This is a genomic window from Nitrospira sp. Vd2 (assembly GCF_979581665.1).
Genome location: NZ_CEFZSK010000022.1, coordinates 171653 through 276775 on the forward strand (window position 1 = coordinate 171653; position 105123 = coordinate 276775).

General features: G+C 60.9%; 104 protein-coding genes, 1 tRNA gene and 3 pseudogenes (1 of these 108 running past the window's edge). 42 read left to right on the forward strand and 66 right to left on the reverse strand.

Going from position 1 to position 105123, the window contains the following annotated elements; translation table 11 throughout:
• On the forward strand, window positions 1-51 hold the end of the coding sequence (locus tag AC1U7K_RS10350; RefSeq protein ID WP_480251163.1) for a calcium-binding protein. Its footprint begins 708 nt before the window's first position; the window shows 51 of its 759 coding nt (coding positions 709-759); its start codon lies beyond the left edge, outside the window; it ends in the stop codon at window positions 49-51.
• 435 nt (window positions 52-486) lie between these two features.
• Here the strand turns inward: AC1U7K_RS10350 and AC1U7K_RS10355 are convergent.
• The 4 genes from AC1U7K_RS10355 to AC1U7K_RS10370 all read right to left on the reverse strand — a co-directional run bounded on the left by AC1U7K_RS10355 (window position 487) and on the right by AC1U7K_RS10370 (window position 3711).
• Window positions 487-576: transfer RNA gene (locus AC1U7K_RS10355), tRNA-Ser, on the reverse strand.
• Between the two features lie 824 nt (window positions 577-1400).
• Window positions 1401-1898: a tRNA adenosine(34) deaminase TadA gene (tadA, locus tag AC1U7K_RS10360; RefSeq protein WP_480251164.1), complete on the reverse strand. Its 498-nt coding sequence runs from the start codon at window positions 1896-1898 to the stop codon at window positions 1401-1403.
• A gap of 215 nt (window positions 1899-2113) precedes the next feature.
• A complete protein-coding gene (locus AC1U7K_RS10365) occupies window positions 2114-3115 on the reverse strand; it encodes an anti-sigma factor (RefSeq protein ID WP_480251165.1) in 1002 nt (333 codons plus the stop codon).
• A gap of 8 nt (window positions 3116-3123) precedes the next feature.
• Window positions 3124-3711: a sigma-70 family RNA polymerase sigma factor gene (locus tag AC1U7K_RS10370; protein ID WP_480251167.1), complete on the reverse strand. Its 588-nt coding sequence runs from the start codon at window positions 3709-3711 to the stop codon at window positions 3124-3126.
• A 209-nt stretch (window positions 3712-3920) separates the two neighbouring features.
• On the opposite strand from AC1U7K_RS10370, the gene AC1U7K_RS10375 reads away from it, so the two are divergent.
• Entirely contained in the window at window positions 3921-4388 is a 468-nt protein-coding gene (locus AC1U7K_RS10375; RefSeq protein ID WP_480251169.1) for a group I truncated hemoglobin, read from the forward strand.
• 70 nt (window positions 4389-4458) lie between these two features.
• Here AC1U7K_RS10375 and AC1U7K_RS10380 read toward each other — a convergent pair whose 3' ends face one another.
• From AC1U7K_RS10380 to AC1U7K_RS10390, 3 genes are all read right to left on the reverse strand, one after another.
• A complete protein-coding gene (locus tag AC1U7K_RS10380) occupies window positions 4459-5544 on the reverse strand; it encodes a hypothetical protein (protein ID WP_480251171.1) in 1086 nt (361 codons plus the stop codon).
• Window positions 5535-6320, reverse strand: a complete 786-nt coding sequence (locus AC1U7K_RS10385) for a tetratricopeptide repeat protein (RefSeq protein ID WP_480251172.1) — start codon at window positions 6318-6320, stop codon at window positions 5535-5537. Before AC1U7K_RS10385 ends, AC1U7K_RS10380 begins: the two co-directional genes overlap by 10 nt.
• 98 nt (window positions 6321-6418) lie before the next feature.
• Window positions 6419-6841 carry a hypothetical protein gene (locus tag AC1U7K_RS10390; RefSeq protein ID WP_480251174.1) on the reverse strand — a complete coding sequence of 141 codons (423 nt, stop codon included), beginning with the start codon at window positions 6839-6841 and terminating at the stop codon, window positions 6419-6421.
• Here AC1U7K_RS10390 and AC1U7K_RS10395 point away from each other — a divergent pair.
• The 3 genes from AC1U7K_RS10395 to AC1U7K_RS10405 all read left to right on the forward strand — a co-directional run bounded on the left by AC1U7K_RS10395 (window position 6840) and on the right by AC1U7K_RS10405 (window position 10092).
• A complete protein-coding gene (locus AC1U7K_RS10395) occupies window positions 6840-8636 on the forward strand; it encodes a SagB/ThcOx family dehydrogenase (RefSeq protein ID WP_480251175.1) in 1797 nt (598 codons plus the stop codon). The two genes, AC1U7K_RS10390 and AC1U7K_RS10395, sit on opposite strands and share 2 nt — an antisense overlap.
• A 14-nt stretch (window positions 8637-8650) precedes the next feature.
• Complete coding sequence (locus AC1U7K_RS10400) at window positions 8651-9508, forward strand: hypothetical protein (RefSeq protein WP_480251176.1); 858 nt, start codon at window positions 8651-8653, stop codon at window positions 9506-9508.
• Between the two features lie 173 nt (window positions 9509-9681).
• A complete protein-coding gene (locus AC1U7K_RS10405) occupies window positions 9682-10092 on the forward strand; it encodes a DUF4359 domain-containing protein (RefSeq protein WP_480251178.1) in 411 nt (136 codons plus the stop codon).
• A 7-nt stretch (window positions 10093-10099) separates the two neighbouring features.
• Here the strand turns inward: AC1U7K_RS10405 and AC1U7K_RS10410 are convergent, their stop codons facing one another.
• A complete protein-coding gene (locus tag AC1U7K_RS10410) occupies window positions 10100-10552 on the reverse strand; it encodes a hypothetical protein (RefSeq protein ID WP_480251179.1) in 453 nt (150 codons plus the stop codon).
• Between the two features lie 525 nt (window positions 10553-11077).
• On the opposite strand from AC1U7K_RS10410, the gene AC1U7K_RS10415 reads away from it, so the two are divergent.
• Window positions 11078-11515 (forward strand): CBS domain-containing protein, encoded by a 438-nt coding sequence (locus tag AC1U7K_RS10415; protein ID WP_480251180.1) that lies wholly within the window; start codon window positions 11078-11080, stop codon window positions 11513-11515.
• 347 nt (window positions 11516-11862) lie between these two features.
• Here AC1U7K_RS10415 and AC1U7K_RS10420 read toward each other — a convergent pair whose 3' ends face one another.
• Window positions 11863-12462, reverse strand: coding sequence for a response regulator (locus AC1U7K_RS10420; protein ID WP_480251182.1), 600 nt, complete (start codon window positions 12460-12462; stop codon window positions 11863-11865).
• 485 nt (window positions 12463-12947) lie between these two features.
• Here AC1U7K_RS10420 and AC1U7K_RS10425 point away from each other — a divergent pair, with 485 nt between their 5' ends.
• From AC1U7K_RS10425 to AC1U7K_RS10440, 4 genes are all read left to right on the forward strand, one after another.
• Complete coding sequence (locus AC1U7K_RS10425) at window positions 12948-15251, forward strand: PAS domain-containing sensor histidine kinase (RefSeq protein ID WP_480251183.1); 2304 nt, start codon at window positions 12948-12950, stop codon at window positions 15249-15251.
• The gene (locus AC1U7K_RS10430; RefSeq protein ID WP_480251185.1) at window positions 15248-15913 is read left to right on the forward strand and encodes a response regulator; all 666 of its coding nucleotides are present in this window, start codon (window positions 15248-15250) and stop codon (window positions 15911-15913) included. The genes AC1U7K_RS10425 and AC1U7K_RS10430 overlap by 4 nt, the downstream gene beginning before the upstream one ends.
• A 320-nt stretch (window positions 15914-16233) precedes the next feature.
• A complete protein-coding gene (locus AC1U7K_RS10435; protein WP_480251186.1) occupies window positions 16234-18639 on the forward strand; it encodes a phosphoketolase family protein in 2406 nt (801 codons plus the stop codon).
• Window positions 18640-18781: 142 nt separating this feature from the next.
• Window positions 18782-20455, forward strand: coding sequence for a sensor histidine kinase (locus tag AC1U7K_RS10440; protein ID WP_480251187.1), 1674 nt, complete (start codon window positions 18782-18784; stop codon window positions 20453-20455).
• Here the strand turns inward: AC1U7K_RS10440 and AC1U7K_RS10445 are convergent.
• A complete protein-coding gene (locus AC1U7K_RS10445) occupies window positions 20444-20707 on the reverse strand; it encodes a hypothetical protein (protein ID WP_480251188.1) in 264 nt (87 codons plus the stop codon). The genes AC1U7K_RS10440 and AC1U7K_RS10445 overlap by 12 nt on opposite strands.
• A 278-nt stretch (window positions 20708-20985) precedes the next feature.
• Between AC1U7K_RS10445 and AC1U7K_RS10450 the strand changes: the two genes are divergently transcribed.
• The 15 genes from AC1U7K_RS10450 to AC1U7K_RS10520 all read left to right on the forward strand — a co-directional run bounded on the left by AC1U7K_RS10450 (window position 20986) and on the right by AC1U7K_RS10520 (window position 36937).
• The gene (locus AC1U7K_RS10450) at window positions 20986-25296 is read left to right on the forward strand and encodes a PAS domain S-box protein (protein ID WP_480251189.1); all 4311 of its coding nucleotides are present in this window, start codon (window positions 20986-20988) and stop codon (window positions 25294-25296) included.
• A gap of 10 nt (window positions 25297-25306) precedes the next feature.
• Window positions 25307-27061 (forward strand): sensor histidine kinase, encoded by a 1755-nt coding sequence (locus AC1U7K_RS10455; protein ID WP_480251191.1) that lies wholly within the window; start codon window positions 25307-25309, stop codon window positions 27059-27061.
• 20 nt (window positions 27062-27081) lie between these two features.
• On the forward strand, window positions 27082-29421 hold the full coding sequence (locus AC1U7K_RS10460; RefSeq protein ID WP_480251192.1) for a PAS domain S-box protein: 2340 nt from the start codon (window positions 27082-27084) through the stop codon (window positions 29419-29421).
• Window positions 29422-29425: 4 nt separating this feature from the next.
• Entirely contained in the window at window positions 29426-30055 is a 630-nt protein-coding gene (locus AC1U7K_RS10465) for a response regulator (protein WP_480251193.1), read from the forward strand.
• A gap of 281 nt (window positions 30056-30336) precedes the next feature.
• On the forward strand, window positions 30337-30576 hold the full coding sequence (locus tag AC1U7K_RS10470) for a hypothetical protein (RefSeq protein WP_480251195.1): 240 nt from the start codon (window positions 30337-30339) through the stop codon (window positions 30574-30576).
• A 33-nt stretch (window positions 30577-30609) separates the two neighbouring features.
• Window positions 30610-30999, forward strand: a complete 390-nt coding sequence (locus AC1U7K_RS10475) for a response regulator (RefSeq protein ID WP_480251196.1) — start codon at window positions 30610-30612, stop codon at window positions 30997-30999.
• 49 nt (window positions 31000-31048) lie between these two features.
• Complete coding sequence (locus tag AC1U7K_RS10480; protein ID WP_480251197.1) at window positions 31049-31480, forward strand: response regulator; 432 nt, start codon at window positions 31049-31051, stop codon at window positions 31478-31480.
• A 348-nt stretch (window positions 31481-31828) separates the two neighbouring features.
• On the forward strand, window positions 31829-32050 hold the full coding sequence (locus AC1U7K_RS10485; RefSeq protein ID WP_480251198.1) for a YgaP family membrane protein: 222 nt from the start codon (window positions 31829-31831) through the stop codon (window positions 32048-32050).
• Between the two features lie 258 nt (window positions 32051-32308).
• Window positions 32309-32833, forward strand: coding sequence for a QcrA and Rieske domain-containing protein (locus AC1U7K_RS10490; protein ID WP_480251200.1), 525 nt, complete (start codon window positions 32309-32311; stop codon window positions 32831-32833).
• A gap of 129 nt (window positions 32834-32962) precedes the next feature.
• The gene (locus AC1U7K_RS10495; protein WP_480251201.1) at window positions 32963-34288 is read left to right on the forward strand and encodes a cytochrome b N-terminal domain-containing protein; all 1326 of its coding nucleotides are present in this window, start codon (window positions 32963-32965) and stop codon (window positions 34286-34288) included.
• 100 nt (window positions 34289-34388) lie between these two features.
• Entirely contained in the window at window positions 34389-34904 is a 516-nt protein-coding gene (locus AC1U7K_RS10500) for a DUF1264 domain-containing protein (protein ID WP_480251203.1), read from the forward strand.
• On the forward strand, window positions 34882-35385 hold the full coding sequence (locus AC1U7K_RS10505) for a c-type cytochrome (RefSeq protein WP_480251204.1): 504 nt from the start codon (window positions 34882-34884) through the stop codon (window positions 35383-35385). The genes AC1U7K_RS10500 and AC1U7K_RS10505 overlap by 23 nt, the downstream gene beginning before the upstream one ends.
• Window positions 35386-35526: 141 nt before the next feature.
• Window positions 35527-35934, forward strand: a complete 408-nt coding sequence (locus AC1U7K_RS10510) for an OsmC family protein (RefSeq protein WP_480251205.1) — start codon at window positions 35527-35529, stop codon at window positions 35932-35934.
• Between the two features lie 68 nt (window positions 35935-36002).
• The gene (locus tag AC1U7K_RS10515) at window positions 36003-36362 is read left to right on the forward strand and encodes a DsrE family protein (RefSeq protein WP_480251207.1); all 360 of its coding nucleotides are present in this window, start codon (window positions 36003-36005) and stop codon (window positions 36360-36362) included.
• Between the two features lie 44 nt (window positions 36363-36406).
• Entirely contained in the window at window positions 36407-36937 is a 531-nt protein-coding gene (locus AC1U7K_RS10520; protein ID WP_480251209.1) for a c-type cytochrome, read from the forward strand.
• Window positions 36938-37018: 81 nt separating this feature from the next.
• Here AC1U7K_RS10520 and AC1U7K_RS10525 read toward each other — a convergent pair whose 3' ends face one another.
• Window positions 37019-37195: a hypothetical protein gene (locus AC1U7K_RS10525; RefSeq protein ID WP_480251210.1), complete on the reverse strand. Its 177-nt coding sequence runs from the start codon at window positions 37193-37195 to the stop codon at window positions 37019-37021.
• Window positions 37196-37392: 197 nt separating this feature from the next.
• Between AC1U7K_RS10525 and AC1U7K_RS10530 the strand changes: the two genes are divergently transcribed.
• From AC1U7K_RS10530 to AC1U7K_RS10540, 3 genes are read left to right on the forward strand one after another with little or no spacing between them, the layout of a single operon-like run.
• A complete protein-coding gene (locus AC1U7K_RS10530; protein ID WP_480251211.1) occupies window positions 37393-37737 on the forward strand; it encodes a hypothetical protein in 345 nt (114 codons plus the stop codon).
• Window positions 37734-38318: a hypothetical protein gene (locus AC1U7K_RS10535; RefSeq protein WP_480251212.1), complete on the forward strand. Its 585-nt coding sequence runs from the start codon at window positions 37734-37736 to the stop codon at window positions 38316-38318. Before AC1U7K_RS10530 ends, AC1U7K_RS10535 begins: the two co-directional genes overlap by 4 nt.
• Window position 38319: 1 nt before the next feature.
• Window positions 38320-38886 (forward strand): cytochrome c3 family protein, encoded by a 567-nt coding sequence (locus AC1U7K_RS10540; RefSeq protein WP_480251213.1) that lies wholly within the window; start codon window positions 38320-38322, stop codon window positions 38884-38886.
• Between the two features lie 64 nt (window positions 38887-38950).
• Here the strand turns inward: AC1U7K_RS10540 and AC1U7K_RS10545 are convergent, their stop codons facing one another.
• The 17 genes from AC1U7K_RS10545 to AC1U7K_RS10625 all read right to left on the reverse strand — a co-directional run bounded on the left by AC1U7K_RS10545 (window position 38951) and on the right by AC1U7K_RS10625 (window position 52102).
• On the reverse strand, window positions 38951-40423 hold the full coding sequence (locus tag AC1U7K_RS10545) for a YihY/virulence factor BrkB family protein (RefSeq protein WP_480251214.1): 1473 nt from the start codon (window positions 40421-40423) through the stop codon (window positions 38951-38953).
• 39 nt (window positions 40424-40462) lie between these two features.
• Window positions 40463-40978, reverse strand: coding sequence for a hypothetical protein (locus tag AC1U7K_RS10550; protein WP_480251215.1), 516 nt, complete (start codon window positions 40976-40978; stop codon window positions 40463-40465).
• A gap of 12 nt (window positions 40979-40990) precedes the next feature.
• Complete coding sequence (locus tag AC1U7K_RS10555) at window positions 40991-41539, reverse strand: BON domain-containing protein (protein ID WP_480251217.1); 549 nt, start codon at window positions 41537-41539, stop codon at window positions 40991-40993.
• Between the two features lie 341 nt (window positions 41540-41880).
• A complete protein-coding gene (locus AC1U7K_RS10560; RefSeq protein WP_480251218.1) occupies window positions 41881-42744 on the reverse strand; it encodes an MBL fold metallo-hydrolase in 864 nt (287 codons plus the stop codon).
• A gap of 121 nt (window positions 42745-42865) precedes the next feature.
• The gene (locus AC1U7K_RS10565; RefSeq protein ID WP_480251219.1) at window positions 42866-43060 is read right to left on the reverse strand and encodes a hypothetical protein; all 195 of its coding nucleotides are present in this window, start codon (window positions 43058-43060) and stop codon (window positions 42866-42868) included.
• A 245-nt stretch (window positions 43061-43305) separates the two neighbouring features.
• The gene (locus AC1U7K_RS10570; protein WP_480251220.1) at window positions 43306-43704 is read right to left on the reverse strand and encodes a hypothetical protein; all 399 of its coding nucleotides are present in this window, start codon (window positions 43702-43704) and stop codon (window positions 43306-43308) included.
• An 18-nt stretch (window positions 43705-43722) separates the two neighbouring features.
• Window positions 43723-43938 carry a hypothetical protein gene (locus tag AC1U7K_RS10575; RefSeq protein WP_480251221.1) on the reverse strand — a complete coding sequence of 72 codons (216 nt, stop codon included), beginning with the start codon at window positions 43936-43938 and terminating at the stop codon, window positions 43723-43725.
• A gap of 341 nt (window positions 43939-44279) precedes the next feature.
• Window positions 44280-46538: a sigma 54-interacting transcriptional regulator gene (locus tag AC1U7K_RS10580; RefSeq protein ID WP_480251222.1), complete on the reverse strand. Its 2259-nt coding sequence runs from the start codon at window positions 46536-46538 to the stop codon at window positions 44280-44282.
• On the reverse strand, window positions 46444-46890 hold the full coding sequence (locus tag AC1U7K_RS10585; protein WP_480251224.1) for a hypothetical protein: 447 nt from the start codon (window positions 46888-46890) through the stop codon (window positions 46444-46446). The genes AC1U7K_RS10580 and AC1U7K_RS10585 overlap by 95 nt, the downstream gene beginning before the upstream one ends.
• Before the next feature lie 114 nt (window positions 46891-47004).
• Window positions 47005-47601 (reverse strand): DUF1579 domain-containing protein, encoded by a 597-nt coding sequence (locus AC1U7K_RS10590; protein ID WP_480251225.1) that lies wholly within the window; start codon window positions 47599-47601, stop codon window positions 47005-47007.
• Window positions 47602-47637: 36 nt separating this feature from the next.
• Window positions 47638-47934, reverse strand: coding sequence for a MoaD/ThiS family protein (locus AC1U7K_RS10595; RefSeq protein ID WP_480251227.1), 297 nt, complete (start codon window positions 47932-47934; stop codon window positions 47638-47640).
• A 70-nt stretch (window positions 47935-48004) separates the two neighbouring features.
• Window positions 48005-48496, reverse strand: a complete 492-nt coding sequence (locus AC1U7K_RS10600; RefSeq protein WP_480251228.1) for a VOC family protein — start codon at window positions 48494-48496, stop codon at window positions 48005-48007.
• Between the two features lie 367 nt (window positions 48497-48863).
• On the reverse strand, window positions 48864-50045 hold the full coding sequence (locus tag AC1U7K_RS10605) for a sialidase family protein (protein WP_480251230.1): 1182 nt from the start codon (window positions 50043-50045) through the stop codon (window positions 48864-48866).
• A 189-nt stretch (window positions 50046-50234) separates the two neighbouring features.
• On the reverse strand, window positions 50235-50660 hold the full coding sequence (locus AC1U7K_RS10610) for a YciI family protein (RefSeq protein ID WP_480251231.1): 426 nt from the start codon (window positions 50658-50660) through the stop codon (window positions 50235-50237).
• A 37-nt stretch (window positions 50661-50697) separates the two neighbouring features.
• Window positions 50698-51078 carry a YciI family protein gene (locus AC1U7K_RS10615; protein ID WP_480251232.1) on the reverse strand — a complete coding sequence of 127 codons (381 nt, stop codon included), beginning with the start codon at window positions 51076-51078 and terminating at the stop codon, window positions 50698-50700.
• A 75-nt stretch (window positions 51079-51153) separates the two neighbouring features.
• Window positions 51154-51636 (reverse strand): VOC family protein, encoded by a 483-nt coding sequence (locus AC1U7K_RS10620; protein WP_480251234.1) that lies wholly within the window; start codon window positions 51634-51636, stop codon window positions 51154-51156.
• A 112-nt stretch (window positions 51637-51748) separates the two neighbouring features.
• Complete coding sequence (locus tag AC1U7K_RS10625) at window positions 51749-52102, reverse strand: YciI family protein (protein ID WP_480251296.1); 354 nt, start codon at window positions 52100-52102, stop codon at window positions 51749-51751.
• 449 nt (window positions 52103-52551) lie between these two features.
• Between AC1U7K_RS10625 and AC1U7K_RS10630 the strand changes: the two genes are divergently transcribed.
• The 3 genes from AC1U7K_RS10630 to AC1U7K_RS10640 all read left to right on the forward strand — a co-directional run bounded on the left by AC1U7K_RS10630 (window position 52552) and on the right by AC1U7K_RS10640 (window position 55857).
• Window positions 52552-54135, forward strand: coding sequence for a GMC family oxidoreductase (locus AC1U7K_RS10630; protein WP_480251235.1), 1584 nt, complete (start codon window positions 52552-52554; stop codon window positions 54133-54135).
• A complete protein-coding gene (locus AC1U7K_RS10635) occupies window positions 54087-55001 on the forward strand; it encodes a 3-keto-alpha-glucoside-1,2-lyase-like domain-containing protein (RefSeq protein ID WP_480251236.1) in 915 nt (304 codons plus the stop codon). The genes AC1U7K_RS10630 and AC1U7K_RS10635 overlap by 49 nt, the downstream gene beginning before the upstream one ends.
• A 640-nt stretch (window positions 55002-55641) precedes the next feature.
• On the forward strand, window positions 55642-55857 hold the full coding sequence (locus tag AC1U7K_RS10640) for a PEP-CTERM sorting domain-containing protein (protein ID WP_480251237.1): 216 nt from the start codon (window positions 55642-55644) through the stop codon (window positions 55855-55857).
• A gap of 251 nt (window positions 55858-56108) precedes the next feature.
• On the opposite strand, the gene AC1U7K_RS10645 is transcribed toward AC1U7K_RS10640, so the two are convergent.
• The 9 genes and pseudogenes from AC1U7K_RS10645 to AC1U7K_RS10685 all read right to left on the reverse strand — a co-directional run bounded on the left by AC1U7K_RS10645 (window position 56109) and on the right by AC1U7K_RS10685 (window position 69021).
• The gene (locus AC1U7K_RS10645) at window positions 56109-57377 is read right to left on the reverse strand and encodes an RNA polymerase sigma factor (protein WP_480251238.1); all 1269 of its coding nucleotides are present in this window, start codon (window positions 57375-57377) and stop codon (window positions 56109-56111) included.
• 699 nt (window positions 57378-58076) lie between these two features.
• A complete protein-coding gene (locus AC1U7K_RS10650) occupies window positions 58077-59468 on the reverse strand; it encodes a sigma-54-dependent transcriptional regulator (protein WP_480251239.1) in 1392 nt (463 codons plus the stop codon).
• A gap of 1 nt (window position 59469) precedes the next feature.
• Complete coding sequence (locus AC1U7K_RS10655) at window positions 59470-60171, reverse strand: two-component system sensor histidine kinase NtrB (protein WP_480251297.1); 702 nt, start codon at window positions 60169-60171, stop codon at window positions 59470-59472.
• Window positions 60169-61443: pseudogene (locus tag AC1U7K_RS10660) on the reverse strand (PAS domain S-box protein); the annotation flags it as partial. The gene AC1U7K_RS10655 and the pseudogene AC1U7K_RS10660, both read right to left, overlap by 3 nt.
• Window positions 61444-61533: 90 nt before the next feature.
• The gene (locus AC1U7K_RS10665; protein WP_480251240.1) at window positions 61534-61863 is read right to left on the reverse strand and encodes a P-II family nitrogen regulator; all 330 of its coding nucleotides are present in this window, start codon (window positions 61861-61863) and stop codon (window positions 61534-61536) included.
• Window positions 61787-65089, reverse strand: a complete 3303-nt coding sequence (locus AC1U7K_RS10670) for a DUF2309 domain-containing protein (protein WP_480251241.1) — start codon at window positions 65087-65089, stop codon at window positions 61787-61789. Before AC1U7K_RS10670 ends, AC1U7K_RS10665 begins: the two co-directional genes overlap by 77 nt.
• Window positions 65080-66780 carry an NADH-quinone oxidoreductase subunit 5 family protein gene (locus AC1U7K_RS10675; RefSeq protein WP_480251242.1) on the reverse strand — a complete coding sequence of 567 codons (1701 nt, stop codon included), beginning with the start codon at window positions 66778-66780 and terminating at the stop codon, window positions 65080-65082. Before AC1U7K_RS10675 ends, AC1U7K_RS10670 begins: the two co-directional genes overlap by 10 nt.
• 351 nt (window positions 66781-67131) lie before the next feature.
• Window positions 67132-67719, reverse strand: coding sequence for a hypothetical protein (locus AC1U7K_RS10680; protein WP_480251243.1), 588 nt, complete (start codon window positions 67717-67719; stop codon window positions 67132-67134).
• A 483-nt stretch (window positions 67720-68202) separates the two neighbouring features.
• Window positions 68203-69021 (reverse strand): arylamine N-acetyltransferase family protein, encoded by an 819-nt coding sequence (locus tag AC1U7K_RS10685; protein WP_480251244.1) that lies wholly within the window; start codon window positions 69019-69021, stop codon window positions 68203-68205.
• A gap of 632 nt (window positions 69022-69653) precedes the next feature.
• On the opposite strand from AC1U7K_RS10685, the gene AC1U7K_RS10690 reads away from it, so the two are divergent.
• From AC1U7K_RS10690 to AC1U7K_RS10715, 6 genes and pseudogenes are all read left to right on the forward strand, one after another.
• Complete coding sequence (locus AC1U7K_RS10690; RefSeq protein ID WP_480251245.1) at window positions 69654-69884, forward strand: hypothetical protein; 231 nt, start codon at window positions 69654-69656, stop codon at window positions 69882-69884.
• Complete coding sequence (locus tag AC1U7K_RS10695) at window positions 69884-71044, forward strand: ammonium transporter (protein ID WP_480251247.1); 1161 nt, start codon at window positions 69884-69886, stop codon at window positions 71042-71044. Before AC1U7K_RS10690 ends, AC1U7K_RS10695 begins: the two co-directional genes overlap by 1 nt.
• A 105-nt stretch (window positions 71045-71149) precedes the next feature.
• A complete protein-coding gene (locus AC1U7K_RS10700) occupies window positions 71150-71587 on the forward strand; it encodes a QcrA and Rieske domain-containing protein (RefSeq protein ID WP_480251249.1) in 438 nt (145 codons plus the stop codon).
• A gap of 121 nt (window positions 71588-71708) precedes the next feature.
• Window positions 71709-72746 carry a cytochrome b gene (locus AC1U7K_RS10705; protein WP_480251250.1) on the forward strand — a complete coding sequence of 346 codons (1038 nt, stop codon included), beginning with the start codon at window positions 71709-71711 and terminating at the stop codon, window positions 72744-72746.
• Between the two features lie 44 nt (window positions 72747-72790).
• Window positions 72791-74206: a multiheme c-type cytochrome gene (locus AC1U7K_RS10710; protein WP_480251251.1), complete on the forward strand. Its 1416-nt coding sequence runs from the start codon at window positions 72791-72793 to the stop codon at window positions 74204-74206.
• Window positions 74207-74274: 68 nt separating this feature from the next.
• Window positions 74275-74388, forward strand: a pseudogene (locus AC1U7K_RS10715) (hypothetical protein); the annotation flags it as partial.
• A 158-nt stretch (window positions 74389-74546) separates the two neighbouring features.
• Here the strand turns inward: AC1U7K_RS10715 and AC1U7K_RS10720 are convergent.
• From AC1U7K_RS10720 to AC1U7K_RS10730, 3 genes and pseudogenes are all read right to left on the reverse strand, one after another.
• Window positions 74547-74855, reverse strand: a complete 309-nt coding sequence (locus AC1U7K_RS10720; RefSeq protein ID WP_480251252.1) for a carboxymuconolactone decarboxylase family protein — start codon at window positions 74853-74855, stop codon at window positions 74547-74549.
• A gap of 21 nt (window positions 74856-74876) precedes the next feature.
• Window positions 74877-75455, reverse strand: coding sequence for a DUF4395 family protein (locus AC1U7K_RS10725; protein WP_480251253.1), 579 nt, complete (start codon window positions 75453-75455; stop codon window positions 74877-74879).
• A 57-nt stretch (window positions 75456-75512) separates the two neighbouring features.
• A pseudogene (locus AC1U7K_RS10730) lies at window positions 75513-76334 on the reverse strand (class I SAM-dependent methyltransferase).
• A gap of 201 nt (window positions 76335-76535) precedes the next feature.
• On the opposite strand from AC1U7K_RS10730, the gene AC1U7K_RS10735 reads away from it, so the two are divergent.
• A complete protein-coding gene (locus tag AC1U7K_RS10735; RefSeq protein WP_480251254.1) occupies window positions 76536-77525 on the forward strand; it encodes an AraC family transcriptional regulator in 990 nt (329 codons plus the stop codon).
• 71 nt (window positions 77526-77596) lie between these two features.
• On the opposite strand, the gene AC1U7K_RS10740 is transcribed toward AC1U7K_RS10735, so the two are convergent.
• From AC1U7K_RS10740 to AC1U7K_RS10790, 11 genes are all read right to left on the reverse strand, one after another.
• Entirely contained in the window at window positions 77597-78085 is a 489-nt protein-coding gene (locus AC1U7K_RS10740; RefSeq protein WP_480251256.1) for a cupin domain-containing protein, read from the reverse strand.
• A 46-nt stretch (window positions 78086-78131) separates the two neighbouring features.
• Window positions 78132-78503 carry a VOC family protein gene (locus AC1U7K_RS10745; RefSeq protein ID WP_480251257.1) on the reverse strand — a complete coding sequence of 124 codons (372 nt, stop codon included), beginning with the start codon at window positions 78501-78503 and terminating at the stop codon, window positions 78132-78134.
• A gap of 49 nt (window positions 78504-78552) precedes the next feature.
• Complete coding sequence (locus tag AC1U7K_RS10750; protein WP_480251258.1) at window positions 78553-79305, reverse strand: oxygen-binding di-iron domain-containing protein; 753 nt, start codon at window positions 79303-79305, stop codon at window positions 78553-78555.
• A 66-nt stretch (window positions 79306-79371) separates the two neighbouring features.
• Window positions 79372-79968, reverse strand: coding sequence for a rhodanese-like domain-containing protein (locus AC1U7K_RS10755; protein WP_480251259.1), 597 nt, complete (start codon window positions 79966-79968; stop codon window positions 79372-79374).
• 111 nt (window positions 79969-80079) lie between these two features.
• The gene (locus tag AC1U7K_RS10760) at window positions 80080-80361 is read right to left on the reverse strand and encodes a DedA family protein (RefSeq protein ID WP_480251261.1); all 282 of its coding nucleotides are present in this window, start codon (window positions 80359-80361) and stop codon (window positions 80080-80082) included.
• Window positions 80362-80617: 256 nt separating this feature from the next.
• The gene (locus tag AC1U7K_RS10765) at window positions 80618-81013 is read right to left on the reverse strand and encodes a VOC family protein (protein ID WP_480251262.1); all 396 of its coding nucleotides are present in this window, start codon (window positions 81011-81013) and stop codon (window positions 80618-80620) included.
• The gene (locus AC1U7K_RS10770) at window positions 81014-82204 is read right to left on the reverse strand and encodes a hypothetical protein (protein ID WP_480251263.1); all 1191 of its coding nucleotides are present in this window, start codon (window positions 82202-82204) and stop codon (window positions 81014-81016) included.
• Between the two features lie 58 nt (window positions 82205-82262).
• A complete protein-coding gene (locus tag AC1U7K_RS10775; protein ID WP_480251265.1) occupies window positions 82263-82523 on the reverse strand; it encodes a hypothetical protein in 261 nt (86 codons plus the stop codon).
• On the reverse strand, window positions 82520-85207 hold the full coding sequence (locus AC1U7K_RS10780; RefSeq protein ID WP_480251266.1) for a hybrid sensor histidine kinase/response regulator: 2688 nt from the start codon (window positions 85205-85207) through the stop codon (window positions 82520-82522). Before AC1U7K_RS10780 ends, AC1U7K_RS10775 begins: the two co-directional genes overlap by 4 nt.
• Before the next feature lie 101 nt (window positions 85208-85308).
• Window positions 85309-86259, reverse strand: a complete 951-nt coding sequence (locus AC1U7K_RS10785; RefSeq protein ID WP_480251267.1) for an aldo/keto reductase — start codon at window positions 86257-86259, stop codon at window positions 85309-85311.
• A gap of 51 nt (window positions 86260-86310) precedes the next feature.
• Window positions 86311-87297 (reverse strand): MBL fold metallo-hydrolase, encoded by a 987-nt coding sequence (locus AC1U7K_RS10790; protein WP_480251268.1) that lies wholly within the window; start codon window positions 87295-87297, stop codon window positions 86311-86313.
• Between the two features lie 126 nt (window positions 87298-87423).
• On the opposite strand from AC1U7K_RS10790, the gene AC1U7K_RS10795 reads away from it, so the two are divergent.
• Complete coding sequence (locus tag AC1U7K_RS10795; protein ID WP_480251269.1) at window positions 87424-87996, forward strand: type 1 glutamine amidotransferase domain-containing protein; 573 nt, start codon at window positions 87424-87426, stop codon at window positions 87994-87996.
• 116 nt (window positions 87997-88112) lie between these two features.
• Here the strand turns inward: AC1U7K_RS10795 and AC1U7K_RS10800 are convergent, their stop codons facing one another.
• The 8 genes from AC1U7K_RS10800 to AC1U7K_RS10835 all read right to left on the reverse strand — a co-directional run bounded on the left by AC1U7K_RS10800 (window position 88113) and on the right by AC1U7K_RS10835 (window position 94226).
• Window positions 88113-88559, reverse strand: a complete 447-nt coding sequence (locus AC1U7K_RS10800; RefSeq protein WP_480251271.1) for a thermonuclease family protein — start codon at window positions 88557-88559, stop codon at window positions 88113-88115.
• Window positions 88560-88713: 154 nt separating this feature from the next.
• On the reverse strand, window positions 88714-89388 hold the full coding sequence (locus AC1U7K_RS10805; RefSeq protein ID WP_480251272.1) for an FKBP-type peptidyl-prolyl cis-trans isomerase: 675 nt from the start codon (window positions 89386-89388) through the stop codon (window positions 88714-88716).
• Between the two features lie 131 nt (window positions 89389-89519).
• The gene (locus AC1U7K_RS10810; protein ID WP_480251273.1) at window positions 89520-90755 is read right to left on the reverse strand and encodes an MFS transporter; all 1236 of its coding nucleotides are present in this window, start codon (window positions 90753-90755) and stop codon (window positions 89520-89522) included.
• Window positions 90730-91677 carry a glutathione S-transferase family protein gene (locus AC1U7K_RS10815; protein ID WP_480251274.1) on the reverse strand — a complete coding sequence of 316 codons (948 nt, stop codon included), beginning with the start codon at window positions 91675-91677 and terminating at the stop codon, window positions 90730-90732. Before AC1U7K_RS10815 ends, AC1U7K_RS10810 begins: the two co-directional genes overlap by 26 nt.
• Window positions 91678-91786: 109 nt before the next feature.
• The gene (locus AC1U7K_RS10820; RefSeq protein ID WP_480251275.1) at window positions 91787-91921 is read right to left on the reverse strand and encodes a hypothetical protein; all 135 of its coding nucleotides are present in this window, start codon (window positions 91919-91921) and stop codon (window positions 91787-91789) included.
• Window positions 91922-92157: 236 nt separating this feature from the next.
• Entirely contained in the window at window positions 92158-92817 is a 660-nt protein-coding gene (locus AC1U7K_RS10825) for a response regulator (RefSeq protein WP_480251276.1), read from the reverse strand.
• Window positions 92818-93089: 272 nt separating this feature from the next.
• Window positions 93090-93350, reverse strand: a complete 261-nt coding sequence (locus AC1U7K_RS10830; protein ID WP_480251277.1) for a hypothetical protein — start codon at window positions 93348-93350, stop codon at window positions 93090-93092.
• 555 nt (window positions 93351-93905) lie between these two features.
• Window positions 93906-94226 (reverse strand): hypothetical protein, encoded by a 321-nt coding sequence (locus AC1U7K_RS10835; protein WP_480251278.1) that lies wholly within the window; start codon window positions 94224-94226, stop codon window positions 93906-93908.
• A gap of 427 nt (window positions 94227-94653) precedes the next feature.
• Here AC1U7K_RS10835 and AC1U7K_RS10840 point away from each other — a divergent pair, with 427 nt between their 5' ends.
• Window positions 94654-95151, forward strand: a complete 498-nt coding sequence (locus AC1U7K_RS10840; protein ID WP_480251280.1) for a response regulator — start codon at window positions 94654-94656, stop codon at window positions 95149-95151.
• A gap of 174 nt (window positions 95152-95325) precedes the next feature.
• Here AC1U7K_RS10840 and AC1U7K_RS10845 read toward each other — a convergent pair whose 3' ends face one another.
• Window positions 95326-95505, reverse strand: coding sequence for a hypothetical protein (locus AC1U7K_RS10845; RefSeq protein ID WP_480251281.1), 180 nt, complete (start codon window positions 95503-95505; stop codon window positions 95326-95328).
• A 642-nt stretch (window positions 95506-96147) separates the two neighbouring features.
• Between AC1U7K_RS10845 and AC1U7K_RS10850 the strand changes: the two genes are divergently transcribed.
• Window positions 96148-96663, forward strand: a complete 516-nt coding sequence (locus AC1U7K_RS10850; RefSeq protein ID WP_480251282.1) for a hypothetical protein — start codon at window positions 96148-96150, stop codon at window positions 96661-96663.
• A 405-nt stretch (window positions 96664-97068) separates the two neighbouring features.
• Here AC1U7K_RS10850 and AC1U7K_RS10855 read toward each other — a convergent pair whose 3' ends face one another.
• From AC1U7K_RS10855 to AC1U7K_RS10865, 3 genes are all read right to left on the reverse strand, one after another.
• Window positions 97069-98301: an MEDS domain-containing protein gene (locus AC1U7K_RS10855; protein WP_480251284.1), complete on the reverse strand. Its 1233-nt coding sequence runs from the start codon at window positions 98299-98301 to the stop codon at window positions 97069-97071.
• Between the two features lie 421 nt (window positions 98302-98722).
• Window positions 98723-99829, reverse strand: coding sequence for an ATP-binding protein (locus tag AC1U7K_RS10860; RefSeq protein ID WP_480251286.1), 1107 nt, complete (start codon window positions 99827-99829; stop codon window positions 98723-98725).
• A gap of 354 nt (window positions 99830-100183) precedes the next feature.
• Window positions 100184-101275: an AI-2E family transporter gene (locus AC1U7K_RS10865; protein ID WP_480251287.1), complete on the reverse strand. Its 1092-nt coding sequence runs from the start codon at window positions 101273-101275 to the stop codon at window positions 100184-100186.
• A 165-nt stretch (window positions 101276-101440) separates the two neighbouring features.
• On the opposite strand from AC1U7K_RS10865, the gene AC1U7K_RS10870 reads away from it, so the two are divergent.
• On the forward strand, window positions 101441-102214 hold the full coding sequence (locus AC1U7K_RS10870) for a YihY/virulence factor BrkB family protein (protein ID WP_480251289.1): 774 nt from the start codon (window positions 101441-101443) through the stop codon (window positions 102212-102214).
• 73 nt (window positions 102215-102287) lie between these two features.
• Here AC1U7K_RS10870 and AC1U7K_RS10875 read toward each other — a convergent pair whose 3' ends face one another.
• The 3 genes from AC1U7K_RS10875 to AC1U7K_RS10885 all read right to left on the reverse strand — a co-directional run.
• The gene (locus tag AC1U7K_RS10875) at window positions 102288-102740 is read right to left on the reverse strand and encodes a response regulator (protein WP_480251290.1); all 453 of its coding nucleotides are present in this window, start codon (window positions 102738-102740) and stop codon (window positions 102288-102290) included.
• Window positions 102741-102765: 25 nt separating this feature from the next.
• Window positions 102766-104247: a sensor histidine kinase gene (locus AC1U7K_RS10880; RefSeq protein ID WP_480251291.1), complete on the reverse strand. Its 1482-nt coding sequence runs from the start codon at window positions 104245-104247 to the stop codon at window positions 102766-102768.
• A 62-nt stretch (window positions 104248-104309) separates the two neighbouring features.
• Window positions 104310-105123 (reverse strand): response regulator (locus tag AC1U7K_RS10885; protein ID WP_480251292.1); only part of this gene is annotated, 814 nt, incomplete at its 5' end.

The following is a 105123-nucleotide window of genomic DNA, read 5'->3' on the forward strand; positions in this document are numbered from 1 at the left end:
TCCAGACTATCAGACTTCGAGGAGCGCTGTACAGCGAAAGTTATCGATTAGACTGCGCCCATCAGGCTCAACGCCAGGGGGAGGAGTGAAGGAGAGGCAATCGCCGAGACGACGGTGACACATCAGAGGAAAAACGCGTGCGTCGTAACAAGAAAGCGGTCAGTCCAGTATTCAGCAGGCGCCAGGTTCGGGAAGTATCATACGGGCTGACACGTACGTCACGTATCCCCGGCTGCTTCAACACGTCTTTCGCGGGCAGTTCACCTGAGTGCTCGGCGAGCGGGACAAAGAACGATCCACTGGTCGCGGCTGAAAAGGTTTGAGGGTGCGCCAGAGTTTCGTCGACTGCGCCATTGCTGCCCGCGGGCATCCAATCGGAGCAGGAGAGATGCCGAAGGGAAGGCGGTGGGGAAGGCAAAACGGTGTAAACGGGAGGCGCTAGAGTTCTCGAGCCTTAAGACCTTTAGAAACGGGAAGGGAAGGAAATGGCGGAGAGGGGGAGATTCGAACTCCCGGTCCGGTTACCCGGACAGCGGTTTTCGAGACCGCCCGATTCGGCCGCTCTCGCACCTCTCCGTTCGGCCGAAAGAGGGCGCATATTCGCATGGTTGGACGCGCTTTCGCAACCCATTTCTAGCTTCCAAGACGATCGCTATCGGCTGCTGACCATATTTCCGAGGATAACGAGCCCGCAACGGGCAAACGGCGATCGAATCTTAAAAACGGGATCGCGGCAAAGGGCCTCACGGCATCCGGCGAGATAATTTCTCTCGCCATCCGCCAACTCTGTACGCTACTGTGTGTTCCGCATTCGCAACGCTTCTCGGTGACCGACAGAAGCACTCACGTCGAGGGAGAAGGTATGACACCACCCGATGAAAAGGCATCCCCCATAAATGCAGACACCAGCCGACGCGAAGAGAAGCGGGAAGACGCAGAATCAAGCCGAGCGATTGGTGAGGAAATACGGCGGACACAGGAAGAGATCCGCGAGAGCAGAGAGTCCGGCCGGATTACAGCAGAGATCGGGCGAGAAGATGCAGAACACAAACGGGAGAGGGAGGAAATCGATCGCGCTCGCTCAGAAGCCGATCGTAAATTGGCGGAGGCACACAGAGAAGCCGCCGAAGCGCTCCGGATTGCGGCTGAACAGCAGAGGCATACCGCCGAAATGTTACGGCAAGAGGCCGAGAACCTTCGCCAGTGCCAGGAAGAGATCAGACAGGGCATTGCGGAGCTCGTAAGGCTTAGTCGCGAGCGGCCACGTTAGTGGCGAAGTCCTTCAACGCGCTCGCTGGGGCCGGTACTCCGTGCGGCTCATGACGAGGATCACAACCGACGGATTCAGTAAGGTCTCTTCAGCCGCCGTTGTGAAGATTTCAGGTTTGTCGTTCGGCTACTTATCCTTCCTTCAGTTCGGCCGTCTTGGCCTCGGCCTGTCTGAGGCGCCGGAAAAAGGTCTGCATCAACTCCTGGCTCTCCTGCTCGAGAACGCCGCCCACCACGTCGACGCGATGATTCAGCCGTCGTTCGCTGGGAATGTTGAACAGTGACCCGCAGGCGCCGGCCTTCGGGTCTCGCGCGCCGAAGACCAGACGGGTAATTCGCGCCTGAATGATCGCGCCAATGCACATTGAGCACGGTTCGACGGTCACGTACAACGTGGTGCCGGTCAGGCGCCAGGTGCCCAGGCGACTCGCGGCCTCCCGGATGGCCACCACCTCGGCGTGCGCCGTCGGGTCCTGCCATACTTCACGAAAGTTGTGTACGTGGGACAAGAGCTGTCCGTTCATCACGATGACCGCTGCGATCGGTACTTCGCCCAAGGCCGGGGCAAGGCGGGCCTTGTCCAAGGCCATCTGCATGAATTCAAGGTCTCGGTCGGTGATGAAGGACATAGAAATCCGGCGGTTGATTCCGCTTGCCTTGTAGCTCCTGTTGCTGCAGTCGCGAGTCTCGAATGATTGTGGCCGCGATCTCCGAGCAAACGGCCGCCATCATAACACAGGAAGCTTTGAGCAATCAGCTATCTGCGTTCATCCGATCGGTGAGTGTCGGCCCGGTGGTCCCGTCTCTCAGGACGGCTCGGAACCCCTCAGGTCGCGCGCAACACTCACACCTGACCAGCCAAATAAATGGTACCGGTCGGCTGAGGACGGCCGCCTTGCGGCTCGACACTCACCGCAAATTTGCTGATGCGCGAGAGGTCCGGCAGGTTCTTGATGACGATGCGGCCTTTTTGACCACTGTCGGTGTCGAACGTGCCGGCGCTCATCGGTTTATCGACGATTGCCCACAATTGGTACGTCTTGCCGGCGGGCAAGGGCGGCATGTTGAAGGCATAGAAGAACGCCTTCTTCGTGTCTTGATCATAGAGCAAGAAGGCGCCGGCTTCCTTCGCCTGATCGAGGCCGCTGAGTGACACGACCTTGACCTGAGCGGACTTCAAGATCGTCAGCATCTCGTCACGTTGGGCCACGGCTTTTCGCAGCCCGGCCGCTTCTTGTTCGCGTTGGGCCAGTTCCCGCCGCATCAAATCCAGCTCGGCCTCGCGTGCGATCAGCCGATCTTCGGCCTCGCCGAGTGTGCCGAGGCGCTGCGTGAACTCCTCGCGCAGGCCGGCCAGCGTCTGCTCCTTCTGTGCGACTTGCGCTTGGAGCGCGTTGACCTGTGCCGCGGTCTCTTTGAGCGCCGCTTCCAGTTGGGCACGCTCGGTGCCGGCCATATCGGCTTGCCGGTGCGCATACCAGGCATAGACACTCGTACCGACCAACAGGACGAGGAGAATCATCGATACGCCCGACTGCCACAGCGCGATCGACCACCCTGACAGCAACGTGTCCAACCATCCACCCAAGGTGAAGGTTTGCTGATCGGGCACCTCGGGCGTCTGCGTCCGGGCGAAGACCGCGCTCAGGGTTTTCGCTTTCGCGGGCGGCGCAATTGGGGGCAGCGCGTAGGGCAGCACACCGGCGACCGCATGGTAGTCCTTGAGCAGTGAGCGGCATGACCCGCAGCCCGACAGCAGGTGTGACTCCACCGCCTGCCGTTGGGTGCGTTCCAGCGCGCCGATCGCGTAGAGAGGAATGGCTTCTTCTATTTGCTCGTGCGTCATTCGGTTGCTCAGCCGAAGCAAGAGGCGAGCGCCGCGCGGAGCTTGTTCATGCCTAACTTGATCCGGGTTTTGATCGTGCCGACCGGCTCCTTCAGCCGGTCGGCGATCTCCGTGTGCGACAGCCCCTCATAGTAGGCCAGTTCCACCGCCTGACGTTGTGCGGGCGGGAGCGAGTCCAAGGCTTTGGTCACCAACCCCCGGATCTCGGCGGCCGCCTGCTGATCAAACGGCGTAGGATCACGGTCTGCCAGTTCATCGACTTGATGCTCCTCGATCGATTCCGTCACGGCGTACCCTCGCGATGAGCGCGATCGGAGTCGATCGATCGCACGACTCCGGGTCAACGTCACCAACCACGCGATGGGCGAGCCCCGGCGCGCGTCGTACCGAACACTCTTCCGCCACACTTCGGCATACACCTCTTGGAGCAGGTCCTCCGCTTCATCACGGTCCCCGAGCATGCGAACCGCGAGCGTGAACAATAACTGCGCCGAGTGATCGTAGAGCCGTCCGAATGCGCGGCGGTCGCCCTTCGCGACGAGGGCCAGCAGTTCCGCGTTGAGGGGCGGTGAGTCGGCCGCGGTCTGTGAATCCATGCGCGTGGCGGTCCCCACTTCGGCTTCGGAGCGCGCATCTTACCATACCTTACGCAAAAGTCAGCGCATGGGATGCATCCGACGGCGGGCGAAAAAAATTTGCTGCGGATACATCCGCCCGATCGCCTCGCGCGTAAAGCCGATCAGAGAGACGGCCTCTCTGGAACTGGAAGAGGGCAAGACCATCACCATACAACAGGAGGTGCGGGATGAGGACGAGACTTATCGGTGTTGGGCTCATCGGGTTGGTTGCGGTGGCGGGCGGGTGCGCAAGCGACATGTCGGCATCGAGCGGGGCGAGCGCTCCGAGTGCGATGCAGGCCTCGCTCTATGACCGGCTTGGGAAGAAAGAGGCGATCACCGCGGTGGTGGACGACTTCGTGACGCGGGTTGCGAACGACACGCGGATCAACGGCAAATTCGCGACCGCCGACATCCCGCGGCTCAAGCGGTTGTTGGTGGAGCAAATTTGTGCGGCCAGCGGCGGGCCGTGTACCTATACGGGGCGCGATATGAAGAGCGCCCATGCCGGGATGGCGATTACGGGCGAGCAGTTCGACGCGCTGGTCGGTGATCTCGTGGCCACGTTGAACCACTTCAAGGTACCCGAACGGGAGAAGAAGGAATTGCTGAGCGCGCTCGGCCCGATGAAGCCCGAGATCGTCACGGCAATGTAAGAGTGTGGAGGGGGAAAGGGGTATATGGGTAACGGTCTTCCGCCCCATTACTCCTGTCCCCTCCATGCGATTACGCCATATGTTTGAGAATCACCTCCGCCGCCTCCCGCGCCCCGGTTGGAACAGGGGGAGAATCTCGCGGGAGAGGCATGGTCATGACTGCGCGGAGGGCGTGCTGCCACTGTCCTGCTCGAAACTCGACGGCCGGCATTTCGACCCCTCGCCCATACCGATGCAGATACTGCACCAACGCCTCTTCATCGGCGAAGTTGTATCGGCGGACATACACGACGGGCCGGGAGGAGGCAACCGCTTCAACGATCGTCGCGTAGCCGGGTTTGGTCACGATGACATCGGCCGACGCCATGATCGAGCGAAACGAGAAGGGCAGGTCATTCGCTGAGACCACGCGCGTCAGGCCGGAGGGCACTGGTCCAGGGACCAGGAAGCGATAGCCTTGCATTGCATCGAGTGCCTGCCACGGCAGGGCTTCCACACCCAGTCCGCCGAAACCCACCGCGACCATGGCTTCACCATCGTTCGCGTGCACTGCTCGACGCAGGCCGATCGGGTCTGGATCGAGAGGCGCCATGATTGGGCCAACGTCGTAGATGGAGCGAAAGGCAGGCATCGGCAACCCGGGAGCGGCCCGGATCATGAGAGTCGCGCGGGCGTAGCTGCCTCGAATGTGTTCGATGAGAGCATGCTGATCGGCGTCGCCTGGCGTCTGAATGCACGCGAGCACGGAATCCCACGACAGGGAAGACAGACCGACAGCCGGGATGCCGGCCTGCGCGGCTGCGGCAAAAGGCACATACGGGATATCGCTGAGCACGAGGCAAGCCTGGTGTGCGCGGATCAGCGTCGCCTCGCGCTCCACCTTGTGTTCCCAGTCCGCGTGCAATGCACGATGGGCTGACCAGGTCGCAGGAATATCGATCGTCAGCGCGTCGTGCTGAACACAGCCGACATCCAACTGTGCGGGCGCATACTCCCAGGGAAGCGTAAGCCGGCGATCAAAGAACGTGGCGGGCACCGTCGTGCGCAGGATCGCCCGTATGTCTGAGCACCGTTGGTGCAGCTCATTGAGGACGGGGATGACTTGCGCCGCGTGTCCGAATCCATGCCCTGAGATCGAACACCAGATCAGCGGCATGCATCGCCGCTTGCGAGTTTCAGTGCGATCCGTTCGAGACGAGCTGTATCCTCAGCCGTCAGCGCACTGCCACATCGCTGCAGCACGAGAGCGACGCGCTCGGCACAGCGCCGCGCCGACACCAGGTCGCCACGCTGTTCATAGAGGTCGGCGAGCAACCGGAGGGCGCCGGCTTCCCCGCGTGCATCGCCGAGTTTGATGAAATGTTCGGTTGCGTTGTTCAGGCAGCGCTCGGCTTGACCGTCGTCCCCCGTGGAGAGAAACAGTCTGCCGAGTTGCCCGTAGGTTACCGCGAGGCCTTCTTCATTGCCGATGCGGCGGTGGTACTCGAGGGCCTGACGAAAAGACTCGATGGCTCTCAGCGGCTCATCCAACGCGGCCGCGACGAGCGCCAAATTGGAATAGAGAATACCGAGCGACCGGTGATCGTCGAGTGGGGTTAGGATATCGAGCGCCTGCAGGTAGTAGGGGCGTGCCAGAGCCGGTTCTCCCGCATCGAGGTGAAGATTACCGAGATTGACCAACGTTTGCCCGATCGCAAACGGATTCGGCTCTTGACGCTGCAGCGCGAGGAGTTCTTCATAACACTGGCGCGCCTGCGGCGTCGCCCCCATCACCGCGCAGACATTCCCAAGGTTGCCCAACGACTCGCACAGCCCGCTACGGTTGCCGCTCTCCCGGTCGCTCCGTACCGCCTCTTCATAACACGCCCGCGCGTTGGCGAGATCCCCACGATGCAGGTATAGTCTCGCGCGTAGCTTCTCGGGCTCGGCCAAGAAAGACTCCTCATCACCGCTGAGTGGGTTGGCTTACAGAGACCGACTTCTCTGTTCTGATGGCCTGTTGCGACTCACGCGCGGCCAATCACGACCTGTTAATCACCGCCCTTGAACGTGTCCTGCTCATACTCGTCTTCTTCGTCCTCGCGCGCGAGGCCCACGGCCTGCGCAAAGGCGTCTCTGATTTCGAGAATGCGCTCCCCGGCTTCACCGTGAGATCCCCATCGATCCACATACTGATCGCACAGCGCGAGTCCCCGCTCAACATAGCGCGGCGTCATCGCTTCAGCGAGTTGTTGCCATGTAATGTAGATCAAGAATTCCTGATAGGCCTGTGCGTTCGGATGCAACGCACCGATATTGTAAAGCGCGTCATACGCCGCTCCCGCGGGGTCCCCCGCCGTCGATGAGAAGATCTGTTCCAGTTCCACGACGCGGTCGTACGCCTGCCCGAGGTCGTCACCGTCGAGTGCTTTCAGTAGTGCTGCACGGGCGGCCAGCGCAGGATCAAATCGCATGGGAAGCAGGATAGCCGCGGGCCTTTCGAGCGTCAATCGGGTTTACTTTCCGTTTGGCCGCTGCGTAGACTGGCGCATGGCCCAGCGGCGTGGACCCGAGAGCGTCCCTGCAACGAATACCGATAACCGCGTGCTGCAGGCGATCGGATACCATCAGGAAACGAAGCACCAGTTGTATCGCTACGCCCGGTCGCTCGGCTACATGGATTGGGCCAATCAGCCTGACCCATTTCGGCGCTTCGCCGGCGCCCCGCTCTTTCCGCTCCCGCTTCTCTCGCCTGACGACGGGGCGCAGTCTCCACTGTACGATGATGTGATGTCGGCCGAGAGGATGGTTCCCCAGCCCGTCAGCGTCCGGACCTTATCTCGATTCTTCAAGCATGCGCTGGCGATTACCGCGTGGAAGGAAGCGGGTGGGGTGCGATGGGCCTTGCGGAGCAATCCCTCGAGCGGCAACCTCCATCCCACGGAAGGCTATCTGCTGGTCGGCGGCATTCCGGGCCTCGCCTCTACGCCGGCTCTGTATCACTACGCTCCGAAAGAGCATGGACTCGAGCAGCGAGCCGAATGGCCGGCTGAACGGTTTCAGAGACTCATGGAGCCGTTTCCGCCCTCGTCCTTCTTGGTCGCCTTGTCCTCCGTGCATTGGCGGGAGGCGTGGAAGTATGGTGAGCGCGCGTATCGCTACTGCCAGCACGACATTGGCCATGCCATTGGAGCGTGCCGGATCGCGGCCGCGGTCCTTGGATGGCGCATGGTGTGGCTCGAGGATACCGATGATGAAGTGCTGACCGTGTTGCTGGGACTGAACCGCGACGAGGACTTTCGTGACGCCGAACGTGAACATGCGGATTGCATCGCCGTGGTATGGCCCGAACGGTCGGAGCCCGTTTCCTTCCCGCTGGCGTTGTCCCTCGACCCTGTGCAGCTACGGGACGACCTCGTGTGGCACGGTCGTGCGAATCGTCTCAGCCGACAGGGACCGGATCGATGGGACATCATTGACGTAGCTGCGGCGGCCTGTACGAAGCCGAGAGGGCCGCACCGAACGATCACCATGGAGCCACGTGCGACCGCCGACGGAGTGAGCCGGCCTCGTCGGCCTCTCTCGGCGGGACAGATCATACATCAGCGACGCAGCGCGTTGGCCTTCGATGGCAAGACCGGCCTTTCAACCGACCAATTCTTTCTGATGCTGACGCGAGTGATGCCGCAGCACGCCTCCGCGCTTGGCCTTCGTCCCGTGCCATGGGACTGTTGGCCGTGGCATCCGGCCGTCGATCTGGGCCTGTTCGTTCACCGAATTGATCGATTGTCTCCGGGGCTTTATTGGTTGGCCCGTGATGCGACAAGGGTGGACAGGTTACGAGCAATGATGCACCCGCACTTTCTTTGGTCGCGGCCGGCCGGCTGCCCAGACGACCTTCCGCTGTTCCTGCTCGAAGAAGGGGACGCGCAACAGCTTGCGGCACAGGTAAGCTGCCATCAAGAGATCGCGGGAGCGTCCGCCTTCTCGCTTGGCATGATTGCGGAGTTCGAGGCAACCCTTCGCGCTCACGGGGCCTGGTTCTACCGTCGCCTCTTCTGGGAAACGGGACTCATCGGACAGGTGCTCTACTTGGAGGCCGAGGCGGCCGGTGTGCGGGCGACGGGGATCGGCTGCTTCTTCGACGACCCGGTTCACCAAGTGTTCGGATTCACGGATCACCGCTTTCAATCGCTCTATCATTTTACGGTCGGCGGGCCCGTGGACGATCCCCGCCTCACCACGCTTCCCGCGTACGAGGAGCGCTAAGACCAGGGAGCCCGATGTACAAGATCAAGAAGAAGCCGCTCAAAACGGAAAAGGCGCCGGTTCTCTACAACATCATTGAGGATTATACCGAGTGGGATCCCCCGGGCAATGTCACGGTGTGCGCGATGACCGAACCCGAAGACGTTGCCGACCATGCCAAGGTGCTCGCGGAGAGTTATGAGATTCCTTTGGAGACCATGCAGTCGTTGTTGGAGCGCGGCGGCGTCTATCTGTATCCGCAAACCGGGTTGCTCGTGACCCGCGGGCTCTTTACCTGCCGGATCGATCCAACCGGTCAGGAGCCGAAGCAAACGTGGGTGTTGGACGTGACGCAGTACGCCGAAGCCGAGCAGTTGGTGCACGGCGCGGGACTCACGCTCGAAGAGGCCAGTGCGAGGGTGTTCTATCGGACGCTCTCACCTGAGCTAAAGGAACGATTGGGGAAGAAGAATCTCGGTATCGACTACACCGCGCTCGACCGCTCGATTGCGCGGCATGGCGACATCAAGTACATCGACTTTCGAAAGGATTGGTCGCCTCATTTCAAGCGGCTGTGCATCATGCCCGATGGACGACTCGTGGAAACCGGTGGCGTGCAAGAGTTCGCCGAACTTCACGGCATGACGGTGGAGGCCGCGCGGCGGCTGATCGAGAGCGGTGGAACCGTGGAGGTCGGTGACGGGGAAGTCGTGGCCTGCCAGATTGTGAACGGCCAACCGTCGATCGCGCGCTTTAATCAGCAGCAGTATGGGAAAGCTAAAGCACTGGCTCAGCGCGAATCGATCCATTTGCTCGATGCACTGAGCCGGGTGGCCTTGGAGGACCCGCTCCTGATGAGGGCGTTGAAACGCATGGAAGCCGGGATGAGATAAGTTGCCCACACTTCGTCGGGGGGTGTTCATTTATGTGCGTGGCAGTTCGAATGGTGACCGACGGCGGCTCTTCAGTTCGCTGGGATTGACCGCATGATCTGCTCTACAGTGTTCCAGCCGCCTCCCGGTATGTCTTTTGCCTTTTTGTGTGGAGACGGGCAACCGGAGGGGCCATGGCGAAGCCATCAAAGACCGGCACGATGGAGACTCTTCTCGCCTTGGTTGTATTGAGTGGCGGATTCGTCCTGCTCGGCATCTTCAATCCGGCGCTGCCGGAGTACCAGAGCCGGGTGTTGACTGCTGCTGCGGAAGAGCGCCGGAGTCCGTCGGATGCCGTTCTCTCCTCGATCTTGCAGTCCATCTCTCTTCCCGGACGCGCACGGCCCGGCGAGGAGCGTCCCAGCCCGGTGACGCTGTTGGTCAACCGGACAACTCGTTCCAATTACGTCGTGTTTTCGGTCTACTCCACGGAGTTCGACTATTGCGATGGCAGTAGCGCGCGTGCGATTGGACGCACACTGGCGATTGCGGGTCGATTCTACACAATTGAAAAAGGAGCCTGCCCCTCGAATCAGCGAGGGTAGTTGAGATTCACCGTTGCGGCCTGCGTGCCGTCGCGGTCACCTTCGTCAACGGGCCGGCCAGCAACCTCGCCTGAATGGCGTCCTCCCACTCTTCCTGCTTCTTCCGATTCAAACCGTGATTGGTTTCAGTGTCGTATTGCACGTTCATTCGCGTCGCGACGGCATTGAGCAGCATCAGCATCGCGTGGGGATCGCCGCCGCTTTGTAGTGACGCGTTTGCCTCGCGCGCCAGCAAGCAACTGATCGTAAAGTGTAACTGCTCGTGACGGAGTAGTCGGGCCGAGTGGTGGAGGAGAAATGGGTTCCAACCGGACGCGAAGTCTGAGCGGACCCACGAGAGCTTCGGCTCGAACACGGCGATGATGCGCGGCGGCTCGCCTGGCTGGACCGCCAGCCGGATCGCCGTTTCGGCGGCGCGTCGCCCTCGCTGACTCTTTGGCGTGAAATCTTGCCAGGTCAATAGGCGATCCGGGATACAGGCAGGTGCATCCGGGACGTCGTGGACCCATTGCGGTGCGGCCGCGCATCCAGCCAGGATTGCAAGGGCCAGCACGGGCACAAGAGATAGGCACGACGAAACGAGACGATCTCGCACAGACGGCAAGCTCCCGTTGCGAGGGTCGGACGGAATCCGCCCTCCGCGATTGTAGGATGGCTCGGTGCCTGGCTCAACGTCATCCCTTGATGCTTATAGCATAAGCCGGTACGCAATAACCGTTTGCGAATGCCCCAGGGATGAAGGTGACAGAGACCGAGGCAGGACGGGGTTGATCGCTGACGTGAGATAGATATCTTCAGGAAATCGACGGCGAACGAAATCGACTCGGATTGCGGCTGAGAGCGCGTCTGTGCAACTTCGGCTGCCCTCGTTGGGCATACGTCTTCGGATCGTCCGCACCCGGCCTACAGAAAACGAACCACGCTCCGATTGTGAGTGTCGGTGGACGGTGACTACAAGAGAGTATTGAAGATCGGAGGAGGCATTATGGCAATTCCAGGAGTTCCGGCTGAAGGATTGCGGACGGTCGGACAGATCACGCCGACCAATGGTCTCCGCTTTCGGTTCGATCAAGATGCGGCATCGATCGCCGCGGACCTCGTGCGTGAACGGGTCACTGGCGCCCCGGTCGTGGATGAGGGTGACCGGATTGTGGGGTTCATCAGCGAGATCGACTTGCTGCGTGCTACACGAGCGCGGTGCGACTTGCGGCAGGTCCGAGCTCAGGACATCATGACAAGGTGCCCCATTGCGATCCCCGATACGACGAGCCTTAACGATGCGATCGACATCATGGACAGTTGCCATCTCCTGAATCTGCCGATCCAGCGGGATGGGACAGTCAGCTACTCGATTACACGTCATGATGTCCTACGTGCCGCGATCGGTTTTGGGCCCGGGATGGAAGAATTCGGTCACGGGTGATCACGGCCCAGCATTTCACTCCACTGCGGCCCCGCTCGGATTCGGGCGGGGCCGTTGTGATCATGACGACATCCCACATCCTCCTCCTGACCCTCCTACAGTAAGAGATGTGCGTCTCCACACGCCGCGGGCATTTCTGTCCGCGTTTCCTGGTGATCACGGATTTCATGATGCCGGAAATGAACGGCCTCCAGTTTTTGGCGGTGGCAGGACCCGCGGGCCGGTGAGGAAGTGGCCTCGCTGGACTCGCCGGCTGGATATGGCGATTACGGTCGTAATCCTTCTGCCGTCGCGGATGACATCCTGACCGAACAGACACGGGACCAAATTCCGATGGGACATGCAACTCAACGAGACAAGCGCTGATACGCGCGTTGCGCGGCCTCGGCATAGGCCCGCTTTAGTTCGCTCTCGCGCTGCAGGAGTTTTAACTGAAGCATTTCCGAGCGGTGCGACGAGTCCCGGCTGGTCGTGTGTGGTGTCGAGGAGCGCGTCAGTTGCCAACGCGTCGCTTTTGCGAGCCGCGCAAGGCGATGAACACGGAGTGCCTCTTGGACGGTCGAAGGGAAACTTTCACAATTGAGGGGTTTCGTTAACACGTCGAAGGCACCTGCCTGAAGAGCCGTGAGGAGGATCGACGCGTCGAGTCGTCCACTCATCACAACGATCGTCGTTTCCGGAACATGCTCACGCGCATGCCGGAGTAACTGCAAACCATCGATCTCCGGCATCTCGATGTCTGTGACGAGCACGGCCAAACGGGTAGCCCCGAGCTGATCCGAGGCCTCCCGAGAGGACGTATAGGTGCGCACGGCAACCGTCGGTATGAAGCGGTGCAACAAAGCCGTCAGCATGTGGGCCAGTAATTGATTGTCATCGACGAGCATGACCGCCGGCGGGGGAGCGGCAGGCGGCCGAGGGGTGAGATCCTGGCTGTGGGTTGGCATGGGTTAGGTGTTGAGCCAGGCCGAGACAACGAGCAGGATGTTGGCCGTCATCGACTGCTGCAACAGAAATCCTGTGATCAATAATATGCGGCCATGAGGCCCGTTCAGGCGGCACGACGACGAACGACGTGGCAGCGTTCCAGGTTCTTGAGCCAACTTAGTTCGTCGAGGAACGCGCGCGGGAAGCCGAGCGGGTCACAGGCTTTCTTTCTTTTGATCAGCGGTAATCCACATCAGGCCCTCATCATACGGCGCGACTAAGGAAGCGTATCCCGGCTTCCACATGCTGCCATTCGGCATGGAATGGTGAGCAGGCCCGAACGAGTATAGAGCCGTTCGGGTCTGATGAAGAACTAGGAGATGTCCCAGAGAACTCGCGAAAGATTACTAGGCGCTTGCCCCCATCCACCGGGAGGCCTAGAATCCGTGCACCAATGAAGCGACGCGCGAAAACTCTCCCTCGAACCCGTCCTGTAAAGAAAAAAATGGCGGTGCCTCGCACGAAGCACACGAAACGGTTTGAGACAGCGCCGGGGCCTGCCGTTGCGATTCCAAGGCAGGAAAATTTGGCCCGGTTCTGCGAGATGGCGGACGCCAGTCCGTTGATGATCTGGATGTCCGGTCCGGACAAGGCTGGCATCTTCTTCAATCGGGCATGGTTGGACTTCACCGGCCGGCGCCTCGAAAGCGAATTGGGGGATGGCTGGGTGGAGGCCGTGCATGCTGATGATCGGTCGCGCTGCTACCAAGAATGTCTGGCCGCCTTCCGAGCGCGGCGGCCGTTTAACTTGGAGTTTCGGCTCCGGCGTCGCGACGGCGAATACCGGTGGATCTTCGAGATGGCCACCCCGCGTTTCGACGAGGCCGGGCGGCTTCTGGGGTTCACCGGCTTCGGCATCGATGTCACGGATCGCCGTCGTAGCGAGGACGCGTTACGGGAGACACAGGAGCGCTATGCCGTCGCCGTGCGCGGGGCCAATGACGGTCTCTGGGATTGGCACCTCGTCAGCGACGCAGCCTACATGTCGCCTCGATGGAAGGAGTTGTTGGGGTATCGGGACGAGGAGCTGCCGAATGAGGCCCGAACCTTCTTCTCACATCTCCACCCGGAGGACAGGGACCGTGTGAATGCCGCCATTCGCCGACATGTCGAAGATGGAAGGCCGTATGAGATCGACCATCGATTGCAGATGCGGAACGGGGAGTACCGGTGGTTTCATTCCCGTGGCCAGACGGTCACCGACGCACAGGGAAAGCCTGTGCGCATGGCGGGCGCGATCACCGATATTACGATCCGCAAGGAGGCCGAGGATGCGTTGCGGGAACGCGAGCGCGAGTTTCACGTGCTTGCGGACAACGTGCCCGCATTTTTCTCCTACGTCGACAAGGACTGGCGCTATCGCTTCGTCAACAAGCGGTACGAGCAGTTGTTCCAGCGACCGGCCGCGGACTTGGTCGGTAAGCCGGTGATCGAGGTCGTCGGACCGGAGAATTTCCCGACCGTGCAGCGGAACCTTGCCCGCGCCTTTTCCGGTGAGTTGGTACGATACGAGTATCCGATGAACTTCGGTGATGCTGGTCCGCTGTGGATGAGCGTCACCTACGTGCCGGATCGCGACGAGCAGAACGACGTGCGAGGCTGTTTTGTGCTCGTCGTCGACGTGACGACGTTGAAGGCGGCCGAAGATGCAGTGCGCCGGGCCGAAGAGTTCAGCCGGGGTGTCCTCAATTCGTTGGAAGCGCACATCTGCGTGCTCGACGGGGACGGGACGATTATCGCCACGAACGATGCATGGAAAAAGTTCGTGACGGCGGCGGGCGCGCCGGCGCACCAACGGATCGACGTCGGAGCGAATTATTTTGCGGCGTGCCATGCGGGCGTCACGGCGGGGGATGTCCATGTCGACGGCGTGTGCGAGGGAGTCAGGAGTGTCCTCGCCGGCGCGGCGACAGGCTTTACGGTCGAGTATCCCGCCCATGGGCCCGGTGAGCCGCGATGGTTTTTGATGCGGGTGATTCCGCTCATCGGTTCCCGCGGCGTCGTCATTTCGATCATGAATATCATCGAGCGCAAGCGGATGGAACTGGAGCTTGGCCAGAGTCAGTTGGCGTTGCGCGAGAAACGACAAGAGTTGGAAGTGCTGACCGGCAAGCTGCTGACGGCCCAGGAAGAAGAACGACGACGCCTTGCACGGGAGCTGCACGATGACTTCAACCAACGGCTTGCGGCGCTGGCGGTCGGCATCGAAACGCTCGAGCGCGGCCGCCGAATGCCGCGCCAAGCCCTCACCGGCGAACTGCGGACGCTTCGTCTGCAAGTGGCCGCGCTCTGCGACGATCTTCACGACCTCGCATACCGCCTGCATCCATCCCTGCTGGAGCACGCGGGCTTGGAGGTTGCTGTCCGCGACCATATCGCCGAATATGCCAAGCGTACGAGGCTCACCGTCATGTTGACGACCGAGGGCCGGTTAGCGGGCCTGCCTCTGAACGTATCGACGTGTCTCTTTCGCGTGTTGCAGGAGAGCTTGCAGAACGTTCTCAAACACGCGGGTGCCAGCCGCGTGGAGGTGGCCCTCAGCGCCTCGCCGGAGCAGATCGATCTGCGCGTTCGTGACAACGGGCGCGGATTTTCGCCTCAGCAACTGCGGGCCGAACACAAAGGCCTGGGCATGATGAGCATGCAGGAGCGCCTCCGGCTTCTGAATGGGAAATTGACGATCGAATCGCAGCCCGGGGCGGGCACGACCGTATCGGCGCAGATCCCAGGAACGGGAGAGGCGGCATGAGAAAAATCCGCGTCCTGATGGCCGATGATCATTCGCTGATGCTCGCGGGTCTTCACAAACTGCTCGAACATGAGTCTGTCCAGGATTACCGGTGTGTCGTGGTCGGCACCGTGGAAGACGGGCGGGCATTGGTGGAGGCCGCTCGGCGACTGCGGCCCGATGTGATCTTGCTTGATATCGCGATGCCTCTGCTGAACGGGCTCGACGCCGCGTATCAAATCAAAAGACACGTGCCGGACGCCAAATTGATTTTCCTGACGATGCACGCGAGCCCCTCCTATGCGGCGGAGGCGTTCAAGGCGGGAGGCAATGGATATCTCCTGAAGCGGTCCGCGGCGTCAGAACTCACGCAGGCCATCGAAGCCGTTCTGAAAGGTCGACACTATTTGACCCCTCTCATCACGAAAGATGTGCTGGAGACGATGTTGGCGCCCGGAGGCCGGACTGCTGCCGGCAGAGGCGTTGTCTCCCTGACCCCGCGCCAGCGAGAGGTCTTGCAGTTGGTGGCTGAAGGCCGGGGCACAAAGGAGATCGCCAAGCTGCTGAACGTGTCGGTGAAGACGGTCGAGTTCCACAAAGCCCGGATCATGGGCCAAGTCGATCGCCATTCGACCGCAGAGCTCGTGAGATACGCGATCGCCGAAGGTCTGGTGACCCTCTAGCAGGCCGAACGGCACTCGTCGCGCCGCCGGGCAGGCACGGTCGCCGAGAATCGTCGCCCCGCCTCTCCGGCACAGGATGTTCAAAAAGGTCGTTCAGCGAGGCCGCAGCAAGCGAGGAGGCGAGGCGTACTCTGCTTTGTACGTTGAGCCTTCGAGCGACGCGAGAACGAAGCTGACGGCCTTTTTCAACATCGTGTCGAGATCGCATGTCAGTCCGGATCCGACTGCTTCAACAGCCGCAAGCCCCTCACGAGTGCTCGTCCTTCCTGGTAGGATGCGACAGCGGACTGGATTGAAGCGCAGTCTTTCGAGGAGGCACCATGGAGCGCACGGCTGGGATCAGCGGGCTGTCATCGACGGCGGGCGGACGACTCGAAGCCAAACAACTTGCCGCGATGGCGCGCTATCGTCGCGCGGTGAACTATCTCGCGGCGGCACAAATTTACTTGAAAGCCAACCCACTCTTGGAGGAGCCGCTTCGTCCCGAGCACATGAAGGATCGCCTTCTCGGGCATTGGGGCACGGCGCCCGGCATCAATCTGATCTACCTCCATCTCAATCGGCTCATCCTGGACACCGGCGCGAGCATTCTCCTGATTACCGGACCCGGACACGGCGCGGCCGCGAATCTCGCCAATATGTATCTGGAAGGCACGTTGACGGAGTACTTTCCCGAGCTCACCCAGGATCGGGCGGGACTTCAGGAGTTTGTCCGCTGGTTTTCCTGGCCCGACGCGTTTCCGAGCCATTTGAGCCCCATGTATCCGGGCGTGATTCACGAAGGCGGTGAACTGGGCTATGCCCTCGCCACGGCGTTCGGTGCGGCGCTGGACAATCCGAATCTCATCGTGGCCTGCATCGTCGGAGATGGAGAGGCGGAGACGGGACCGACGGCCGGCGCCTGGCACAGTACGAAATTCTTCAATCCGGCGACGGATGGCGCCGTCCTCCCCATCCTGCATCTCAACAGCTTCAAGATTGCGAATCCGACGATTTTCGGATCGATGAACGATCGTGAGCTGACCGAATTGTTCAGCGGCTATGGCTACAGCGTGCGGATCGTGTCGTTGACGGAACAGATCGATCAGGACATGCACGAGGCCGTTGGGGGGGCATACGAGGCGATCCGGCGACTTCAGGACACCGCGCGGAACGGCGCCGATATCGAGCGGCCGCGTTGGCCGATGATCATTCTCCGTACACCGAAAGGTTGGACAGGACCCGAACGGATCGACGGCGTGCAGATCGCGGGGACGTATCACGCGCATCAAGTGCCAGCGAAGGACGCCAAGACCAATCCGGCGCACCTCAAGGCGATCGAAGCCTGGCTCCGTTCCTACCATCCCGAGGAGCTGTTCGATGCAGCGGGTCGCCCGGCCGAAGACATTCGGAATCTTTGCCCGCGCGGCGAGCATCGTATGGCGTTGAACCCTCACGCGCTCGGCGGCAAGATGCGAAAACCGCTGGTCCTTCCGGACCTGGCCCCGCACGCGATCGATGTGAGGGGCCGCGGAGACACCCAGGTCAGCAATGTCGGCCAACTCGGCCTCTATCTGCGCGATGTCATCCGACTGAACGCCGAAGCGCGGAATTTCCGAATTGTGTGTCCGGACGAGTTGGAGTCGAATCGATTGGGCGCGGTGTTGGACGTGACGGATCGTCAGTACGTCTGGCCCTTACCTGCGGGAACGGAACATACCGCCCGCGAGGGACGCGTGCTGGAGGTGCTGAATGAGCACAATTGCCAGGGCTGGCTGCAAGGGTATTTGCTCACAGGGCGGCACGGCTTGTTTCCCTGCTATGAGGCGTTCCTGCACATCGTCGACGGAATGATGAACCAGTACGCGAAGTTTCTGAAGTCATCGCTGGAAGTGCCATGGCGTTTGCCGATCTCGTCCTTGAACTACCTGTTGACGTCCGAGGCGTGGCGACAGGAGCACAACGGCTATTCGCACCAGGGCCCCGGATTCATCAACAATCTGTTGACGAAAAAGGGCCACATCTATCGGATCTACCTCCCGCCGGATGCCAACTGCCTGCTGGCGACGATGGAACACTGCTTGACGGTGACGAATTTCATCAATCTGCTGATCGCCGGCAAGCAACTCATGCCCCAGTGGCTGTCTCTCGAAGAGGCGCGCGACCATTGCCGCGTCGGTGCGTCGATCTGGCGATGGGCGAGCACGAATGAGGGCGAGGATCCCGAGATCGTCTTTGCGTGCTCGGGAGATAGCCTCACGCTGGAAGTGTTGGCCGCGGCGTCATCGCTTCGTGACGATGCGCCGGACTGGCGGGTGCGGATCGTCAATGTCACGGACATCCTCGTGCTCGGCATCCCACAAAAGTATCCGCATGGCCTGGAGGAAGGACGATTCCAACGGCTCTTCCCGATCGACTGCCCGGTCGTCTACAACTTTCACGGGTACACGGCGGCGATCAAACAACTGCTGTGGGAACGACCGCGGAACGACCGGTTCGACCTCAATGGATACCGCGAAGAGGGGACGACGACGACCCCCTTCGACATGCAAGTCAGAAATCGGACCAGCCGCTATCATTTGATCATCCAAGCGGCACAAAAGGTCGCGACCCTCCACCCACACCGCGCGGCTCGTGCTGAAGCGTTGGTTGTGAAATATGAGCGCAAGCTCGCGGAACACCGCCGCTATATCCGCGAGCACGGTATTGATCCTGCCGAGATTACGGACTGGCGCTGGCCGGCGTGATGGAGCTGAGAACTCCTTCTCTTTCCCGGGACCTACGTAGCGGTTGCTATGACAGACAACGGCTCACCAAACGGCTAGAATCGCCCCGTCATTCGTCCTTCGCCTACGACGACGGCCGAAAGGCGCTAGCGCTGAGGTGGCTATGCAGACATGGCGATCGTGGTGGCAACGGTCCCTTGAACAACGCTCCCTTGAACACGATCCATCCGAGGGACGGTTGCGCGAAGGCGACGAGCGGTTTCGCTTGCTCAGCGAAGCCATTCCCGCGATGGTCTGGACATGCACGCCGGAGGGCGATGGCGAATATTTCAATCAATCATGGAGCCGTTACACCGGCTTGACGGAGGCCGAGAGCTTCGGATCCGGCTGGATGGCCGCCGTGCACCCGGACGATCTCGCCGACGCCATGGCGAAGTGGCGTTACGCCGTCGAGACGCGCAGCCCATTCGTTCACGACATGCGGTACCGGCGCTTCGATGGCGCGTTCCGGTGGCACGTGGTCCGTGCGTTGCCCGTTGCGCGCCCAGATGGCGGTGTGATGCGGTGGGTCGGCATGTCGGCCGACATCGAAGAGCAAAAGCAAACCGAAGAGGCCTTGCGGGATACCACCGAGGCATTGGTGCTGGCTCAGCGCGGGGCAGGTGCGGGCGTATGGGATTGGAACTTGGAGAGCGGGGATGTGCGTTACTCGGACGAATATGGGGCACTGTATGGCCTGCCGTCTCGGCGCGAACGGCCCACGTATGCCGACTGGCTGGCGCACGTTCTGCCCGAGGACCGAGAGCGAGTCGATCAGGAGGTTCAACAGGCGATCAGCGCGCAGCGTGACCTCGAGACCGAGTTTCGGATCGCCCGCGCCGACGGCGAAACACGATGGTTGCTGACCAAGGGGAAAGTCGTGAAGGACCGTCAGGGCAAGGCATCACGTCTCATCGGGATCACGTTCGACATTACGGATCGGAAACGGACGGAAGCGCGCATTCTGGATCTGCTCCGAGAAGCGGAGCGGCGCGAGGAAGATCTGCGCGACAAACAAATGCAGCTGCTCCAAGCCGCCAAACTCGCCTCGATCGGAGAACTGGCGACCGGAGTGGCCCACGAACTGAACAATCCGCTGAACAATATCGGACTGCTCGTGGGGAATCTGCTCGACGGCTTGGAGACCGAAGGCCTCGATCGCGACACGCTGGTCTCGAATCTCCGTGTGACGCTGAGCCAGGTCGAGCGGGTGGCTCGGATCGTCGATCAACTTCGGCGGTTTGGCCGTATGGCGACGAGCGAACGGGTGCCGGTCTCGGTGAACGGAATCGTGCGCGCCAGCGTCGGGCTGATTCGAGAGCAATTGCGGCTCAGGAATATCCTGGTCGCAACCGCGTTGAGCCCGCATGAACCCTCTGTCGAAGGCAACTCGCTGGAGCTCGAGCAGGTCGTCGTCAACCTCTTGGCCAATGCGCGCGACGCGGTGATGGAGTCGCCGACCAAGGAAGTCGCGATCGAAACGGCGGTCGAGGGCCAGACTGCGGTGGTCCGCGTCAGAGATACCGGCTGCGGCATGGCGGAAGAGGTGAGGCTCCGGATCTTCGATCCGTTCTTCACCACGAAGGAAGTGGGCAGGGGAACGGGACTCGGGTTATCGCTGAGCTACGGCATTATTAAGGATCACGGCGGTGCGATCGAGGTGGACACGCGGCCTGGCCAAGGAACCACGTTCATCATTCGGTTGCCGCTCGTTGCCCCTCGGGAACCCGTCGCGAACGTCAACGATCGCGCTTCGGAACGTGAGGCGTCAAGGCCGGCGCACTCGTTACTGGACTGATCGATTCGCCTGCTCGCCGTGGATGCGCCTCGCGGACAGGAGATGGTTCGCCACCACCTGGCCGTCCAACCCTCTGCATGCCGCATCCGCTTCGGCGTCGGATGCCATCTCAACCCGCCCATACCCTAATGAGGTCCCGTCTGGCATGGTGACGACATGCGTGCGCAAGACGGTTCCGTACGGCCGGCAGAGCCGCTGGAGATCGTCGGCCGTAAAGACAAGAGGAAATCCGTCGAGCACGAGCCACGCCATACTGTCCTAGATACACCAACGTACGTATCTCCCGCAAACAAAAAACGTGTGGTGTAGATGACCGACAGTGTCGCTGACCCATATCCTCAGACGGTGGAAGTTCGCCTCGCGTAAAAGCCCGTCATCCTACGCCGACACTCCTCTACGCCCTACATGGCGGCTACTACTGAGCGGTCTTTCTTGACATGGTCCTTCGGAGTACTTAGACTCCTCACTTCTACCCTCCTGATGGCACTACAGCGTCTTACGATATAGCCGGCATTCAACGGCAGACTGGGATGACGCCGTACGACCTGCAACGATTCTCCCTTCATGACATGACTGACTGCTCCGCTCGTCTTCGGACATTGGGAGGGATGGGCCGAACGTTCTCGGATGTCGCACAGGCGACCGTTCGTTTTTTCTACGATCACTTGCAGGACGCGCAGTCCGGGGCGCCGGCATGCGCGCTCGTCCGCTGCTTCATCACGCAATCATACGAGGCCCTCCGCGAGGATGAGCGCCGATTGATACGCGCATTCCTGGGATCCGATCCGGCGCGCCCGGACCTGAAGTGTCTGACGCTGGCCGCGACCGCAGGCGATCGATCGGAATGGAACAGCGTCACGGCCTCGAAGCGGTACAAGGTGATTCCGCTGGTCGGCGAGCGTTTCGTGGCGCAGTTCCCGATGCTCTCCCAAGTGTTCACCCACCTCGGTCTCCCGCTGGACATGGGTCCCGACTCGTTGGATCTCCTGATCAATGCCGACCAGCATAGCTACAACGTGTTCTTCGTTCCAGACGCCGTCGGCAGTCCCTATGTGCCCGTGCAAAAGGACTTCGTCATCCCGTTCGGCATCCGGTCGGTCCTGGGTTATGGCGGTGTATTGCCTTCACGGGAAGTCTTCGTGGTCATTCTTTTTGCAAAAGTCCGTCTCCCCCGACAGACCGCAGATCTGTTCAAGACACTCGCGCTCAGCAGTAAACTCGCATTCTTGAATTCCGAGCCGGGCACGTGTCAATCGATCAGCCGGCGCGGGCCCGGAGAAGCAGTCCAGGCGCCGGCGCTGCCCTATGAAGTCCGAGCCAAGGCGTTGGAAGAATTATTGGCCGTGCACGAGCAGGTCGTCGGCACCTATGCCAAACGGGGCAAGCGCGCGCAAGAAGCATTGGCGCACAGTCAGGCACGCCTCAATGCCGTCGTCGACTCGAGCAAGGACACGGTGCTGTTCGTGGACCAAAGCGGGAAGATTCGATCCTGGAATCGAGCCGCCGAGACGCTGTTTCAGTATTCAGCCGGTGACATGCACGGCCGTCCACTCGATGTGTTGTTCGGCGAAGAGTTTGCCCGCAGGTTCCGCGCGTTGGCGGCAGACACGCACGCCGATCAGGACAGCACCGTGACCGGCCATACGCTCGAGGCGACCGGCCGACGGAAGGACGGGACGCCGTTTCCTGCCGAAGTCGTCATCGCCCTGTGGCGCACAAAAGAGACCGATTTTTGTACCTGCATCGTCCACGACGCGACGGCCCGTATGCGCGCCGCGGCCGAATTGGCGAGATCCGAGGCGCGCCTTCGCAATTTGATCAACCATGCGCCCGACGTGATCTTCACCATCGCTCTCGACGGCACGATCACGTCGCTGAATCCCGCCTTCGAAACCATCACGCTGTGGCCGGTGGGCGAGTGGATCGGCCGGCATTTTGCGGGGCTCCTGCACGCCGATGATCTCGCCTATGCCCGCGATCTGTTCGAGTACGTGATCAATAAGCGGACCTCGATTACTTTCACGTTGCGGATTCGTTCGAATGGCCGCGGCACGCTTACCGGAGAGTTCGTCAGCACGCCACAGATCGAAGACGGCCGCGTCGTCGGCGTGTTCGGCATCGCGCGGGATATTACCGAGCGGAAGCTGTTCGAGGAAGCGCTGCGCGAAAGCGAGGAGCGGCTGCGGGCGCTCTTCCAATCCATAGAAGACGCCATCGTGACGATCGATACGAAAGGCGATGTGGTCTTCTGGAACGACGGCGCGCGGCGGTTGTTCGGCTACGCCCCTGAGGACATTCTTGGATATCCCGTCATGACGATCATCCCCGAGCGATTTCGTGAGGCGCACTCACGCGGTCTCAAGCGCGCCGCCGAAGCCGGAGGGAAGACGCTTGCCGCCAACATGTTCGAGCTGGTCGGCCAGCGAAAAGACGGGACGGAATTTCCGTTGGAGTTTTCGCTCGCCTCGTGGCGAGGCCGGGCCGGCGTGTTCTTCACCGGTGTGATGCGGGATATCACGGCGCGCAAGCGCGCCGAGGAAACGATCCGGGCGAGCGAGGCCAGTTTGGCCCGCGCCCAAGCAATTGCCCACATGGGCAGCTATGAGTTCCCGCTGCCGTTGTGCGATCGGACGCACTGGTCGGCCGAGATGTTCCGTATTCTTGGCCTCGATCCGTCGAGCCACCCCTTGCCCCCCGACGACTATCTCAACCACGCCGTCCATCCCGAGGACCGCGTTCGCGTCCACGCCACCTTCCATGATGCGATGGCGCGGGGCATCACGTACGAGGCGGAATATCGGATCCAACGACCGGACGGATCGATCCGGTGGGTGCAAAGCATCAGTGAACCCGTCATGGACGCCGAAGGCCGGCCCGTCAAAGTGATCGGGACCTTGTCGGACGTCACCGAGCGGAAGCAGACCGAACTGAGGGTCGCCGAAGGCGAAGCGCGGTATCGGCGGATCGTGGAAACGGCCATGGAGGGTATGTGGCTGCTCGATGCCGAGGATCGTACGACGTTCGTCAATGCGCGCATGGCGGAAATGCTCGGCTATACCACGGAAGAGATGCTCGGTCGTCCCCTGTACGACTTCTTCTATGCGCAAGAGCGTGAGATTCTGGAGCAACGGCTCGCCTCTCGCAGAAGCGGAGTCAAGAATCAGTATGATTTGCGGTTTCGCCGGAAGGACGGCACGACGCTCTGGGGCATTGTCTCAGCGTCTCCGATCTTCGATGCGGACGGCCGATATGACGGCGCGCTCGCCATGATCACCGATATCACGGAGCGCAAGCGGGCGGAAGAGGCGATGAACGCGCTCGTACAGGGCACGGCCTCCGTCACCGGGCAAGAGTTCTTCCCCGCGTTCGTCCGGCACCTCGCCACGGCGCTCGGCGTTCGCTATGCGTTCATCGTCGAATCGGTTCCCGGTGAGGTGCTTCGCCTTCGCACGATCGCGGCGTGGGCCGGCGATCATTTGGTCGAGCCATTCGAGTACGACCCCGTTGGACTGCCCTGCGAAATCGCGATGAGGGAACCCTGCACGTATTACCCCAACGACCTGCCGACCTTGTATCCGCATCCCTTCGTGGAGGAGCTGCGAGCGGTCAGTTACGCGAGCGTCCTGATTCAGGACGCCGCAGGCCGACGGATCGGCCATATTTGCGTGCTCCATACGGAGCCATTGAACCACAAGGAACAGGTCCTTCAGATCCTCACGATCTTCGGCGCGCGGGCGGCCGCCGAGTTGGAGCGGATGAGGGCGGCGTCGGCGGTGCAGGACGCGGAGGAGCGGCTGCGGTTGTCGCTCGAGGCCACCGATCTCGGCATCTGGGACTGGAACATTGAGACCGGCCGGGTGATCTGGTCCGACCGAGTGGCGAGGATCGTCGGCCTTGCGCCGGAGGCCTTCGCGGGGACATACGAGAGTTATCTGGCCTGCGTGCATCCGGATGACCGGGACATGGTGGCGAAGTCGGTCCATGCCACGTTGCACGAAGGCGCGACATACGATCTGGAGCATCGGGTCCTCTGGCCCAACGGACGCGTCCACTGGGTCGCGTGCAAGGGAGATGTCGTACGCGATCGTGAGGGACGGGCCGTGCGGATGCTGGGAACGGTTCAGGACATTACGGAGCGGAAGGAAGCGGAGGGGCGGTTGCGGGAGACCCTCAGGCAGTTACGCACGTTGGCCGGCCGTCTGGAAGTGGTCCGCGAAGAGGAGCGGGGCCGGATCGCCAGAGAGCTCCATGATGAGCTGGGTGTGGGACTGACGTGTCTGAAGATCGATCTCACGCGCATCAAAGGGCTCGTGTCCGATGCCGAACCGAAGCGTCCGCAAATCGACGAGCGGCTGGATCGCATGATCGGCTGCGTCGACGATACCATTCGATCCGTCCAGCGCATCGTCTCCGAGTTGCGGCCGACGGTACTGGATGATCTCGGGCTGTCGGCGGCCGTCGAATGGCTCGCGCAGGATTTTGAGCGGCGGACCGGCATCGCCTGCCACTGCGAGATTTCATCCGACGACCTCGTGACCGATATCGAGACGACGACGGCGATCTTTCGGATATGCCAAGAAGCCCTCACCAACGTGATGCGACATGCCGTGGCGACCACGGTGACGCTGAGCTTGCGAAAACACGGGGGGTGGCTGTTCCTCGACGTGACCGACAACGGCTGCGGAATTCCGGTGGGAAAGACCCGCGATCCGCAATCCCTCGGACTGTTCGGGATGCGGGAGCGCGCGGACCTGCTCGGCGGCATGGTGACGGTCGGGCCCGCCGAGCAGGGAGGCACGAAGGTCGCCGTCCGTCTCCCGTATCCCAGGGAGTCGGCGTGACGGCCTCGACATGGAGATCGAGCGGGACAGGCGCATACAGCCGGTCGGCGAACGGTTCTTACCGTTTCTGCTCGCGCTCTCCTTCGCGTTGGCAGTGGGCATGGGCGTGTATGCCTTGCTCTCCGTTCGCGCAGTCCTCATCGAACAACGCGGCGCCGAGCTTGCGGGAACGGCAGCGGGCATCGCGCACACGATCGATCGGATTCTCTTCGAGCGTGCAGGGGACATCAACGTTCTGGCGAACGATGCCGTCTTGCGCGAGGGTACCGCCGCCGCGAAAAGCGCCCGCCTACGCCTGATCAAAGATCTGTACGGCTATTATGCCTGGATAGGGCTGCTCGGACCGGACGGGCGCGTCGCGGCCTCGACCGATCCTGGACGAGAGGCTGCGATACCCCTCGCCAAGGGGCGGGAGTGGATGCGCGCCGTCCGCGACTCACGGGGCGTGTACGTGCACCAAGCGGCGCCGATGGCCGAAGTCAACGGCGCCATCGCGCTCGGCTTCTCCGCCGCAGTCTCCGACACCGCCGGGGCCTTTGCGGGCGTTGTCACGAGTCGCATGTTGCTGGCGACGATTTCGTCCTTGTTGGAGCAAGAAGATCGAGCCCAATCTGTTTCCGGTCGAGTCTACGACCTGGTGTTGATGGACGCCCAGGGTCGCGTCCTGGCGGAGACCGGCGAGCCGGGTCAACGAGGCGAGAGCGCCGGAACGACGGTCCCGCTCTCTTTTTCACAAGCGGCGGGCGGGCGCGCGGCGTTGGGGTTCGTCGAGGAGCAGGATGTGAGCCGACACGTGCCGCTGTTGACCGGCTATGCCCGCACGCAGGGATACGGTGGTTTTCACGACATTGACTGGATTGTCTTGGTACGGATGGACCGGGCCCAAGCGTATGCGCCGATCAACCGCTTGGTCATGTTCGTCCGCACGATCGGTCTCCTCGTCCTGGCGCCGTTGACCGTGTTCGGCATCTGGACGTCCTGGCGGCTCACCCAAGACAGCCGGCTGTTACGTCGCTTGCACGTCGACTTGGAGAGGACGGTGGCCGACCTCCGTCGGTCGAACGCCGACCTGCAACAATTCGCCTACGTCGCGTCGCACGATTTGCAGGAGCCGCTGCGGATGGTGGCGAGTTATACGCAGCTCTTGGCCAAACGCTACCGTGGGAAGCTCGACCCCGAAGCCGATGAATTCATCGGCTTCGCCGTGGACGGGGCCCTCCGCATGCAACAGCTCATTCAGGATCTTCTGGCGTATTCCCGCGTCCATACGCACGGTCGGCGGTTCCAGTCGACTGATGTCGAGGCCGTTCTCTCCAGGGCACTCGCCAATCTGCGCCGCGCCATCGAGGAGAGCGGAGCGGTGGTGACGCATGACCCGCTTCCGACCATCTCCGCGGATGACCGCCAATTACTCCAGTTGTTTCAGAACCTGCTCAGCAACGCCATCAAGTTCCGGACAAGCGAACCGCCTCGCGTCCACGTCTCTGCCGTGCGAGACGGCGCCGGCTGGACGTTTGCCGTGCGGGACAATGGCATCGGGCTCGAACCTCAGTATGCCGAACGCATCTTTACGCTCTTTCAGCGACTCCATACACCCTCGGAATACCCGGGGACTGGTATTGGACTGGCGATCTGTAAGAAAATCGTCGAACGTCACGGCGGGCGAATCTGGGTGGAATCCAAAGCCGGAGAAGGCGCGACGTTTTTCTTCACATTGCCGAGCCAGCCGGCCCAATGGGAGATGAGCGGGGAAGGATCGGCGTAGCGAACCGGGAGGAATGTGCAATGGCCGTAGCCGAGTTAGTGAGACCGATCGAGATTCTGCTCATCGAGGACAATCCGGGTGACGTGCGCTTGACGATTGAAGCGCTGAAGGAAGGAAAGGTCGTCAATCGTCTCAGCGTCGCGAAGGATGGCATCGAAGCGCTTGCGATGCTGCGGAAGGAAGAGGCGTATCACGCGGCGCCCAGACCCGATCTCATTCTCCTCGACCTCAATCTTCCCAAGAAGGACGGGCGGGAGGTCTTGGCCGAGATCAAGAACGACCCGAAGTTGAAACGCATCCCGGTCGTCGTATTGACGACCTCCCAAGATGAACATGACGTGCTGCGAAGCTATAACCTTCACGCCAACTGCTATATCACCAAGCCGGTCGATCTCGAGCAGTTCATCAAGGTGGTGAAGTCCATCGAGGACTTTTGGGCGTCGCCACGCAGTAGAGGACTCATCGGCGCGGGACGGAGTGAGGCCAAGATTTCAGGGAATACCATGCGACTGCTCTTGGTCGAGGACAACGACGGGGATGCCGTGCTCCTGCGGGAGCACTTGGAGGAGACCAGTCCGGGCGAGTTCGAGGTGAGGCGCGTGGAGCGGCTCAATGCGGCGCTGGCGCTCCTGTCGCACGGACATGCCGACGTGGCACTCCTCGATCTGTCGCTTCCGGACAGCCAGGGCGTGGAGACCTTGAGGCGCCTGCACGCGTCCGCTCAATGGCTCCCGATCGTCGTGTTGACGAGCCTCGATGACGAGAGCCTTGGACTCGAATTGGTCCAGGCGGGCGCGCAAGACTATTTGATCAAGGGCCAGGTGACGGGGCCGCTCTTGGTCCGGTCGTTGCGCTATGCCGTCGAGCGGAAGCGGACGGCCGAGGCGTTACGGCTGAGCGAGGAACGCTATGCGCTGGCCTTTCGCGGCTCGAGCGACGGCCATTGGGATTGGGATCTCACGACGAATCAGCTCTACAACTCCAAACGATGGAAGGAGTTGCTGGGCTATAAGGAGGAGGATCTCGACACGAGGCCCGAGACGGTCTTCACATTGATCCATCCCGACGATCTGCCGAGAGTCGAAGCGGCGCTCGCGGCACATTTCACCCGCCAAGTGCCGTATAACATCGAGTTTCGTATCCGGCATAAGAATGGCGAATACCGTTGGTTTCAGTCCCGTGGAGAGGCGGTGTGGGGGAAGGATGGGCGGCCGATCCGCATGGTGGGGGTCTCCACCGATATCACCGACCGCAAGCGGGCCGAGGCCGCCCTCGTCGAGAGCAACGAACGCTATCGGTCCTTGGTTCGGGCGGCTGGGATCATCATCATCGTGCTGACTCCGGATCACAAGATCATCGAATGGAATCGCGAGGCCGAGCAGCTGTACGGCTGGCGACGGGAGGAAGTGCTCGGGGAAGACTATTTCGAGCTGTGCTTGCCCAAGGCCGCGCGTAACGGCGTGACCCGGGATATCGACACAGTGTTGGCCGGACACGAGACCCGGGGCTATGAGAATGCGATCACGGCTCGCGATGGAACCATCCGGATCGTGTCTTGGAACGTGACCCGAATTGTGGACGCGGCCGGACGGCCGACGGCCATTGTCGCGGCCGGACACGATATCACGGAGCGGAAGGGCGCCGAGATGCAGCTTCAGGATACGCTGATGCGGGTCCGAACCTTGTCCGCGCGACTGGAAATCATTCAGGAGGAAGAACGGCGCCGGATCGGCCGCGAGTTGCACGATCAGTTGGGCGTCGGCCTGACGTGTTTGAAGATCGATCTGTCCCGCGCCCGCGCGCTGGTCGACGGCATGGAACCGCTCCAGGCCCGCGAGCAGTTGCTCGAGCGCCTCGATGCCATGGTCAAGATGACGGACGATACGATCGAAGGCATTCACCGAATCGTCGCGGAACTGCGCCCCACGATGCTGGATGATTTGGGACTGATCGCCGCGATCGAATGGCAGGTTCAGGATTTTCAGGAGCGCACCGGCGTGCCGTGCCTCCTCACAGTGCCGAACGAGGAGATACCGCTGGAGCCCAATCGCGCGACGGCCGTCTTTCGTATTTGCCAAGAGGCACTGACCAACGTGATCCGGCATGCGCGTGCGACCTCGGTCCGTGTGAGTCTGCACGAACGCGACGGCCACGTGCTCTTCGAGGTGGCCGACAACGGAGTCGGGATCCCAGCCGGCAAGCTCACCGATCCCCAGTCCTTGGGCTTGCTCGGCATGCGGGAACGTGCGGAGGCGTTGGGCGGCAGCGTCGTCGTCGAAGGGAGTTCCGGCAGAGGGACGACCGTCACGCTTCGGATGCCGGTCGGCCGCTCGGGACCCTTCATCACGGGAGGACGGTAGCCGCATGCGCATCTTGCTCGCCGATGATCACCCCTCGTTTCGGCGTGGGGTGAAGGAAATCCTGAGCGAAGGCTTTGGAGACGTCAAAGTCGGCGAGGCCGGGGACGGCCAGGAGATGCTGGACCTCATCAAGACGAAGAAGTGGGACGTGGTCGTGATGGATATCACGATGCCCGGACGGAGCGGTTTCGAGGCATTGAAGGAAGCCAAGGCGATCTGTCCGTCGCTGCCCATCCTGATCATGAGCATGCATCCCGAGGATCAGTATGCGATCCGGATGTTCAAGGCCGGGGCCGACGGGTATCTCACCAAGGCGAGCGCGCCCGCCGAATTGATTCGGGCGATCAAGAAAGTGATGGCCGGAGGGCAATACGTCAGTCCGACGCTTGGGGAAAAACTGGCGCTGACCGTGAAGACCGGCACGGAGCAAGCGCCCCACGAGCGGCTGTCGGATCGTGAGTATCAGGTCCTCTGCATGATTGCCTCCGGGAAGACGGTGAGCGAGATCGCCAAGACGATCAATTTGAGCGTCACCACGATCAGCACGTATCGCGCCAGGATCCTCGAAAAAATGAACTTGAAGAACAACGCCGAATTGACCCGCTACGCCGTCGACGCCGGCCTCGTGTCGTAATCCCTGGAAACTCCCTTCTCGTCCGGCTTTGTTCCCACGCTCCAGTTCAGCGGACCGTGTGAGTGCGCTGCGATGTCAGCTGATCGGCTTTATGCCCACGAGCCCATGTCGTTGAAACAACGACGGCATGTCAGGGACAGATTCGACAACAAAATCCACGGGCCTGTGATAGTCCCAAGACGGGTGGATGGTTAAAAAGGGAAGCGCTTTAGGTGACTTCTTGCTCGACCAATTCCGCTGACTCCCACGATGCTGTTCACGATGAGCCGAGGAGAGTGAAAATGCCGCCTACCGTAGATGCCGAGTGTATGACCTGCCCGCGCTGCCATGGCTTGATGTGCGCCATTGATCTGCACGATTGGGAAAGCGGGACAGGGCAAGATCATTGTCGCGCCTATCGTTGCATCGCGTGCGGCGAGATCGTCGATCCCCAAATTATCAAGAACCGTTTGGTGGAGGCGTTGTCGGCCCGGGAGCGCAAGAGCCGCGCTCGCCACAGCCACCCTGTCCTCAGGATTTAGGCGTCCACGAATGAGATCGAGAAGGAGATCGTGATGCGGCAATCAGCGACACGCAGCCGAACACGCGTGATGGTCCTCAGTACAGGGGCGGCGGCCGCTTTGCGGCTGGCTGATCGTCTCGCCGCCGACGGGTATGAAGTGGCGACGACGGCGACGGAGGATGAAGCGTTGGATGTGTTGCCCGCGATGAAACCGCACGTGCTCGTGTTCGATTCTCGCGTCACCGGGCCCGATCTGTCCCAAGGCGTCGAAGCGATCCGCGGCCGTTTTCCGGATTTGCCGTTGGTCGCCGTGGTGGAGGACCAGAAGCCTGAAAAACCGACCCACGGTATCAACGCAGGTTCAACGGCGGTCCTGCTTCGTCCATGCGACATGAAGCAAATCGAGCGTCTCGTGGATCCCCAGGCAGGCGCTCGTCAGTGATCGCCGAGCCCCTCGAATGCCGTGAACGACGCGGCAGTAAGGAATCCCGATGATGACCGTGGACCTTGAGTGCCCGAGTGTGGCAGGTTCCGTCACCGGGCCGCCAGCTGAACGCCGGGATACGATTCTCGTCGTCGACGATGAGGAAACGATCCGATACATCGTCCCTCTCATTCTTGAACGGCGGGGCTACCGCGTCCTCATCGCCCGTGACGGGATGCAGGCGCTGAGAATCTGCAGCGAATTTCCCGGGCACATCGATCTCCTGCTGACTGATCTCATGATGCCGCGCATGAATGGGTGGGACGTCGCGCGGTTCGTTAAGCGGGACCGCCCGGCGACGAAGGTGCTCTATATGTCCGGTTATGCGGAATCCGTATTGAGTCGGCAGGAGGCATGTGGGGCACTGGCGCACTTCTTGAAGAAGCCGTTTCCCGAGGAGGTCCTGCTCACGAAAGTACGTGAAGCGTTGGCGGCTTAATTCGAGAGCGCCGTCATTCGTGTCCGTAGCTCGCCGTCTACGGATTCTCGAACCGGTCCTCTGCTCGAACACCCTCTTACAAGGTCTTGCGGGTCGCGCTCCAACAAGCCCAGTTTCTCTCGTGTAGCATCGCGCGCTAGCTGGCTTTCTCCGGTGTGGCCTTTATCCACACTCCTTTGAACTTCCACGTGCTCTCCGTCTTACTGATCAACCATTCCCGCACGTTGCCGGACCTCCTTACGGCTGTACCGTGGCATGTCATTGGCACATCCGAGCCACCAACGAATCCTTTTCCTGGCAACATCACTCCGTAGAGACAACAGTCAACTGTTCACCAAGGAGGTCGCCATGGCGTGCAACGTGGGTGGAATCGAAAGACCAATTCGAATGATCGTGGGCCTGGCGTTTCTTGCGCTGGCGGTGTTTGGAAATCTTCCAACTGGATGGTTGATCGTATTCACGATTCTCGGTGGGGTCGCACTGATCACAGGACTGGTTGGCTACTGTCCGGCGTGGAGCTTGCTGGGCATCAGCACGTGCGACGTAAAAACCACGCGCAAGGCGGCGTGACGGAGGATGGTGCTGAGTTGCAGTGCTGAGTCGCTGGAGCGTCCGGCACATTTCAGCGTGGAACGCCTGTGTGGCCGTCGGCTGGCTGACGCGGAAAGACATTGACGCCGGAACCGTATAGCGGTCAAAATGGGGCTGGCGGGAGTCGGGAAGTCCCGGAGCCGTTCTATGAGCGGGCGATCTTGAACGCGATCGGGCATCACCAAGCTGGATAAGAGCGCGCCGATCGGATGGCGGCGAGAAGAATGAGTGCATGAGATGGATGTGAGCGGGCTCTCCACGCCGGTCGGCACACGCCGGGCGTTCTTTCGATGGGTGACCACCCTGGCCTCCACGCTGATCGGGCTGGGTCTCGCCGTCCCGCTGGTCGGCTACGTCGTCTCACCGGCGTTCAAGCGCCGGGAACAACCGTGGATCGAAGTCGGCCGCGTGAACGATCTGCCGGCCGCCGAGCCCAAACAGTTGGATTACGTGACGGCAGTCCGCGACGGCTGGCTCGAGACGCAGACGCACAAGGCGGTGTGGGCGATCAAGCAGGCGGAGGGCAACGTGACCGTCTTTTCGCCGATCTGTCCGCACTTGGGTTGCGGCTTTCGGTGGGACGAGGCGGACCGGAAGTTCAAATGTCCGTGTCATGGCAGTGTCTACGACGTCAATGGCCACGTGCTCGCTGGACCGGCGCCCCGTCCGCTGGATGTGCTGCCTTCGAAGGTGGAGGAGGGACAGCTCTACGTGATCTATAAAGAGTTCAAGGCCGGTTTGCCGAAAGCCGTCGAAGTCTGACGTCGCGTACTCTCGATCATGTCCTCAACGGAATTGTGCCGGGATGTTGGAATCACGCCGGACGAGCTCGGCTCTCGTCTCTCATTTCTTCGCTTCTCATCTGACGACCGTTAGCATCTGGAGAGATAGATGCCATCCCGCCTCTATGAGTGGCTCGACAGCCGGTTGCGCCTGAAGCCGATCGAGCGTACGTTGCTCGACGAGCCGATTCCCGGCGGCGCGAGCTGGATCTACGTGTTCGGCTCCGCCACCCTCTTCCTGTTTTTCCTCCAAGCCATCACAGGCATGTTCCTCGTCGTCTACTATGCCCCGACGCCGGACCATGCCTACGATAGCGTGCGGTTCATCGAGACCGAGATCACGTTCGGTGCGTTCGTCCGGGGACTCCATCATTGGGGCGCCTCGGGCATGGTCGTGGCGATCGGCCTTCACATGCTGCAAACCTTCCTGTACGGCGCATACAAACCGCCTCGGGAAGTGATGTGGATGGTCGGCGTGCTGCTGTTCGTGATCACGATGGGGTTTGCGTTCACGGGATATCTGCTGCCGTGGGATCAGAACGCGTATTGGGCCACGCAGATCGGCATCAACATGGTCGGAACCGTGCCCGTCGTCGGCGACATACTCGTGCGGATTCTCCGCGGCGGCGACGCGCTCGGCGCACTCACCCTGTCGCGCTTCTTCGCCGTACACATTTTGTTCTTGCCGGCCCTCCTGATCACCGGCGTGCTGCTGCATCTCTTCATCCTGCGCCGGGTGGGGCCGGCCGGTCCTTGGAGCGAGGAGCGCGCACAGGCGGGGAGCGAGACGTTCTACCCGCGCCAGGTGTACATGGACGCGGTCGTCATGCTCGCAGTGTTCATCGTGATTGCCGGTCTCGCCGCCACCGTGCGATTTCCGCTCGCGGACAAAGCCAATCCTTCCGATACGACCTTCGTTCCGGTGCCCGAGTGGTACTTCCTCTTCTATTACCAATTGCTGAAATACGTGCACGGGCCGCTGGAACCACTCGCCACGTGGATGTTGCCGGCACTCGTCGTTTTGATCCTCCTCTTCTGGCCGTTCATCGATCGGCATCCGGCCCGGCATCCGGCGCAACGGCCGGCGGCGATCGCATCGGGCGTGCTGTTTCTCGCGGTTGTGTTCGGACTGCTCGGGGTTTCGATCCGCGATCTGTATGCCGTTCCGCATGTCGATCCGGATGTGGCGCGCGGCAAATCGCTCTACGCGCAATTCGGCTGCTCGGGCTGCCACCGTATCCATGGGGAAGGCGGCGCCGTCGGCCCCGACCTGTCCTACGTCGCCGACCATCGCCCGGATCGCCAGTGGCATCTGCGGCACTTTCGCGATCCCCAATCGGTTTCGCCCGGCTCCATTATGCCCAAATTCCCGCTGACGGAAGAGCAGCGCCAGCAGTTGACCAGCTACATGCTGAGCCTCAAGCGGCCGTCCTAACTGTGGACGGCGACCGCTGGCGCGCTCGCGTGAGATGAATCCTTTTTCGCAGGTACCGCTCTAATGCCGTATATGTCGGTTCAACCATAAGGAGGCTTTCATGAATCATCGGCTTCGTGCGTTGGGATGTCTCGTGAGCTTACTCGGATGGATAGGGGCGGCGCCGCTCGCGACGGCGGGCGAGTCCAATTCTCCCGCGGAAGGATTTACCATTCACGTGCAAGGGCCTCACGTGATGGAAGACGGCACCGTTGGCGGTCCATTCCATCATTACTGTAAGCCCATCTCGGAGCAGGTCTTCCAGTGCTTGCTGTTTGAGTCCACCGACCCGAAGGCCAAGCTCGTCGGAATCGAGTATTTCGTCGCAAAGGATGTGGTGCGGAAGGAAGTGCCGTTAATCAGGTGGCATCGTCACTATCATGACCACGCCGTAGAGATCGCCACGGGACGCGTGCAGGTCCTCGACCTGCCGGAAGACAAGGCGAAGCCGATTGCAGAGGCTGCGGCGAAAACCGACGGCATTATCTTCCACTTGTGGCAAAAGGGGGACAAGATTCCGTCCGGCCATGTGACCTTCCCGCAGTCGGTAGGGCATGAATTTCCGCGCAAGGATTAGGACCGTCGGTCAGAAGCGGACCGGGGAGGCCGCGCCACCGGCTGTTGGAACGTGGGGACCCTCGCTCTGTCTGTTCATGTGGCTTGGTCTGACGGTGCCCGTCGGTGCGGCTGATCCTGACGTGCTCCGCCCCCGCGTCCCCTTCGATCAGATCGAAGACGCGCGGAGTCTTCGCAATCCATTCCCAGCTTCGGAGGAGATGATTGAGAAAGGCCGTGGCGTCTTCCATGGCAAAGGGTTTTGCGCATCCTGCCATGGGCGTGACGGCAAGGGCATGGGCCAGATCCCGGGACTTGTGGGCCGCCTGCCGCGCGACTTTACCGATCGCAGTTGGCAGGCGGCACGGACGGATGGCGAACTGATGTGGATCTTGAAGAACGGCAGTCCGGGTACCGACATGGCGCCGTTCATCCCGCTCGTGCTGACCGAAGAAGAAGCCTGGCAGGTCTTATTGTATGTCCGGTCCTTTCGCTCGCCATGAGTTGGCCGACACTGTGGCATCCGGCGACGGGACAGGGATCCGGCTGTGGCCTTTCGCTGCATCGGTCGAGCGTGCAAGAGCGGATCTGTGTCATTTGGTCGTGCCACGGCAATCGCTAGCCAGGGAAGCAGGGAGGGCCCGATGCCGCTGACCGTGACGTACCAAGGTAAGACCACATTTGAGGTCACGAACGGGACGCATACGATCGTCGCGGATCAGCCACGCGAAGATGGAGGCGAAGACGGGGGGATGAGTCCCGTCGAGTTGTTCGTCGGCTCCGTCGCGGCGTGTGTGGCCTACTTCGTAGCCCGATATTGTGCTCGCCACGGGCTTTCGACAGAAGGATTCCGGGTTGAGAGCGAGTGGTCGATCGTAGAGCAGCCGCATCGGGTAGGGGCGATTGGGCTGTCGCTCCATTTCGACGATCCGATTCCCGACTTCCATCGCGAACGATTGCTAAAGGTCGCGCATGGCTGCACGGTGCATCAATCCATTGCCGTGCCCGCCCAAGTCGATATTCGCCTGGCAGAGCACGCGGGCAAGCGGTGACGACACGCAACGCGGGCGAGCGTGTTCAAGACAATCTATAGATGCCTTCAAGATCGGAACGGGTGATTATGGCAAGCTTCATCATTTCAGGCAGTCGCGGGACGGACGATCCGACGATGGCGACGTTGCCCTTCATGGCGGCGAAAACCGCGAAGGAGCAAGGGCACGATGTCATCCTGTGGTTGTGGAATGAAGCGGTGACGGTCGCACGGAAAGGCGCCGCCGATCACGTCGTGGGCGTGAACCTGACGCCGCTCAAGGACCTGCTCAGCGCGGTGCAAAGTGCCAATGTCCCGATCTGGGTCTGCGGAGCCTGTGCCGTCGCGCGTCAGATCGCCACAGCCGATCTGGTGGCCGGTGCAACGATCAAGGCCATGCCGGACTATATCAAGGCGGTCGCGGAGCGGGATCGCAACGTGGCTTTCTAGGTCGACTTCGTCGACTGTGAATGAAACGGGCAAGGCCCTCTCCCATGTACCGTACGATCGTAGCTGCAATCCTTCTCGCCATCACCGTCATGCCGCTGTCGGCCGCCGAACGCCACATCATGGAGTCGCGCGTGCCGGAGGATCAGCGGGAGGCGGCGCGCTCCCTCGCGAGCCCATTGACCGATTCGCCGGAGATCGTCGTTCAAGGAAAAGCGCTGTACGAAGGGAAGGCCGGGTGCGCCACCTGTCATGGATTAGAGGGCGACGGCCGCGGGCCGGGCGCCGGTGTTCTGGATCCCTCGCCGCGCGATTTTCGCCATCACGGATTCTGGCGCCACCGCTCGGAAGGCGAGATTTTTTGGACGATCAAGCATGGGGCGCCGGGTACGGCGATGATCGCGTTTGGTCCAGTCCTCTCTGATGAGGAAATTTGGACGATCATCGAATACGAGCGGACCTTTGCCGGCGAACATGGGCGAAGGACACCGCGCCACGGCATGGGAGGGATGGCGCCTGGCGGCGGAATGGGGCGGAGGCGTGGAGGGCCGGGATGCTGCGATGGGGACGACCGATAGCGACGCTGGCCGTGATTCTGCCGCTTGTCCTCTCTGCGTGTGCTCCCAAGCCGGGGGCACGGCGGCGGTACGGGGAGACGATCATCCACCCGTCCTGGACACCCGGACCATGGTCGGCTTGCCGTTCGATGGGGCACAGGAGCATCGCGCGGTGATGCTGCACACCTGGAGACGATCCAGGCCGTCGTGGCGGCGCTGGCCGGCGACGATTTCGAGCGGGCGCAAGGGGTGACGGAAGCACACCTTTGGTTTCTTCATGCACTGCCACGCGATGGCCCGGCAACAGCCGGAGCGTTTTCCCCCGGCCTCTCATGATCTCGCCATGGCTCATCACGAGTCGGCTGAAGAATTGGCGGCCGTCGTGCCCACGCATGATCTGAAGCGGGGTTCGTCCTCGTCTCGACGTCCTGAAAGCCTGTGTGGCCTGCCATCTGGAATAGAAGGTACCGGGGGGAATGAGCACTCGCTCCATTAGGCTTGCGATTCTCGTCGGCCTCACGTTGGTCTTCTGCACCTTTCTCGGCGCGATGCTGACGGTCACTACCGGCTCAGACGTGATCCTCGCCGAGGAGATTGGCGCTGACGTTCTCAATCCGCATAGCGATCTCGTCTTCCGCGCCACCGGCGCCACCCGGTGCGCCGATTGCCACGGTCGCGACCGACAGGGCCGGATGGTGGTGCTGGATTCCGCTCCGGTCCGCGACTTGATTGCCAAAGGGAAAGGCGCGCACGGGGCCGGGCGTTCCGCCGATTGCTTTCGGTGTCACGCCGGTGGTCACCAAGGCGTGGAGGGTTATTGAATTCCGCCTCTCGCCGACTGTGGCTGCTTCTCGTGCTGCTGATCGCCGTCATCGGTCTCGGGTTCGGCATCGAAGCGGTTCTGACGGGCCGGATCAATCAGCCCTTTGGTCACACCCAAGGCGGTCATCTCGTCGGCTGGGCGGGTCTCGACCTCATCGCGCTCGTCTTCGTCTATCCCGCCCGGAAGCGTCACTATCGTACGCGCAGTTGGCCGAGAGGTTGGTTCAGAGTCCATATGGCCGCCGGCGTGCTGGGGCCATCGCTCATCTTCGTCCACGCAGGGGCGCACCTGCATGCGCTCGTCCCGGTGCTCGCGCTCGTGACGCTGGTCATCGTCGTCGTGAGCGGCGTGATCGGGCAAGGAGTCCATTACGTGGCGGCGCGTCGATTGTATGAGCGGCAACACGAACTGGCCGATCGTCACCTGGATCCGGTCGAGATCGAGCGACAGGTCCATCGCCTCGCGGCGGAAGAGCGGGTGTTTCGCCTGTGGCAGACCATCCATGCGCCGGCGACGCTGCTCTTCGTCGTGCTGACGATCCTCCACGTCGTCGCGGCGCTCTATTTCGGCGGCCTCTGACGTGTGGTATCCGCCACTCCCCCGGTCGGCGTTTCCCGTTGTGCTCACCGGTACGCTGGTCCTCCTGCTCTGGATCACGTGGGGCTCGTTCACACAACCGGAATCATTGTGGGCGCCCGGCGATCTCAACCGGTACCACGCCGCGGCGTCGTGTGCGCAGTGCCACGCGCCTTTTGACGGCGCCACGGCATCGCGCTGCATCGGTTGTCATTCTCCCGACCGGTTTGTGAGAATAAGCGGCCCATCCGCCGGCGTGCACCTCGATGTGATCCACCGCGAAGCCTCCTGCGTCACCTGTCACACGGAACATCGAGGACTCGATGTCCCTGTGACCGACGCGGTGCTCGACAATCCGCACGGCGACTTTGTCTTTGCCGCAACCGGAACGACGGCATGTCGGGCATGTCATGTCTTTACCTCGGATGCGCTGGGCGTCACGGTCGTACTTGATACCGCCGCGGTTCGTACGCTGACGGGACGTGGCGAGGGCGCGCACAAACCGGGGAAGTTTGCCGATTGTCTCCGGTGCCACGTTGGAGGAGGTGTGGAGTTGGATGATGCGCGATGAATCGGGGTCCATGCCGCTCTGGAGCAGCCGATCGCACCCGTTCACGCGTCCCTGCGCGTCGCGCTCACGCCCCTTGCTTCATCGGCTGTTGGCTGCGGGCCGGCTCACCGACGGCAGTGGCACCTTTCGTCGGCTCGATGTGTGAGCCGTACCGTGAGGCATAGACCGCCGTGAATTCAGCACCGAACAGCATGATCTGCGCCGAATAGTAGACCCACACGAGCAGGACGATGAGTGAAGCGGCCGCGCCGTACGTGCTGGAGAAGTCGCTCTTTCCGAGATAGAGCCCGATCGCGAACTGCCCGAAGAGGAAGAGCAGCGCGGTGGTTCCGCCGCCGATCCACACATCGCCCCACGCGACCTGAGCATCGGGGAGCAGCTTGAAGATCATCGCGAACAGCAGCGTGATGAGCCCGAACGTGACGAGGACGTTCACCGCCTGAAGCACGAACTCGGGGGCAGGCAGAAGCCGGGACAGCGTGTCGCCCACCGCGGCGATCCCCGCGGTCAGCACGAGCGAGACCAGCAACAGAAAGCCGGTCCCGAGGACGGCCAGCAAGGAAATGAACCGGTCCCTGATGAACCCGATGATTCCGCGATCGCCTTTCGGCGCGATGCCCCAGACGGCATTGAGCGCGTCCTGCAACTGGCCGAAGACGCCGGAGGCGCCGATCAGCAGCGTCCCCACGGCAACGAGCGTCCCCGTGATCCCGGAGGAGGTCTGCGCCGCCGTCTGCATCATTGTTTGAATCGTCTGAGCGCCTTCGTGGCCAACCAGTCGCTCGAACTGCTGGACGACATAGCCTTGCGCCGCCTCGCTACCAAAAAGCAGCCCGGCGATGGAGACGGCGATGAAGAGCAACGGACCCAGGGAGAAGATCGTGTAATAGGCGAGCGCGGCGCCCAACCGAGGCGCGCGGTCGGTGCTCCATTTGTCGGCCGCATCTTTCAAAAGCCGCACGAGCGCGGTCGGATTCGTGTACAAAGCGGCCGAGCGCCCGTGGTCTTGATCGGCCTGATGCCTCCACCAGAGGCGAAGGGCTCGCCACGTTGTGGCCCATCCGCTCGCCCGTACCACGGCGAGTACGCCGGCCGCCGTCAGAATATTCTGCGCCTGTTCTCGTGAAGCAGGGGTCCGCGCTTGAATCACGAGAAGCGCATGACCGCTTTTCATATACTGTTCACACTCCACGGCGAGTGACTCCAGTGCTGTCGGAAGCAGACTGCCGGCCTGTCGCTGGGCCGCCGTTCGCAACCCATCGAGGACCGGCCCGGCACCGAGACATTCAGCATCCGGTAGGAGAACGACGCCTGATGTGCGCAACGCGGACAGCCGGCTTCGAATGCCCGTTGCGCGGGCGCCCACCTCCGACAGCCAGCCTTCTTCACCATGGCCGTTCGTCACGCCGCCCTCCGTCGCGGGCATGACGAGAGACAGGGCATCCGGCCGAAAGCCCGCCTTCATCAATTTGTCGAGCAGGGTGAGCGTCTGCGGGCCTGTTGCGCAGACGCCGACCATGGTCCACGTTCTCCCCATTGTGCTCCCTTGCCGTGCTCCCTTGCCGTGATCGGAATCTTATGCGGCCGCTTCTCGTCCCACGGAAATATCGGTCGCGCCGGCCGCCGTCAAAATGTTCCGGGCACGTTCGATCTCCTCATGGTCCTCCGCATGGACCGAAATCAGAATGTGACCTTCGCCCAATCGTCCTTCGTACTGCTTCGCCTCGTATTCCGGGATGCCGAGGCCGATGAGGCCGCCGGTGAGCCCGCCGACGCTCGCCCCCAATCCCATCCCGCTCAAGGTTGCCAAGAGAGGCCCCGCCGCAATGAACGGGCCAATCCCGGGAATCGCCAAGGACCCGATGCCGGCCAGGAGGCCGAGGAGGCCGCCCACGACACCGCCCGCGCTCGCGCCGGCGGCCGTCCCTTCCAGCGCCTTCGTTTGCTTCTCCACGCCAAGACTCGGCCCCGTTTCGGTATCGGGAATGAGGGCCGAGATGGCATTTTGCGCGAACCCGGCCTTTCTGAGTGCATCGATGATATCCGCCGCTTGCTCACGCGTCGCGGCGATACAGTAAATCGCCTTCGCCATGTTCTCACCTCGCTAGTCGTGAACTTCCAGCCGGTCTTCAATGGGATAGGGCGTCACGGCTTTCGCAATGGCCTTGATGCGGTCGGCCTCCGCCTTGGTGGAGACGCGGCCGGTCAGCACCACGCGATCGCCGGTCGTCACGATCGTGATGTTCTTGGCGCGGAAGGAGAGCGAGTCATCACGCACCACCGCTTCCCGAATCCGCCGGGTCACCTGGAGGTCCTCGGGCGCCTCCGATTGATCGAGCGGCGTGACGCGCGCCTCACGATGCTGTGATGCGTCGGTCGCTCCGGCCGGTTCCGGTGGTCCCGTCGGCTCCGCGCGTGGCCTCTTCTCACGCTCGTCGGTGCGCGCGGGAGCCGCCCGCTGGGTCAATGGCTCGATCTCGCGGCGCTCAGGTGGCGGCGCTGGCCGGACCGACTTGCTCGTCGAGCGGTTCGTCTCGGTTGCACCGCTGGCCGTCGTCATGTCTCGTCGCTCAGTGCCGCTGCACGCGCAGAGAGCTGCAAGGGTTGCGCAGAACAGCGGCAATGTGAAGGTTCTCGCTGTCATCATCGCCATGCCCTCGTTGTGTCTCCTATTGTTGAAGCGAGAGGTGCGGCGCCGAAAGGCGCACCGCAATGAGAAACGGGTAGGACGACGACCGACGAACATGCCGACCAGAAACTCCGGCGGCCCCTATCGGTCGGTAGACCACCGGAGGGCTTCTATGGCGCCAAGGTGATGAGATCTGCTGCTGCCGCCGCCGCGGCGACGCCTCTTCCGGTGTACGTGGCCGTGCCGGTCGGAAACCGTGACGCGCCATTGCCGCATGGTGATCACCCGACGGTTTCTCTCAGTCAAATGAGCCGGTCAGTAACTCTGGCGCGCCATTGCCCGGTTGGTTAATCGTCGGAAGGTTCCTATCGCGCCAAGGTAGAGAGGTATCGGTACATGCCTTCGACGTTCTCGGGCAACCAGTCGGCGTACCGTTGCCACTGTTCGTATTGTGGAAGGCGGACGGCCTTCTTGGTCTCCTCCAAGGTGGCCCCTTTCTTGATCTGCTCCGCGACGGCGGCTCTCAAGTCTTCCAGATAGCGCCGGAACGCTGTCACGTGTTCCTTTTTCCCGATCTTGCCATGGCCCGGCACCAGGGTCTCGAAGTCCAACGCCTCGACATGCTTCAACGACTCGATCCAGTCGTCCGGATACGCATCGGGCAGCGTTCGGTAGGCGACTGCGTCGACGGGAATGAAATCGACCGCGAACAGCAGCTTGTCCTGTGGCAAGAGCACGACCAGGCTGTTGTCGGAGTGGTTCTTGCCGGTATAAATCAGCTCGACGTGCTTGTCCCCCACATCGATATACATTCGATCCGTGAACGTCAGCGTCGGTAACGGCGTCTCCACCCGCGATCCTTTCCTGATTGCTTCCCGCGCCCGCCAATGGCTCACGAACTGTGCGGTGTCGGCAAAGACCGTCCCTCCCGAGATGTGGTCGGCATGATCGTGGCTGTAAATGACAAAGCACACCGGTTGATCGGTCAACTTCGCGATCTCGGCCTTCAACCATGCCGCGGCATCCGGGCTAATCGGATCGGTCACGATCACACCGTCGCGCGTCGTGATGAAGATCGACTGATGGAATTGGTGGCGGTACACATACACGCCGTCGGCGAGCTTGGTAATCTCATCCGGCGGACGAGATTGCTGTACCGACGTGACGGTTGTGTGGAAAAGGAATGATACGGCGACGAGCCTTATTGCAATGAATGAGACGACAGGCATTGCGACCCTCTCTTGGATCCGGAGTGGGTAACGACTCCGTTGATGTCAATGCGGCACCCAGTGCCCGCCCTCGGCCCTACGTCTGTTTCCTCGCAGCGATCATCCACGGGAAGTCTCCTCTTCAGCGTGGCTCACTCGACAGTGCTTGCGCAAGTGAAATCAAATGGAAGATGAGCAGGAGCGGAACGGCGAAGGTCGGGATGAGGCTGAGTGGAAACGTACCCATGAGTTGGGTCGTGACGGGCCCCGCCAGAATGCCCAAGGGGCCGGCAGAGGCGAGGAATCCCAGCGCGACGGCCATGACGAGGTCGAGCATCCCGAGTACGTTCCACGATATGAAGACGGCTTTCGAAGCACCATGAAGCCCGACGGGATTGGGAGCGCCTGCTTGGAGTCAAACAGCCCAAGCAAGGAACCTGAGAGAGCGAGCAGAAACCACACGGACAGGAGTCCCGCTGCCACCATGCTGACGTGCGGAGTGCGGGTGACACGAAATGACACGGGGACGGAAGACGATGATCGCATGGTTCTTTCTTGTACCGGCTGCATGACACGGCCTCCTTAGGCGACTCGGATCGAGCGGTTCGCCTGGCTTCCATTCTCGCTGGGCTCGCACGGCGCGTCGTGACGAACCGGCGCACGCCCTTGATGCTCGCGACCCTTGGTCTTGTCGAGAGGCAGCAGTCCCAAGTCGGCGATATGCTGGTTCTCAGCGGAGCGAAGGCCCCACACGCTCAACGAACGAACGAGGCTCCAGATGACGAGGAGGATCAATCCGATCATCCCCAGCGCGTATGACCACGAAGCGAGATACAGGGCGAGGAGGATAGTCGTGACGTTCGCCTGCTCGAGCGACTGCCGAGCCAGCAGTTGGAGTCCGCTCGCACCCATGAGGAGCAAGACAGACAGGGCGCCTACAAGCCATGGGATCCACTTCCAGTAAGCGATGTTGTAATTCATCTGACCACCATCAATCTTTTACGTTGTCGCTGAAATCTGTCGGCGGTTTTTCAGGATGATCGGATCAATCACCTCGCCACACTGAACACAGCGTCGTATCGAAAAGTCGATGCACGGCTCCGACACCATCAAGCCACCGCATCGTCCACAGTGCGTCGTGACGGTCAATGCTTCCCAGTCTGTCCGTTCAGCGTCGATCGTATCGGGCGCGAAAGATCCAAGTGCGGTCGCCATACCGGCCTCCTTTGATTCGGTATTCGCTGGATGCGGCTCTTGACATGGGCATAGAGCGTTCCAGGAAGAGCTCACACCCAAATCGCGCGATAAACGACGGAAACGTGAGGCGTTTGGAGCAGCGATCATCGGACTATCTCTGCGCGTAGAGGAATGGTGACGAGGACGGCTGCCGACAGAGCGTCATCGCGCCGAGAGGTCGGCGTGCCGCTCGATCCCCAATGCCGCCGTGGAGACGGGACCGGCGAGACGCGTAGATCGCGTCACGATGGTCGGTGTGTGCTGCGCAGTGAGGAGGAGGAATGGGACGGTCCGTCGAAGGACTACAATGAAGCGCCAGTCTACCGCGGCCGCGTAATGCCCAATTTGCGCATCTTCGATTGCAGGGTCGTGCGCTTCATTCCCAGGCGGGCGGCGGCACCTGACGGCCCGCCGATGATCCACTCGGCTTCGCGCAAGACGCGTTCAATGTGCTCGCGTTCGGCCGTGGCCAGGGTGGGGAGGCCGGCACGGGGGTCGTCCGCTGGGACGGGCATGGGGCTGGTCGTTGTCCTGAGCTCGGCGACCGGGACTTCGAGCTCGGGTCCCTCCGACAGAATGACTGCGCGTTCAATAAAGTTCTCCAGTTCGCGCACATTACCGGGCCAGGCGTACTGTGACAGAATGGCGAGTGCGCTCGACGGGATCGTTTCGATCCGCTTGTTCATTCGCCGTGCGAATTTGTGGACGAAATAACGGACCAATGTCGGAATATCGTCCCGACGCTCCCGAAGAGGCGGCACCGTGATGGGGAAGACATTGAGGGGATAGTACAGGTCGCTCCGGAACTGCTTCTCGGCCACCATCTGAGAGAGGTCCCGGTTCGTAGCCGCAACCAGACGGACATTCACTTTGATCGTCTTGTTGCTCCCAAGCCGCTCGAACTCCTGCTCCTGGAGCACCCGCAAGAGCTTCGACTGCAGCTCGAGCGGGATATCACCGACCTCATCGAGAAACAGCGTGCCGCCGTCGGCCAGCTCGAAGCGGCCGATCTTCTGCGCGATCGCGCCCGTAAAGGCACCTTTTTCATGCCCGAACAGTTCGCTTTCCAGCAGTCCGGTGGGTATTGCAGCGCAATTCATTTTCACGAAGGTGCGATCGCGCCGCGCACTGAGATTGTGAATCGCCCGCGCGAGTAATTCCTTCCCGGTGCCGGTTTCGCCGAGGAGGAGGACTGTCGAGTCGGTGGGCGCGACGATCTCGATCTGCTTGAGCGCCTTCTTCAAGACGCCGCTGTCTCCGATGATCTCCTCGAAGTTGTGTTCCGTGCGAATCTCATGCTCGAGGTAGAGCTTCTCTTTCGCCAGCTTGTCCTTCAGTGTCACGATTTGGCGGTGCGCCAACGCGTTCTCGATGGCAAGGGCAATCTGCTGTCCGACCTGGCTCAACAGCTCCACATCGTCCGGAGAGAATACAACCTCGCGAGTCCTCCCGACGTTCAACGCGCCGAGGGTCCGGCCATGGGACAGGAGCGGGATCGAGCAAAAGCTCTTGATCCCTTCGGCAAGGAGGCGCTGCGCGACCGATGATTCGGAGCACAACGCTCTCAAGTCCTGCTCGGTGAAGACCGCCGCTCTCTTCGTGGTGATCGCAATGCTCGCGGGCGTCTGGCAGGCCGGTTCGACGTGTCCCTCTTCGACGAATGACTCGTTCTTCGAAAAGTGCAGCACGTGGACGCGGTAGCGTCGACTCTCGGGATCGTACAAGACGAGGCTGGAGCCGTCATGCTGAATCACCTTGCGCAAGCATCCGCTCACCGCGGTGAACAGATCCTCGAGGTCCAAATTCGACACGATCGCATTGTTGATTTCCAACAGAAGCTGCTGGCGATCCCGCTCGCGCGCCAGTTGGCGCTGGGCCGATTGCGCGCTTTCGGCATGGAGCACGTTGTCGACGGCGACGGCCACCTGTTTGGCGACGTCCTGCATGAACGCGATCTCCGTTTCCTGATACGCGCGCTTCTGCAGGCAGCCGAATCCCATCGCGCCGAGACGGCGCTGCGCCGTCGTGATGGGAACCACGCAGAACGATTGCACGCCGTTTTCACGGAGCATGGCGATCAGTTTCGCAAACCGATGCTCCTCGCCGACATCGTTCACGATCAGCGGCTGTTGGGTTTTCCAGACGACGCCGCCGGGGGACTCGTCAATGGGTAATTCCAGACCTGGACTGATCGTGCTCGGTTTCGACGTGACCAACAGCCAGAGTCGCATGACGTCGTGCTCTTGGTCGTGCAAGACCACGTTGATGTAGTCGAACGGGACGATGCGAGGAAGACGCCCGGCGAGATCGTGAAACAGCTCATCCAAGTCGCGGTGCGACACGATGGATTCGGAGACCTCGAGCAGGAGCCTCAATCGATCACGATCTCGCAGGAGATCTTGGTGGTGCAGGACATTGTCGACGGCCGCTGCCACTTGCCGGGCCACGTGCTGAAGGAATTCGGCGTTCTTCTCGTCATAGGCGTCATGCTCGATGCTTGCAAAGCCGATCGTGCCAAGCCGGCGTACCACGGTGGTGAGGGGAATGATGCACAAGGACCGGATGCCGTCCTCTTGCATGCGCCCCCGTCACCTTCGGCCAACGGCGCTCTTCTGCGATGTCGCGGATGATGACCGGTTGCTGCGTGTGCCAGACCAGGCCGGTCGGCGTTTCATCGAGGGGTTCTTCATGGCCGCCGATGATGTCCGCCGGCACATTGGCCTGGAGCGTATGCAGCCGCATGAGCTGACGCTCCGGATCGTGTAAGGACAGCGCGACGAAATTGACCGGAACCACGCGAGGCAGTCGTCGAGCGAGGTCCCTGAAGAGATCAGGCAGATTATGCTTGGTGGAGATGACCTCAGCCACCTCGAGCAACGTTTGATATTGCTCGGTGAGGCTGTCGGTCGCAGATCCTGCCCGTCTGTCCATAGTTCACACGGTGACCGCCTTCGGTCATAGCAGCTTCTCGGCCTAGAGCGCAATGGGCAGCTCAGGACCTCACGGGTGCCCGCCTAAGCTGAACAGCCGTCTCGCTATGGAGTCTCACTGCTTTCTGATGTACGTGATCTCCATCACCTTCATCTCGTCCCCGTGATCGTGCGCACCGTACATCACGAACGTCTGTGTGTGATCGTCCACCAACGTCCACACGGCACGATGGGTCATGTGCCCGCCACCCGGCTCGGCATGCGCACCCGTCAGCGTGATGGTCTTGCCGTCGGGGCTGGCGCCGCCCTCCATCGTGAAGATGCCCGTGCCCATGTTATCGATCCAGGTCGAGACGTACCGCTTGCGAAGGTTGTCGTACCCCGTGATGCCGATGCCTGAGTAGGGGTGTCCCATCATCTCACCAATGAACTGTTGTTGGAGATAGCGTCCATCGAACAACGTTGTCATGTCGGCAGTGCCCGTTGATTCGAGCGGCGGTTTGTTAGGATCCATCCACGACTTGGTGTGAGTGGTCCAGCGCCCGGCCAGCCGTGCCAGCTGCTTGTGCGGCTCACCAGGCGTCGCAAGTTGCTTGTACAGTTCCATCATTGCCTGCGGATCCATCGGCGGTTCCGGCCGCCGCTCTTCCGCGAAGAGCGGCGTCGTGATGATGGCAAGCAGACACGTGAGTGCGATGTGAACGACACGCATGGGTACCTCCTGTTGCATCTTGACTGATAAGCGACGTCAGCCGCCCGCCATGGCGCCGACGATGAGTAACGGTTCGGCTCCCGTCGCCACCGCTTCCGGAAGCGGGGCGTCCGGTGATTCATGCGAGAGGTCTTGTTCACAGGCGAAAAACCGGATGAACGGCCGGCGCCGGAGCGTGACATGATCGCGGATCGTGCCGCGCAACATCGGATAGCGGGCTTCGAGTGTATCGAGCACTGCACGCAGCGTCACGTGCCCCTGCACGTCGAGCTTCAATTCGCCGTCGATTCGCGCCAAGGTCCGAAGATGAGCAGGGAGGACGATCCGAATCATCGTGTGTGCGCCTTCCACTGTGAACTCAAGGTCGATCGCGCCTGCATGTGAATGATCGTTGGGATGACCACTAGCGTCCCTCATAGGCCTGTCGCAACCGGGCAATGTCGATTTTCTTCATGTCAAGGAGCGCAGTCATCACCCGATTGGTTTTGTCGGGATCCGTGTCCTGTAACATCTCGGCCAACACGGTCGGGACGATCTGCCAGGACACTCCATATTTGTCCTTGAGCCAGCCACACTGTTGAGCCCGGCGCTCTCCACCTCGGGAGAGCTGTTCCCAATAGTGGTCCACTTCTTCTTGGCTTCCGCAATGGACTTGGAATGAAATGGCCTCATTGAACCGGAAGACCGGACCTCCGTTCAACGCCAGAAACTCTTGGCCATTGAGTTGAAATTCAATCGTCATGACCGTGCCCGCCGGTTGCCCCGAGACGCGTGCCCCTGCCTCTCCATACCGCGTGACGCGCCCGATCCTCGATCGGTTGAAGATCGACGTGTAGGTCTTCACCGCCTCCTCGGCATTATTGTCGAACCACAAGCAGGGAACGATCTCTTGCATGCAGGCTCCTCTTGGCTTTCTTGGTGCTGGCTTTCTTGCTGTTGCCAATCGCTTGTACGCGGCTGCTCAAAATGGCCGTTGTTTCTCACCCACCCAACCCCGGCGCGCCGGGACGCGCCTTTCCCGTGAAGGCCGCAGGGAGCGGCGCGAGCGAGGCGTCTATTCTCACCCTCCCGCCCTGAGTCTGCCGAGACAGACCCTTTCCCCTCTGTGCTCCGTCGCAGCGAGAGACGCGACCGAGAACGAACCCCGGGAAGGGGCGCGTCCGACGGGAAAAAAGCTGGTCTTGGCCAGCTTGGGGCTGGGCGGGCGAGAAAGAGCGCCTGGGGCGGGCTGGGTGAAAAGAGATTGGCATTTTCAGCACCCGCTAGAACGTCTGGACTTCGACTGATAGTACGGCCGGCAAATCGCGGACGATTGGTGTCCACGTATTGCCTGCGTCGGCAGACCCGTAGACTTGCCCACCAGTCGTCCCCACATATAAACCGCACGGCTCGAGCGAGTCGACCGCCATGGCGTCCCGCAGCACGTTCACGTAGCAATCGCGCTGCGGTAATCCGTCCGTGAGCGGCTCCCACTCGTTGCCCCCTGTCCGGCTTCGGTAGACTCGGAGTTTCCCGTCGGGTGGGAAGTGCTCCGAGTCGCTCTTGATCGGCACGACGTAGATCGTGTTCGGCTCATGCGCGTGCACGGCGATCGGGAACCCGAAGTCGGACGGCAGGTTCCCGCTGACTTCGTGCCAGGACGCGCCGGCATCGTCGCTCCTCAGCACGTCCCAGTGCTTCTGCATGAACAGCACGTTCGGACGGGACGGGTGCATGGCAATGCGGTGCACACAGTGGCCGACCTCGGCATCGGGGTCCGGCAATTCAAACTTGGAGTGTAAGCCGCGGTTCATTGGTCGCCAGGTCTGTCCGGCATCGTCGCTGCCAAAGACACCGGCGGCCGAGATCGCGACGAGGATCCGCTTCGGATTGTTGCGATCCAGTACGATCGTATGGAGGCACATCCCGCCCGCGCCTGGCTGCCACAGCTGCCCTTTCGCGCTCCGCAAACCGGCGAGCTCCTGCCACGTCTGTCCTCCGTTGGTTGAACGGAACAAGGCGGCATCTTCGACCCCGGCGTAGACCACATCGGCATCGTCCGGCGACGGCTCGAGATGCCAGACCCGTTTGAACTCCCACGGCCGTTGCGTGCCGTCGTACCACTGATGCGTCGTCAGCGGCTTCCCGGTGGCTTCGGACGCATCGTGCAGAAACATGTTGCTCTGTCCCTTCGGCATCCCATCGGGACCCATGAGGTCTTCGGGTTTGGTTCCCGGCGGGTTCCAGGTTTTCCCGCCGTCGTCGGACCGCTGGATCACTTGCCCGAACCACCCGCTCGATTGCGAGGCGTAGAGCCGATTCGGGTCGGCGGGCGACCCGTTCATGTGATAGATCTCCCAGCCGGCAAAGAGCGGCCCGCTCACCTCCCAACGCTGTCGCTTGCCGTCCGAGGTCAAAATGAATGCGCCTTTGCGCGTGCCTACCAGAAGCCGTACTGTCTTCATCAAGTTCTCCTTCGCAGATGATTGCTTGGCTCGTCCGCTTGTCTACTTCAACCGTCTCTTGAGGTTTCGATTCCGGCTCGTCTCGACCCCTTCATAATAAGGAGGGGAAGGGGAGGTCAATCAGTTCCGACCCCACCTTCCCTCCCCTTAGCAAGGGGAGGAATCGCCAATCGCTTCCTCCTAGTTCGCTCACCGTGACGTAGCCGCCAAAGCTTCCACACGATTAGCCTGATCCGCGTGCCGCGTCCGTTCCCCGCACGTCGCGGCCACCGGCCGGACTTCCACGACGCACCCGTGTTCCAGGCCCGGGCACTGTCGCGCAATGTGAATCGCTTCATCCATATCCGCGACACGAAGATAGAAGTACCCGCCAATCGCCTCCTTCGATTCGGCGAACGGGCCATCGGTCACGACCTGTCCATTCTTGCCGGAGACGAACTTGCCCTCGCCGCGCAACGGGTGACCACCCGTGCACTTGCCTTCCTGGATGAGCCCTTCGAACCACTTCATCCACTCGGTAACGACCTGCTGACGTTGTTCGGGTGAGAGGCGTTGTTCCCAATCGGTGCCACGAAACAGCAAGAGGAAATCGGACTGTGATGGTGTCGTGCTCATACATCTCCCTCTGGTGTTGTTCATGATGATGGTCGGTTTACGAGTTGCTGTGTGTGTTCATTCGTTGACAGGATGGATCATCCACTGCGCGAATCTCAAAGACGCCGACTCTGAGTCCCGGATGCTGCGACATCAGTGTGGCGGCATGCGCGAGATCAGGCGCCTCGAGCAGGAAAATACCGGCGATCTGCTCCTTCGTTTCGGCGTATGGGCCGTCCGTGATGATCACGTTTCCGTTGTGAGCCCGCAGCGTTTTGGCGTCCACGGCACGGGCTAAGCCCTCAAGGCGAAGAAAGTGACCGTCCGCACGTAAGATGTCGTCATAGGCTCGGCATTCCTTGATGAAGAGCTCACGCTCGCTTGCAGACATCGTCTCGAACTTCTTGTCATCCACATAGCCAAAACACAGGTACTTCATGTCGTGCTCCATGCCGAGCTTTGACCTCTTCTTGCATCTCGTCGTCGACGGAGTGCCAAATTCGACAGCCACTCGTCATCGCTTGGCCATCTCGGCAAAGAAAGCGTGGCCGCGCTTCTGGATTTCCTCACACGTAAGCTCCTCTTTATGGCTCGCCAGGGCCCATTTGTGACCGAACGGATCGGTGAATTGGCCCATGCGATCGCCCCAAAACATATCGGCCACCGGCATCGTCACCGTGACGCCGGCCGAGACGGCGTGGTGAAAGGCCTGATCCACATTCTCGACGTAGAGATAGAGGGAAACGGGCGTCCCTCCCAAAGTCTGCGGGCTGCCGCATCCCTTGTCCGGCTGTTCCCCGCCCAGCATGATGATGGAATCCCCGATCTTGATCTCCGCATGCATAATCGTCTTTCCGTCCGGCCCGGTAAATCGCATTCGTTCCTCGGCACCAAGCGCACGTTTGTAAAAGTCGATCGCCTTCGCGGCATCCCGGACCGTCAGCAAGGGCGTCACGGTGTGGTACCCGGTTGGAATTGGCTTCACCTGCGTCGTCATGATGGCCTCCTTGTAATGATGTAATAACTGTCATGACTGAACCGCTGCTCGTGTCCACGTTCCTATCATTTGTCGATGGACATCCTTTAAATCGACAGTCGACCGCCGGCGGTCATCCCGGCAGACCGGAGACCTCGAGGACAGGCCGCACTTCCACGGTGCCCTTCCGGCTCATGGGAAGGCGCACAGCAATATCGAGAGCCTGATCAAGATCGTCCGCCTCGATCAGGAAATAGCCGCCGAGTTGCTCACGCGTCTCGGCGAACGGCCCATCAGTGATGAAGCGCTTGCCGTTGCGGATCCGGACACACGTGGCCGTCGAGGTGGGATGCAACGGATTGGCCGCCAGGTAGTGGCCCTTCGACTTGAGATCATGTGCGAGTTGTATCGACTCCGCGTAGCACTCCTGCCGTTCGGTCTCGGTCAACGCTCCTTCCTCCCCGTAAATCAGCAACATGTATTTCATCTGGATGCCTCCCGTCTCACTGGATAGTCGTTCGGGAACGTCGAAATCGACACGGCGTCGCAAGAACCACTCAGAGTCACATGGTGGTTCCGTAAGATAGTCGTTCGGCAAGGTGAAAATCGACACCGAAGTCTCCTGCTGTAACAAAGCCAAACCTGCAGCGGTGGCGAGCGAGTGAATACAACCGATTGCAATCCATGCCTCAACACACACTTGAAGTCTCATTCTGTGTCGCCTGACCGCCATAGCTCCGTCACAGCTGTGCCAACCTTCGTGGCGACCGCCTTGCACAGCGTACAGCATCTTCAACATCGGCTCTAGACCGACCCCGTAGATGTTCCGCCGATTTACAACCCGGAGAACGGCGCGTAAACGGTCGAGACACGATTCTGAAGCCATCGCCGTTCACCATCACTCCATAGTCATCCACCATCCGCGCCGGAGGGCTTATGCCGAAGAGCACCGAGAGGACGTCATTCACGAAGGATATCGAAGGCCGGTATCTCTGTAACGACATCACGGAGGTCAATGCCTGGAAGACGGGTGGAGGTCGTCCGTTTGACGTGATCGTGATCGGTGGCGGAACATTCGGCGCGGCGATTGCCGAGCACCTGTGGTTTCGGCAGAAGCAGAGCGGCGGTGGACTGCGGATCCTCGTGATCGAGGCCGGCCTCTTCACGCTCCCTGAGCACGTCCAGAACACCGGGATCCAAGGCTTCACGGATCCGGCTGCTCCCTTCTTCCTCAATGAAAATGCGCCGCAACCCGAGCCGCCCGTGAACGAGGTCTGGGGCATCCCATGGAAATCCTCAACGGCATTCAAGGGCCTGGCGTACACGGTTGGCGGCCGGTCGCTCTATTGGGGCGGATGGTCGCCGCGGCTGCTGCCCGAAGAGCTGACCACATGGCCTGCCGACGTCGTGTCCGATTTGAACGGACAGTACTTCGACGAAAGCTCGCGGCAGATCGGAGTGGACGAAACGAACGATTTCATCTTCGGCGAGCTGCACAACGCGTTGCGGCAACAGCTGTTCGACAACGTGGGGACGGTCGGGGCTGCCATCCCATTGACGCAATTGCCGCCCTCGCCGCTCTTGAAGCCGGGCAGCGATCCGGTGCAGCTCCTTGGGCTGAATTCGAATAATGGGCTCTCGCAGCAGATGCTTCAAAATCTGTTGAAGCTCGAAGCCCCGCTCGCCGTGCAGGCCCGGCCGCCGCATGCGGGCTTTTTCCCGCTCAATAAGTTCAGCGCGGTGCCTCTACTGCTCAAAGCCGCGCGGACCGCGTACTTCGATTCACAAGGGAATGACGGGAAGAAGGAATTCATGCTGCTGCCGGACACCCATGTCCTATCGGTTCGAACGGTGCAAACGGCGGCCGGAACGTGGCGAGTGACGGGCGTCGAGACCAATCGTGGGTTTATTGACCTGGCGCCCGCCGGCGTGGCTGTGATTGCGTTGGGTACGATCGAGAGCGCGCGACTGGCGTTGTTGTCGTTCGATGGGACGACGATCCCGACGCTGCCACGCATGGGAAACAATCTTCTTGCCCACGTGCGCTCGAACCTCGTCGTCCGCGTCCCGCGAGCGGCCATTGCCGGCCTGAGCCCGATCACGAACGAACTTCAAACCTCGGCGCTGTTCCTCAAGTGCCGCGCCAAGGCGAACGGTCAAGTCCTTGGCCATTTCCATTTGCAAATTTCCGCCTCAGGGGGAGGCAATATCGTTGGGGCGAGGATGAGCTGTTCCGGAAGATTCCCGACGTGGACTTTTTCGATCAACTGCGGACCTCCACGGACACCCATGTGGCGATCGCGATCCGTGGCATCGGACAGATGGCGGCGGCAGACTTCAACAATCTCGGCGCGCATCCGAGTCTCGTCGAACTGGACATCGCGCTGGACGAATACCACGTCCGTCGCGCGCGTGTCACGATCACGCCGACGCAGCAAGACAATGACCTCTGGAACATCATGGATGCGACGATGGCTCAAGTCGCCGCGATTTTTGCGAAAGGCCAGACCATGGATGTGATCCAGAAGAACCGCGACGGACTCGGTACCACCCACCACGAGACCGGGACGTTGTGGATGGGACAAGATCCGACGAAGAGCGTGACCGATTCGACCGGGCGCTTCCATTACACGGAGAATCTTTACGCGGCCGGTCCGTGCCTCTTCCCGAGTATTGGATCGCCGAATCCCATGTTGACCGGCATTGCGCTCGCACGCCGGACCGGCGACCTGATCATGAAACCCGCCGCATTCGTCGCCGAGAGCGGGTTCCAAACGCTCTTCGATGGAATCAGCATGGGTGATTGGAGGATGTCGACCATTCGCAATCAGCCCGGCCGGGACAATCCCGGGAGGTTCTTGGTTCGGCGGGGCGCGCTCGAAGGGCAGCCGGGTACCGATATCGGTCTCTTGTGGTACGGGAAGCCGACACCGCCGCGGTATGTGTTGAGACTCCAATGGATGATGACGGCCCCGGACGATAACTCCGGCGTCTTCATCGCCTTTCCGCATCCCGACGAGCAGGGCTATGACAACACGGCATACGTCGGGGTGAACTTCGGGTTTGAAGTGCAGATCGACGAACTTGCGCGTCCCGATCACTCGCCGCTGCACCGGACCGGTGCGATCTACTCGTTCAAGGCGCCGACCGATGGGCCGGTCGTGGTCCATCCGGTCGGCGAGTGGAATGACTATGAAATCACCGTGGACGGGTCAGATTTCACGGTCGCGTTGAACGGGCAGGCGATCAACCGCTTCCACTTCACGGGCGACCCGCAATCGCCACAACGGGGCCTTCCCTCCTCACCGAGCAAGCCCCGGTTCATCGGTCTCCAGACGCACACCGGCACCGTGCTGTTTCGGCGCATTCAGTGGCGGGCGCTATGATCAGGTGAAAGCTCTGGCTTTCATTATAAGGCGCGAGTGTGATCTCAAGAGGTGAAGATATGCGGCGAATGGGCGTTCATGTGGACAACATGATCCCGATAGTCAGAAGACAGACGTAATTGAATCGAGGCAGAAGCTTAGGTAATCACATGGCTTTATTGACAAGTTTTTCCTGACCTATATTGGCTAAATCATAATGCGAGGTTCCAATGCGAGGTTCCAATATGGATCCTTAAGATATTTATCAATCATCGCACTATTAGTATTGACCCCCTCCTACACGCGGGCCGCACAATGCCTTTTCGATTGCCCTTTGCCCTCCTCTGAAACCATGTCATTGGCCGCTTCTGGTCTTAGCTATTCAGGCGGATCGAGTCCCCTGGCACTATCCGGTAATGGTCTCCGGACTGACGCCAACGCAAGATTGGTCACAGACCTTCAAACCGGCCCTGCCACTGGTACCGATCAATTCGGGGTACAATTTTCGGGAGGTACGCTAACGGTTCGAGACCTGAATACGTTTGATGTCCTGCTACAGACACCCGTTCAACGTACAGAGTTATTTTTCGGCTTTGGCCCGAGGGTCGTTTCTGATCTACCAGGTGGAGGGGAGTGACAGTGGAGACTTGCGTTAAACTCAGTGGGTGCAGGTTGTCCAAATCTACCGATCTACAGTGGTGGTCCTATAAGCGGCGGCAGTGGCGGCATTTGCACAGGAGGAGAGACGACGTGGAACCTCACTCCTGAACCAACCACCGCAGTGATGATAGCTTCCGGCCTCATTGGCCTGTTTACATGGCGACGGATGAGACGCGCCCGGTGGGGACCTCTTCCTAGCGAAAGCAGTTGCAGTTGAAAACAGTGAAGCAGCCCGTTATTAGCCCTAACAGCCCTCGTTTACCATGCCACCCTGCTCTGATTCGCGCTGCGGAGGAATCTCTGTCACACTAATGGTGGCTGGCCAGAGATGAGGAACCTTGAAAGAAACGTACCTCCCGAGGGATGGCGCGAGGTCAAGGCCATGGCGCTGACTGCCTATCACGCATCGAGCCACAAGGCCGTGCATCTCGTCGCTGAAGAATTGCGGCACACCTACGCCCGGGATTTTTAAAGACCATCTGCGGCCACCTCCCTCAACCGCCGCTCCAGAAACCGCCGCTCGGGTTCTTGCTGAACGAGACTCAGCGCGCGTTCGTACGAGGCTCGCGCTTCCGCCGTCTGACCTAATCGCCGGCAAAGGTCGGCGCGGGCGGCGTGGGCGAGGTGATAGTTGGTCAGGTCGCCGCGGGCAAGGAGCGTGTCGATGAGAGCCAGGCCTGCCGAGGGGCCGTCGCGCATCGCGACCGCGACGGCTCGGTTCAGTTCGACGACCGGCGAAGGATCGGCTCGCCGCAGCACATCGTACAGCGCGACGATCCGCGCCCAGTCGGTTGCGGCGGCCTCCACAGCCTGCGCGTGGACGCCGGCGATCGCCGCTTGAATCGTATAGGGGCCCACGCGGCCGGATGCCACCGCGCGCTCGATGAGTGCGAGCCCTTCCGCGATCTGGTCCCGATTCCACAGCGAGCGGTCCTGATCCTCGAGAAGAACGAGATCGCCGGTGGGCGAGGTTCGTGCCGCCCGCCGAGAATCGTGCAGGAGCATCAGCGCCAGCAGTCCCACGGCTTCAGGCTCGGGGAGCAACTCGACGAGCAGACGTCCCAGGCGGATCGCTTCCGCGGCGAGATCGTGCCGAATGATCGATGGGCCGAATGAAGCCGAATAGCCCTCATTGAAGACGAGATACATGACACGCAGCACCGTGTCCAATCGTTCCGGTAGCTCCTTTTCGGCAGGGACGACATAGGGAATGCGCGCGTCGCGGATTTTGGCCTTGGCGCGAACGATTCGTTGCGCGATGGTGGCCGGCTTGGCGAGAAACGCCCGCGCAATCTCTTCCGTGGTCAACCCGCACACTTCGCGCAACGTCATCGCGACCTGGGCCTCGGGTGGGAGCGCGGGGTGGCAGCAGGTGAAGATCAGCCGCAGCCGATCATCCTCCACGCTGTCTTCGTCCTCGGCCCATTCATCGGGCTGACTGGTCGTCGACTCGACATGCGTGGCGAATTCGGTCAGCGAGGCGTCCAGCCGCGCGCTCCGTCGCATGCGATCGATCGCTTTGAAGCGCCCAGTCGAGATGAGCCACGCGCGTGGGTTCGCGGGGATGCCGTCCCGCGCCCATTGGTCTACGGCGACGGCAAAGGCCTCATGAAGCGCCTCCTCCGCCGCGTCGAAGTCTCCGAGCAGACGGATCAACGTGGCCAGCACGTGGCGTGACTCCGTGCGGTACACCGTCTCCACCACTTCAGGCAGTCGTAATGTCGCGTCTTCAGCCATGGCGGCATGCTAGTGATGAAGCGACACGGGGCCCTACACGGCGAAGCTTAGCAATGTGAGAGGGAAGAAGAAACTCCTCATCCTCCACTCTCTGCCTGGAAGAGAGGGTAGGGGGATGGACCGCTGCGCGGATAGTAAACGGGGAGTTCTATGGGTGGTGCGCGAATGTGATCAGGCAGACTGCCGTTTGATAGCGACAGCCATCGCTTCTCGCTGCGATCGCCCAGATCGATGGAGTGAGCTGACCTTGCGGCCCGTTTTGCAGTCTATCAGCGTCGGCGTAAACCGATCCAGAATGAACTCCTCCAATGATTGGGGTGCGTGGTTGTCACCGTCGTCTGGTTCCGGATACGGATGAAATGCGAAATTGATATGAGGTCCGTGAAGGTGCAACCGTTGGTCTGCCGGCATGCCCTGAGCTGTTCGTCCGGATTTCATCCCAAGAGCTCGCAGGTGCTGTCTTACGCGCTGAAGCCTTTGTCATGTCCGGATGCTGCAAATCAGATTCCATCGAGCCGGGGGCAGGTTCTTGGGGAAGATGCGCGCAAGGCTCGCAAACACGTGCAGATAGAAGAGTCGAGGAACACCGGGCGTGATGGCGGAGCGAACAGCCCGTGCGGTCGCACACGGAGCGTGCACGTTCGTGCAGTACCGCACACTCAGGGGGACGGGCGTTGAGCGCCACGGACGGAGGAAGTGCTAGCTTTTCCGGCGGCGGTCGAGCATCCAGCGGGTGATGCCGAGCTGCTTGGCCGCGAGCGTCTTGTTGCCGTGGCAGCGCTGCAAAACTTCCGCAATGATCCGATCTTCCAAATCGGAAAGCGTCCGCTCTCCCACACGAAACGAGAGATGAACCGTATCGGGGTCGGCGGCTGCCGCGGAAGGAGCGGTTGGAGGCGTCACTTTGGATTGGGCGAAGCCCTGGACGTCGGGCGGGAACTGTTCGGCTTCGAGTAGCTCACCGGACGAGAAGAGGACGGCGCGCTCGATGAGATTGCTCAATTCACGCACGTTGCCCGGAAAGTGATAGCGGGTCAAGATCGCCTTGGCGCTCTCGCCTAAGCCACGGACAGGTTTGTTGAGCGCGATCGCTGAACGCGTGACGAAGGTGTCCGCCAAGGGCACGATGTCTTCGGGCCGCTCGCGCAGGGGAGGCACCGTCAGGGTGACGACATTGATCCGAAAGTACAAGTCCTCGCGAAACTCCCCCTTCGCGACCGCGTCCTTGAGGTCCCGGTTCGTCGCCGCCATGAACCGCACGTCGACGGGAATTGTCGTCGAGCCGCCCACACGGCGGAGCGCCCGTTCTTCGATCACGCGCAGCAACTTCGCTTGAAGCGGGAGCGGCAAGTCGGCGACCTCATCGAACAGTACCGTCCCGCCTTCGGCCATCTCGATCAAGCCGCACTTTCGCCCCGACGCGCCGGTGAAGGACCCTTTCTCGTAGCCGAACAGCTCGCTTTCGAACAACTCCCTGGGGATCGATGGGCAATCCACCTCCATGCAGGGCTTGTCGGCGCGCACGCTGTTGAAATGGATCACACGGCCCATGTACTGCTTGCCGCTTCCGGTTTCGCCCTGAAGCAGCACGGTGATCCGATCGTTCTTCGCGAGCTCCCGCACCTGGTTGAGGAACACCTGCATCGCGGGGCTCTTGGCGATGATGCGGTCGAGCGCATACCGTTGTGCGTCCTGTCCTGTCTGCAACTGGACTTGCCGGCGCAGGGAAAGCAGATCGGTGGCGCGATGCAGCGCGTGCAGCAGATCGTCCATGTCGATCGATTTGGCGACAAAGTCGAACGCGCCCAAGCGCATCGCTTCCACCGCGTCCTTGACCGTTCCGCGCGCGGTCAGCACGATGATCGGGAGATTCGGCATGATCTGCTTGACGCGCGCCAGCACATCGAGGCCCGAAAGATTCGGCATGACGAGATCGACGATCAGGATATCGGGCTCGAACGTGCGCAGCGCCGACAGCGCCTCCTCACCGGAATGCGCGGCTTGGACGAGATAGCCGTGGTCGGCGAGGCGAAGCACGAACGCCTCCCGGATGGACGGTTCGTCTTCGACCAGCAGGATCTGCCATGCCATGCTAGGTTTCCTGCTCGCGCGGGAGCCAGACCTCCACGACCGTCCCGTTGCCGACCTGGCTGTGAATCGTCAGTTGCCCGCCGTGCCGCTCGACGATGTCGCGCGTGATCGTAAGGCCAAGACCAACGCCTTTGGCCTTGCCGTGCGTGAAGAACGGCTCGTAGATGCGCTTGAGATCCTCGGCGCTGATGCCCTTCCCCGTATCGGTGAAGGCCAGGAGCACGCCCGGACTTCGCTTCGTGTCTTGTCTCACGGTGATCGTGAGGTCGCCGCCGTTCGGCATCGCTTCGATCGCGTTCATCACGATGTTGAGGCAGGCCTGCTGAAGATGGGCCCGCGAGGCGGCGATGGGTGGGAGATCGGGTTCCAAGACCTTCTGGACCATCACGTGCTGCTTGACGAGGTTGGGCCGAAGGAGCGTCAGGGTGTCGTCGAGCAGGCCGGGAAGGTCGCATGGACGGATATCAAAGGGCCGAGGCCGCAATTGATCGAGATGCGATGCCAGCAGGTGATCGATCCTGGCCGCCTCACGCGCAATGAGGCGGCAGCGATCCCGCGCGGCGGCGGGGAGCGTGTCCTGTTGAGCAAGGTGCGTGGCGAGCCCGCCGAGCCCGATCAGCGGATTGCGGACTTCGTGCAAGATGCCGCCCGCCAACTGACCGACGAGCTTCACTTGCTCGGTGTGCCGCAAGGCTTCGAGCATCTGCTCGCGCTCGCTCAGGTCCGTGAGAATCGCCATGTAGTATTGCGTCGTGCCGTCGCGATCCTTGACGGGACTCACGCTTTCCCAGACCAGGAACTCGGAGCCGTCCTTGCGGCGATTGACGACGCGATCGACGAACGCGTGGCCCGACCGGATGGTGTCTCACAGGCGCTCATAGAATTCGGGCGCGTGCTTCCCGCTCTTCAAGATCGACGGCCGTTCGCCGAGCGCCTGCTGACGGCGCCAGCCGGTCATCCGTTCGAGTGCGGGATTCCACTCGAGAATGCGGCCGTCGGTATCCGTCAGCATGATGCCGTCTTGCGCGGACATGAACAGCCGATGATAGAAATCGATCTGCGTATCCGCGCGCCGCCGGCGTTCCAGCACCGTGCCGACCGAATTGGCGACGGTACACAGGAACTCCTGCTCCTTCTGGGTAAAGTCGCGCACGCGCTTTGAGTGCGCGGTCATCACCCCGTAGACCTTGTCCTCGACCAACATCGGCACGCACATGCCGGCGATACCGCCGTGTTCGGTGAGCAGCTTGGATGGCGTAAAGCGGGTTTCCTTCCGCAGATCACGAACGACCACGGGAAGCCGCTCGCGAATCGCGTAGCCTGCCTGCGAGTGCGTGCCTCCTTCGATCGTCAGTTTGCCGATCAGCTCCTTTTCGAGACCCACGCCGGCCATCACCGCCAAATGATCGTCGGGATCCCGCGGGATGAGAATCTTGCAGAGCTCGACGTCGAGCGCGTCCGCGGTGAGGCGCACGGCTTCGTTCATCAGCTCTTGGGCCGGCGCGTCGCTCACGGCCAGTGTGCCGATGCGCGCGAGGACCGACTGGAAGCGGGCGACTTGCGAGGCCTCCTGTGCGAGCAACGTCCGCTCGGTGACGTCTTGGAGGACGAGGAGTACGCCGGTTCCGCCGTGATAAGGGACGACGTTGAAGCGGCATTCGTAAATCAACGGCTCGCCTCGGCGGCCGGTGACTCGATATTCTCGGCTGCCGCGGGTCCCGAGCCGCTTGTGGTTCCACGCCTGGGCTTCAGTCAACAGTTTCTTTCTCAGTGACGCGTCGGGCTGTCCGGGTGGCGGCGGGGCGGCAGCCTCGGCCAGTTCACCGAATTGCCCGTTTTCGAAAATCAGGATGCCCTGCGAGACGAAACACAGGCCGCCCTCAATGCAGTCGCTCACCCAGGCCAAAACTTCAGCCGCGGCGATGTCCGGTTGAGAACTAGGGGGCTTGGGGCGTGCACGTTGCGGGGATGACATAGGTGGACCGAGGCGCGAATTTGAGCCGCTACCGGCTCTGCGTAGTATACCGGCGTAGCGTCAGACGCGTCGAGAGTGCGGCGGTGTCGTTCATTTTGTCACGAAATGCTCCCGGCGGCTCACCGCCACGTCGCTCACGAACATCGCCCCCGAATGCTTGTTGAACAATGGAGTCAGGCCGGCCAGAATCGGCTCGACTTTCTCTTGCGGGACAACCGTAAAGACGATCACCTGACTGCTCGTATCGTTGAACAGCAGGTGGCCTTCGTGAAAGCCGTGATGGCCTTTGCCGGACACGTTATGAATGATCGTGTAGCCGGTCGCGCCGACCCGGTCGAGCAGCTCAGTGACAAACTTCAACTGCTCGCCCTGCACGACGATCTTGATTTCCTTCATGGGATGCAGTGTCAAGCCGATCATGCCGTGGTCCCCTCCGTCTCCATGTCTGTGCCTCATAGTCGTACGCTTCGCCGTCGTCCGGATCGAGCGCGACGAGCGTGACCCATCCACCGTTGAACAACTGCTCGAGAAGCGGATGCCGGGCGATGATCGCCCGGATGCGTTCGCGCGGCGCTTCAATGACCGCCAGCAGTCGCATGGGTTCATGGTACGGCTCCGGCCCGTTGAGCACGGTCTGGGCCGGCAGGCCGATGCGCAAGTCGCTCCAGGAGCCCGCCATCACCCCGAAGCGGCCGACGACGTTGTGATACACCTTGCTGCCGCTCCCGTACACGTCGTTGTCGACGGTGGAGAAGTAGTGCTCCATATTGATCCACTGCGCCACGACGAGCGGGGCGGTCATGATCGTTTCGAGCAACTTGCCCGAACTGTCCTGCCGATAATCGTACGAATGGAGAAACGAGCGCCCGTCGAGCGTCAGGCCCTCGGTCAGCGCCCGCCGGCCGATGATCATCATGCTATTGCGCGAGAGCCCCCATTCCGGTCGGACTTCGGACCAATCTTCACTCCGTCGTCGCACGAACTGCCGGGCCGTGGCGGGGCTCATCGAGGCCGTCGGCACCCCGAGACATGCACTCCGTTCCAGTGCGGCCTGCGCCCCTGCGGCGTCGAGGTCCGCCACCAGCCGCGTGAGGTCCTTCCGGTGCGTGGCCGGGACGTCTTCCAAGTCGACGATGGACACGCGGTCGGTGGTCGTGTCATGTTGCGCGGCGAGAAAATGCGTATCGCCTGGAATGGTGATCCCGCGGGTCTGCAGCACATCGCGGACGGCGGGTTTGTTCGCCATCGCGGCAATGGCCCGTGCGTTCGGCAATCCCTGATTCCCTCCGCACGCGCCACAGTCGAGGGCCGACTCGTACGGATTGTTGTCCGACGTGCTGCCGTGCGCGCAGAAGAGCACGAGGCGGGCGAACGTCTCCGTCAGCCCCATCAGGCGCAACGCGGCTTCCACGAAATAGGCTTGCTCATTGACGGTGAAGCCGGTTTGCGTCATCCGGTCGAGACGCACCGAGATGCCGCGCGGGCTGATCCCGTGCTGTTCGCGGAGTTCCTGATAGAACGCTTCTTCGGCGTCGGGCGTCAGGTGAAGGGCTTTCGCAATCTCGCCGTTCGTGGCGTCGTGCTGCCCGAGCGCGTTCCGCCGAATCTTGTCCAAGAGACTCGGAGAAATCGCCCCGCCCCGCAGCCCGAACCGCTCCCGGACAATCTCTCGGATCGTCGCCAACTGTTCGGCGGCGATCATTTCCTCCGCTTCGTCGCGCGTGATCTTCTCGACGGTGAGCGTCGTCGCGAGCGGTGGCATCAGCAGCCGCCGGACCCAGGTTGCCGCCCTCTGATACCAGCGCGGAAGGAGGGTCTTCCCGAAGAAGGGCAAGCCAAACAACCAGCCGAATGCTTCGACCATCACATAGGGCGTGACGACGTTTTCCTTCAAGTCGTGCAAGAGCGTGTGGGCCGCCTTGCCGAGCTGAGCCGCTGATTTGTACCGTTCGGCCACCGCGCCGTGGTAGCTACGCGGGATTTCGCGGATCCGATTTTTCGGCTTCAGCAGAACCGGGCAGTGAGAGACCGCGATGTCTCCGTTGAAGGGCTGATAGTCGAGCGGGACACCGAAAAAACCCGCTAACCCCAAGGTCTGATAACCACCCCGCTGCTCCAGATGCCGGCGAAAGACCTCCGAGCGGACATCGATGCAAAAGACGACTTGCGCCAGGGGCCGGGACGACGGCCCCTTGGCGTCCCGGCGCTCGGCCCACACCTCGCGCGCGCTCGCGATCAAGCGATCCAGCGTGCGCCGTTGATACGTCGCTTCGAATCCGGTCTGCCAGTATGGGCCGTGTTTGGATGGGGGAAATGCCAAAAGCCCCTGGAGCAGCAAGGCGACATCTGACGGAGGGGTCGCTTCGATGGCGGCGAGATCGACCGAGAGCGCCTGCGCGAGCCGAACGAGGAAACGTGCGGCCGTTCGGCGCATACGATGCGTCTCCTGTTGTTGCCGGCTCGCCTCGTGCTCCCGCGCCAGCTCTTCCCAGCGCGCAGGATCGTGAGATTGTCTCGAGCGGAGGAGTCGGCGCGCAGCCTTGACGGCGACATTGTCCGCGCGCCCGGCCGTGACATCTCGTCGGAAGCCGTAGGCGCGCGGATACCGTTCCATGTACGTCTGGATCGCGACATAGGTTCCCCCGAGACCGAGGCGCTGTTGGCAGACGCGTGCCAGGAGTTCTCGTTCATAGAAGAGACGGACGGCGAGATACTTGACGAGGTCGATCGGGAACTCTAGTTGCCAGGGGTAGTTGGTTTGAGCGGCCCGCCATTTCAGATAACCGGTCCACCCGGGCAGGGCAGCCAGATGCCAGGACAGATAGTCTTCCCACGCGGCCTTCGGAATTTCCAGCGCCGTCAAATGTTGGAGGAGGCCATCTTCCGGCCGATCGGGGAGGAGCGCGAGTTTCTTGGCCGCCTCATCAATTCCAATCAATCGAAGGGCCACATCGTATTGCGCCAATGATTTCCACGCTCGATAGAACGTCCGCTCGCGATGCGGCATCGACCAAGTGGCATGCCCTTCGTCCAGAAAGACGCTGCACCACTTGACCATCTCCCGGTTGATCGTCTCGACCAAGGTGGTCCCGAGAGTTGTATCGCACCACGCGCTCAGCGTCTCGTGAATTGCCGTCCTGCCATCCCGGGCTTGCTGCTGTCCCCAATGTTCACGGAGCGTCGGTATGAGTCCTGACCGCTCCAGCCAGGACTCGATCTCTGCGATCGCTTGGGCGTCGGTGTCGAGGCGACCGGCAGGCGGCTCTTCGGTCACCCCGTGAACCATCGAGGCGCAGAGGACGTCGAGATGCGTCACCGTCCGGTCACCGAGACGGATCGCTTTTGGTGTGGCGAGTGGTTGAAGGGCCGCTCGAATCTCGTCAAGGTCCATCCGACCGCGGCGCAGGTATTCCCGAAACAGGTCGTTGCTCAGGTAGCCACGGCCGCCGAACAACTCGGCCCCGCGCGCCACCGCCTGGTGGAATGGCAACGATTCCAACCCGTGGAGTGGGTTGTGATGGATGAAGGTGCGCATCGGCCAATACTGCGCGATGACCTCACCGGCCAGCTCCACGTAGGAGCGCAACTCCATGCGCTGCGTATCGGTGAATCGATCCCGCGGAGTGCTCGTCGTGCTCATCGCCATTCACCAATCTCGTCCCGAACGCTGGGTGGGCGGGGGGCGCGCGGTGCGGCGACCGCCCGGAGGACATCTTCCACGTAGAGTCCATTGAGGAACGCGACATACAGGCGTCCGTAGAAGGCGTCCAACCAGTCGGGGAGAAAAACCCGCAGGCCGTGCGCCCGCGCGTAGAGGATGATCCACACGGCGACGACAAGGATCGCCGAAACCACGACGAACAGATCGAACAGGCCTGTGGGCCAGGCCGCGGCTTGGAAATACGCCGGTGCTTCCGGTCCCGGGTACAAGAAATGGGTGAACGCTTCCCCGGCCCAGAGGTACGTGAGTCCGATCACGGCCAAGGCGACGAGCATCGCGATCGAGACCTTCCACGAGGCCACCGACCCCAGACGATACAGACTAAAGACCGCCTGCGCCGAGGTCACCCACGCAAAGAAGAGGAAAATCACCGTGCCCTGTGCTTCGAACAACGGAATCCTCACGAGCCCGTGCGCGATGAGCAGGATCACCAACGGAAGAAGCAGCGTGATTACGAGGCCGGTCGTCCACGTCACCACGGAAAAGGCGCCGGCCTGGCGCGTCTGGGAGTGACCGGGCACCTTGAAGTCGACGCGCGCGTGATGGATGACTGAACCCGAATTGAGGAACAGCGTGGCCTTGAAGAGCCCGTGCGCGCAGAGGTGAAAGATCGCGAGCGCAAAGGCGCCGAGACCGCACTCCATGACCATGTAGCCCATTTGGCCCATCGTGGAGTACACCAGCGTGCGTTTGATGCTCGACTGGGTCAGCATCGCGGAGGCGCCGATCAAGGCCGTGAGCCCCCCGACGATGAACAAGACATGGAGCGTTGTCGGCGCGAGTCCGAACAGCGGCGCAAAGCGATTCACGAGAAATCCCCCGGCATTCACGATCCCGGCATGGAGCATCGCTGAGACCGGCGTGGGCGCTTCGATCGTACCGGGCAGCCAGATGTGAAACGGGAATTGCGCGGACTTGGTCATGATCGTCACGACCAACACGAGCGTCATGAGCGTCGCCGCGTCGGTCTCCCAGGGCGTACCGGCCCAGATCACGGGTATGGCACCAGCATCGGCGACCCGCTGGAACAATTCAGGAAGGTCGAACGTACCGAAGGCGACATACGCGATCACCATCGCCACGAGCAGCGCCGCGTCGCCAAGACTCTGGATGCGCAGCGTCGTGCGGGCGGCAAGCCTGGCGGCGGCAGCGCGGTGGTTAAACGCGAGCAAGGCCCACAACAGCCAAGACACCAGATGCCACCAGATAAAGAGCCAGAGGAGATTTGCGCTGACGACCAAGGCCAACAGCACGAAGGTGAGCAGGCTCACCAGCGCAAAGAATTTCACGTAGCCCTGATCACCCTGCATGTAGCGCTGTGAATACGCATGGATCACGAGACTCACGGCCGAGATCAGGACCATCATGACGCCCGCGAGCCGATCGACTAGAATCGCGGGGGTCAGGGGCTCGGGCACGCTCGGCAGTTTGAGGAGCACGGGTTGATGATCAATGCTGTGAATGAGCGTCAGGATGGCCGCTACTGTGGAAACGACGACGGCAATGACGCCGATCCTCGCCGTGCGCTCACCGAGGCTGGGGCCAAGTAGCACGACGAGGCCGGCGGCGAGCAGAGGCGACAGGAGTGCTGTCAGCGCAATGAGTTCGTGGAGCATAGCGAGGCGTAGTCACCCGAAATAGGAATGAGCGGGCCGGTTAGAAGATTCAGCAAAAATAGTACCGACCAGGCGACGGCCGATGATTCCGTCGATGCGATGATTCCATTCTCAAAACCAGAGCGAATGAAGACCGGAGTTGCTCGGGACATGGACCGACGTGCGATTGTCCATGGATGGCTGTGCGCCAGCGCACGGCCAGTGCAGTGGCGCACGAAACTGGAGTGCCGGGGAAATTCGAATGGTACTGGGATCCGAGCCTAAGGATAATAGGAATCAGGATGGAGAGGCCGGGTTACTGGACAATGACGGCCCGCGGTGCTCTGCTCCACGGGCCGTCCTGTTGGAAAGTTAGCGCTGGCGGGCGTTGTGCTTGTCGCGGAAGATGTGCCGGCTCTGCACGTTTTCACGATGCTGAATCCGGCGTTGCTCCCCCGCCGTCACGTGGCCGTCCGCGCCCGCCCGAGCTTCGGCGCGATCCACCCGGGCCTGACCCCGCTCCAGTTGCGACGCTTCTTTGTTGGTCAACTGGCCGGATTGGACCCCTTGTTGAATACGACTTTCCTGGTTGATGTTGCGTTGCACGTCGGTCTGCATCCGCTGTGAGGAGGGCGAATTCGGATTCCCAGTGATGTCGTTGTGCTTCATGCGATTGATCGCCTGCGACTCCTGGTTCTGCGCTCGTTGAATGCGCGCCGCCTCGGCCGGCGAAAGATTCCCGTCCTTGAGCGCCTTGGATTCCATGCGATCGATGCGGCTTTCGCCACGCTCGAGCCGCCCCGCCTCACCGGTGCTGAGCTGCCCGGACTTCAATCCTTGTTCGATGCGTGATTCTTGGTTGATGTCGCGTTGGACCTCGGTGCCCACGGTCTGGGCCGAGACCGGACCGGCCATCGGGACGAGCAGGAGTGCGGCGAGAACGATCTTCTGAGAATCCATACGTGCCTCCTTTGAAAGAAAGTGCCAACCGAGCGCAACGTGCCCGGCTAGTATAGCAAACGCAGTGGGGAAGACTACGTTGACAGAAAAAAATATCGACTGACGGTATCCCCGGAAAGAAACCCTCTCAACGACTCAAAAAGGCGCGTTGCTTCGTTCATTAATGGTCGTCGCGGTAGAGAGCCCCATGCCGATGAACAGCGCCGCCGTTCCGAAGAGATCGCCCCCCGTACGCGGAACAATATCCTGAGCTTGTTTTTCAGCAGTGTACGACCACTCACATCGGAGTGTGCTTTTTCAGAATCTCCGAAGCCGTGATCGTGGGATGGTTTGAAGGCAACTCCAAGCCTTTCATGAACTCGCCGCTGACCTCTGAGAGAAAGGAGGGGGGGACGCCGACTAGCACGCGGTGCTGTATCATGGCCGCGTCCATTGCAATGAGAAGAATAAACTGTTCCCTCGCGATCGCTGCATCTCGTCATGTTAGCCACGGCCGATCACCCGCCCCAGCGCGGCATCCAACGCCACAGTGTCCGGCAGCGTAATTCTGAACAAGCCTTCCAACACGCCGCGTAGTTCGGCAATGCTGGTCAAAGTCCGACGCTCGGTCGCGCCATTGAGGTAGTGCACGGCCAGCTGGGTGTCGCGCAGCGCGTATCGCCGATCGGGTGTCGGGAGAGCGGCGATCAGGCCGGTCACAAACCGAGAGGAAGGGTGCGTCGAAATGTACCAATTCGCCATTTCGTAGTCGGCGGTGACGTGTTCACACAAATCGAACCGGTAGAGCGACATCCATTCCTCACGAATCTTCACCTGTTCAATGAACGCCTCGCCTGCCTTCACCAGCCGAAACGGCTGGTGCGGCGTCGATTGCTCGATGTCGGCTTGGAGGCGGAGGGGCGCGGTCAGGGTCACGCCGCCGAACCCGACGTCCGCAAGATAGCTCTCTTCGTCGAGATCGATGCGAAGCAGCATGTGCGTCCGAGGGGAAATGGTCTGCGCGGGCGTATTCCACAGGACGCGAGCTGCAAGACCGGTCACGCGAAAACCAAGCGCTTCCAGCACTGCCTTGAACAATAAGTTGTGCTCGAAGCAGTAGCCGCCTCGCCCGCCTCGCACCAGCTTGTCCTCGAGAGACATCAGATCGAGGCGCACGGGCCGACCGATCAAGGGATCCAGATTTTCGAAGGGAATCGCCTGCGCGTGGTGAAGGTGAAGAGCTCGGAGCGTTTCCAGGTCGGCGCGAGGCGTCCCCGCGTACCCTATCCTCTTTAAGTAGGCGTCGCAGTCGATGGTTGGCATGGATCTCTTCATCGTTGAGGCTCTGTGCTCTCTGTTGAGGTTCTGAGACACGCTCGTTCGATCGGCCCTCTCATTCTCCCTTCCCGACTGGCTCGTAGCAAGATGGCGGCGCGCCATCACCGTGGAGGCATGACAACCCCCCGCTTCGTTCTTGTCGTGTTCCCGACAAAATTGTCGGACTATGTGGGGGCTGCCATTCCAATCCTGGGAGTTTCCCGCCAAAACTGCATCACTGCTGGCGGCATGGAGGTTGCTGACCTTCTTCTCAGATTAGAACTATCTCAATATCACTTGTGCCGTGAGAGAGCAGCCGGGACGGGGGCACCGGCTCCGCTTGAAAGACAGAGCGGCGTGGACCGCTCGGACGCTTCGTGCGGCGCGCCGCTTCACAAAGACACGGCCGGCTCACCATCTCGCCGGCGCGCACAAACGTGGCGCGATTTATTCATCACGCCGTGCGCCTCGCGGCGTCCGAGCTTCGCTGAACGCCGCTTCGAACAGTCAGCGTCGTCCTCGTCGCGCTTTCGCTGAGCGGTTCGCCACCCCGCTCTGATGGCGCTGCGCCGCTGCCCCCGTCCCGGCTGCAAGATCAGTGATTTTGAGATTAGGTTCTAGTCAGCTAAGGAGGCGCCATGAACAGCGTGGTGGAAAACCGGGAAGGCGTTCCTGCGTTCGACGAGGAGCTCGTCTTGATGCTGAAGATCTCCGGGCCGCAGACCATCGAACAGATCTGTCTGGCGAGCGGAATGGATTGGCCGCGGGCGTTCATGGCGGTCGATCGATTGAGCCGATGTGGAGTGGTCACACTACGCATGGCCGGCCGAGGTCAGTATCGGATCTCGCTACCAGGGGCCGCCGTCTGATGACCGGGCACGATCACACGCTCTCCCTGTTGATCTCCACGACGCTTCTCATGCTCACCATCCCGGGCGTGGCACTGTTCTACGGCGGCATGGTGAGGAAGAAGAACGTGATCAACACAATGGGACTCCCGCTCCTGGCGCTCGCGCTCGTGTCTGTTGTCTGGGTTGTGGCGGGCGGTGCGGCCGTGGCCGGTGGGCGAGAGGTTGGGATCGTGGCTTCGACGACCGGCCCGCTCGACCGCCTTTGTGACGTCATTCCGGCCGCGTTGGCTTTGGCGTTGGTGGCCGGTGCGCTGGTGGAGCGGATGCGCGTTTCGTTCTTCTTGCTGTTTGGGTCGTTGTGGGTGGCGGGTGTCTATGCCCCGGTCGCCTATGGGGTCTGGGGAGGCGGTTGGCTGACCAAGTTCGGGACGTTGGATTTTGCGGGCGGCGCGGTAATCCATATCACCGCGGGCGTGAGTGCCCTGGTCGCGGCGCTGCTGGTCGGACCACGAGTGGGATTCGGCCGTACGGAGATGATTCCACATGCCTTGCCGCTCTCGATCTGTGGAGTTGGATTCCTCTGGATCGGCTGGTTCGGTTTCGCGGGGAGCTCACGAGTGGCCTCGATCACAGAAGCCACCATCGCCGTGGTGTCCATCCAGGCGTCCGCGTGTGCGGCGGCCCTGAGTTGGACAATTGCCGAGTGGCTCCAACGCGACAAACCGACTGCGCTCGGCACGGTGAGCGGAGCCGTAGCCGGTCTCGTCGCCATTGCGCCTGCCGCTCCCTATGTCGGCCCACTCGCAGCCCTCGTCATCGGCGTCGGCGCGGGCGGTGCCTGCTACATGGCGGTCAACTTCGTCAAACCGATTCTCGGCTACGACGATTCATTGGACGTCTTCGGCATGCACGCGGTCGGAGGGACCTGGGGCATGATCGCGGCCGGCTTGTTCGCCTCGACGGGGATCAATCCCAACGGCAGCGACGGGTTGTTTTTCGGCTATCCCTATCAGTTCTTCGCGCAATGCGTGGCCGTCATTGCCACGTGGGCCTTTGCCGTTGGGATGACCGTTGTGCTGGTGAAGGGGCTCCAGTTCGTCCTGTCTGCTCGTGTCGAGGTTGATGCGGAACTGCTGGGCCTGGATCTGAGCCAACATGGAGAGAAGGGGTACTCCTAGCGAGTAGAAAGTGCTGAGTGCTGAGTCTTGAGTAAACAACAAGATAGATCAGAAAGCCTTCGTTCTTCACTCAGCACTCAGCACTTTTAACCTCGCTGAGGCGCTATGGCCATCATTCACGATGATGCCGGTCGACGACGGTTCCTGAGCCAGGCCGTCATGGGCTTCGGCGTTCTCTTTGGGATGGGGACGCTCGGGTTTCGGTTCCTTCAGTTCCTGGTCCCTACACCACAACCGAAACAGGTGGAGCCGGTGCTGATCGGAGCCGAATCAAAGATGCCGCTGGGGGAAGCGATCGCGATGGATCTCGGCGGTCAGAAGATCATGGTCCTGCGCACAGAGACCGGGGTCACGGCCTTTTCACGTCGATGCACGGATCTTGGCTGTCTGGTGTCCTGGAGCAAGGAGCGCGAACAGTTCGTGTGTCCATGCCATCAAGGCGTATTCGACAAAACCGGGAAGAATGTTGCGGGCCCGCCACCGCGCCCGCTCGATCGGTTCGACGTCGTCAAGCGCGGGGAGCAACTGTACGTGAAGATTTAAAAAAGTGCTGAGTCTTGAGTGCTGAGTGCTGAGTAGGGGAGAAAGATCGCTCCGCGAAGGGCAGTTTAACACTCATCACTCAGCACTCGTCACTCATCACTGAAGTACAGCGGGTGGAGCAATGAATTTAATCGCAACACGGGTTCGGGATGATGCCGCGGATCAGACGGCAAAGCCGAAGAGCCTGATCGATTACATCCAAAAAGATCTGCCCGAGCATCTCGACTGGTGGCCGTACACGTTGGGCGCGATCCCGCTCACGCTGTTCGGCGTGCTGGTGACCACCGGGCTGCTGTTGACCTTTTATTACGTGCCGTCGGCCGAGAAGGCCTACGAAAGCGTCGATCAGATCACGCACGAAGTCTATCTTGGCTGGTTCGTGCGGGGCGTCCACAAGTTTTCCGTGGACCTCATGATCCTGTTCCTGCTGTTTCACGTGATCCGGGTGTTTCTCACGCGCGCGTATCGCGACGGGGGAGAATTGAAATGGATGTCGGGCTCGCTCGTATTCTTCGTCACGTTCGCGATGGGGTTCACCGGCTATTCGCTCGTCTATGACAATGTGTCGTATTGGGGCATGACGGTCGTGACGAACATGCTGGGGAATGTGCCGATTGTCGGTGGGCCGCTCCAGTATCTGCTGCGGGGCGGCGAGGAGGTCTCTGGAGGCACGCTCTTGAGGCTGTATGACCTTCACACGAAGTTGCTGCCCATCTCGCTCGCCGGGTTGATCCTCGGGCACGTCGTAATCGTCCGACTCCTGGGGTTCGCCACCGTCGAACGCAGTCGGGGCTTTCACCCCTTCTATCCGGAGCACACGTTGATCATGGGGGCCGTCGCGGTCGGACTGCTGGTTCTGATCGTCAACCTCGTCATGATCTTTCCGCCGGTCCTCGGGCCACCGGCCAATCCCCAGGAAGTCGCGGCCGATGTTTCGCCCCCCTGGTATTTCTCGCCGGCCTATATGTGGATCACGTTGCTGCCCGGGCCGATCGCGCTCTGGAGCTTGCTCGGGTTCGCTGCGCTCTTCGTCGTGTATCCATTCATCGATCACGTTCTCTTGGAACGTGGCTGGCCGATGTCGGTCGTGAATGCCCTGGTGGCGACACTCGTGGTCCTTGGATTCGTCGCACTGATGGTGCTCGATACGCGAATGTAAGGTGGTGACACAGGCCACGATGTGGCCGGCGATAAGGAGGCACAGTGGCGGATTCATTTGAAGACGAACGAGCGGAAGCCGCGCGGCAGCCGAACGGCAAACTCAACTTTACCCGCTACATGATCGGCGGGTTGAGCCTGGTCCTGTTCCTCGCGCTCACCGGCGTGGGCTACGTGCAGGTCGAGGAGCGCCGGGGCGGTGGCTTGCGCCCATTTGTCTCCGCCGAGAACAAGAAGTGCATCGATTGCCATATGGCGAAAGACGTGTCCGTCGGCGGCATCAACGATTGGAAGGCGAGCGCGCACGCGCCGAAAGGAATCGGCTGCGTGGAATGCCATCGCGCCGAGAAAGGAGACGCCGACGCGTATCCGCACGAGGGCACGTTGATCTCGACGCTCGTCACCCCGAAGGATTGCATGCGGTGCCACGACAAGGAAGCGTCGGAATTTGCCCGCTCGCATCACGCCAAGGCGGCACAGTTCGTGGGATCGCTCGACAACTTTCTCGGCAACGTCGTGGAGGGGCCGGAAGTCGGCACGACCGGCTGTGCGGGCTGCCACGGCAGCGTCGTGAAGGTGATGGAAAACGGCAAGCTGCATCCGTCCACGTGGCCGAACTCGGGTATCGGCCGCGTCAATCCGGACGGGTCAAAGGGCACCTGTGCGGCGTGCCATGCGCGTCATGGCTTCTCGATTGCGCAAGCGCGGCAGCCCGAAAGCTGTGGCCGGTGCCACATGGGTCCAGATCATCCGCAGATCGAGGCCTATTACGAGAGCAAACACGGCGTGCTCTTCACCGCGAACAAGGAGAAGATGAAGCTCGGCAAGCCGTCCGAGCAGTGGCATCCGGGGAAGGATTATCTCTTCCCCACGTGCGCCACGTGTCACATGAGCGCAACGGGCACGCAAGAGGTGACGCACGATGTCGGGGATCGGATCAGTTGGACCTTGCGCCCGGTTGTCTCGACCAGGCTGGAGAACTACGAGGCGCGGCGTGCGGCCATGAAGCAGGTCTGCTCATCGTGCCATAGCGGGGAGATCGTGGATCGGTTCTTCACGCAGTTGGACAGCGGCGTCACGCTCTACAACGAGAAGTTCGGGAAGCCGGCCAACAACGCCATGAATCGCTTGAAGGAACTCGGCAAGGTCACCCCGACGCCGTTCGACGAGGAAATCGAATGGGTGTTCTACGAGCTGTGGCACCACGAGGGCCGCCGCGCCCGGCACGGATTGTCGAAGGTGGCCCCGGATTACGTCCACTGGCAAGGATTCTATGAGGTCGCAAAGCATTTCTACACGAAGTTCCTGCCCATGGTACGCGAGCTGTCACCCGACGTCGCGAAAGACCTGCTCAAGCAAGAGAGCCACAAGTGGGTGCAGAACGGCATGAGCAAGGAGGAAATCGCTCAGATGCTGGAGTTCTACGACAAGGAAATGCAGGGGAAGCGAGGAGGGTCGTGAAGCAAACACATTCGCCCGCGTAAAGCTCGACGCTTCGTTTTCGACCCCAACGCGCGACGACTGGTGGTGCCCAGTTACTGGACGAGGCGATCAAGCACGACCTGCTCGATGAGGTGATCGTCTCCATCCATCCGGTCATCCTCGCCGGTCATCCTCGGCGACGGTATTCCGCTCTTCTCTAAGGACCTGCCGAAAACGGACTTGCAACTTGGTCACTCCAAGGTGTTCGACACCGGTCTCGTTCAGTTGACGGATCGCCAAGCTGAACGAGAAGCCGGTGAACGTGTGCAATGAAAGGCGATGGTCGGATCGCACTTCAAATTTCCTGTCTCATGGCCGTTCACGTCTCCGTCATCGCGTGTGTGCCGTGGGTGATCGCTCCCCCTGCACGGAGAGCGGCTGCGACGAGCACGGCTTCCGCGATCTCGCGATCTGAGGTGCCAAGGCTTCGCGCGTTGTTCGCATGGATTTCGATGCAGTACGGGCATTGTGTCGTGAAAGCGACCCCGAGTGCGATCAGCTCCTTATACTTTCCCGGGATCGCTCCGTCGGCCACGGCCGCCTTGTCAAAGGCCAGAAACGCCTTCATCGCTTCGGGCGCATGGGCTTCGAGGAGTTTCATCTTGCTCGGATTCTTCTTGTCGTACATGGTGATCTCCTCCTGGCTGAATCATGTGAGTGTCATGACACAACGGTCTTTCTGAAGCGTGTCTGTCGCCACGTCGATCTTCCCTTTTCCAATCCCTCCTTCAGTCATACACTGTCTCGCTTCGCACGACGACGGTTGCCCGAAGACGATGCCATAGATAAAAGAGGGCACGCAAAAGCCGGTGCTGACGTTCACGAACGCCGCCGCGACAACCGACCAACCAAGGATGTGTCCCAGCACCGGATGGCCCGATTGAAATCCCCAGGCGGCTCCAGTAATGAGGAGGGTTGCGAGGAAGCATGCAAAACGGCGGGGCAATGGGTACGTCGGGAGTCGCGGACCATGCACCACGTAACGAAGCCCGTGGTTGTACACCACGTCGAAGGGATGGCCGGTGAGGAGAGCGCCGAGTGCGGCAAACGGGACCAACACCCACAAGGTCAATGGTGACTTGTCTGCCGTGCCGACCGCGACCCATAGCATGCAGATGGCGGGAGACAGTCGCAGCCAGTAGTTGATCTGGGCCAACGTCCGACTATCGCCGTCAACAAAGCCTTGTGCTTCCATGCGTGCTTTTGCGAGAGGGGAAATCCGATCCATGGCCGCCTCCATAGCGAGATTCGGAACGGTCCGTCATGTGACTGCGTTTATTCGGTGTCACGCTCGAATGCCGATCACCTCGAGATATTCCGCGAAGACCGTGGTGCATCCCTTTCCCGCTTGATTGTGAGTCGACCACAGGATCTCGAGATCGTCCCTCAGGCGCTCACTGGCGCGGACCTCCAACGACGCAAAGGCCTGATTCGTCGGTCCATAGTAGAGGCGGAAGAACTCGACCACCTCGGCCGGCGGAAACGGATAGCTCATCACATAGTGGCGTCTCGCCAACTCGAGAGACGACAATCCCTTCCCCAGCCGTTCACGAACGATCCGTTCGTCACCCCACAGGACCGGCGACGGCATCCCGGATGGTGCGATGAACGTTGAGATGATGGTGAACATCTGCCCCACGAACCCCTCGGGCGTCCAATTCGCCATGGCAACGGTTCCACCTGGTTTGCAGACACGCAACAGCTCCTTCGCGACAAGGTCGGGCCGCGGCGCGAACATCGCTCCGATGAGGCTGACGACAACGTCGAAACTTGCCTCTTCAAAGGGGAGAGCTTCTGCATCGCCTTCCTAAAAATGGGCCGGCAGCCCCTCGGCGTCTGCGCGTACCTGTGCTCGTTCGATCAAATTGCTGGCGATGTCTATTCCGGTTACCTCCAGCCCATGCTTGGCCGCGATCAACGAAAGCTGGCCCGAGCCGCATCCCACGTCGAGAAATCGGCGACCTGGTGGGAAGTGAAGGCGGTCATAGAACTCCTCCGCACCCGCTTCCAGGTATCGCGAGAATCGGTCGTAGTCTCCGGCCATCCAGATCTGCTTCAGACGAGTCTTCACGCGTGCCACGTCGGTTGATAACGTACTGGTCGACATGGTGGCCCTCCTGTATGTGGTGTCATGTTCAACAGCGGTTCACATCACCGCTGCACCTGCTCGGGCAGCATAGACCACAAGGCGGCAGGTGTCTTATCCGGGAGTCTGGCTCTCTTGATCGCGGCGTGCTACGCTGCGGATCATTTGCTTTGGCGTCCGGGAGAATTTGCACGCGGTCTCCTGCAAGAGTGTGGACACGACATGGATGTGCTGTCCGAAGTGCTCAAGGCCGTCAAGCTGGACGGAGCCGTGTTTTACAACGCCGAGTTTTCAGCGCCCTGGTGTTTTCAGCAGCCCGCGTCGCAGGTGCTCGCGCCGTATCTCTCGGTAGCCGCCAAGCACGTGATCATCTATCACCTCATGACCGAGGGCCGCGGCTACGCCAAGGTCGACGGAGACAGCCCGCCGGTTCCCCTCCATGCCGGGGATATTGTCGTCTTTCCGCACGGTGATCCGCACGTCATGGGAAACGGGCCCGCGGTGAAACCGTTCGACAGCGCCGAAGCCTTGCAGCGCGTCTTATCCCAAGGTCTGTCGGTGTGCCGGCAGGGTGGCGGGGGAGAGGTGACGAAATTAATTTGCGGCTATATGGCCTGCGAGCCGCAACTCTGCCGCATTGTGCTTGGCGGATTGCCGCCCCTGCTCAAAGTTCATATCCGCGACGACGCGTCAGGCCAATGGCTCGAGGACTCGATCCGCTACTCGGTGGATAGGGCAGATGCGACTCGTCCCGGTGGACAGGCCGTACTGGCGAAATTGTCCGAGGTCTTGTTCATCGAAACGCTCCGCCGCTACATCGCTCAGCTGCCGCCGGAACACACGGGATGGCTGGCCGGCGTGCGAGACCCGGAAGTCGGGAAGGCCTTGGCCCTGCTCCATCGACAGCCGGCTCATCCCTGGACGATTGGTGACCTCGCCAACGAGGTCGGCATTTCGCGTTCCGTTCTCGCCGAACGTTTCAGACGCTATCTGGCCGAGACGCCGATTGCCTACCTGACCCGCTGGCGGCTTCAGCTCGGCGCGCAGATGTTGATCTCAACGAACAGTGGCGTGTCGCAGATCGCCGCCGATGTCGGCTACGAATCCGAGCCGGCCTTTAATCGCGCGTTCAAACGCGAGTTCGGCCTACCGCCCGCCCGCTACCGCGCTCAGTCGAAATCATCGCGACGGGTGGCGCTCCGGGAGGCGTAACGGATCGAGACGGCCGTTGGTCGACCAAACTCTCCGAGGAAGGCGGAAGGGCAAGCCAAAACGGGCGGGCGTTAGAGAAAATAGTTATCATGGCGCCGGCAGAGGTCGGTCCATTCCTCCTCGGTGAAGCAGCGGCCGGCGGCGAGATCGGCGAGGGCCTGGAAATAGCCTTCCCGCGGAGCGCCTGGGGCGAAGAGAATCAGCATCGAAGCCGGATCACGAGACTCGTTCTGAAATGCGTGAATGCCGCCTTCCGGAACGTAGAGGTAATCGCCCGCCTTCGCATCGATCCAGACGGCCCCGTTGTAGAGTCGTACCGTCCCAGACAGGATGAAAAACGACTCGGCCATGGTTTTGTGGAAATGCGGCTTCGGCCCTGACGCCTGCGGTTTCATGTCCCAGCGGTACAAGCCGAATCGCCCGTCGGTCGACTGCCCTGTCGCAAGATACCGAACGCTCGTGCTGGCCCCTATCGCTAAGTCGGGCGGTTCACCGGCCGAGCGACATGTGGTGCTGATCTCTCCTGTCTCTTTGTGATAACGGGCCTCCGGGTACGACATGGTGGCTCCTGTCGACGTTCAGGATCGGCAGCCGGCATGCGGCGGCTCATCCCACGGTCAGTAACTCGAGGATGTGGCCGTTCGGATCGCAGAAATATACGCCGCGCCCGCCGCCACGATGGTTGATCTGCATATTGGTCCGATCGTGCGGCTCGCTTCCGTAGGGAATGCCTTCCGCCTTCACCCGGCTGAAGATCGCGTCGAACTCGGCTTCGCTGATCTTGAATGCGTAGTGATGAACGTCGATGCGCTCCACGTCGTCGTCAAAATCAAGCGTGAGCCGGTCGTTCACGCGCACGGGCGCGAAATAGCCGACCTCCCGTTCATCAAACGTGAGACCAAAGATCCGCGCAAAGAATTGTGCGGAGGCTGATTTGTCCCGGGCAGGCACGATCGTATGGTCGAGTTCGATAGTCATGAGAACGCCTCTGGTGAGTAGTGTGCCCTCAACTCATCTCCGCTGCCCCTCATCCGGCGACCGGTTGGGTACCGGGCGCCAAGACTTCCCGCATCGCGGTCGCCAACGCCCGTAACGCCGCTTCACCATCTCCAACGAACGACGATCCATGCATCAGCGCCAGGCGCGTCGGGCGAAGATCGGCGAGCGCGTGCAATGTCGGCTCGGTCAGCGGGGTGAAGGGATAGGGTTGGGCGAACGGCCCGTGCTGTATCTCGGTCAACGACCGCTTCGCCCGTTCCACAATGTCCGACTGGGTCATCGGTTCCACATCGCCGTTGTGGGTGAAGAGATCGGAGCACAGGAGCGTGGCCGTCGCCTCTTCAAACAACACGCTTGCTTCCCAATTGTGAGGCACATGCGGCGTCTGGCGGAATCGGACACGATGGGTGCCGGTCGTGAGCACCTCGTCCTGACCGAGGACGCGCGCGGGACGAATGGCATAATCGTTCACGCTGACGGACGCGGCCACCAGCCCGCATGCCGCTTGTGCGTGCGGCGCGACGGTCAGCCACTCGTTGAGCGCCCCGCACTCGTCGGCTTCAAAGTGGCTGAACGAGATCCACCGGATCGCCGATGGGTCGAGAATCGTCGCGACCGCATCGCGAATCTCCGGGAACATGTGCTTCATCCCTGTATGAAAGAGCAGCGGCTCCTCATCTTTGATAAGGAAGTGGTTGAACCGAAGGTCGAATGCGGAAACGTAGATTGAAATCGAATACAGGCCGTCGGCGATCTCGGTCACTCGGGTTTTGTCGGCCATGGCGGTTCCTTTCATCGTGTGAAGACCATTACGCGACACGCCTCGTCGTTACGTGCCCCGGAGCAGTTAGAGATTGACGACCCGCACTTCCCGTTCACCGTGAAACGGATCGTCATCGTGCGTCCACGGCTTCTCAACGGTGACTGCGGCGTCGTGGTAGGCCTGCCATGCCTCGATGCCGCCGCGCAAGGGCCGCACGCTCGCGAATCCCAGCTTTCCAAGCAGCAGTGCCCCTTGGGCGCTCGCAGCATCTCCGGGACAATCACAATAGAGCACCAGTTCGCGATCCCAAGGCAGTTCGGAATGGCGGCGGCCTACGTCGTCCAGTGGCATGTGCACTGCGCCGGGGATACGCGCATCCATGGCTCCTAACGCAGACGGCCGCACGTCGATGATGAGGGGCGGCACGTCCGTCTTCAATTTCTCGGTCAGTTCTTTCACTGTGATCCGAGGGACGTTCCTGAGTTGGCGGCGGCGGTGTACCGCCTTGTACACGACGTAAAGCAGTGTGGCGAAGGCCATGATGAGAAGCGCCACCGGCGTCATCTGGTCCGCGTAGCGAAACGCGTCCTCGAGTTGATCGGCAAAGACATAGCCGATTCCCACGCTGGCGCCGGTCCAGACCACTGCGCCCAACGTGTCATAGAACAAGAACAATGGCACTCCCAGCCCGACGATGCCGGCGAGCGGCGGCGCAATCGTGCTGAGCCCCGGAAGAAACTTTGCCAGGACCAGCGAATGCGGCCCATGTTTGACGAAAAACGCCTCCGTCTTTCAAATGCACGAGTCGGGTTCCAGCGCAATCCGGCAGAGCCAGCCCAAGACCGGGCGTCCGCGCCGGCGCCCCAAGTCGTACCAGATCCAGTCCGCGGCCAGCGCCGCGACGACCGTGCTGCCGATCGTCGCCCAGAGACTCAAGTGGCCGGTGCCAACCAGGGCGCCGGCGGCGATCAAGATCGGAATCGCCGGGATCGGAAGTCCGATCTGCTCCAGGAACACGACGGCGAACAGGACGATCGCCCCATACTCCATCAAGAACACGAGTGCATCCGTCATCTGCTGCGGCCTTTCGCCATTGGCTGTGTCTGCCGTATCGCCTTCGCACAGACCGTTCCATTGCGCGGTCGACTCGTGGCCGCGTTCTAACTTCGAGCATCTATGAGGGAATCTCGGGAAGAGAACTCGGGTGGCGAGGGCCGGTCAGGGGAGTGACGAACGTGGCGTGAGACGAAGGGTCGTCATGTGACGAGATTTCGACGGGCGCGGAACGGCAGAGGTGGCCAGGGGGGACGTGCGCACGTCAGGTAAGGCCTCACCTCTGCGTTCCTCCGCCGAGAACCGAGAGTTCCCAGCGGTAGCCGTCAGGGTCGTAAAACCACACGCCCATGTTCGGCGAGCCGGGTGCCTCGGGGCCGATTTCATCGCCCGGGTCTTCTATCTCGACCTTGTGCTTCTTCAGATGCTCGAGCGCCTTTCGCAATGCGGCCATGCTCGGGAGATGAAACGACATGTGCCCGATCGTTGTTGGTGATGGTTTGCCCTTGAACACGACGATCGTGACGTTGTCGTTGCCGACCGCGATGCCACCGTCGAACTCGAACTCTTTCCGCAAACCCAGGACGGTCATGAACCATTGGGCGCTGCGTCGAGGGTCACGGACGGCGAGTCCGAAATGACCGACCGTGCCGATCGTGAATGGGACCTTCATTTATTTCGGCGCCGTCACCGCATCTTGCGCGACGTGGCCGGTCATCGATTTTTCAGTGATGTTCTGTTCGATTTCGAGGGCAATGACACGCGCGAGCTGGTCGGCGGAGAGCGCGCCCATCGGCAGGCCCTGAGTCTCGCGATAGAACGGATCGTCGGGCGCCGCCGTTCGATAGACATTGATCAACACACTCGCCGGTTGGATCTTGCGTTCGTCAGCGCCCACGAGCACGGCCTTCTCTTGCGGCAGCACGCGGGTGCGCGTCGCCCAGTCCCGCTGCTCGATGTTCACGAATGCCACGTTCCAGATTGTCCCGTTCAGGAGGCTTCGCACGGCCCTGGGCGTCCGCTCGATGAAATCAGGCTCTCGTACGATCTTCTGCAGCCCTTCACGAACACGGACCTCGTAGAGCTTGGTCGTGGAATCCGGCTGAGCCGGCGGAACGAGCCGCGTCGTCCCGATTTCATAAAAAGGTCGGCCGTCCAGGCTCCGATAGTCATCCACCGTCGTAAGATACGTCTCCAACAATTGGCGAAGCACGTCTTCGCGCTGCGCTCCCGACATCTCGCGAATCTCTTTGTCGGCGCGAATCGCTGCACGGGCGATATCGCGGCCCACTGAGACGGTTTTGGGTTTTGGCGACGTGTCGGCCTTGGTCACAACCCACTGGAACTCCCGGGCGAGAACGGGCGCCAACTGTTCAGGATGATCGAGGTAGCCGTTCTCCTCGAGCCACGAGGCGCTGATCAGAAGTTTCACGCGGCCCGCCTCGTTGGTCCGGGCAACCAAAAACGGAAATGCCTTTCCCTCGCGGTTCATCACCGTCGACTCGATGATCACAGCGTCGAGCGCGTCTTTCTTGAGCGCTTCGTCGAACCGTGGATACTGCGACCGATGGTCCAGCATCAACGTCAACGTCTCGACTACCGTCTGAGCGGCGGCATCGTGTTTGACGGGCTCGCCGCCGCCCCGTTCGGCTGACCTATTGTCCTGCACGCGGAAGGAGGCTCCGGGAATGGTATAGGCCGGACCCGTGGCGACATGACGCTCGTCCACCGAGCCGCCATGCCCTTGATGGCTTGCGCCCGCGATCGGCGACCCACCAAGAATGACAACCGATACACCGGTCAGGAACATGCCAACGCCGATGAGCACCAAGGGCTGACGAGCGAGTCGTCGATCCTGTTCCATGGCGGCCTCCGTGCAGTGGGCGTCCGGCGTCAAGCGAACGCGCGGCAGGGTCGAGCCGTTACGAGGGTTGTGATTGAAACCGTGATTGCGCGGCGAGGAGCTCTGCTCTCAACCGCGCGTTGTCCTTCTCCAACTCCATCATCTTGAGCTCTCGGCCAACGACCACGTCGTGAAACGTTTCGAGGTCATGAATCTTGTCTTGCAGTTCGGCTTTGGACTGCCGCAGCTCTTTCATGAGGCGTTCGTACTCATCGACCTTCAATTGCAGTTCCGTATTGAGCCGCTGGATCTGTCGCGTGGATTCCTTTTGATCCGTCATATCCACGCCGAAGTACAGGCCCCCGTGGATCGTGCCGTCCTGCGTTCGCAGAGGCTCGGCATAGCTGAGGATCGTGCGTCGTGCCCGTCCGGCAAGACCACTTCCAACTCTTGGCCGCGGGTCGAGATGCCCGCCTTGACGGCGCGCTGCAAGGGGAGAGCATCCGGCTCCAGTGGTCGTCCCTCACACATGATCCGATATGCCGGCTGTTCGCCGGCGGGCGCGCTGAGCGAGGCATTCGCCCCCGGTCCCAATTGCAATAGACGAGCGAGCACGGGGTTGGCCCAGATTTTCTCGCAGCTCGCGTCCTCGGCCACCGCGATGCCGATCGGGCTGACATCGAAGATCGTTTGGAGTTCGTTGATCCGCGCGGCGAGCCGGGTCGAGAGATCGGACAGTTGTTGTTGCGCCTCGCGCCGGAGCCGCGCCATTTCAAGATGCGTCTGGACTCTCGCGATCAGTTCGCGCGCTGAAAACGGCTTGATGAGGTAATCGTCGGCGCCGGCCTCGAGACCTTCGACGCGCGCCTCCTCGCCGGCACGCGCGGACAGAAGAATCACCGGCACGGTACTGGTGCGAGCGTCGGCGCGGAGTTCTTGTAAAAGAGCAAACCCATCGAGCCCGGGCATCATGATGTCGGTCAGCACGAGGTCCGGCGCACGGGCGCGAGCGAGAGCCAAGGCCGCCTGGCCGTCGCCGACCGCGTGTACCTCATAACGGGTGGCCAACAAACGCTGGATGTACTGCCGCATGTCGGCATTATCGTCCGCCAGCAGAATGCGCGGGCGCTCTCCCTGGATCGCCTCCTGATCGGTCGTTTCGGGCGTCGGTCTGTCGTCGTGTATCGCGTCATCGGCCGTCGCACCCGGCAACCAGCGCCAGGCTTCTTCGACATAGACGGCGGGACTCAAGGCCGTTGAAGTTGTCGCACGCGAGCCGCCGATGCGGTTCACCGGAAGATGCTGACGCCCTTGCGGGATGGCGACGGTAAAACGCGTGCCTTCATCCACTCGGCTCTCCACGTGGACGTGTCCGCCATGGAGCTTGACCAACTCCTGGACGAGCGCCAAGCCGATGCCCGTACCCTCCTGCGTCCGACCACGCGCTCCCGCGACACGGTGGAAGCGCTGGAACAGGCGGCCCAGTTCTTCCTGCGGGATGCCGATGCCGGTATCGCTCACGACAAGGTACACCATGTGGCGGGAAGGATCGGCGGAGAGCTCGACCGTGATCGAGCCGGCAAAGGTGAACTTGAACGCATTCGACAGCAGATTCAGGACGATCTTCTCCCACATGTCGCGATCGACATAGACCGGTTCCGGCAGTGGCGGACACGTGACGATCAATTCCATGCCGGCACGCTCGATCGCGGAGCGAAAGACGCTGGCGAGGTCCGCCGTGTATTGGCTCAAGTCGGTCAGTTCGTACACGGGCTCCACGCGCCCCGCCTCGATCCGAGAGAAGTCGAGCAGCGTATTGACGAGCTTGAGCAAGCGGAGGCCGTTCCGGTGTGCCAGCGTGATCGGCTCACGGTGGTCGGGTGGGAGCGATGAGTGCGCGCGAAGCAAGTCTTCCAGCGGCCCGAGCATCAACGTGAGCGGCGTTCGAAATTCGTGACTGACGTTACTGAAGAAGGCCGTCTTCGCCCGATCCAATTCCGCCAGGGCCTCGGCGCGGCGCCGCTCTTCCTCGTACGCCTGCGCGTTCGTCAGGCTGGCACAGATCTGGTTGCACATAAAGTGCACGAACTCGCGGTAGTCCTCATCGAACAGCCGGAACGGGTTCAGGGCGGCGATGAGCACCGCCATTTTGCCCTTCTGCCCGGAGGTGCTGATGCGAGCGGCGACCGCCTGATGGGGAGGACGCGGCCAAGCCCCTCTCGGCAAGTGCTCCTTTGGCGACGGCAGATTGGCGATGAGCCGTATCTGCTGCGACGCGACGATCTCGGCGAACGGCCAGACCGAGGCTTCCGCGAGGGAGACGACCGAGGGCGTCAGCTCATGACCGGTCTCGATCTCCGCCGTTCCAGCCAGGCGCAAACACTCGCGCTCGGCATCGACGAGATAGATCATCGCGAAAGGGAAATCGTGCGGGTTCCGCCCCAGACATTCCGCGCACAGCGCGCTGGCCTCTTCGAACGTACGGGCATCGGCGGTACGTGCCGCGAGATCCCGCAACAGCGCCAACTGCCGCTCGCCGATGATGCGCCGCGTGTCGTCTGTGTTCGCGCACAGGATCCCGCCGGTCTCGCCGTCGTCATTGGGAACCGGACTGTAGGAAAAGGTGTAATAGGTTTCCTCCGGATAGCCGTGTCGCTCCATAATTAGACGCAGGGCCTCGTCGTACGTGCCGGCGTTCTCCCGCATCGCAACAGCCGCACGAGGCCCGACCTGATCCCAAATCTCCCGCCACACGATGGAGGCCGGCTGGCCCAGTGCGTTCGGGTGTTTGCCGCCGACGATCGATCTATAGGGGTCGTTGTACAGATTGATGAGGTCCTTGCCCCACCAGACGAACATCGGCTGCCGAGAGGTCAACATGATCCGCACGGCCGTCTTGAGGCTCTGCGGCCACTGCGTCACCGGGCCGAGCGAGGTCGACGTCCAGTCGAACGCCCTGATCCGCTCGCCCATCTCGCCGCCGCCGTGCAGGAACGCATCTTGCGCGTGGGGTGATGATGGCATCGACCTCGATAGTGTAGCCAGGTGCGCCTCGCAATGATGTAGAGCTTTGTCCTACTCGTCGACCGGCTCAAACCCGTCTCGACGGGTTTCCCGCCCCACGTTCACTGGCCGTGTTGCAAAAGTTTCTCGATCTCTTTGAGGTCTTCCGGCGAGATCCGCCAAGTCGCCGCGGCCGCATTCATCCGGACTTGGTCGGGCGACGTCGCGCCGGCGATCACCGAGGCGATGGTCGGCCGAGCGAGGAGCCAGGAGACGGCAAGCTCGATCAGCGTATGACCCCGATGCGTGGCGAACTCCAGCAGCGACTCGACGAGGTCGAGCTTTTGATCCGTCAGGCTGCCGGCAAACCGGTCACCCGGCGCGAGGCGGCTTCCTGCCGGGGCCGGCTCTCCTCGCCGGTACTTGCCGGTCAGCAGGCCGCTCGCCAACGGAAAGTAGGGAAGGAAGGCTAGCCCCAACCGGTCGCATTCGGGCAGGACGTCCTGCTCGGGCGCCCGATGCAAGAGACTATATTCGTTCTGCACGCTCACGAACCGTGCCGCGCCCGGCCGAACGGCCGCTTCGGCTTCTCGAATCTGGGTCACCGAGAAATTCGAGCACCCAATCTCGCGGACCTTGCCCGCCTTGACGAGGTCGTTCAGCGCACCCAGCGTGTCGGCGATCGGGACAGTGGGGTCGGGTTGATGGAGTTGGTAAAGATCGATCCGGTCCGTATTCAACCGTCGGAGACTGTCCTCGGCCGCTTGGCGCACGTACTCGGGACGCGCACCGCGGCGGCGGTCGTCCACTGCCATTCCAAACTTGGTCGCGATCACGACGTCATTCCGCCGTGCACCGAGTGCTCGCCCGAGAAAGACTTCGCTCTTCGTACCGCCATAGATATCGGCCGTGTCGAAGAAGATGATCCCGGCATCAAGGGCGGCGTGCACAACCGCCGCGGAGGCCTGGTCATCGAGCTTCCATCCAAAGTTGTTGCAGCCCAGACCGACGACCGACACCTCCAACGATCCGATTCGCCGTGTCTCCAATGTCCGCGTCTTGGCAATCGCCATGGTGTCCTCCATGTCACGTACGAATTAACTTAAAGGTCATTCCGATGCCCCTTACCTAAGGGAAGGACTGCATGGCCAGTCTCGCGTCTCGCCGGGCGCGAGAATCCAGACGCGATCTGCATCGAGGCCGTGATGGCGCGCCTCGACCTGCAACCGCTGCGGTGGTTCCATGATCGGCTCTTCAGCCAAATCGAAGGTCCCCCAGTGCATGGCGAGCAGGTGCTTGGCTCGAAGATCAAAGAAGATCTGCACGGCCTGTTCGGGCGTACTGTGCACGAATTTCATGATGAAGGGGGGAAGATAGGCGCCGATGGGGAGCGCCGCGACGTCGATGGAGGGCAGGCGCGTGGCAAGGTCGTGAAAGAGCGACTCGTAGTAGCCCGTGTCTCCGGCGAAAAAGCAGTGGCCCGTCAGGCCCTGCATTGACCAGCCGCACCACAACCGTCGATTATGATCCCACAGCGTGCGACCTGAGAAATGCTGCACGGGCACGCAGGTGAGCAACAGGCCGTCGATCTTCTCGGTATCCCACCAGTCATACTCCTCGACACGGGCGATGCCCCGATCGTGAAACCAGCGTTTCAAGCCCAGCGGCACGAGAAAGCGTGGCGCGTGGCGCGTCGCCAGCCGGTGTACGGTTGGGAGATCGAGATGATCGTAGTGGTCGTGGGAGATCAGGACGACGTGAATGGGCGGGAGCAACTCGAACGGAAGCCCTGGCGGCACCAACCGTTTGGGACCCGCAAAGCTGACGGGGCTCGCCCGCTCCGACCAGTGCGGATCGGTCAAGACGTTGAGGCCGTCGAGCTGGATCAGCAGCGTCGTGTGGCCGATCCACGTGATCGTGGCGGTATTCGTATTGTTGCGCAGCCGCGTGCCGTCGTTCACTACCGGCACGAGAGCACTGGCCCGTGGGCGGAGCGTCGTCGCCCAGAGGCGCGACAGGACGAATCGGAACCGATCCCAGCCGGTGGGGGCTGCGAACGCCGGATTTACGTTTTGAAACCGCCCGCCGTTATGGTGGCGCCGATCAGGCATCACCCTGCATTCTAACCCGAGTGGCCGGGTGCGCCGTACGTGTCACGTTCTCACGTAGCCGGTCGACCGATAGGCGCGGGAGCCTCCTCACGTTAGCATGTCGGGAGACAGAAACGAGGAGGGGTTATGGCTGCGAATCAACTACAAGGCATGCGAGTCGCTATCGTGGCGACCGATGACTTCGAACAATCGGAGTTGACAGAGCCGAAAAAGGCATTGGAGAAAGCGGGGGCTCAGGTCACGATCATTGCCCCACACGACGGGGAGATCCAGGGGATGAAGCACGACGAGAAGGCGGATCGGGTTCGCGTGGATCAGGTGTTGAAGCAGGCCGATCCTGATGAGTTCGACGGCGTCGTGATCCCGGGCGGCGCCCTCAATGCCGATAGCCTGCGGATCATTCCAGAAGCCAAGAACTTCGTCTCACTTATCGATCAAGCCGGAAAGCCGATCGCCGTCATCTGCCACGGGCCTTGGTTGCTGGTCTCGGCCGGCTTGGTCCGGGGACGGAAGATGACGAGCTACCACACGATCCAAGACGACCTACGCAATGCCGGTGCGCAATGGGAGGACCTGGAAGTGGTGCGGGATCGCAATTGGGTCAGCAGCCGCAAGCCCGCCGATCTTCCGGCCTTCAACCGAGAGATGCTGTCCCTCTTCGCCGAACAGCATGGACGCAAGGCGGCAAGCGCCGCCTAGTGCAGAATCTGCTGCGCGGTAGTGTTTATGCTCGCCGCGCAGCATGCCTTCCTCATTTCAGCTGCTCATGTGCGAGCAGCTTGGGTTTCGCATCCCTAGTTGCAATGGCTGTTGCTTCACGGGTCCTGCCACACGCCGCGCTTGGCGCGGCGGGCGTCTTCTTCCAGGTCGATCAATCCTTCGTTGATCAACCCGGCCGGAACACGCGCCCATCCGGCCTTGACCATTTCATAAGCCAGTGACCGGCCGTCGGACAGAAACACATCGCCCCAGATTCGTCTTTGCCGATCGTGTCCGAGCCGCTTCACCGTGATCGACTGCCCATTCACCAGGCTGGACACGAACGCTTTCGCCTCGGCTGCATAGCGCTGCTTGGCCGCCGGACAATCGATGCCGGAGATACGGACGGCGAGAATTTTGCCGTGATAGCGGGCGGTGAACTCTTCGCAGGTGCGGACGGCGAGTGCCACGACATGAAGCTCCGCGTCGGGACTGCGACCGGACGCGCCGTCCCCCAGGAGAGCGAACATCGCGAGTATCAGTAGGGAGGACCAACGGAGCATGGCGCTCCTTTCGGGTCGAACCTGTTGTAGCGCGTGCCGGCGACTCTGGCTAGCGGACGGCGACTTACCGGCCAGGTATCACACCTAGGCGGCCTTCCACCGAAGCGGGGCTCCGGCGGAAGGAGACCTCGGCCCATGTGAGGGGCGACCCGAATTACTTGACGATGTCGAGGAGTTCCACTTCGAAGACGAGCGTGGCCCCAGGCTTGATCTGCGGCGGCGCGCCACGGTCGCCATAGGCGAGATTCGCGGGACAGACCAGCCGGCTCTTGCCGCCCACCTTCATCTGTTGCAAGCCTTCGGTCCAGCACTTGATCACTTGACCAAGCGGGAACGTCGCCGGCTCGTTCCGCTGCACGGAGCTATCGAATACGGTCCCATCGATCAGTGTGCCGTGATAGTGGACCTTCACCGTGTCGGTCGCTTTCGGCGATGCCCCTTTGCCCGGCTTGATCGTCGTGACGATGGCCCCCGACTCAGTTTTGATCGCGCCCGGCTCGGAAGCGGCTTTCGTCAGGTACGCCGTGCCCGCCTTCTTTTCCGCTTCGGCGACCACTCCCGCGCGGGTCTGCTGGAGTTGCTGAATCTTGGGACCAAAGGTCTGCAAATCAATCTTCTTCGGCCGTTTCAAGATCCCGTCCGTTAATCCGGCCTTGACCAACTCCAACTCCTGTTCACTGAGATTGAACGTTCCAAGCGATTGGCTTACGGCGAGTCCCAGCGCGTACAACGTCTTCTGTTCATCGGTGGTCGGCTCCGGGGCGGCGGCCCACGCAACGGGCGTCGCCATCGACAGCAACACGACCAATCCTGACCTGATCATCCGCATAGCGGTCCTTTCTGTTGTGAGTGGCGAGTTGACCCGGCGTCGACATCGCATGGAAGGCCGATGCCGAAACCGGTCCGTTACAATACGGTACCGTCTCCGCAGACTCAACTTGTTTATTTGAGACGGCTTCCTCACGAGGCCGGCGTATCGTCGTGCGATCCGGCCTGCGCGCTGCCGCGCGATGCGAGACCGAACGCGACAAAGAGCACCGCGGCCAGCAGCGACAGTGTCGCACCGAGCAGGAACGGCGCGGCGGGTCCGCGGACATCCCAGAGCCGGCCGGCAACGACGCTGGCCGGCAGGATCGCAAGGCCGACGATCATGTGGTAGAGGCCGAAGCCTGTGGCTGTGCGCTCGCGTGGCAGCATGGTGGCCAAGTAGGCTCGCTGCACACCATCCGTGAGCCCGAGATACACGCCGTACATCCCGAACAACAGCGCCGCGTGCCAGGCCTGGGAGGTGAACGCCAATCCGGTATTGATAGCTGCGAACAGGATGAAGCCGACAAGGACGATCGCCGAGCGTCCAATACGGTCGGCGAGAGCGCCGGCCGGCACCGACATCGCGGCGTAGAGGATGTTGAGCGCGAGATAGCTACCTGAAATCCACGGCGCCGGCATGGCAACACTCTCTGCACGAAGGATCAAGAAGGCAAGGCCGGAGTTGCCCAGAGAGAAGAGCGCAATCACGATGAGAAACCGGCGGCACGAGGAATTCAACCGACCGAGAGACCGGCTCGCACGCAGTTGACGATCAGACGAGCGACCGTCGCCCCGCACGGCGGTCACGATGAGCGCGACGGCCACAAGACCGGGTACGACGGAACACCAAAAGACGAGGCGGTAATCATCGGGCCAGATGCCAAGCAGTACCAGCGCCGCGGCCGGTCCGATCACCGCCCCGCACGTATCCATCATCCTGTGAAATCCGAATGCGACGCCCAGACGATCCGGCGTGGTGGAGGCGCTGATGATGGCATCGCGAGGTGCCGTGCGGATGCCTTTCCCGACCCGATCGGTCCATCGCGCCGCGAGCACCGTCCCGGGCGCCGATGCCAGCGCCAGCAACGGCCGCGAGGCTGTGGAGAGGCCATAGCCGAGTCCCATCAGCAGCCGGTTCTTTCCGAACCGATCGGCCGCCAGACCGGACACCATCTTCAGCACACTCGCGGTTGCTTCCGCGACACCTTCAATGAGGCCCACCATTGATTTGCTGGCCTCCAGCGTGTTGACGAGAAACAAGGGGATCAGCGGATAGACCATCTCGGAGCTCACATCCATGAAGAAGCTGACCCAGCCGACCGCCCAAATGTTTCGTGGGATGCCGAGCTTTGAAGACGGATCAGCGGGAGAGACGGTGGCGGCCATGCGGCGCGTGCAGGTCTTGGATCGGGCCGAGCGGCACGATGCGCGTGGGATTGATGTGATCGTGAGTGACGTAGTAGTGGCGCTTGATGTGATCGAAATTGACGGTGTCGGCAATTCCGTCCTGTTGGTAGAGATCTTTGAGGTAGCCGAACAAATGTGGGTAATCGGCGATGCGGCGGAGATTGCACTTGAAATGGCCGTGATAAACCGCGTCGAAGCGGACGAGTGTCACGAACAGGCGCCAATCGCTTTCAACGATCTGTGCCCCGCATAGATAGCGTTGATCGCGCAGCCGGGCGTCAAGTTCATCCAGGGCATCGAAGAGCCGGCGGACGGCAGACTCATAGACGCGCTGGGACGTCGCAAAGCCAGCCCGGTAGACGCCGTCATTGACGTTCTCATAGAGGAAGGCGTTCAACGCATCGATTTCGGATCGGAGCGCAGGCGGGTACAGGTCCAAGGGGCTGTCAGTGAAGGCCTGCCACTCGCTGTTGAGCATCCGCATGATATCGTCGTCGGAATTGCTCACGATCCGTTTCGTGACCGTGTCCCACAAGACGGGAACGGTAACGCGGCCCCGATAGGATGGATCGGTGGCGAGGTAAGCCTCGCGCAGATAGCGGAACCCATTCACGGGATCAGCGGAATGCCCGGCGCCGTCCTGAAAGGCCCACCCACGGTCGTCGCGGATGGGATCAACGACCGTCATCCCGATGACCGCCTCGAGCTTCTTGAGCTTCCGCACGATGATCGTTCGGTGCGCCCACGGGCACGCGAGCGACACATAGAGGTGGTACCGCGCGGCCGCCGCCGGGTATCCGGAGCGGCCGTCGGCCGTGACCCATTCGCGAAAGATATCAGTTTGTCGCCTGAAAGCCCCGTCGGGGGTTTGCTCATGAGGGAATTGCGCCACGGTCGTCATGGTGCCGTCGCGCTACTGTACGCGATGGGTGCCGGCGGACGCTAGGCCAAAAAGCGCTCAGGGCGGAGGGGAGACGGATCGATCGCGCGGAAGGCTGGCAGGCTTCGCGCTATTGGTTCCAGGCTTTTCGCTCGCTCCACTTCACCGGTTGCATATACGCACCCAGGGAAGCGAGCGCCGCGAGCACGACCAGCAAGAAGAGCGCAACCACGAGTGCCAGCGTGGCTTTCACAGAGGCTACCATGTTTCTCCTCCATGCGAAGCAGTTGTCTGGATTCAGTGTAGAGCCAGAAGCCGGAGGACGCAATTGGCCTAGAGTCGTACCTCCGGCGACTCGATATCGTGTCAGGAATTTCTCGAAAAACGAATAGATTCTGCGCGACGGGGAAGCTTTTGCCTCTGCTCACCAGAATCCCGTGCGTGAACCGTGTGGCGGCTTTGCTCATCCTCCTTGAACACTACCGACTGGGGGCAGATTCGTTACGCGGGCCGGACCGTCAGCGTGCCGCTTCCACTTGGGGTGCCATTCAGGGCGTCGATGACGCGCTTGGCTTCCTCCGGTGACTGCATTTCAGCAAATCCTATGACAATCCGATGGCCGTTCGAAGAGACGATCAGTTTAGTCCACACTGCCTTCCCGTATGGCAGCAGCAGCGATCGGAGTTCGTCCAGGGAGCAGCTTTCGTCGAGCCCCGTAATCCAGACCGTCGTGCTGGTGGTCCGGTGTGCGGCACTGCCGAGTCTGAGTCGCGACGCTTCGATGGCCCGGTTCACGGCCAGCACGAGCGCATCGCGCTGGAGCGGCTTCTGAAGAAAATCGTACGCGCCCTGGTTGAGAGCCCTGGTCGTCAACTCATCGTCGCCGTGACCGGAGATCAAAATGACCGGGAGCCAGGGTTTGCGTTGCCTGATTTCTCTCATCAGCGTGAGGCCGTCCATACCGGGCATCTTTACATCGAGGATGACGGCGCCGAAGTCGACTTGATCGACGAGATTCAGCGCCTGATGCGGTGACGCACAGGCGGTGACGAGGACGTGCGGTACTCGGTAAGAGAGTGCTTCAGGCAAAGCGGCCAACAGTACGGGATCATCGTCCACGAGGAGCAGCGTCGTTACATCGCCTTGGCTGTGTGTCGCCATACTGAAGCCCGGAATGCCAAACGCCGGCTACCCTGCCTTGCGGAATATCCACGTGTCAAGAAAAAGATAGTACGTAGGTCTCGGGGACGGGCGGGGACCTCGACGGGCGCAGGAAAGGATCATCCGCTGTTGACTCTGGTGGAAGACAGGCGCGTCGTGCCGGCCGTCCTCAGCCGCGTAAGAAGCAACGCGATCTGTCCGAGAATGACAAGGCCGATTCCGACGGCGCAAATGATCCACAATGTCAGGTAAACGACCATGACCGCCATAGCTTACGCCACCTCCACGCGTTCCTCCGGTAGTAGACCGTCGGATAGCCGAATGACCGATCCCTTTAAGCTTGCCCCGTCCAGGCGACGCGCTTGATCGGCCGCCTCGCGCGACGCGAACAGAACAAAGCCAAAGCCCAGACAGCGGCCGGATCGATGCGTCGCGAGAATCACGCGGAGTGGATGAAACGGGGCAAAGAACTGCTCGAGTTCCCTCTGAGTGAGATGAGTCGGTAGATTATCGGCGAATACGGCTACAGACATACGGCACCTCCTCGCCCACGTAGTATCCCGCTCCCTGGCTCAGGCAGCAAGTCGAGAGGCGCCTTACACGTATCGGGGTACGACCAGATAAGGATCGCGGGATGAGGGCATGGGGAGAATGAAGTAGAGCAACTACGCACGTCACGCGGCTCGAGCGGCTAGGCTATCCAGAACGTCAGCTGGCAGGAAACCGGCCGGTCGGAGACATACTGACTTCTCATAAGGTAAAGATCCGCTGACAATTCGAACAGGGGTCCGTTCTCATACTGAGAGGTGGTGTATGGATGATCCAACCCGGAATCTCGCCGCGACGCTTCTCGGTGCATTGCTCGGGCTTTTAGCCTTTGCCCTGATCATTTTCTTGATGTCGCCATTCGCGAACTCGGGCGGCTTCGGGTGAGTATCGAAGCAAAAAGGGCGAGGCGCGTGACGACCGAGGCCTAGTCTTGCCATTCTTTCCGAGCCAACGACTCGATCCCCGTACCACCAGGTGAGAGGCCTGCGGAAGGAGTGCCGGGGAGCGAGCGCTCCCCGGCGAGCAGCCGAAGCAACAGCCTATTCCTTTTCGATGCGCTTGAGCGTCGTCACGTGTCCCTGCTCGGTGTGATAGGCCTTCACCCGGTCTCCAGACATCACCTTGTCCATCTTGGTACTGCTATCGATATGCAACCTTACCTCTTTCCCGTCTTCATCCCGAATTCTGATCGAGTTGGCATCCACGTTGAGGACCGTGCCCTTCACGGCATCTTCCATGATGCGTTCCTTCATCGACGGGGACGCCTCCTTCTCCTTCATCGGATCGGCCGCTTGCGCTGCGCCTACGATGCCGGCCAGGAAAATCCCTGCAACTGCAAGCATGCGCATCGTTCTTCGCATGGCATTCCTCCTTGGTAAAATGCTCCGTAACACACCAAGAACCCATTGGCCTATTGTCAAACACCGGCCGCCGAAAAACCATCGGTCAAGCGGCGCGCAAACGTCGTAGGGCTGATTACAGCGAGCAAACTACGAGATGGGACTGTGGGGCAGGCGCCGCGCGTCATAGGGCTACCAGCTCGTTGTGGTGCGCCCCTCCATACGATCGTTGCTCCAGAAGTATGGAATGTCGCTATGGCCATGACTCTCCGACAAGTTGCCACGCCTTGCCGCATTCGTTTCGACGCCTGCATGAGGTCATCACATGGCCTGAACCCGCAGTGACGATGCCCCTCTTCGTGACACCACTCGACCGGCGGAGAAACGTTCGAGTCGCCTTGCATACGTGATTACACTAAGGTATGATGGCTCCCCCTGGAGGGCGGCCATGGCTGCGCGATTGCTGCTTGTCGACGATGACCCCGTAGCGGTGCGCGAACTTGGAAAGGCATTGCAGCGTGCCCTGCCGACTATTGCGCTCGACTGCTTCACGAACTCCCGGGACGCCCTCCTAAGCCTGCGTGCCCACCCGTATGCCGTCGTGCTGACCGATTACCACATGCCAGGGCTCAACGGCCTCGCCTTACTTCAGGCTGCCCGGGAAAGTGGATCGGAAGCAATCTTCATCCTGGTGACGGGCGAAGCTAATCCCGTAATGGTTGCTGACGGCTTGCGGCTGGGCCTCTTTTACATCGTGCCGAAACCGGTCCCGATGCTTACCGTCCTTACGATGGTCCACCAGGCACTCGCCGTATACGAATTACGACAAGAGGTGGGGCAACTCAGGCAGATACTTGCGGAGACCGGCGCGAGCCTCGGCGAAGTCGTGCATGGAATGATACGGCCAGAGGACGAATCGCAAGGCCAACTGCCGTATGCTGATTGACTCCGCCCCTTCCGGCTATCCGATCCGCAATTCTGAGATGAGGTGGATGTCCGACTAAGCGCTCGATTTACTTACGAGCGCGTCCGGTAAGCTGCTGGCACCAGACGAGCCCGCCGCATGAGCGTGCGAACGGCGCGGCTCGCTGGCACTCTTCAGGCACGCTTCTCGGTGAGATCAATTCGTCTGTCGCGCGAGACTGAAGACGGTGTGCCGAAGTGCGGTGGTCGTGATCACGACATGCTGCCCTTTCTGTTCGGCCCGCTCAGCTCGACGCTGAGCCGCCTGAATCGTGCGATGTCGAAAGGCGGTATTGTTCACCCAAACGATATAGGGGGCAGGCACCTGTCGCTTCATCAGACCACTCCCTTCCTCTTGTGTCCCACACGCACTCGCACGGTAATCCGCAAACGTCCGGTATTTCCAGGCCCAGCCAATTGGCCCCACTGCCCACCGGGGAGCTGAGCATAGTGGGCGAGGCGCAGATGCGCGGTGTTCTCATCCGCCTCATCGAACCGTGGCTTGCGTCTGAACCAACCAAACAGCACACCGACGCTGCACATCGTGCAGTAAGCCTGTATACTTACGACCTGCTTCCGTCAAGCCGCTACCGATAGCGCTCATCATAGCTAGATAGTAGTACGCATAGCGTAGCGTTGCCCGGCCCTGAGCCATCCCTCGAAAGCGAGACATCACCTTTTCGTTGACAGTGATTGGTGTTGTGAGCGATCGGCATCGAGACCCCCATCGGTCCGAGCGGGAAACACAGTATACGGGATTCCATTCGTCGGAAACGGGCTCCTTCAATCTTGATAGTCGGGCCCGTACGATCGTGTTGAGCGGTTCGGTGGCTCGTCGGATGCCGCGTCAGGAAAATCCTTACTACTCCAGTCCCTCATCTTTTGAACGACGCGCCAATCTTCGGGAGCATGGACGTGCCAGCTATCGAGAATTAATGTACGGCCTAAGCCCATCATGATCACACGCAAGGAGGCCGCCATGGCACATCGCTGGTTCATCGTCCTACTGCTCGTTCTGTCGGCTACTGAAGGGTGCGCGACAAATGTGTATCGAGAACAGGAAATCACGCTCTCGGAGCATGCCCGAAAATTTCAGGCGCTCTTGACTCGTGAGCAAGTCGAGGCGGCCATTCATGAGAATCAAGCAATCGAGTTAATGGGACTGCGGGTGAAGGCTGGACGACTGCCCGGCGTGGGGACGGCAACGGCGCAAGACCTTGAGCGACAAGGAGCGCTGCTTGAGTCGGTTCGGGAGCAATCAGCGGTCAACTGGATTGCTCTTGCTCAGTACTTTGCGACGCATCAGCGGTACGATGCTGCCCGCGCCCTGTACCACAGAGTCATCAACACGTCGGGCAAAGGCGGAGATCGCTTGTACGGTGAGTACGCACAGCAAGCGCTTGATGATCTCGATGTCTTGATTCTCGGCCGCGGCCTGGGAGAGCCACCCGTGATGCGACCGGCCGTCTCAGCGTTACAGGCTCCAAGCCGTTAACGGTGGAGCGTAAGCGGATGCCAGCCGTGCACCAAGCCGCCTGCCCGTTGCGGGCGCTACGACAGTGCAATTGCTGGAAATGGCGGAGGGGGCGAGATTTGAAAACGTTGATGGGAGAGAGACTATAGATACTGATCGGTCTTCATCGTATTCTTCTCAATTAGTTAGAGAAGAATCGGAGGAGGGCAGGGAGGCGATAAAAACCGATCGAGAAAAATAGTTCTGCCACAGTTTAGCCACAGTGCAGGTGCTTAGAGATTAGGGATTGGGAATTAGAGCGATGGGAGATTCTTTCTCGGATGTTCTCGATCACCTCTGCCTTATCGAAACGCGGCAATTGCCGTTAGGCAACCATGGCAAGGCCGAAACAGACAGAGGAAGTGAGCGAGGATCGGAGATGGGGGATTACAACAAGGCTTGCCCCTGCTTCACACGCTTCAGCTCGATCTCCAATTCCATCATTTTCAGCTCACGCCCCACGACTACGTCGTGAAAGCGTTCTAAGTCGGCAATCTTTTCCCTCAAGGCTTCTTGTGAGCGTTCTAGGGCCTCAACCTTTCGCTGAAGCTCCTCGTTCAGCCGCTGAATTTCCTGCTCCGCCCGCCGTTGTGCCGTGACATCCCTCGTAAAGCACCGAGTTCGCACGAACCGGCCGTGCTCAAAAAGCCCATTCGAGTGAATCAGTACGTCTTTGATGCTGCCATCTTTGCACCGCAGCCGGGCAGGATAATCATACAACGCCTCCCCATGCAGTAACCTACTGAGCAGGTCCTCGATGACGTGCTGGTCTACGTGAAACGCCGCGATGTGATGCCCGATGTACTCCTCCGGTTCATAGCCCAAGAGGTCGAGTTCCGCCTGATTGGCCCATTGAATGATGCCGTCCGGTCCAACTTGATGGAGTCCCACCACACAGTGCTCGACAAAATCGGTCAGTTCTCGCTCGCGGGCCATCAACCGTGTCTCGACCTGATGACGCTCAGCCACCTCTGCCTCCAAGGCCTGCGCCTTCTGCTCAAGAAGGGCCATCGCGAGATGCATCTGGTCCCCACTGCAGAGACGTTCGGTCTCGCCCCCGCCCGGCACGACATGGCTGTGCTTGAGCGATAGCGCAAGAAACGCCTCGCTCTGCGCGGCCCGAGCGAAGCGGGACATGGGGTACGCGCAGAAGAGCGACAAGGGGTGCACGCTCGCGAGTTCGTTCCACAAGTCCTCCAAGCTCGCCGCCCCGCGAACGTTTCCCTGCTCACACAGGAGAGCGACCATCTCGCCGAAGGCCCGAAGGGGCCGGCCGTCCTCGCGAGCCGCGGACACAAGGCCTCCAATGACGCGCATGAACGCGCCGCGATCCGGCTGCTCGTTCACTAGAAACTGCGCCAGCGTCTCGGCCGCATCAAGCGCAAGATAGCGACCGTCAGTGACGAAACGGTCAACATCAAGGCCCTCGCTCTTCAACCTCGCCTCCAGTGCTTCACGGTGCGAGGAGGTCGCAATCACCAGACATACGTCCTCGCTGTGGAGACCGGCGCTCATGTACGCGGCCAAGCTCTCGATCAGCACTTCTTCATGATCATAAAATTGGACGACATGCGCTGAGTGAGGCGACTGTGTTGCTGGGGAAACCCCTTCGACCTTCATGTGCAGCCTCCCGTTTGGAATCTGTATGATAGTAATTGAGGCTGATCGTTTCAAATGGCGAACCACGCCGAACGAGCGTGGGGAAGGACTGGAGGGATTGCCTCGAAGACTCGTTGCGGACCTCGGAGGGCGAGATCAAGTTTCTACGGCTACAAATTGAGCATTGTGGGACCCACTGAAAAATAACAACCCGTAGTGTGGCGCGTGCGATAACGATCATCGCACGTCCTGAAAATGCCCTGCCTGTGACTTAGCTGTGGAGGACTTAAGTACTGGCCCCTAAAATGCCGTAGGCTTGAGACTGACAAAAAGGGCGTGGCCCCTCAGAAGAATCGGAAAAGTGTAGAGGGCCTATAAAAACCGATGGTGGCCGATAGTTGCGCCACAGTTTGGCCACAGCAAGGATACTGATCTTGGTACGTCATGTGCCAGGATCTTTCCTCAGCAGGGTTGTAGGAAACTCACGCCGCAGGAGTTGAAGGGCGGCTTCGGTTCGACGACGGGATGCCTGATCAGGAAGAGAACCTTGAGGAACCATCACCGTGACAGTTGTTCCTCTTCCACAATCGCCCGAAATGGTAACAATTCCATTGAAAGGCCTCATGCGCTCTCGCATTCCGAGTAATCCGAGCGCGTGCGGAGAATCCATTTGTCCCTTTTCAAGTCCTACTCCATTGTCCGCGATGGCCAACGTGATGGTGCGAGAGTTCTGCTTAAGGAATGTCGTAATCTTTGTTGCCTTGGCATGACGAACGACATTGGTAAAGGCTTCTTGGAAGAGGCGAAACAAGGCTATGGCCAGGTCGCCCTGGACTTGTACGCTTACGTCAAGGTCTTTTTCGCACTCTAGTCCTGCGCGGCGACAGTTGACATCGAGATAGGAGTGGAGCGCTTCAGTGAGGCCATGTTCAAGGAGCGGGGGACGGAGTTCCATCGCCACCTGTTGTACGGTGAGGATCGCGCCGTCTAATTCCTTCAAAATGTCCTTGGCTTTCGCCTCAAGTTTTGCGTTCTGTCTAGCATGCTTATAGAGGGATGCGACATCAAGCTTGAGGACGGCCAATGAACCGCCCAGTTGATCATGAAGTTCACGCGCCAATCTAATCCGCTCTTCCTCCCTCACGGCTTCCATGCGGGCCGCGAGGACTTTCAGTTCATCGTTTGAACGAGCTAGATGAGCTTCGGTACGCTGGTGGCAAGAGACAAATAAAACGATTGCGACAGACATAACGGTAAACAGACTCAATCGCAGTATCGCTTCGGAAGAGTCGATCCCTAGAGAGAACTGGGGAGCTATCAGATAGTAGTCAGCGGCAATTGTGGCAAGGAACACGCTTAACAACCCAGCGCCTAGGCCGCCGTACCACGCGCAAAAGACGATGCCACCGAGAATGATGAACAGACTAGAGGCCTGGGAGAGTGCAGGCAGGTAAACAGTGATAATGATCGATAAGGTGAGGATGATAAGCGAGGCGGCATACCGGCGGAGAACGACCCAGGGCAAGGCGAGAGAGGCGATGTTCAGCATCCAAAAACCGCGAAAGCCCCAGAAAACCCACTAACACAGGTGGTGTAGTCGCAAAGAGCAAAGAGATACCCCGGAGTGGCAGCGTTCGTCTATCGGCCGATTTCTTACATTCCTGAAGTGATAAGCTCGATGATGTCGAACAGCGATAAGAAGCCGATGCAGTCGATTGAAGTGGTATTTGTGGAGCCGCCCAAGCGGAATGAGCAGCCAGCGCTCCCTTGAAAGAACCCAGAGGGAGGCGGGGTTTGACGCTTCTCGCTGGCGCATGCAAAGCGGTAGGGCGAGCACAGAGAACGGATATAGATGAACATCAGTGTTGCCTCGTGATGCCAGCCAAGCTGAACATCGCCTCAACTATGGCGTTCCGGTTTCTCCCAGCGCCGGGAAGCGGCTGGTGTATTCTTCTTCGTAGATATCCAGCGCCACCAGCACGAGCGCCAGCAGGATCGGCCCCACGAACAGCCCGATCACTCCGTACGCGGCGAGCCCGCCGAGGAGGCTAAAGAACAAGAACAGGGTCGGCATATGAGCATCGTGGCCAATGATCATGGGCCGCATGAGGGTATCCATGATGCCAACGACCACTCCAGCGCCCCAGGCGATGAGCGCGAGTCCTTTCCACACCGGTGCCGTCGCAAACAGGTAGGCCGCGACCGGCCCCCAAACCAGCACCGTCCCCCCAAACGGCAACAGGGACGCAATCGCGGTCAGTGTGCCGAGGACGGCGGCAAACGGGACGCCGAAGACGGCATAGGCGACGCCGGCCAGCGTGCCCTGTAGCACCGCCGTGAGCACGATGCCTTTCACGACCGTCCCGACAGTGTGATCGAGCCGCGCGAACACCTTTTCCTTATGCCGCTCCGGCAACGGGATGAGGCGATAGAGTCGGCGCCCATACTCAGGGCCGTCCTTGTAGAGAAAAAACAGGGCAAAGAGGATCAGGAGAAAATCGAGGACGACTTCCACAACATTCTTTGCCACGATCGACCCTCGGCTAACGACAAAACCACCAACCGTTTGCACCAGATCCGCCACATTGACTTCGCTAGTGCCCTGAAGAACCGCTTCGCCTTGGCCCACCAGCCAATGGCCGAGGAGCGGGATGGCTTCGAGCCGATGCAGCAGGGCCCGCGGGCCTCCCTGGGTGCTCCATTGTTGCAAGGCCACCGTCGCCTGCGCCAGTTGTTCAATCACGACTCCCCCAAGATAGAGGAGCGGACCGACACCCAGGAGCATCACGAAGATGGTAAACAGGGCAGCGGCCAGTTCCTCGCGTTCCCCAAGACGGCGGCTGACCCATCGATAGGGCCGATAGGTCAGATGCACGAGGAGCATTGCCCACAGAAGCGGGACGACAAAGGGCTGAAATACGGTCCAAAGTTGCGCCAACAGCAGGACGAGCAGCGCAAAGAGCCTAATGTTAAAAATTGGGTCCGCGTCGGCCACATGCCGCCATGCTACCCGACGCGACTCACGGCTGACTGTCAGTATTCGCCTGGTGGGGCTGAAAGCGTGGAGACCGCGAAGAGCATAATCGAGAGGCACCAGACAATTCGGTCCCTGTGGTCACTAATCCGACATGCTGCCATCCGATGGTGGGAGGACAATGCCTTGCGGCTGGCCGCCTCTCTCTCGTTCTACACGGCGTTTGCCTTGTCGCCCCTACTCCTGATCGTGATCGCGGTCGCCGGCCTCTTCTTTGGCGAGGATCTGGTCCAACAAGCCCTTATCGAACAAATCACTCGCCTCGTCGGGAGTAGCGGTGCCGAAGGAGTCGGCAGCATGCTGACCAGTGCCCGACAACCGACGCGCGGCCTCGTGGCGACGATTGTGAGCGTGGCGACGCTGTTGACCCTTGCGACCGGCGTGTTCGTGGAAATGCAGGACGGGCTCAACACCTTATGGCGGAGCCCGGCACCGGAAGACCGACCACTGTGGCGGGTGCTCAAGGAACGGGTGCTCTCGTTTCTCCTCATTCTGGGATTAGGCTTCTTGCTCATCGTCTCGCTTGTCCTCGACACTATCCTCGCCGGGCTGGGCCAGTATCTCGGCTCCCTCGTCGTTCTGCAGGCCGGTCTCCTCTTGCTCGTGAATCTAATCGTCTCGTTCCTGGTCCTCACGACGCTCTTTGCCATCATCTTTCGGTTTCTCTCTCGTACTCGGCTTCCCTGGAGAGCGGTGTGGATTGGTGGAGGCGTCACGGCTCTCTTGTCCATGCTTGGCAAGGTCGCGATTGGCGTGTACATCGGCAAGGCGGGCGTGGCGTCGGCCTATGGCGTCGCCTCCTCGTTGATGGTCATCCTGCTCTGGGTCTACTACTCCTCGCTGATTTTTTATTTTGGTGCCGCCTTTACCATTACGTATGCCGACCACCATGCCGAATAGATGGAGGCGATTGTGAAAGGCATCTCGATGCCCCACAGGCGCCCCATTACGGATGCAAGAATCGTGATGCTCCTCAGGTGCTGGCCACATCCGGTGCGACATTCGTCCGTAGCCAATAGATGTCCAATCGCTCAACGAGGCGCTGAAGATGATCAAATTGCACGGGCTTGACCAAATACGAGTTCGCTCCAAGTTCGTACGCCTGATTCACATCGGTAGCCTGCGCGGAAGATGTGAGAATAACGACCGGAATCCGTTTTAAGACATTCTGCTGTCGAATCCAGCCGAGAACCTCTAACCCTGACTTCTTTGGCAGCTTAAGATCGAGGAGAATCAGTAAGGGAAGCGGATGGTGAGTACGATCGGCGTAGTGGCTCTGTCCCGCCAAATACTCAATCGCGCTTTCACCGTTCGTCACGACATGAACAGGATTTGCAATGCGGCATTTTTTAAATGCCCGGCGGACCAGCACAATGTCGTCCTCGCTGTCTTCGACCAAAAGGATCATTTCCGATGTCGTTGCCATTGGGGCTTGCCTCCTGCAATTCAATTCAAAACGTACTACCGCACCCGGGAGTAGAATCGACGCCATAGCGGCCGCCCAGTCGCTCCATCGCTTTCCTGACAATCGCCAGGCCAACGCCGGTGCCGGGATACTCCTCGGTGCCATGGAGTCGCTCAAAGACCGCAAAGATTTTGCCCTGGTGTTCCGCTGCGATCCCGATCCCGTTGTCGTGCACCGACAGGCGGAGCCACCCGTCGCGCCGCTCGCTAAAAATTCTTACTAAGGGGGATGTGCCCGGTGCGACGAACTTGAGCGCATTGTTCACCAGGTTCATAAACACTTGGGCGAGCGTTGTCCGCTCCCCCATCACAATGCCCAAGGGTCGTCTGACGGTGAGCTGTGCCAATGACTCTTGCAATGGCGTGCGCAATGCCTCGACGACGTCCTGAATCACCGCATCAAGATTTACGGGTTGCGGTTCAATATTGAGCTGGGCCAGTCGGCTGTAAGCCAAGAGATCGAGAATGAGGTGATCCATGCGTTCGACGGCCTTGCAAATCCGACTCAAATAGTCTTTGCCCTCGTCATCCAAGCGCTCGTAATAGTCCTCCAGGACGGCCTTCGCAAAGCCTTGCACCGAGCGCAAGGGAGCGCGAAGATCATGCGAGACGGTAAAGCTGAACGCCTCTAACGCCTCGTTCGACTCGCGCAAGGCCGCCGTGCGCTCCTTGACCCGCTGATCCAATTCACGGGCGAGCTGGCGCAACTGTTCTTCGGCCTCTTTCTTCCCCGTAATATCCGTGTTGAGCTCCACAATCGCCAATGCCTTTCCCTCCGGGTTGGAATGCAAGACCCAGCGACTGAGGACAATTACCTCGCATCCCTGCTTGTTGCGATGTCGCAGTTCCCCCTCCCAAACGCCCTTCTCGAAGAGGTGCGCCTTAATCTCCTGAAGGGGGGTTGGGAATGATGTGTGCAAGAGGTCATGCGAACATTGACCGACAGCCTCCTCGCTGGAAAACCCATAGAGCAAGCGATCGCCATCGTTCCAAAAAATTATTTTGTCGTCGAGATTCCGAACCAAGACATTGGCATATTGCAGCATCGCTCGCTCGCGCAGCGCCTGCTCAGCGCGTCGGTCGTCGGTCAAATCGCGGGTGACCTTTCCAAACCCGACCAATCGACCGTTGTGATCCCGAAGGGCCGTGATCAGCACATCCGCCCAAAACGGCGTCCCCCCCTTGCGAAGGCGCCATCCTTCATCGTGGGCCCGACCTTCTATAGCTGCTCGTCGCAGCAGGTCTTCTGGCTTGCCGGCTTCGCGGTCTTCGTCCGTGTAAAACCGGCTGATGGGTTCCCCAAGAATTTCCTGCGCCGTGTATCCTTTCACCCGTGCTGCAGCAGCGTTCCAAGTTGCCACCCGGCCTTCGGGATCAAGACTAAAGATGGCATACCCCTTGATGTGCTCAATCAGGAGACCCAACCACGGTTCGCTGTGTCCAAAGGCCGATCCTTCAGCATTCTCCACAGAGTACCCCCTTCGACACTATCTGCTGGCCGATATTAGCCCACCCTCGGGCGCACCATGCATCACCGGTGAGATAAAAATCCCTCAATGGCTATTGCGAGGCCAGTGGAGATCGGAGGCTCAACGGATCGTGCCCCGCTCAGCAGAATCTGACGTACCTTATTCGGTCCGCAGATGGCTCGGTAGTTGATTTGGAAGGCTGCGGTCCGGTGAGGTTGGTCAAAGACAAGGCTCTTCACGTCTATGCGATCATCGGAATGGACTCGGTGTAACCATGCCTCCATCGACGCCTCAGTGTTGTAGGGATCTAGCCCCATTAGCGCATAGAATTCCCTCGACCAATACATCGTGCCATTGTTCGCGTCCCAGCGATAGAACCCCGCTCCCGCTGCTTGCGCTGCAGCATGCAGATGCTTGGCATCTTCAAACCCATCGCGTAGTACACTCGTCAGTTTTGCTGCTAATGCTTCAGCCTTTCGATTCGCCGCAAGGGCCTCATGGCGAAGCGTAGCCTCTCGGAGCGCCCGCCCTAACAAGGCGGAGAAAAAATCTCGATCAAACGGTTTCTCCACAAACCAGTACGCGTTCGATTCAAGGGCCTGGACCGCCAAGTGTCGGTCACCATGGCCGGTAATGAGAATGACAAGGGTATGTGGAGCGAGTGTTTGGCTTTTCTTGAGAAGTTGAAGACTGTCCATCTTGGGCATCTTCACGTCCGTCAGCAGTACGTCATAGTATTGCTGCTGCAAGCGCTCGACTGCCTTAATTGGATCGTCCGATGTGTCGATAGCAAGGTCGGAGAAGCGTGTGCGAATAAGCTCTTCTAGTGTCCTGTCTCTGAAGTACGTGGAATAAGTTGTGCATTGGTGGTGTCCT

What these genes read in the sequence shown, in the direction of transcription:
- AC1U7K_RS10445 (WP_480251188.1), bottom strand. Translation starts at nt 20,707, where the DNA reads ATGGCGTGGCTCGTGCTCGACGGATTTCCTCTTGTCTTTACGGCCGAC.
- AC1U7K_RS10420 (WP_480251182.1), bottom strand. Translation starts at nt 12,462, where the DNA reads ATGCCAACCCACAGCCAGGATCTCACCCCTCGGCCGCCTGCCGCTCCC.
- AC1U7K_RS10580 (WP_480251222.1), bottom strand. Translation starts at nt 46,538, where the DNA reads ATGCAAGAGGACGGCATCCGGTCCTTGTGCATCATTCCCCTCACCACC.
- AC1U7K_RS10875 (WP_480251290.1), bottom strand. Translation starts at nt 102,740, where the DNA reads ATGGCAACGACATCGGAAATGATCCTTTTGGTCGAAGACAGCGAGGAC.
- AC1U7K_RS10570 (WP_480251220.1), bottom strand. Translation starts at nt 43,704, where the DNA reads ATGAATTACAACATCGCTTACTGGAAGTGGATCCCATGGCTTGTAGGC.
- AC1U7K_RS10820 (WP_480251275.1), bottom strand. Translation starts at nt 91,921, where the DNA reads ATGGTAGCCTCTGTGAAAGCCACGCTGGCACTCGTGGTTGCGCTCTTC.
- AC1U7K_RS10835 (WP_480251278.1), bottom strand. Translation starts at nt 94,226, where the DNA reads ATGCGAAGAACGATGCGCATGCTTGCAGTTGCAGGGATTTTCCTGGCC.
- AC1U7K_RS10680 (WP_480251243.1), bottom strand. Translation starts at nt 67,719, where the DNA reads ATGGATTCTCAGAAGATCGTTCTCGCCGCACTCCTGCTCGTCCCGATG.
- AC1U7K_RS10780 (WP_480251266.1), bottom strand. Translation starts at nt 85,207, where the DNA reads ATGCCATCATCACCCCACGCGCAAGATGCGTTCCTGCACGGCGGCGGC.
- AC1U7K_RS10455 (WP_480251191.1), top strand. Translation starts at nt 25,307, where the DNA reads ATGGAGATCGAGCGGGACAGGCGCATACAGCCGGTCGGCGAACGGTTC.
- AC1U7K_RS10505 (WP_480251204.1), top strand. Translation starts at nt 34,882, where the DNA reads ATGAATTTCCGCGCAAGGATTAGGACCGTCGGTCAGAAGCGGACCGGG.
- AC1U7K_RS10475 (WP_480251196.1), top strand. Translation starts at nt 30,610, where the DNA reads ATGCGGCAATCAGCGACACGCAGCCGAACACGCGTGATGGTCCTCAGT.
- AC1U7K_RS10600 (WP_480251228.1), bottom strand. Translation starts at nt 48,496, where the DNA reads ATGCAAGAGATCGTTCCCTGCTTGTGGTTCGACAATAATGCCGAGGAG.
- AC1U7K_RS10750 (WP_480251258.1), bottom strand. Translation starts at nt 79,305, where the DNA reads ATGGCCGACAAAACCCGAGTGACCGAGATCGCCGACGGCCTGTATTCG.
- AC1U7K_RS10425 (WP_480251183.1), top strand. Translation starts at nt 12,948, where the DNA reads ATGGCGGTGCCTCGCACGAAGCACACGAAACGGTTTGAGACAGCGCCG.
- AC1U7K_RS10850 (WP_480251282.1), top strand. Translation starts at nt 96,148, where the DNA reads ATGGCACATCGCTGGTTCATCGTCCTACTGCTCGTTCTGTCGGCTACT.
- AC1U7K_RS10380 (WP_480251171.1), bottom strand. Translation starts at nt 5,544, where the DNA reads ATGCCGCTGATCTGGTGTTCGATCTCAGGGCATGGATTCGGACACGCG.
- AC1U7K_RS10595 (WP_480251227.1), bottom strand. Translation starts at nt 47,934, where the DNA reads ATGATTCGGATCGTCCTCCCTGCTCATCTTCGGACCTTGGCGCGAATC.
- tadA (WP_480251164.1), bottom strand. Translation starts at nt 1,898, where the DNA reads ATGTCCTTCATCACCGACCGAGACCTTGAATTCATGCAGATGGCCTTG.
- AC1U7K_RS10725 (WP_480251253.1), bottom strand. Translation starts at nt 75,455, where the DNA reads ATGGATCGGATTTCCCCTCTCGCAAAAGCACGCATGGAAGCACAAGGC.
- AC1U7K_RS10395 (WP_480251175.1), top strand. Translation starts at nt 6,840, where the DNA reads ATGGGAAGCAGGATAGCCGCGGGCCTTTCGAGCGTCAATCGGGTTTAC.
- AC1U7K_RS10650 (WP_480251239.1), bottom strand. Translation starts at nt 59,468, where the DNA reads ATGGCATGGCAGATCCTGCTGGTCGAAGACGAACCGTCCATCCGGGAG.
- AC1U7K_RS10500 (WP_480251203.1), top strand. Translation starts at nt 34,389, where the DNA reads ATGAATCATCGGCTTCGTGCGTTGGGATGTCTCGTGAGCTTACTCGGA.
- AC1U7K_RS10700 (WP_480251249.1), top strand. Translation starts at nt 71,150, where the DNA reads ATGGCCATCATTCACGATGATGCCGGTCGACGACGGTTCCTGAGCCAG.
- AC1U7K_RS10795 (WP_480251269.1), top strand. Translation starts at nt 87,424, where the DNA reads ATGGCTGCGAATCAACTACAAGGCATGCGAGTCGCTATCGTGGCGACC.
- AC1U7K_RS10625 (WP_480251296.1), bottom strand. Translation starts at nt 52,102, where the DNA reads ATGAAATACATGTTGCTGATTTACGGGGAGGAAGGAGCGTTGACCGAG.
- AC1U7K_RS10825 (WP_480251276.1), bottom strand. Translation starts at nt 92,817, where the DNA reads ATGGCGACACACAGCCAAGGCGATGTAACGACGCTGCTCCTCGTGGAC.
- AC1U7K_RS10670 (WP_480251241.1), bottom strand. Translation starts at nt 65,089, where the DNA reads ATGGCGATGAGCACGACGAGCACTCCGCGGGATCGATTCACCGATACG.
- AC1U7K_RS10605 (WP_480251230.1), bottom strand. Translation starts at nt 50,045, where the DNA reads ATGAAGACAGTACGGCTTCTGGTAGGCACGCGCAAAGGCGCATTCATT.
- AC1U7K_RS10840 (WP_480251280.1), top strand. Translation starts at nt 94,654, where the DNA reads ATGGCTGCGCGATTGCTGCTTGTCGACGATGACCCCGTAGCGGTGCGC.
- AC1U7K_RS10565 (WP_480251219.1), bottom strand. Translation starts at nt 43,060, where the DNA reads ATGCTCGACCTCGTCATGGCCGTCGCGCTGGGATTCCTCGCCTCTGCC.
- AC1U7K_RS10525 (WP_480251210.1), bottom strand. Translation starts at nt 37,195, where the DNA reads ATGAAGAAACCAAAGGTGTGCTTCCGTCACCCCTTGCGCCCGCTCGAA.
- AC1U7K_RS10635 (WP_480251236.1), top strand. Translation starts at nt 54,087, where the DNA reads ATGGCTCAAGTCGCCGCGATTTTTGCGAAAGGCCAGACCATGGATGTG.
- AC1U7K_RS10415 (WP_480251180.1), top strand. Translation starts at nt 11,078, where the DNA reads ATGGCAATTCCAGGAGTTCCGGCTGAAGGATTGCGGACGGTCGGACAG.
- AC1U7K_RS10490 (WP_480251200.1), top strand. Translation starts at nt 32,309, where the DNA reads ATGGATGTGAGCGGGCTCTCCACGCCGGTCGGCACACGCCGGGCGTTC.
- AC1U7K_RS10515 (WP_480251207.1), top strand. Translation starts at nt 36,003, where the DNA reads ATGGCAAGCTTCATCATTTCAGGCAGTCGCGGGACGGACGATCCGACG.
- AC1U7K_RS10375 (WP_480251169.1), top strand. Translation starts at nt 3,921, where the DNA reads ATGAGGACGAGACTTATCGGTGTTGGGCTCATCGGGTTGGTTGCGGTG.
- AC1U7K_RS10560 (WP_480251218.1), bottom strand. Translation starts at nt 42,744, where the DNA reads ATGCCTGTCGTCTCATTCATTGCAATAAGGCTCGTCGCCGTATCATTC.
- AC1U7K_RS10400 (WP_480251176.1), top strand. Translation starts at nt 8,651, where the DNA reads ATGTACAAGATCAAGAAGAAGCCGCTCAAAACGGAAAAGGCGCCGGTT.
- AC1U7K_RS10765 (WP_480251262.1), bottom strand. Translation starts at nt 81,013, where the DNA reads ATGAAGGTCCCATTCACGATCGGCACGGTCGGTCATTTCGGACTCGCC.
- AC1U7K_RS10740 (WP_480251256.1), bottom strand. Translation starts at nt 78,085, where the DNA reads ATGTCGTACCCGGAGGCCCGTTATCACAAAGAGACAGGAGAGATCAGC.
- AC1U7K_RS10855 (WP_480251284.1), bottom strand. Translation starts at nt 98,301, where the DNA reads ATGAAGGTCGAAGGGGTTTCCCCAGCAACACAGTCGCCTCACTCAGCG.
- AC1U7K_RS10845 (WP_480251281.1), bottom strand. Translation starts at nt 95,505, where the DNA reads ATGAAGCGACAGGTGCCTGCCCCCTATATCGTTTGGGTGAACAATACC.
- AC1U7K_RS10440 (WP_480251187.1), top strand. Translation starts at nt 18,782, where the DNA reads ATGCAGACATGGCGATCGTGGTGGCAACGGTCCCTTGAACAACGCTCC.
- AC1U7K_RS10510 (WP_480251205.1), top strand. Translation starts at nt 35,527, where the DNA reads ATGCCGCTGACCGTGACGTACCAAGGTAAGACCACATTTGAGGTCACG.
- AC1U7K_RS10685 (WP_480251244.1), bottom strand. Translation starts at nt 69,021, where the DNA reads ATGCCAACCATCGACTGCGACGCCTACTTAAAGAGGATAGGGTACGCG.
- AC1U7K_RS10485 (WP_480251198.1), top strand. Translation starts at nt 31,829, where the DNA reads ATGGCGTGCAACGTGGGTGGAATCGAAAGACCAATTCGAATGATCGTG.
- AC1U7K_RS10760 (WP_480251261.1), bottom strand. Translation starts at nt 80,361, where the DNA reads ATGACGGATGCACTCGTGTTCTTGATGGAGTATGGGGCGATCGTCCTG.
- AC1U7K_RS10550 (WP_480251215.1), bottom strand. Translation starts at nt 40,978, where the DNA reads ATGGCGAAGGCGATTTACTGTATCGCCGCGACGCGTGAGCAAGCGGCG.
- AC1U7K_RS10645 (WP_480251238.1), bottom strand. Translation starts at nt 57,377, where the DNA reads ATGGCTGAAGACGCGACATTACGACTGCCTGAAGTGGTGGAGACGGTG.
- AC1U7K_RS10520 (WP_480251209.1), top strand. Translation starts at nt 36,407, where the DNA reads ATGTACCGTACGATCGTAGCTGCAATCCTTCTCGCCATCACCGTCATG.
- AC1U7K_RS10430 (WP_480251185.1), top strand. Translation starts at nt 15,248, where the DNA reads ATGAGAAAAATCCGCGTCCTGATGGCCGATGATCATTCGCTGATGCTC.
- AC1U7K_RS10465 (WP_480251193.1), top strand. Translation starts at nt 29,426, where the DNA reads ATGCGCATCTTGCTCGCCGATGATCACCCCTCGTTTCGGCGTGGGGTG.
- AC1U7K_RS10575 (WP_480251221.1), bottom strand. Translation starts at nt 43,938, where the DNA reads ATGGCGACCGCACTTGGATCTTTCGCGCCCGATACGATCGACGCTGAA.
- AC1U7K_RS10690 (WP_480251245.1), top strand. Translation starts at nt 69,654, where the DNA reads ATGAACAGCGTGGTGGAAAACCGGGAAGGCGTTCCTGCGTTCGACGAG.
- AC1U7K_RS10365 (WP_480251165.1), bottom strand. Translation starts at nt 3,115, where the DNA reads ATGACGCACGAGCAAATAGAAGAAGCCATTCCTCTCTACGCGATCGGC.
- AC1U7K_RS10460 (WP_480251192.1), top strand. Translation starts at nt 27,082, where the DNA reads ATGGCCGTAGCCGAGTTAGTGAGACCGATCGAGATTCTGCTCATCGAG.
- AC1U7K_RS10830 (WP_480251277.1), bottom strand. Translation starts at nt 93,350, where the DNA reads ATGTCTGTAGCCGTATTCGCCGATAATCTACCGACTCATCTCACTCAG.
- AC1U7K_RS10735 (WP_480251254.1), top strand. Translation starts at nt 76,536, where the DNA reads ATGGATGTGCTGTCCGAAGTGCTCAAGGCCGTCAAGCTGGACGGAGCC.
- AC1U7K_RS10745 (WP_480251257.1), bottom strand. Translation starts at nt 78,503, where the DNA reads ATGACTATCGAACTCGACCATACGATCGTGCCTGCCCGGGACAAATCA.
- AC1U7K_RS10495 (WP_480251201.1), top strand. Translation starts at nt 32,963, where the DNA reads ATGCCATCCCGCCTCTATGAGTGGCTCGACAGCCGGTTGCGCCTGAAG.
- AC1U7K_RS10675 (WP_480251242.1), bottom strand. Translation starts at nt 66,780, where the DNA reads ATGCTCCACGAACTCATTGCGCTGACAGCACTCCTGTCGCCTCTGCTC.
- AC1U7K_RS10545 (WP_480251214.1), bottom strand. Translation starts at nt 40,423, where the DNA reads ATGGGGAGAACGTGGACCATGGTCGGCGTCTGCGCAACAGGCCCGCAG.
- AC1U7K_RS10620 (WP_480251234.1), bottom strand. Translation starts at nt 51,636, where the DNA reads ATGACGACGCAGGTGAAGCCAATTCCAACCGGGTACCACACCGTGACG.
- AC1U7K_RS10790 (WP_480251268.1), bottom strand. Translation starts at nt 87,297, where the DNA reads ATGCCTGATCGGCGCCACCATAACGGCGGGCGGTTTCAAAACGTAAAT.
- AC1U7K_RS10435 (WP_480251186.1), top strand. Translation starts at nt 16,234, where the DNA reads ATGGAGCGCACGGCTGGGATCAGCGGGCTGTCATCGACGGCGGGCGGA.
- AC1U7K_RS10470 (WP_480251195.1), top strand. Translation starts at nt 30,337, where the DNA reads ATGCCGCCTACCGTAGATGCCGAGTGTATGACCTGCCCGCGCTGCCAT.
- AC1U7K_RS10810 (WP_480251273.1), bottom strand. Translation starts at nt 90,755, where the DNA reads ATGGCCGCCACCGTCTCTCCCGCTGATCCGTCTTCAAAGCTCGGCATC.
- AC1U7K_RS10610 (WP_480251231.1), bottom strand. Translation starts at nt 50,660, where the DNA reads ATGAGCACGACACCATCACAGTCCGATTTCCTCTTGCTGTTTCGTGGC.
- AC1U7K_RS10480 (WP_480251197.1), top strand. Translation starts at nt 31,049, where the DNA reads ATGATGACCGTGGACCTTGAGTGCCCGAGTGTGGCAGGTTCCGTCACC.
- AC1U7K_RS10665 (WP_480251240.1), bottom strand. Translation starts at nt 61,863, where the DNA reads ATGATCGGCTTGACACTGCATCCCATGAAGGAAATCAAGATCGTCGTG.
- AC1U7K_RS10405 (WP_480251178.1), top strand. Translation starts at nt 9,682, where the DNA reads ATGGCGAAGCCATCAAAGACCGGCACGATGGAGACTCTTCTCGCCTTG.
- AC1U7K_RS10805 (WP_480251272.1), bottom strand. Translation starts at nt 89,388, where the DNA reads ATGCGGATGATCAGGTCAGGATTGGTCGTGTTGCTGTCGATGGCGACG.
- AC1U7K_RS10590 (WP_480251225.1), bottom strand. Translation starts at nt 47,601, where the DNA reads ATGCGTGTCGTTCACATCGCACTCACGTGTCTGCTTGCCATCATCACG.
- AC1U7K_RS10720 (WP_480251252.1), bottom strand. Translation starts at nt 74,855, where the DNA reads ATGTACGACAAGAAGAATCCGAGCAAGATGAAACTCCTCGAAGCCCAT.
- AC1U7K_RS10530 (WP_480251211.1), top strand. Translation starts at nt 37,393, where the DNA reads ATGAGCACTCGCTCCATTAGGCTTGCGATTCTCGTCGGCCTCACGTTG.
- AC1U7K_RS10695 (WP_480251247.1), top strand. Translation starts at nt 69,884, where the DNA reads ATGACCGGGCACGATCACACGCTCTCCCTGTTGATCTCCACGACGCTT.
- AC1U7K_RS10770 (WP_480251263.1), bottom strand. Translation starts at nt 82,204, where the DNA reads ATGGAACAGGATCGACGACTCGCTCGTCAGCCCTTGGTGCTCATCGGC.
- AC1U7K_RS10860 (WP_480251286.1), bottom strand. Translation starts at nt 99,829, where the DNA reads ATGCTGAACATCGCCTCTCTCGCCTTGCCCTGGGTCGTTCTCCGCCGG.
- AC1U7K_RS10785 (WP_480251267.1), bottom strand. Translation starts at nt 86,259, where the DNA reads ATGGCGATTGCCAAGACGCGGACATTGGAGACACGGCGAATCGGATCG.
- AC1U7K_RS10390 (WP_480251174.1), bottom strand. Translation starts at nt 6,841, where the DNA reads ATGCGATTTGATCCTGCGCTGGCCGCCCGTGCAGCACTACTGAAAGCA.
- AC1U7K_RS10585 (WP_480251224.1), bottom strand. Translation starts at nt 46,890, where the DNA reads ATGGACAGACGGGCAGGATCTGCGACCGACAGCCTCACCGAGCAATAT.
- AC1U7K_RS10370 (WP_480251167.1), bottom strand. Translation starts at nt 3,711, where the DNA reads ATGGATTCACAGACCGCGGCCGACTCACCGCCCCTCAACGCGGAACTG.
- AC1U7K_RS10705 (WP_480251250.1), top strand. Translation starts at nt 71,709, where the DNA reads ATGAATTTAATCGCAACACGGGTTCGGGATGATGCCGCGGATCAGACG.
- AC1U7K_RS10555 (WP_480251217.1), bottom strand. Translation starts at nt 41,539, where the DNA reads ATGGCGATGATGACAGCGAGAACCTTCACATTGCCGCTGTTCTGCGCA.
- AC1U7K_RS10800 (WP_480251271.1), bottom strand. Translation starts at nt 88,559, where the DNA reads ATGCTCCGTTGGTCCTCCCTACTGATACTCGCGATGTTCGCTCTCCTG.
- AC1U7K_RS10450 (WP_480251189.1), top strand. Translation starts at nt 20,986, where the DNA reads ATGACGCCGTACGACCTGCAACGATTCTCCCTTCATGACATGACTGAC.
- AC1U7K_RS10630 (WP_480251235.1), top strand. Translation starts at nt 52,552, where the DNA reads ATGCCGAAGAGCACCGAGAGGACGTCATTCACGAAGGATATCGAAGGC.
- AC1U7K_RS10615 (WP_480251232.1), bottom strand. Translation starts at nt 51,078, where the DNA reads ATGAAGTACCTGTGTTTTGGCTATGTGGATGACAAGAAGTTCGAGACG.
- AC1U7K_RS10775 (WP_480251265.1), bottom strand. Translation starts at nt 82,523, where the DNA reads ATGACGGATCAAAAGGAATCCACGCGACAGATCCAGCGGCTCAATACG.
- AC1U7K_RS10815 (WP_480251274.1), bottom strand. Translation starts at nt 91,677, where the DNA reads ATGACGACCGTGGCGCAATTCCCTCATGAGCAAACCCCCGACGGGGCT.
- AC1U7K_RS10655 (WP_480251297.1), bottom strand. Translation starts at nt 60,171, where the DNA reads ATGCTCGAAGCCTTGCGGCACACCGAGCAAGTGAAGCTCGTCGGTCAG.